This window comes from Methylobacterium sp. 1030 (assembly GCF_040544715.1).
In the GTDB taxonomy this organism is placed as follows: Bacteria; Pseudomonadota; Alphaproteobacteria; order Rhizobiales; family Beijerinckiaceae; genus Methylobacterium.
In genome coordinates, this window is the sequence record NZ_JBEPKM010000006.1 from 166,987 (window position 1) to 278,825 (window position 111,839).

Genomic DNA, 111,839 nt, shown 5'->3' on the forward strand with positions numbered 1-111,839 from the left:
CGCCAACGGCACGACGCCGAATCCGCGCCTGACGACGGCATACCAGAACACCAATATCGCCGACAGCAATACGGCGCGGAAGGCGCTCGACGCGCTCACCGCCGAGGCATGCGCGAACACGAAGGCCGTCAATATCTCGATCTACACGATCGGCTTCAGCATCCCGACGGATCCGATCGATTCTGCCGGGCAGACGCTGTTGCGGAACTGCGCCTCGTCGCCGGACCAGTTCTACCTCGCCAACTCGTCCGATGACCTGATCAAGGCCTTCAAGTCGATCCAGGCCAGCATCGGCGCGCTGCGGCTGACTCAGTAGGCGCCGCGCCGGCGCTGCGCGGGATCCGGCGCGCGGGCCGGACCCGGTCAGTCGTCGCGGTAGACCCGCTCGCGGCGCTCGTGCCGCTCCTGCGCCTCGAGGGACAGAGTGGCGATCGGGCGCGCGTCGAGGCGGCGCAGGGAGATCGGCTCGCCGGTCTCCTCGCAGAAACCGTAGGACCCGTCCTCGATTCGGGCCAGCGCCGCGTCGATCTTGCCGGTGAGCTTGCGTTGGCGGTCCCGGGCCCGCAGCTCGATCGCCCGGTCCGTCTCGGAGGATGCGCGGTCGGCGAGGTCGGGGTGGTTCTCGTTCTCGCTCTGCAGCGCCACCAGCGTATCCTGCGCCTCGCGCAGGATGTCGTTCTTCCAGCTCATCAGCTTGCGCCGAAAATATTCGCGCTGCCGGTCGTTCATGAAGGGCTCGTCGTCGGACGGGACGTAGCCGTCCTCCAGCTGCACCTTCGCCATGCGTCACCCTCGCTGGATGGTAAACCGCCCACCAGGGGATGGCCGGTGTGCGGCGATAACGTGAGGTGCCGTATAGTCGAGGTGCCTCATCGCCACAACGCACACGGATGCAGGGGCTGTAACTGGCTGTCACTGCATCGCCGCGTGCGGCAAACAGGCCACGGTACAGATGTTTTACGCTGTCATCTGGTCCGCAACCGTACGATCGCTTCTGCGATCTCCGTGGTCAGGCTCCGAGCGATCGGCAGCCTGTAATGGGTCCGGTCGAAGAACTGGTCGGGATCGGCCGCCGCGGGGCGGCCGTCGCGCCAGTCGACCACCGTGCTGAGCGCGTGGGTCGCCAACACCGTGCGCACCTCGGCCCGGCAGGCGGCCTCGGCCCGCGCCCGAGGGCTGCCGGGCGGCGGCTCGCCGCGGGCGTAGACCGGCGGGAACACCACCACGACCGGCGTCTCCGCCGGGATCCGGGTCAGCTCGGCGCGCAGTCGCGCCGCGATCGGGAACGGCCCGCCGTGGCGCGGCTCCGGCTCAGGCCCGACCGGCTTCTCCAGCGCCGCCTTCTTGGCGGGATCGACGCCGAAGCCCTGGCTCAGGTAGTTGCGCTCGTAATCCCACCAGCCGTCGGCCGCGGCGGTCTTGCGGCGTGGGTTCAGGAGCCAGCCGATGCGGTTGACCGTCTCCTGCGCGGCCGAGAAGCGGATCAGCCCGCGCAGGTAGGCGGGCCAGTCCCCCACGAGCCAGTAGGGAAAGCCGTGCTCGCTCGGGAAGGACGGGTCGTCCGCGCACCAGAACGCGTCGGCCGAGAGCACGATCGCGGCGGGGCGGGCGTGGTGCTGCAGGTACCATCCCAGCAAGGCGAACTGCTCGGACGGGCCGGTGGCCGGCACCGAGAGCTGGAGGAACGGGATGCCGGTGAGCCGGGTCAGTGCCGCCGGCTCGATGAGTTGGATGTGCGAGTTGCCGATCACCACGCCCGCATAGGCCGGATCGCGGCCGCGGACGGCCGAGGCCGTGCGGGGCCCCTGCGGCCGCACGGCCCCCCGGGACAGCAGCGTCGAGCGGCCGGTATCGTAGGGGTCGACCAGCACCGCGAGGGCGAGGTAGCCCGCGAAGAGGCCGACCATCGACAGGGCCAGGGCGCGGGCGAAGCCGCGCCAGTCCCTGTCGGTCGTGGGGGGTGCGGACGCCATCCTCAGAACTGGAAGTAGATGAACTCGTAGTTCGCATCGTCGCCGATCTTGAGCAGGACGAGCACGAACAGCAGCGCGAAGCCGAAGGCGAGGAGCCGGCGCGGCGGCAGCCGGTGCACCGCGTTCCAGGCGGTGGGCCCGACCGTCGCGACCAGGGCGGCGATGGCGATGGTGCGCCACTTGAAGCCGGAGCCCCTCGGCGCGAGCCCGAAGAGTCCTTTGAAGATCGCGAGGGCCGCTTCGAAGCTCGTCGCGCGGAACAGAACCCAGGTCAGCACGACGAACAGGCTGGTGAGCACCCAGCCCAGCGGCGCAGGGATCGCGATCCGGGCCCGGCGCGCCAGGACACCGGCCCCGAGGCCGATCCCGTGCAGCGCCCCCCAGGCGAGGAAGGTCAGGCCGGCCCCGTGCCAGAGGCCGCCGAGCGTCATCGTGGCGACGAGCGCCCCGACCTGCCGCGGCAGCCCGCGGCGGTTCCCGCCCATCGGGATGTAGAGGTAGTCGCGCAGGAAGCGCGACAGGGTCATGTGCCAGCGCCGCCAGAAGTCGCGGAGCGACGTGGCGCGGTAGGGCGCGTCGAAGTTCTGCGGCAGGACGAGGCCGAACAGCAGCGCGATGCCCAGCGCCATGTCGGTGTAGCCGGAGAAGTCGAAGTAGATCTGGAACGTGAAGCCGAGCGTCGCCTGCCACGCCTCGACCACCGTGACGGCCTTGCCGGCAGCGGCGGCCTGGAACACCGGGTTCACGTATTCCGCGAGCGGATCGCCGAGGAACACCTTCTTGGCGAGGCCGACGGTCAGCAGCATCAGCCCGCGGGCGAAGCGCTCGGCGGCGTCGGGCCGCGCGTAGGGCGCCTCGTCGAACTGGTGCATGATCTCGCTCCAGCGCACGAGCGGGCCGGCGAGAACCTGCGGGAAGAACGCGATGTAGAGGGCGTATTTCACGAGCCCGAAGCCCGGCGCCCGGCCGGCCCGCAGGTCGGCGAGATACATGATGTGGTGGAAGGTGAAGAACGAGATGCCGAGCGGCAGGGCGAGGCCGAGCCGCTGCGCCTCCAGGCCGGGGATCAGGTTGGCGAGGTCGGCCGCGAAGTCGAGGTACTTGAACACGCCGAGCAGCGCGAGGTTGGCGGCGATCGCCGCCGGGATCAGCCAGCGGCCGGGCCACCGGCGATAGGCGCGCGCCACGCACCAGTTCGCCAGGATCGAGCCGGCCAGCAGCGGCACGAACCGGACGTCCCACCAGCCATAGAACACGAAGGACAGGGCGACGAGGAGCGGCAACCGCCACGCGGGGGCGGCGCGCGCCACCAGGCCGTGCAGGATCAGCGCGGCCGGCAGGAAGGCGAGGAGGAAGACGAAGGAGTTGAACAGCATCGGGCGAGGCGGCGCGGAGGAGCCCGGATGGGCCGCCGTTGTCTCCGAGCGGGAGGGACCGCCTTGTCGAGGATCAAGGCCGGCCCGTCAATCGCCGCAGAGGCGGCGCGCCCGGCCGGGCGCGGCCTCACGCTCCGCGGCTGGCCGCCTCGATGGTCAGGCCCAGTCCCACCGAGCCGAACGTGTCGCCCTCCACCACCCGGGCGGCCGGCAGCGCGGCCCTCAGCGCGGCGCGCAGGTGCGGCAGGCCGGTGGAGCCGCCGGTGAGGAACAGGGCGTCGACCCGGTCGGCCGTCAGCTCCGCCTGCGCGAGGCAGCGCGCGATCCGGGCCGCGACGGCGCGGGCGAGGTCCCCCGTCTGGGCGGACAGGGTCGCGCGATCCACCGGGACCGCGAGCCCGGGCTCCAGGAGGCCGAGGTCGAGCAGGGTCGCGTCCTGTTCGGACGCCGCGATCTTGGCGCTCTCCACTGCCCCGGCCAGGGCGTGACCGCGCTCGCCCTCCACCGCCTCGCGCAGCCGCGCGAGCAGGTCGGGCCGGGCGCCGTCGCGGATGACCTCGTCGATCTCGCGCAGGGTCTTCTGATTGTAGAGGCGGTTGATCGCCGACCACGTGGCGAGGTCGTGGTAGTAGGCGTTCGGCACCGCGAGGTCGCCGCGGCGCATCGGGCTTCCGAGGCCCAGGAGCGGCATCACCGTTCCGAGGCTGAGCTGTCGGTCGAAATCGGTGCCGCCGATCCGCACCCCGTCGTTGGCCAGGATGTCGCCGGCCCGGTCCGGCCGCCCCCGCCGCTCCGGCGCGAGGCGCACGATGGAGAAGTCCGAGGTGCCGCCGCCGATGTCGGCGACGAGGGCGATCTCCTCCGCGCGGACCTGGCGCTCGTAGTCGAGTGCCGCGGCGATTGGCTCGTACTGGAACGAGACCTCCCGGAAGCCGACGTCGCGGGCGATGTCGCGCAGCGTGTCCTCCGCGCGGCGATCCGCCTCCGGGTCGCCGTCGACGAAGTGGACCGGGCGGCCGTGGACCACCGTGTCGAGGCTCTGGCCGCTGGCGGCCTCCGCCCGCGCCTTCACGGCGGTGAGGTAGCGGGCGATGACGTCGCGCAGGCGCAGCCGCTGGCGGCCGACCGGGGTCGCCTCATCCATGAGCGGCGTGCCGAGCACGGATTTCAGCCCGCGCATCAGCCGGCCGGACCGGCCCTCGACATAGGCCGCCGTGGCGGCCCGGCCGATGATCGGCTCCCGTCCGAGCTCGAAGAAGATCGCGCTCGGGATTGTCCGGTGCGCGCCCTCCAAGGGCAGCAGCGTCGGGCCGTCCGGGCCAAGATGCCCGAGCGTGGTGTTCGACGTGCCGAAATCGAGGCCGCAGGCCGCCATCGTGTTGTGGATCCGGGACTGGAGAGAAGGGCCGTGGGCCTACAGGGCCGCCATGTCGGGGTCCAGGGCGGAAGAGCGGAGCCCGGGGCTCCCGCAAGGGGGTTGACGGCCCGATCGCGCACCGGCGGCGGAGCCACGCCGCGGACCGACGCCCGCATGCGGCCCACACGCGGCCCACATGCGGGAAGCGTGGACAGTGCCGCGGCGGCACACCCGGACCCGCCGGGCCGTGCTATGAGGCCCCATGCGTTCCGACATCGATCTCGGCCTGACCGGCGAGCGCCCCGCGCTCCTCGACCTCACCGAACTGCTCGCCACGCGGCTCCTGGTTCAGGGCAATTCCGGGTCCGGCAAATCGCACCTGCTGCGGCGGCTGCTCGAGCAGAGCGCCGGCCTCGTGCAGCAGGCGATCATCGATCCGGAGGGCGACTTCGCCAGCCTCGCCGACCGCTACGGCCACGTCGTGGTGGAGGCCGACGGCGACGACGTCGCCCTGCAGCGGATCGCCGCCCGGGTGCGGACCCACCGGGTCTCGGTGGTGCTGTCGCTGGAGAATCTCGACGCCGACGGCCAGATGCGGGCCGCCGCCGCCTTCCTGGGCGGCCTGTTCGACGCCGACCGCGACCATTGGTACCCGATGCTGGTGGCCGTGGACGAGGCGCAGCTCTTCGCGCCCGCGGCCGCCGGCGAGGTCTCAGACGAGGCCAGGCGCCTGTCGCTCGGCGCGATGACCAACCTCATGTGCCGCGGCCGCAAGCGCGGGCTCGCCGGCATCATCGCCACGCAGCGCCTCGCCAAGCTCGCCAAGAACGTCGCGGCCGAGGCCTCGAACTTCCTGATGGGCCGGACCTTCCTCGACATCGACATGGCACGCGCCGCCGACCTCCTCGGGCTGGAGCGCCGGCAGGCCGAGACGTTCCGTGACCTACCGCGCGGGCATTTCGTGGCCCTGGGACCGGCCCTGTCCCGGCGCCCGCTCACCATCGCGGTCGGGCCGACCCAGACCGTGAGCCGGAGTTCCTCGCCGGTCCTCGTGCCGCTGCCCGACGCCCTGGAGGATGCCCGCGCGCTGATCCTCACAGCGAGCCCCGCCGAGACCGTCGCGCCGCTGGCGCCGCGGCCGAAGCCGCGCCCCGCGCCGGCGCCAGACGTGCTCGTCCAGCTCGCCAATTACCGTCCGCCGGCTCCGGCGGAGGAGCCGGAGGAGGAACCCATGGACCCGGAGGCCCGCGAGGCGGCGCTCGCCGAGGTGCTGGCCTCCGTGCTGGCGGATGCCGACGCCGCCGCCTGCACTCCCGCCACGCTCTACCAGGACTTCACGGTCCGCTGCCGGATCCGGCGCCTGCGCGGCGACACGATGGGTCTGCCCGAGTTCAAGCGGCGCCTCGCGGTCGCGCGGGCCGAGGCCGGCGGCGCGGTCGCGGACAATTCCGGCTGGGAGCAGGCCCAGGCGATCGCGGCCGGCCTGCCGGACGACCTCGCCGGCCTGTTCCTCGTGGTCGCGCGGGCCGCCATCGAGGGCGCCCCCTGCCCCACCGACACCGTGCTGGCCGAGGCCTACGGCACCAGCTCGGGCGGCCGGGCGCGGCGGATGCTGGCCTATCTCGAGGAGCGCGGCGCCATCGTCACCCGCAAGGACCTGCGCGGCGCACCGATCATCGCGGTGCCGGATCTCGGCGTCGAGACCGGACCGGGCGAGCCGCAGATGCTGCCGACGGGCCCGAAGCGGCGGGCGGGGTAGCGGGATCGGGCGCTCGCCGGGCGCGGTACCGGGATGCGCCCAGGGTCAGGGGCGGAAGCCCGGTCAGACGCGCCGGGCCATCTCCAACTTGGCGAGTTCCACCGCGGCGCGCAGTTCGATCTCGGCCATCAGGCCGTCGAGCCGGGGATCCCCCGAGAGGCCGGCACGCTCGTTCAGGCGGCCGGCGATGGCGCGCAGATCCTGCGGCGCGACGCGGCCGCCGAGCAGTGCCGCCTTCAGCCGGTCGAGGCCGTCGAGGAGGTCCTGGCCGCGCTGGGCGGAGCGCCGCCGCCGCTCCTGGGGCGTGTCGGCCTCGGCCTGGAGAAGCAGGACCGCGTCGAGCCCGGCGAGCGTCGCGGCGGCGGCCGGCGCGCCGGCAGACGTCGTCGACGACGGGGCCGCGCCGAGGCTGAAGGCTGCGCCGCCCTCGGGCTTCCGGGCGGACGCGACACCGCCGGCGCTCTGGATCGGCTGGCGAGTCTCGACACGCATGATCCGGTTCGCGTTGCTCCAAGCGCCCCCGCGCAGAACCGGAAATTCGGCCGCCAGGGTTAAGCGCGGGTAAACAAGCCGGCAGAAGCTGCCGGGTCGGCAGGTTCGGTGCCGGCACCGCGAGGCGCGAGGCCAGACCTGGCCCGGAAAAACTTTGTTTTCTTCAATGGCTTGCACAGATCTGGCGGCTGGCACGACCCTGGCAGGATGGGGGCAGGTCCGTCACGGTCGAAACACGGCATGCGCCCGCGTCACGCGTTCAGTCCTCTCCGGTCTCTCTCGGTCGCCCTCGCGGGCGCCCTGCTTCTCGCCGCGCTGTCCGTGCCGGCGCTCGCCCTGTCGCGCGTCAAGGATCTCGCCTCCATCGAGGGCGTTCGCCAGAACCAGCTCGTCGGCTACGGCATCGTGGTCGGCCTCAACGGAACCGGCGACACGCTGAACAACATCCCGTTCACCAAGCAGTCGCTTCAGGCCATGCTGGAGCGCCTCGGCGTCAACACCCGCGGCGCCACGATGCGCACGCAGAACCTCGCCGCCGTGATGGTGACCGCGAGCCTGCCGCCCTTCGCCGCGCAGGGCACCCGGATCGACGTGACGGTCTCGTCGCTGGGCGACGCCAAGTCCCTCCAGGGCGGCACCCTGCTGGTGACGCCGCTGCTCGGCGCCGACGGCGAGGTCTACGCCCTGGCGCAGGGCTCGGTGGCGATCGCCGGCTTCGCCGCCGAGGGCGATGCCGCGAAGATCACCCGGGGCGTGCCGACCAACGGCCGGATTTCCAACGGCGCCAATATCGAGCGCGAGATCGCCTTCAAGCTGAACGACGCCCGCTCGCTGCGTCTGTCGCTGCGCAACCCGGATTTCACCACCTCGAAGCGGATCGCCGCGGCGATCAACGACTTCATGGGCGCCGACACCGCCGAGCCCACCGACCCGGCCACCGTCACGATCCAGATCCCGTCCCGCTACAACGGCAACATGATCCGCCTCATCACCGAGGTGGAGCAGCTGAAGGTCGAGCCTGACCAGACCGCCCGGGTCGTGGTCGACGAGCGTTCCGGCATCATCGTCATGGGCCGGGACGTGCGCGTGTCGACGGTGGCCATCGCCCAGGGCAACCTCACCGTCACCATCACCGAGCAGCCGCAGGTCAGCCAGCCGGCGCCGTTCTCCGACGGACGCACCGTCGTGGTGCCGCGCACGGGGGTGAAGGTCGATACCGGGGACGGAAACAAGCTCGCCCTGGTGAAGGAGGGTGTTAGCCTGCGCGAGCTGGTCGACGGTCTCAACGCCCTGGGCGTCGGCCCGCGGGATCTCATCTCGATCCTCCAGGCGATCAAGGCCGCGGGCGCGCTCCAGGCCGATATCGAGCTGATGTGACCGAACGGACGCGAAGGGACGATCCATGCTGCAACTCGCCAGTCTCGCGGCCAGCGCCGCCGCCAGCGTCGGAACCTCGGTGGCCGGGAGCGCCGTCGACGGGATCATCAAGACCGCCAACAAGGCCAAGGCCTTGAAGACGGCGACCGAGTTCGAATCGATGTTCCTGGAGAACAGCCTCGACCGGCTGACCCAGTCGGAGGGCACCGACGGGCCGCTCGGCGAGAACGGGACCGGCGGCGGTGTCTACCGCTCGATGCTGACCAAGGAATACGCGAAGCAGATTGTGAAGAGCGGCGGAGTCGGCATCGCCGATTCGGTTTTCCGTGAGATCATGAAGATGCAGGGCGCGGCGAGCGAGGGAGCGATCCATGCAAAGGGCTGAACCGCTGCGCGTCGGGGACCGGATCACCGCCGAGGCCCTGGTGGCGGGCGTGCTCGGCAACATGGCCGCGCTGGAAGCCGTGCTCGCCGAAGAGGCGGCCTACGTCCGGGAAGGGCGACTGCAGGAGGGCGTCGCCGCGGCCGAGCCGAAGGCCGCGCTGGCCGCCGCCTACATGCAGGGTCTCGAGGTCGCGAAGGCGAACGCCGTCGCACTGAAGCGCTTCCATCCCGACGGGGTCGAGGCCCTGCGCACCGCCCACCGGCGGTTCACCGCGGCCGTGGAGGCGAACCAGACGGTGCTCGCCAGCGCCAAGACCGTCTCGGAAGGGCTGATCAAGACCTTGGCGGAGGAGATCGGCCGGGCACAGCTCCCCTCCGGCTACGGGCGGCAGACGCCAGCGCCGTCCCCGTACGGCCGCGGCGTGCGCAGCGGGCCGCTGGTCCTCTCGCGCAACCTCTAGGGCCCGCCCGGACGGCGGCCGGCGCCGATCCGGACGTAGGTCCGCACCTCGCCGAGATCGGTGTCGACGCGGTTGTCGACCGCGATGCGGCCGGCGACAACTGGCGCTGCCGCGACGCCGCTCCCCGCGGCCAGATCCGCCCCCGCGACGACGCGGCCCGAGACGCGGAGGCAGCTGCCGCTCCCCGGCAGCCGCACGAAGCCCTGGCCCTTGGACGGGCACGGCACCGGCCCCGGGATCACGGGCAGATCCCGCAGGTCGAGGGCCTCGGCCGGGCCAGCGCCGGCCACGATCGCCGCGAGGGCAGCGCAGACCGGGATCCGGCCGCGCATCTCAGGCGGCCTGGCGGGCGAGATCCCGGTGAAGCAGGTCGATGTAGTGCTCGACCTCGCCGACGAACCCGTCGAGGTCGGGCTCGTGGATGCGCAGGCGGGCGAGGTCCCGCAGCAGGATGTCGAGGGCGATGGCGCGCTCTTCGGGATGCACGTAGCCCGCGAGGTAGGTGTCGACGGCCTGCTCGACCAGGACGATCGCGCCGCTACGCGGGACGGCTCCCAGGCGGAGGACGAGTTCGATGGGTCCGGACAGCGCCATGCCGACCTCTCCTCAATCGAATGACGGCGCGTGGGCGCGACCGCACGCTGCGCTTCATTCCCGGAAAGCGGCAAGACTATGGTGAACCCGACACGTCGCGAGATTTTTCGAGCGTCAGGCGCGCGTTGACCGGTCTCGGCGATCAGCTCAGCTGATGTAGTTCACGAGGGAGAGCTTCGAGAGCGTCGCGGTCACCTGATAGCTGGCCTGGAGCCGGTTCTGCACGTCGAGCAGCTTGGTGATGACCTCCTCGGGGGAGATCTGCTCGATCCCGTCCAGGGTATTCTGGACGGTGTTCTGGAGCGCCTTGTTGGTCGTGCCGGCATTCGAGAGCCGCGTCGACGCGACGGTGAGCTGCGTGACCGTGTCCTGGACGCTCGGGGTCTGGTTGGCGGACGAGAGCAGGCTGCCGGCCTTCGTCGCCACCGTCTGGTAGGTGTTGTAGGTGTTGGCGTCGTTCGTGGTGGGCAGGCCGAAGGCCATGGTCGCCAGGCCGGCGAGCACGTTCTGGACCGCGGGATCGTTGGCGCGGGCGCCTGTCCCGACGCTCCCGGTCGCGCTCACCTGGACCGACTGCGTGTCGATCGCCGAGGTCGGCTGCGGGACTGCCGGCGGCGCGGGCTGCGTGTAGGTGTTCTCGCCCTGGTACCACAGCACCGTGTCCTGAGGCGTGGCCGCCCTGTAGCCGACCGGGGTGGTGCCATCGTACAGGATGCGCTGCGGCATCACGCCCGACCCCGACGGGCCGCCTTCCGCCGCGCCGGAGAAGAAGTTCGACGCGGTCGCCGCGGTGGCGTTCACCGCCAGCGTGCTGTTGGCCGCACCGGTCAGCGCGTTGCTCAGTGTCGCCGACAGGTTGGCCATCGTCTGGGCGGGCGTCGAGCCGATGGCGAAGTTGGTGATCGATTTCGGGTCCGCGCTCGTCGCGGCCGTGAGCGTGATCGTCGTGGAGGTGCCGTCGGCCATCTTCAGCGCGAACGACACGGTGTCGCCGGCGCTCGGCTGCGTCGTCATGCTGAGGCTGAAGCTGCCCGGGCTCGTGGCCGTGCCCGCCGTGTAGGTCGCGCCGATCGCCGAGCCGGTCGTGGTCGGCGCGCCCGCCAGGGTGAAGCCGAATTGCCCTCGGGTCAGGTTGTTCGACTCTTCGGTGACCCGCACGCTCGTGGCCGGGCTGGCCAGAGTCTGCGTCAGGCGGCCGTTGCCCCCCGCGCCGAGCTCGGCGGTGACCCGCTGCGAGATCAGGGTCGAGAGGCCGTCGAGCGTGTTGCCGCTCGCGTCGGTCGTGCCGTTGAGGATCTTGCTCGAATCGACCACCGGCTGGGTCGTGGTGTCGGTGCCGCCGAACAGGTAGTTGCCCGCCGCCGATTCGTTGAGCGTGTCGAGCGCCGTCTGCAGGTTGGCCAGCGCCGTCGACCGGCCGGAGACCGAGTTCGCCGCCACGCTCTGCAGGCCGTTCTGGAGCATCGTCCCGGTGGAGGTGCCGAGGGTCGCAACCTGCGTCAGGCTCGTGACCGCGAGGTCGGTCCGGGTCTGCGCGGCGGTGATTCCGGCGGCGTAGCCGGAGAGCGCGCTCAGGGTGGCCTGCGCGGACAGAGCCGTCGACCGCCCGGAGCCGAGGCCGCCATAGGTCTGCGAGACCTGACCGCTCGAGAGCTGGTTGGTCAGGTCGTTGAGCTGGCTCTTCAGCGCCTGGAGCTGAGAGGCGTTGCGGTTGGTGATGTAGGAGCCGGCCGCGAAGGGCGTGATCGTCGTCATGATCAGATCTGCAGCAGCTGGTTGAGCATGTCGCGGGCCGCGGTGAGCACCCGGGCGTTGGCGCCGTACGCGGTCTGCAGGGCGATCAGGTTCGACATCTCTTGGTCGATGTTGACGCCCGCCCCGGCGGAGAACCGGCTCTGCGCGGTGGAGAGCGCCGTCTGCTGGGTGGCGTCGAGGGCGGCGGCGTTCGACGCGTTGGCCCCCTGCGTGGACACGATGTCCTGCGCGAAACCGATCACGGTGGCGCTGTAGGGGGCCGAGACGCCGCCGATGCCGCTCGACGACGAGAAGGTCTGCTGGTTCGCGGTGAGCGCCGTGAACAGCTTCTGGGCGCGGGCGCCCGACGTGCTCGTGTCCGTGGCGCTCGTCGCCGTCAGCGCGGCGGTGTTGCCCGCCAGCGCGCCGTTGACCGCGATGCGCTGGGCGAAACCGGTGAGCTGCGAGCCGCCGTCGAACGTGCCGGTGTAGAGCTTGTTGCCCGTACCGTCGACGAACATCGCGATCGACGGGTTGCCGGTGTTCAGGTCCGACGCCGAGACGGCCGTGACGCTGGCGCTCGCCGCGCCGGCGACCTTGCCGGCCGCCCCCAGCGTCAGCGTTGCGCTGGTGGCGGTCGAGGAGACCGGACTCGCCGACAGTGTCGGCAGCTTGTAGGTGCTGCCGGAGGCGTTGAACGTGGCGAAGGCGGACTGGATCGCCGCCGCGTAGGTGCCGGGCCCGCCGCTGGCATTGAAGGTCAGCGTGAGGCCGCTGGCATCCGTGGTCTGCGCGGCGGGCACGACCGCGCCGCTGGAGGTCGCGGACGCCACCAGCGTCACGTTGCGCACGGCCCCGGTGTTGTCGGTGACCGGGAAGGTGATCGTGTTCCCGGGCTGCATCGTCGAGACGCTGATCTGCGTGTCGGTCCCGCTGTACGTCCCGGTGGTCGCGGTATTCGTGAGCGCCTTTGAGAGGCCGGCCGCGAGATCGTCGAGCTGCCGCTGCGCCTGCGGCAGGGTCTGGTCGCGCATCTCGATCTCGGCGGCGAGGCTGCCGGACCGCAGCACGCCGGGGGCGCCGAGGTCGATCTTGCCGCCGCCCGGCAGCGTCGCCGTGATGGTTCCGACCGTCCGCTGGGCGGGGTCGGTCGAGTAGCTCGCGGTGGGGCTGAGCACGCCGCGTCCGTCGAAGGTCAGGGTCGCGGCGTTCCCGCGGTCGACCAGCGTCACGCCCGAACGGGTCATGACGGAGACCGTCCCGTCGCGCTGCGGGACCGTCTGCACGTCCATGTAGCTCGACAGGTTGTTGATCGCCTGGTCGCGCTGGTCCTGAAGATCGGTCAGCGAGGTGCTGTCAGTGGTGTTCTGGATCTTGCCGTTGAGCGTCGCGATGTTGGACAGGATGGTGCTCGCCGCGCTCGTGTCGGTGCCGAGCTGCGACTCGAGGCCGGTGCGCAGATTCTGCACCGTTCCGGCGGCGCTGTTGATGAGGCTCGCGACGGCCGCGGCATTGCCCAGCACCGTCGTGCGGGCGGCCGCCGAGGTCGGGTTCGCGGCGAGTTCCTGGAGCGATTGGGTGAAGGTGTTCAGCGTCCCGTCGAGGGAGGTGGAGCTGCCGGGCACGCCGTAGAGGGCGTCGAGCTGGGCGGCGATGCCGGACTTGGTGCCCGTGTAGGCGGCCCCCGAGGTCTCCAGCCGGAGCTGGTTCAGCGCCGCGGCGTCGAAGCTGCGGGTGATCGTGCCGGCGGCCACGCCGGAATTGTTCGTCCCGGTGGCGACCGTCGAGAGCGTGCGCTTGACGTAGCCCGCCGTCCCGGCATTGGCGACGTTCTGCGAGACGATGTTGATCGCCGCCTGGGTGGCGGCGAGGCCTGCGCTCGAGGTGGAGATCGCATTCAGCGACATGTCACGGCCTCCGCGGCTCGAATCGCACCCTCACTCAGCGGATCACGTTGAGCAGATCAGACATCATCGTCTGGGCCGTCGACATGACGCGCGTGTTCGCAGAGTAAGCCTGCTGGGTTACGATCATCTTAGAGAATTCGGTCGCAATGTCGGTGTTCGATTGCTCGTTGCTCGCGCCCGAGATCGTGCTGCCGTTGAGGCCCGCGAGCGGAGGCCCCGAATCGACCGTCTGGAGATAGTTCCCGTTCGTATCGGCCTTCAGACCGTCGGCATTGGCGAACTGGACGACGCCGACCGAGGCGAGAGCCACGACCGAACCGTTAGAGAAGGTGCCGTTGACCTTGCCGTCCGGACCGACGGCCACGCTCGTGAGCGTCCCGGAGCTGTTGCCGTTCTGCGTCAGCGCGTTGGTCGTCGCCGCACCGGTCGTGTCGGCATACTGCGTCAGGCCTGAGGCGCTGAGATTCATGTTGAGGCTGGGGAATGTGTAGTCACCCATGGTGATCGGCCCCAGCGGGATCGGGTTCGTCGAGGGCGAGGTGAGCTTCCCGGTGGAATCGAAGGTGAAGGCCGTGCCCACGTTGTTCCAGTCGGACGTCGTGAGCGCGCTCGGGTTGGTGGAGTAGTACAGGTTCCACACGGCCGGCTGAGCCGGCGTGGTCGTCGCGTCCTGGACCTTGGCCCAGCGGGTCGTCAGCGTGAGCGGCGCGCCGGTCGACGTGTAGACCGGCAGCGACGGGCCGGCGATGCTGTTGCTCATGAAGGTCGAGACGGCACCGGTCTGGGTCGAATCGACCTTGACGCCGGTCTGCCCCGATCCGGAGGTCACGACGGCCGCGGTATTCTGATTGTAGAGATCGGATCCCGACGTCGCCGAGGCCGACGTGCTCGGCGTCGAGGGCAGGTTGGCGGCGTAGGTGATCGTCGTGGTGGCCTGCGCCGGCAGCGCCGAGTTGCCGATCTTGATCGGACCGATGCTGGTCGTCTGACCGGTGATCGGATCGAGGTTGGATCCGGTCAGGTATCCGCCGGCGCCGTTGACCAGATAGCCGTCCTTGTCCTGGGCGAAATCGCCCCGGCGCGTGTACAGGCTCGTGCCGCCGAACGATGTGGCGCCGTTCGCGTCTCCGGTCTTCTGCACGACGGTGAAGAAGCCCTGGCCGTTGATGGCCATGTTGGTGGGCACGCTCGACGAGACCACGTTGCCGGCCAGGGTGTTGGTGAGCTGCGACTGGGGCAGCACCGAACCCGCGACCTCGCGGCCCGGCGTCTTCTCGGACATCAGGTCGACGAAGCTGGTGTCGATGCGCTTGTAGCCGGTCGTCTGCGAGTTCGCGATGTTCCCGGAGATGTTGCTGATGGCGTAGGACTGCGCCTGGAGTCCGGAGACCGAGGTCTGCAGGGCGGTGAAAAGATCCATGGCGAACGATCCCGATGCGCGCCGCACTGGCCCGCAGGCCGGTCCGGCCGCAACCGGCATGCCAGGGCTAAGTCCTTGAGAATCCTGGACCGGATTGTCGACGACCCGGCAGGGTTGACCGGTCATGGCCGCGCGCCCGGCAGATCCTGCCGGGTCGGATCCGCGGGCGCGGAGATCCGGACCGGAAGTCCCGTCCCCCGCGTTTACGCGGTGTTATTCGACACGCGCGAAGATGCCGCCGGGCCGGGGCCACGCGCGGTGCGTCCTGTCCGGAAGCGCTGAACGGGTACGGATTGCGGATCTCGGGATCATGCGGGCGAAACGGACAAGCCTCGTCCACATCATCTACTTCTCGCGTCTCAACCTGTCGTCGGACGCGGCGAAGAGGTCCGAGCAGATCAGCGATATCGGTCGCATCGCTCAGAAGAAGAACGAGTTCGCGGTGATCACGAGCTTTCTGGTCATCGAGGGCAACTTCGCCTGCCAGGTCATCGAGGGCGAGCGCACATCCGTGCACGAGACCTTTGACCGGGTGAGTGCCGACAGCCGGCACCGCGAGGTCCAGATCAGCGAGTGGCGGGAGATCACCAAGCGCGAGTTCGTCCACTCGTTCAAGAGCGCGCAGCGCACGGCCGGGAACGACACGCTGTTCGCCAAGGCCAACCTGCTCCCGATGCTCCAGCGCGGAACGCCGAAGGCGTCCGCGATACACGGGCTGTGCCTGTCGCTGCAGTCCGACGCGATGTCCCGTCAGGGCATCGACCACCTCTTCATCTGAGCCGCCGATGTCCGAGAGCGATACGCCCCCGATTCTCATCGTCGACGATCAGGAGAAGCTCCTGCGGCTGATCGTGATGCTGATGACCCGCATCGGCTTCCCGGACGTCGAGGGCGTCACCAACGCGCCCGAGGCGCTGGAGCGGATGCGGCAGCGCCGCTACGCCCTGGTGATCTCCGATCTCGACATGGAGCCCATGGACGGGCTCACCCTGCTGCGCGAGATCCGCGCCGACGACGCGCTGATGAACACGCCCTTCATGCTCACCGAGTCGTCCTTCGACTTCGAGGACATCAACCTCGCCCACCAGGCGGGCGCGGACGCCTTCATCCTCAAGCCGTTCGACATGGCGGTGCTGAAGACCAAGCTGAAGCAGGTCCTCAACCGCAAGCCGCGCAAGCGCGAGGCGCCGATCGCGTCCGAATCGACCCTCAGCGTCGAATTCCCGATGCTCGGCAAGTTCTGACGCCGCGCCGGCGCAGCGCGGCGCCGGCGGCGCGGATCAGGCCGCCCGCTTCTGGTAGTCCTTCACGTCGGTGAAGCGCACGGCCGGGTAGCGCTCCTCCTCGTAGCGGAGCGAGAAGGCCGTGGTCGCCATAAAGACCGGGGCACCGTCGAGGTCCTTGGCCATGGCCGAGCCGTGCGAGTCGATGAACTTGTCGAGCTCGGCCTCCGAATCGGACGACACCCAGCGGCAGACCGAGAATCGCGAAGTCTCGTAATCCACCGGCAGGCCGTACTCGGCCTGGAGCCGCTCCTTCAGCACGTCGAGCTGCAGCGCGCCGACCACGCCGACGATCGCCTGGCTGCCGTCCTGAGGCACGAAGACTTGGACGACACCCTCCTCGCCCATCTGCTGGAGCGCCTCGCGCAGCTTCTTGGCCTTCATGGCGTCGGTCAGCTTGATCCGGCGCAGGATCTCTGGCGCGAAGCTGGGCACCCCGCGGAACACGATGTCCTCGCCCTCGGTGAGCGTGTCGCCGATGCGCAGCGTGCCGTGGTTCGGGATGCCGACCACGTCGCCCGCGTAGGCCTCGTCGGCGATGGCACGGTCCTGGGCGAAGAAGAATTGCGGCGCCGAGAGCGAGATCGGCTTGCCGGTGCGCACCAGCCGGGCCTTCATGCCCCGGTTGAGCTTGCCCGAGCAGACCCGCATGAACGCGATCCGGTCCCGGTGATTCGGGTCCATGTTCGCCTGGATCTTGAACACGAAGCCGGTCATGCGCGGCTCGGTCGGCTCGACGAGGCGCTTGTCGGCGTCCTGGCCGCGGGGTGGCGGCGCCACCTTGGCGAGACCGTCGATCAGGTCGCGCACGCCGAAATTGCGCAGCGCCGAGCCGAAGAAGACCGGCGTCAGGTGCCCCTCGCGGAACGCGTCGAGGTCGAACGGCTTCAGCCCGCCCTCGGCGAGTTCGACCTCCTCGCGCCACGCGTCGGCCGCGCCGTCCTCGGTGAGCAATTCGTCGAACAGCTTGTCGCCGGGACCCGAGACCGGGACCATCCCCGCATCCTCGGCGGCGTCGAGGCGGCGGACACGGTTGCCGCCGAGCTCGTAAGTACCGGAGAAGTTGCGGCCGGTGCCGATCGGCCACGTGACCGGGGCGACGTCGAGGGCCAGCGTCTTCTCGATCTCGTCCAGAAGCTCGAACGGGTCTCGCGCCTCGCGGTCGAGCTTGTTGACGAACGTGACGATCGGGATGTCGCGCAGGCGGCAGACCTCGAACAGCTTGCGCGTGCGCGCCTCGATGCCCTTCGCGGCATCGATCACCATGACGGCCGAATCGACCGCCGTCAGCGTCCGGTAGGTGTCCTCGGAGAAGTCCTCGTGGCCGGGCGTGTCGAGGAGGTTGAAGACGCAGTCGCCGTACTCGAAGGTCATCACCGAGGTGACCACCGAGATGCCGCGCTCCTTCTCGATGCCCATCCAGTCGGAGCGGGTCGAGACCCGGTTGCGCTTGGCCTTCACCTCGCCGGCGAGCTGGATCGCGCCTCCGAACAGCAGAAGCTTCTCGGTGAGCGTGGTCTTGCCCGCGTCGGGGTGGGAGATGATCGCGAAGGTGCGCCGCCGCGACACCGGATCGGCCGGCCTCGCCTCGGTCTTGGTCTGCATCAGCATGGAGCGAACGCTCTGGGTCGGCGGAACGTGGTGGTGCGCGGCGCGGCACTCGCGCGGTCTCGGGATCGTGTAGCGGCAAGCCCCGATATTGGCAAAGACAGCGGCAGAATGGGGCCTCCTTTCAGGCACCGTACAGGGGCGCGACACCACGCTTCCCCGGTCGATCCACGCTTCGCGAGGCCCCGATGTCGCGCGCCGCAGCACGCTGCTGTCTGGTCACCGCTCTGCTGTTCGCCTCCGCGGGCCCCGGGCCCCGCGCGGCCGAGGCGCCGCAGCGCGCCGCAGCGGCCGACGCCGCCTTCCTCGATGCCCTGACCTGGGGCGCCACGCCCTCGGCCTTCGCGCAGCTCACCGCGGAGGGGCGGGCGCGCTGGCTACACGATCAGCTTCACCCGCCCGCCGAAATGCGCCTGCCCCCCGACGCCCAGGCGCAGGTCGACGCGCTGACCCCGCCGGGCAGCCTGTTCGAGCGGGCCCAGGCCCTGGACGCGCAGGCCAAGGCGGCGAAGGACATCGCCGATCCCGAGGCCAGGAAGGTTGCGCAGCAGGCTTTCCAGGCGGCGCTCAACACGGCCGCGCGGAACGCCGCCTCCGTCTGGGTACTGCGGGCGCTCTACAGCCCCGACCAGCTGCGCGAGCGCCTGACGTGGTTCTGGTTCAACCGGCTCAACGTCCACCAGGGAAAGTCGACGCTGCGCGCCGCCGTGGGCGACTACGTCGAGACGGCGATCCGCCCGCACGTGCTCGGGCGCTTCCGCGACCTGCTGATGGCGAGCCTGCGCCACCCGGCGATGCTGCGCTACCTCGACAACGACGCCAACGCCGCCGGCCGCCCGAACGAGAACTACGCCCGGGAGATCATGGAGCTGCACACGATGGGTGTCGGCTCCGGCTACACGCAGGGCGACGTCGAGGCGCTGGCCCGGATCCTGAGCGGGGTCGGCATCGACCTGAAGCCCGAGAACCCGAAGCTCCGCCCCGAGCGCGCCGCCGACTTCCGCCGGGACGGCCTGTTCGCGTTCAACCCGAACCGGCACGATTATGGCGACAAGGTCTTCCTCGGCACGCGCATCCGGGGGCGCGGCTGGCCCGAGGTCGAGGAGGCGGTCGACCTGATCGCTCGCAACCCCGCCACCGCGACCAACGTCTCCCGGGCGCTGGCGACCTACTTCCTCGGGCAGGCACCCGACGATGCCCTCGTCGCCCGGCTCGCCGCCGTCTTCACGCGGACCGACGGCGACATCGCCGCGGTGATGGAGGCGCTGGTGCGCGAGCCGGCCTTCACGGCCGAGCGCGGCGGCGCCTTCAAGGACCCGGTGCGCTATGTCTTCTCGGCCCTGCGCATGGCCTACGACGGGCGCGTGATCCGCAACGCCGGCCCGGTGCTCGGCTGGCTGAACCGCCTCGGCGAGGGCCTGTTCAACCGCTCGACGCCGGACGGCTACCCCCTCGACGCGGCCGCCTGGAACGGGCCCGGGCAGCTCGCGACACGGTTCGAGATCGCCCGGCAGATCGGGTCCGGCTCGGCCGGCCTGTTCAAGCCGGCGCTGCCCGATCAGGCCGAGGAGCCGGCCTTTCCGGTGCTCGCCAACGGGCTCTATTTCTCGGCGCTGTCCGGCACCCTGTCGGCGGCGACGCGCGCGGCCCTCGCCCAGGCGGTCTCGCCGCAGGACTGGAACACCCTCTACCTCGCCTCGCCGGAGTTCATGCGATGAACCGTCGCGACCTGATCCGCGCCTCGGCGGCGCTCGGCCTGTCCACGTTGGCCGGCCGCGTCTGGGCCGCCCCGAAGGCCGACGCGCGCCTCCTCGTGGTGTTCCTGCGCGGCGCCTACGACGCCGCCAACGTGGTGATCCCGACCGGCAGCGACTTCTATTACCGGTCGCGGCCGAACCTCGCGATCCCGAAGCCCGACGCGTCGGACCCGAAGGCGGCGCTGGCGCTCGACGCCGACTGGAGCCTGCACCCGGCTTTGCGCGACACGCTCCTGCCGCTCTACGCCAAGGGTCAGGCCGCCTTCGTGCCGTTCGCCGGCACCGACGACCTGACCCGGAGCCATTTCGAGACCCAGGACACGATCGAGATGGGCCAGACGGTCGGCGCGGCCCGCGACTACAATTCCGGCTTCATGGCCCGGCTCGCCGCGGAGCTGACCCGGGTCCGGCCGATCGCCTTCACCGACCAGATGCCGCTCATCTTCCGGGGCGGCGAGACGGTGCCCAACATCGCCATCAACGGGGTCGGCAAGCCCGGCATCGACGACCGGCAGGCCCGCCTCATCGCGGCGATGTACAGCGACACCAAGCTGGCCGCCGCCGTGACCGAGGGGTTCCGGGTGCGCGACGCGGTCTACCACACGATCTCCGATCATGCCGGGCAGGCCGACCGCGGGGCGGTCTCGCCCAAGGGCTTCGAGCTGTCGGCCCGGCGGATCGGCCGCCTGATGCGCGAGAACTTCAACCTCGGCTTCGTCGATGTCGGCGGCTGGGACACGCACGTGAACCAGGGCGCGGGCACCGGCTACCTCGCCGACCGACTCGGCGAGCTGGGGCGCGGACTCTCGGGCTTCGTCGAGGAGATCGGGCCGGGCTGGTCCGACACGGTGGTGGTTGTGCTGTCGGAGTTCGGGCGCACCTTCCGGGAGAACGGGAGCCGCGGCACCGATCACGGCCACGGCAGCGTCTACTGGATTCTCGGCGGCGGCGTCCGGGGCGGCCGGATCGCGGGACCGCAGGTGCGGGCCGACGAGGCGCACTTGTTCCAGAACCGGGACTATCCGGTGCTCACCGACTATCGCGGCCTGCTGGGCGGCCTGTTCCGGCGGCTCTACGGGCTCGACCAGGCGAGCCTGCGGCGGATCTTCCCCAGCGCGGACCCGGCGGATCTCGCGCTGCTGTAGGGAGCGGGCCGTCGCAGCGTCGCGCCGTCCCAGCACTCGCGAGCCCGGGCTCTCAGCCCCTCCATCATCGCGAGCGCAGCGAAGCGACCCAGGGCCGCACGAGTTCGGCAGGCGTCGCGCGACACTGGATTGCTTCGCTGCGCTCGCAAGGACGACCAAGCGCATGTCGTGCCGACGTATCGATGCTCCTCAGCGGATCCCGATATCAGCGCGCGCGAAACACCTTCAACGGGTTGGCTCCGCGCCGCTCTGTCCGCGCGCTCAGGCCGCGGCGGCCGCCAGGGCGCGCAGGTCGCCGACCAGCTCGTCGACCCGCTCCGTCCGGGCATCCCAGGCGAACATGAAGCGCGCCCCGCCGCCGATGAAGGTGTAGAACCGCCAGCCCCGGGCGCGCAGGCCCTCCATCGTGGCCGCCGGCATTGTCAGGAAGACCGCGTTCGCCTCGACGGGAAACAGAGCCCGCACCCCCGGCAGCCCGCCGACCGCCTCGGCGAAGCGGCGAGCGCAGGCGTTGCCGTGGGCCGCGTTCCGCAGCCACGCGCCGCTCTCCAGCATGCCGACCCAGGGGGCCGCGAGGAAGCGCATCTTCGAGGCGAGCTGGCCGGCCTGCTTGCAGCGGTAGCCGAAATCCTCCGCGAGCGTGGCGTCGAAGAACACCACCGCCTCACCGGCATGCATGCCGTTCTTGGTGCCGCCGAAGCACAGGACGTCGATGCCCGAGCGCCACGTCATGTCGGCGGGGCTGCACCCGAGGCTCGCGCAGGCGTTGGCGAAGCGCGACCCGTCCATGTGCAGGGCGAGGCCCAGCTCGCGGCAGGTCGCCGACAGGGCCCGCAGCTCGGCGAGGCTGTAGACCTGCCCGGTCTCGGTGGGCTGCGTGATCGTCACCACGCGCGGCCGCGGGAAGTGGATGTCGCTGCGGTTCTGCGCCAGCCCGCGGATCGCCTCCGGCGTGAGCTTGCCGCCCTCGGTCCGGACGGTCAGCAGCTTCGAGCCGTTCGAGAAGAATTCCGGCGCGCCGCACTCGTCGGTCTCGACATGGGCCGAGTCGGCGCAGATCACGCTGTGGTAGGACTGGCACAGCGCGGCCAGCGCCAGCGCGTTGGCGGCCGTGCCGTTGAAGGCGAAGAACACCTCGCACGGTGTCTCGAACAGGTTCCGGAAGGCGTCGGCCGCCCGGGCGGTCCAGGCGTCCTCGCCGTAGGCCGGGGCGTGGCCGCGATTGGCCGCCTCCATCGCAGCCCAGGCCTCCGGGCAGATGCCGGAATAGTTGTCGCTGGCGAATTGCTGCGAGTCGTCGTGTCTCATCCGCGCAACCTAGCACGGCGCAGGCGCGGATGGATCGCGCGGACAGGTTGGAACTGGTGCGCGCTTGGTGTAATAGCCCCGTCAAGGCGTGAGCTCCACGCCGATTCGGAAACCGACGTTCCCGTCCCTCCCGGGTTCAAACCGGGCGAGGGACGTTGCCGGTTTCCAGATCGGCGGCGGGCCGCGTGAACCCAGAACTTCAGGTCCAGAGGATCAAGTCCGTTGCAGGTACTCGTTCGCGACAACAACGTCGATCAAGCGCTCCGCGTCCTCAAGAAGAAGATGCAGCGCGAGGGCATCTTCCGCGAGATGAAGCAGCGCAAGGCTTATGAGAAGCCGTCCGTGCGCAAGGCTCGCGAGAAGGCCGAGGCCGTCCGCCGCGCCCGCAAGCAGGCCCGCAAGACCGCGATCCGCGAGGGCCTGATCGCCGCGCCGAAGCCGAAGCCCCGCTTCCCCGCCGGCGGCCGTCGTCCCGGCTTCCCGTCGCCGTCCGCCGCGCAGGGCCAGGGCGGCAACGCCGCCGGTCAGACCCCGGTCAGCCCGGCTCCCGCCGCCTGAGCGACACTACGTCAGTCATGAGAGAGCCCGGCCTGCGCGCGCAGGCCGGGCTTTTTCTTTGCGTCGCGTCCGGATGAAGGCGCCCGGGCACGCGAGCCGCACGTGGCGCGGGTCCCCTTTCCACCCGAGTCGAGCTTGCCCCGAGTCGGGCTTCTCGGGACGGATCTCGGGCAGGCCCGAGATCCGTCGGGAGAGGAGGAAGGTCGCGCCTGTAGCGCCGAGCCGGGGCTCGGCGCTCGCGATGACGTGAAGAGCTTCGAGCGCCGGGCGCTCAGGCCGCCAGCTCAGGCCGCCAGCTCAGGCCGCCAGCTCAGGCCGCCTTGGCGGCCATGGTGGCGTGCTCGGCCTGGACCAGCACGTCGAGGGCCCGCCAGGGCTTCTGCATGTAGACTGCCTGATCGGGGAGCCGCGCGTCCCGGCTCGCGCCCGAGGTGACGACCACGCGCACGTCCGGCCACCGCCGCTTGACCGCCTGCGCCAGCGACACGCCGTCCATGGCGCCCGGCAGGCGCACGTCCGCGAAGAGCAGCGCCACGGTCACGTCGGACCGCTCCAGCACCGAGAGGGCCGCCTCGGCGCTCTCGCAGGCGATCACGCCGAGATCGGTCTCCTCGAGCACCGCCGTCGCGAGATCGCGCACAGCCGCATCGTCCTCCACGACGAGCGCCACGGGGGCGGAACTATCGGGCGTTGCGCGATCCATCAAAGTCTCCTGCTGCCGGTGCCTTGCCCCGCGTCGGGTGGCCGCCTGTACGGCGAGCTTCTGATTCCCCGATTCGGCCATGCTGACCCTTCATGAGGCGGCTCACAAGAGTCGCGTCGCTCCGGAGGCGAATGCCTGCCCTGCGGACAGGCGGCACCATTTTCATGCGGAACGCACGAAAATGGCGCAGTTTCCGGGCGGTTAAGAAACTGTTCACCGGAGTGGACCGACTGTTAACGTCCTGCGGCGGAACGTCTCCACCCGCGCGGGGCGTTTCGCGGGATCGAACGCGGCCTAGAGCTGAAGGATCATCGTCCGACATGTGCCGTTTCCTCGCCTACAGCGGTGAGCCGGTCTTCCTCTCCGACCTCGTCTGCGCGCCGACCCACTCGCTGGTGCACCAGTCGCTGCACGCCGACGAGGGGAAGACCGAGACCAACGGCGACGGTTTCGGCATCGGCTGGTACGCCGAGCGGCCCGAGCCGGGTGTCTACCGCGACATCTCCCCGGCGTGGTCGGACGAGAACCTCGTGAACCTCTGCGGGCAGGTGCGGGCGCGGACGTTCTTCGCGCACGTGCGCGCCTCGACCGGGACGGCCACCGCCCGGGCCAACTGCCACCCCTTCGTGTTCGGCCGCCACCTGTTCATGCATAACGGCCAGATCGGCGGCTACCACCGGATCAAGCGGCGCCTCGAGGCGCTGATCCCGGATTCCTACTACGACCATCGCCGCGGCAGCACCGACTCGGAGGCGATCTTCCTCCTGGCGCTCGCCAACGGCCTCGAGGCGGACCCCGTCGGTGCGATGGCGCGGACGCTGAAGACCGTCCGCGAGTTGATGGAGTCGGCGAATGTCTGCGAGCCGCTGCGCTTCACCGCGCTGCTCACGGACGGCGAGACGCTGACCGCCTATCGCTGGGCCTGCGACGGCCGGCCGCCGAGCCTGTACTACCGCGAGGGGCCGGGCGGCATCGTGGTGGTGTCGGAGCCGATCGACGGCTGCCGCGAGGGCTGGCGGGTGGTTCCGAAGGGCGCGACCCTGCGCGCCCGCCACGGGAGCGCGACCCTCGTCGAGGCGCCGGAGCCCGCGCGCGCCGCCGCCTGAATACAGACGGCCCCAGCCATGCCGCCGCGGGGATTGCCGGGGCGCGCCACATCGCCACATTCCGCCTGCGGCCGATGGTGCGGCCGAGCGGGAATTGACCGATGTATCCGGATACCGAGCTTCACATCGCCGGGCGCTGGCGCGCGGGTGCCGACCGGGACACCCTGGGCGTCCTGAACCCCGCCACGGGCGAGACGATCGGCCAGTGCGCGGTCGCCACCACGGCGGATCTCGACGAGGCCCTGGCGGCCGCCGCCCGCGCCTTCCCGACCTGGCGCAAAGTCGCGCCCTTCGAGCGCGCCAAGGTGATGCGCAAGGCGGCCGACCTGCTGCGCGCCCGGGTCGACGAGATCGCCCGGATCATGACGCTGGAGCAGGGCAAGCCGCTCGCCGAGTCGCGGGGCGAGACCCTGGCGGCGGCCGACATCATCGACTGGTTCGCCGAGGAGGGTAAGCGCGCCTACGGCCGCGTCATCCCGGGCCGCGCCGACGGCGTGCTGCAGGCGGTGGTCCGCGAGGCGGTCGGGCCGGTGGCCTGCTTCACGCCCTGGAACTTCCCGATCAATCAGGCGGTCCGCAAGATCTCGGCAGCGCTCTGCACCGGCTGCACGGTGATCCTGAAGGGCCCAGAGGACACACCGGCGAGCTGCGCCGCCCTGGTCCGCGCTTTCCTGGATGCGGGCATCCCGGGCGACGCGCTCTCGCTGGTCTACGGCGATCCCGAGGCCATCTCGGCCTACCTGATCCCGCACCCGGTCATCCGGAAGATCTCGTTCACCGGCTCGACCGTGGTCGGCAAGAAGCTCGCGGCGCTCGCGGGCGAGCACATGAAGCGCGCCACGATGGAACTCGGCGGCCACGCCCCCGCGATCGTGTTCGGCGACGCCGACGTGGAGAAGGCGGTGGCCGTCCTGGCTCCCTCGAAGTTTCGCAATGCCGGCCAGGTCTGCGTCTCGCCGACCCGCTTCCTCGTGCACGATTCGGTCTTCGATCGCTTCGTCGAGGGCTTCACCACCTTCGCCAAGTCGGTGAAGGTCGGCGACGGGCTCGATCCCGAGACCAAGATGGGACCGCTAGTCCACGGGCGGCGCCTCGACGCCGTCACGGCGCTGGCAGCGGACGCCGAGTCGAGCGGCGCGACGCTGCGCGCCGGCGGCAAGCGCATCGGCAACCAGGGCAACTTCTTCGAGCCGACGGTCTTCACCGAGGTGCCGCTGACCGCCCGGATCATGAACGAGGAGCCCTTCGGCCCCCTGGCGATGATCAACCGGTTCTCCGACGACGAGGAGGCGCTCACCGAGGCCAACCGCCTGCCGTACGGGCTCGCGGCCTACGCCTACACCCGCTCCGCCGAGCGCGCGGCGCGGGTGTCGAACGCGGTCGAGAGCGGCATGATCTCGATCAACCACCATGGCCTCGCCCTGCCCGAGACGCCGTTCGGCGGCGTCAAGGATTCGGGCTACGGCAGCGAGGGCGGCCCGGAGGCCCTCGACGCCTACTTGGTCACCAAGTTCGTCACGCAGGCGAATTTCTGACGCACCGGCCGGCGCGCCGCGGCGCGCCGGCCCCTCCCCTCAGTAATGCGGCGGCGGCGGTTCCGGCCCGCGCGGCGCCGCGCGGGCGGCCGCCTCCTCCACCTGCTCCCGCAGCGCGTCGAGCTGCCGGACGAGCCGGTCGATCACCCGCCACTGCTCGGTCACGGTCCGGTTCAGATCCTCGATCGTCGCATCCTGCTCGGTCAGGCGCATCTCCAGGCGATCGATCCGTGTCGCCTCGTCCATGTCGGGTCTCCAGGCAGTGCCGTGTCGCGAGCTGTCCCCGCCCCGATCGTCTCGGACCGCCGGCGCTCGACGCTCCTCCTAACGCAGGCCGCGCGCCGAACAACCCGACGGACCGCCTCCAGCCATGACCAGTCGAGAACGTCCATCAGTCGATGCATAGGCTCGAAGACCGATAATGGCGCAAAAGTGATTTATATCTCGGTTATCTTTGTCGTTTGTATAAATGCATTTTGCGACGATCGACTGCGCTCCTACAACTTTCTCGAACTCTCATTGAGCCCGTTTCATGACGAGAGCACGCCATTGACGGATTTTTAAGCGCGTCTCCTCATGATCGTCCGCACTTTACAGATCAGGCGGGCACGGGCTCCGATGGCGATGTTTGGTTCACGCGACGATGCCCTCCTCGCGGCGATCGACCGGACGATGGCGCGGGTGGAATTCGACCTCGACGGCACCGTCACCGACGCGAACGCCGTGTTCCTCGACCTCGTCGGCTACACGCTCGACGAAGTCCGGGGCCAGCATCACAGAATGTTCGTGCCTGAGGCCGACAGGTCCGGTCCGAACTACAGCGCCTTCTGGGACCGGTTGCGCGCCGGTCAGCACGAGGCGCGTGCCTTTCCGCGGGTGACGAAAGCCGGCCACACCGTGTGGATCCAGGGCTCCTACAACCCGATCCTCGACCGCCGCGGCAAGCCCACCAAGGTGGTCAAGCTCGCCACCGACATCACCGCGGAACGCGCCCGCAACGCGCTCCACGCCGGTCAGGTCGAAGCGCTCAACCGTTCGCAGGCGGTGATCTGCTTCGCCCTCGACGGGACGATCACGGACGCGAACAGCAACTTCCTGTCCACGATGGGCTACACGCTGGAGGAGATCCGCGGGCGGCATCACCGCATGTTCATGGCGCCGGCGGAGGCGGCCAGCCCGGACTACACGGCGTTCTGGGCCGCGCTCGGCAACGGCCAGTACCAGGCGGGCGAGTTCCGGCGGATCGGGAAGGACGGCCGCACCGTCTGGATCTTCGGCGCCTACAACCCGATCCTCGACGCCGACGGCAAGCCCTGCGCGGTGGTGAAGTTCGCTACCGACGTGACCCGGCAGGTCGAAGACCGCCAGCGCCGGGCCGAGGGGCAGCGCGCGATCGACGCCGACATCGCGGCGATCCGCGATTCGATGAGCCGGGTGGTCCGGCAGGCGGACGAGACCGCGGAGGCCTCGAGCCGGACAAGCCGCAACGTCGATGCGGTCGCTGCGGGTTCGGAGGAGTTCGCCGCCTCGATCGAGGAACTCAGCCGTCACGCGATGCAGGCGAAATCCTCCGTCGATCTGGTCGTTTCCCGCGCCGAGGAGGCGGGGGCGATCGTCGTGGGGCTGACCGGCGCCGCGGACCGGATCGGGGCGGCGGTGAGCCTGATCCGGTCCATCGCCGACCAGACGAACCTGCTGGCGCTGAACGCCACGATCGAGGCCGCCCGGGCCGGAGCGGCCGGCAAGGGTTTCGCGGTCGTCGCCGCCGAGGTGAAGGCGCTCGCCGAGCAGACCGCCAAGGCCACCGGCGAGATCGGAACCCAGATCGCCGCCGTGCAGGCCGAGACCTCCCGAGCCGTCTCGGCGATCGACGGGATCGGCGCCACGATCGAGCAGCTCAGCGCGATCTCGCTCAGCGTCTCGTCGGCCGTGACCGAGCAGGCCGCGGTGACCCGCGACATGACGGAGAACATGCAGTCGGCGGCGCAGGGCGTCGCGGCGATCCATACCGCCATGGCGGAGATCGCCTCCTCGGCGAGCGTCGTGGACGCCTCGGTGCGCAAGGTCTCGGAGGCGGCGCGCGCCCTCGCGTGAGCCGGCCCGGCAGGGCCTCAGGCCGCGCGAGTGGCGACCGGATCGGCCACGGAGATCCGGTCCCGTCCGCCATTCTTGGCGGCGTAGAGCGCGGCGTCGGCCCGCTGCATCAGCAGGTCGAACGCGATGCCGGGGCGCGCCTGCGCGATCCCGATACTGACGCTGACGCGCAGGGCCGGAAGCTCGGGAACCGCGAGTTGCGCGAAGGTCTGGCGGAGCTCCTCGGCTCGGGCCAGAGCCTCGGCGGGCGAGACGTCCGGCAGGAGGCACGCGAACTCCTCACCGCCGAGGCGGCCCAGCAGGGCCTCCCGCGGCAGCAGGGTCGACGCCATGGTGCAGAAGCCGATGAGCACCGCGTCGCCGACCCCGTGGCCGAAGCGGTCGTTGACGGCCTTGAACCGGTCGAGGTCGAACAGCAGCAGGGCGGCGTCGCCGTGCCGCGCCATCGCGTCCGCGGCGGCCCCGGCGAAGGCCCGGCGGTTGCGCACGCCCGTCAGCGCGTCGGTGGAGGCGGCGATGCGCTGCTCCCGCTCCGCCCGCTCCTTGACCAGCGCCATGAAGGTGAAGGCCGAGGCGATCGAGAACATCAGGGTGACGAAGCACAGGATCGCCACCCAGTGCGACGCGAGCGGGCTGAGACCCGGCTGCGGGGGCGCCACCAGCGTCGCGGGGATCCGCACGATGTAGAAGCTGCCGTGCAGTCCCAGGATGGTGGCGGCGGCGATCCGGGAGGCGAGCCGCTCGGCGCGACCGCGCCAGATCTCCGCGGCCGCGGCGCAGCAATAGAGCGCCGCGGTCCCCGAAGCGTAGATGATGCGGGCCTCGATCGACGCGTAGAAGGTCGGGATCAGGCACAGGACGCACCAGCCGAGGGCGCCGGCCATGGCGATGCCCACCCGCGGCTCCCGAAGCTCGAAGGAGCGGACGCCGCTCCAGATGAGGCCGTAGGCGGCGAGCACCACGGCGTTGGCCAAGCCCACCGAGATCAGGTCGGGGATCTGGTTGCGCAGCGCGAGGCCGGCCGATCCGGCCGCGCCCACGAGATGCGCCGCGCCCCAGTAGGCGAGCACCCGGGATTCGGGCGCCTGCCGCCACGAGGCCATGAAGAGCGTGCCGACCAGGAAGGTCGTCGCCGCGCTGACGACCAGCAGGGTGGCGGGATCGAGTTGCACGGACGCCTGTCTATCCTCGACCCGGACGTTAGCCGCCCCCGCCCCCGTGTCGCACTATGGCCGAGCAACGATACGCGCCGGCAGAGTATATCGCTCTATCTTGCCGGAAGCCACTGTAAGCTAGATTAGAACGGCCAACCGGGACGAGGGTGCTAGTACACCGGCATATTCGTCCCGGAGCTTGCCGGGTCTCCCGTGCTGAGTGCCGCAGGGTCGCCGACTCTGACCTCGGCGCGGGCCCGCCCCCGCACGGCCCCGGAACGCCGGGGCCGGAACGCGCGGTGCGGCCCGCCCGTCAGGCGCGGTGGATCACCGGGACCGCGGGCGCGCCCTCCCACTCGGTGTTGGCGGGGATCGACTCGCCCTTCATGACGATGGTGAGCGGGCGCAGCCGGGCGAAATCGCCCACCTTGGTGTCGTAGAGCACGGTCGAGAACGCACCCACCGAGACGCCGCGCCCGACGACGACGCGGCCGATCTTCATGATCCGGTCCTCGTAGAGGTGCGTCTGCAGTGCCGAGACGCGGTTGATCGTGGCGTAGTCGCCGATGGTGACGCAGTCGAACTCGGTGATGTCGGTGGTGAGCATGCAGACGCCCTTGCCGACCTTCACGCCGAACAGCCGGAGCACCCAGGGCAGGAAGGGCGTGCCCTGGAGGTGCTCGAGCAGCACCTTGCCGGCGAGCCCCCAGTAGGCCACCGCGATCGCCTCGGTGCGCATCGCCCACCACGACCACATCGGCTGCATGCCGGGCTTGTAGACGCCCATCAGCAGCCACTTCATCGCGATGACCGCCGAGGACTGGATCAGCGCGATGGCGACGCTCGCACCGACGAAGCTGTAAGCCAGACCCCACCAGTCCTGCTCCAGGATGGCCGGGTAGAAGTACCAGTCGATCGCCGTGATCGCGAGGGTAATGTAGAGCATCGGCGAGAACGAGGTCGCGAAGGCCTCGAAGACGCCGCGCCGGATCTTCGGCCACGCGCCGGGCTCGTAGGTCTGGGCGGTCGAGCCGAGATCGACCTTCTGGCGGGCCGGCAGCCGGATCGGCGGCGAGCCGAACCACGTCTCGCCGGGGCTCATCGCGGCGTTCTCGGGCGGCTTCGACTTGATGCCGATGAGAACGTCGTCGGGGATGACGGCGCCGGGCGGCACAACGGCGTCGTTGCCGACGAAGACCCGGGCGCCGGTGCGCACCGGCTCCAGGTGCATCCAGCCGCGCCGGATCTCCTCCTCGCCGTACACCACCTCGTCGGCGATGAAGTTCTTCGCGCCGACCTCGGCGAGGTCGTAGCGGCCCGCGAGGTTGGTCGAGATCTCGGCGCCGTGGCCCATATTGGCGCCCATCAGCCGGTACCAGGCCCGCATGTAGACGGTCGCGAACAGCGACGAGAGCGTCTCCAGGGTGACCTCGACGGCGAGCGCCAGCGACCATTTCCGCAGGTAGAACAGCGAGTGGACCGAGTAGGTGCCGGAGCGGGTCCGCGGCAGCACCACCCAGCGGATGCCGGCGATCAGCAGCACCGTGCCGGCGGTCATCAGCATGGCGGTCGGCCAGGTGAGGATCGGCAGGTACCAGTGGTAGTCGATGTCGGTGATGTCGGAGAGCGAGTCCGAGATCTGGTCGAAGATGAAGAAGGCCGGGAAGATCGGCAGCAGACCCACCGCGGGGATCGCGCCGAGCAGCACCACGTAGGCCGCCATGAACGCCGCGCGGCGCGCGAAGGAGGCCTCGGCGGGGGCGGGCAGCTCCGTGGGGTCGGCCATCCCGACCTTGCGGCCGGGCGAGCCGTCCCACCGCTCGGCCGCGCCCACCCGCGAGCCCGTGGGGATCGTGGTGAGGTCGGCGATCTCCGCCTGCGGCCCGATCACCGCGTCGTGGCTGATCACGCAGGAGGTGCCCACCGCCGCGTCCGCGCCGATCTCGACCCTGCCGATGACCAGCTCGTTGCCGACGATCTCCGCGTTGGCGATGACGAGGCGGCCGCCCAGGGACGCGCCGTCCCCGATGGTCAGGAGGTCGGCCGCGCCGATCTCGATGTCGGAGATGAGCGTGTCGCGTCCGACCTTCGCACCCATCAGCCGGAGGTAGACGGCGATCGCGGGCGAGCCCTGGAGCCACTTCACGTGGACGAGGGGCGCCAGCCGCTGCGCGAGCCACCAGCGATAATAGTAGGTGCCCCAGAGCGGGTACCGGCCCGGCTTGGTCCGGCCGAGGATCAGCCACTTGCCGGCGACCGCCGCGACCGCGGTCACGCCGTTGATCGCCACGTAGACGAGGAGCAGTACGCCGAGTTCGGCGAAGAAGCTCAGGCCTCCGCCGGTGAGCAGCAGGTAGGTCACGAACATGCCGAGCCACTGCGCGGTGGCCAGCGCGATCACGAAGGGCAGCGCGACCAGCTGCCCGAGGCCGCACAGCGCCCGGCGCAGCAGCGGCGGCGGCGCGAAGCTCAGGTCGCGGGTCGCGGCCCCGGCGCCCATGCCGCCCGTCCGGGCGATGAGCGCGTCGGCCATCGCCCGCACGGTGCGCAGGGCGTAGACGTCCGGCAGCGTGATCCCGGCCAGCGGCGGGTTCTCGCGCACCGCCGAGACGAAGCGCGCGGCGAGCAGCGAATGGCCGCCGAGATCGGCGAAGAAGTCGCCCTCGAGGGCGATCGGCTGGTTGCCGAAGATCTGCTTGGCGGCGGCGACCAGGGCCGCCTCGGTCTCGTTGGCGGGCGTCTCCTGCTCGCCGTCGGCGGCGACCACCGTGAGCGGGGCGACCTTGAGCGCCTTGCGGTCGACCTTGCCGGACGTGAGCCGAGGCAAAGTCTCGGCCACCTCGAAATGGCCGGGCACCATGTAGGGCGGCATCTGCCCGGCGAGGGTCCGGCGGAGGGCGGCGGCGTCGATGGACCGGCCGCGCTCCGGGATCAGGAAGGCGACGAGGCGGTCGACGCCGTCGTCGTTCCGCAGCACGACGGCGGCCTGGTTGACGTCGGGCGCCGCCCGGATCCGGGACTCGATCTCGCCGAGTTCCACGCGGAAGCCGCGGATCTTCACCTGGTCGTCGATCCGGCCGTGGAACACGATCCGGCCGGCGGCGTCGAGGGAGACCGCGTCGCCCGAGCGGTAGAGCACCGGGTCGGTCCCGTCCGACGCGAACGGGTTGGCGATGAACTTCTCCGCCGTCAGCTCGGGACGGGCGAGGTAGCCGCGCGCCACGCCGGGACCGCCGATCAGCAGCTCGCCCTGCTGGTCTCGGCCGAGCAGGGTCAGATCCTCGCCGGCGACGTAGACGGAGTAGTTCGGGATCGGGCCGCCGATGGTCACCGGCTCGCCGGGCCGCATCTCGGCCGCGGTGGCCACCACGGTGGCCTCCGTCGGGCCGTAGGTGTTGAACAGCTGGCGGCCGCCGGTCGCCCAGCGGGCGATCAGCGGCTCGGGCAGCGCCTCGCCGCCGAGCAGGACGAGGCGCACTCGCGGCAGGTCGCCGGAGATCATCGCCAGGAGCGTCGGGACGGTGTCGAGCACCGTGATCCCCTCGGCCTCCAGGATGCCGGGGAGCGATTCCAGGTCGCCCATCATGGCGGGGCTCGCCACGAACAGGGTCGCGCCCACGAGATACGGCACCCAGATCTCCTCCATCGAGAGATCGAAGGCCACCGAGGCGCCCTGGAAGACCACGTCGTCGGCGCGCATCCCGTAGAGGGCGTTCCCGGACCGCAGGAAGTGGCAGATGTTGGCGTGGCTGATGACGATGCCCTTGGGCACGCCGGTCGAGCCCGAGGTGTAGATCAGGTAGGCGGGGTGCTCGGGCGTCAGCCCGGCCGCGCGCGGATCGGGCAGCGGCGCACCGGCGGGCGTCCCGGAGTCGAGATCGGCGGGCGTCAGGGCCGGGGCGACGTCGGGCGCCGCCGCGGCGAGCGCCGGGGAGACCAGCAGCGCCTTCGCGCCCGCGTCGGCGAGGCACACGCCCACCCGGTCCGCCGGCGCCTCGGCGTCGAAGGGCAGCCAGGCCGCGCCCGCCATCGTGATGCCGATCTGCGCCACGAGGAGGTCCGGGCCACGGGCCATCCAGAGGCCGACGATGTCACCCGGCCCGATGCCGCGATGGGCGAGGCCGGCGGCGATCCGGCCGGCCCGGGCGGCGACCTCCGCGTAGGTCAGGTGCGGGTGAACGCCCCCGGCGCCGACGCCGGCGCCGTCGACCAGGCAGGGATGATCGGGCCGGGTCTCGGCCGCGTGCAGGAAGATCTCGGCCAGGACCTCGTCGCGGATGAGGTCGGGCCGGTGGTCGCCGCGCAGGATCGCCGCCGCGGCTCCGAGAGGCGCGGGCTCCCCGGCCGTCGGTCCGGGCCGGGTCTTCTCGGCGACGTCGCTCATCCGCTGCTCCGCTGGCCGCCCGCTCGGGCCGGCGCCTGTCCTGGCCGCCGCCCTATAGCCTGCCGATCATGCCGTTATCGAGGCGGCTTTGCACTGCGCCGGCGCACGGGATCAAGCCCAGCGCCAGCCACCGGGCTCGAGGATCAGGACCTCGCCCTGGCGGATGCCCAGGCGGGGCGCCGCGTAGACGTCGAGGTGGCCGAGGGCGACCAGCGCGGCCCGCGCGACGCCGCCATGGGCGACGATGACCGTGTCCCGCTCCAGCCCCGCGATCATCGGCCCGACGCGCTCGACGAGGCCGGCATAGCTCTCCGCGCCGAGACCGGGCGGGCGGTAGTGCCAGCGGTCTCGGTCGCGGCCGGCGGCCCCGGCCGGGTCGCGGCGGCGGATCTCCGCCCAGGTGGAGCCTTCCCAGCTGCCGAAACCGATCTCCCGCAGGCGCGGGTCGACGCGGTACGCCTCGGGCGGCAGGCCGAGTGCGCCCCGCAGGATCTCCATGGTGCGCCGGGTGCGCTTGAGCGGGCTCGCGACGAAATCGGCCTCTGCCAGGGCCGGCCCCGCCGCGGCGGCGAGGCGCTCCGCCACGGCCGCGGCCTGTGCCTCCCCCTGGGCATTGAGGTCGGTGTCGCGCCCGCCCTGGAGGCGCCCCTCGGCGTTCCAGGCGGTCTGGCCGTGCCGGATGAAGTAGATCGTACCCAACCGTCTCAACCCCGTCCTGCACAGGCGTCCGGAACAGCCTGGACTACCGGCCGTTCTCGCCGGCGGTCGGCAATATCCGGAACTAGGTCCTGCCCCATGTCCAAGAAGCACGGCAAGCATCATCGCGGCCACAAACGCGGTGACGGCATGACAGGTGAGGCCGATCTGCATGGCGCCACCGTGGATCACCGCCCGTCGACGGCCCGCTGGGCCGGCAGCGTCGACAGCGTGGCCGAATCCGTCCCGGCGGCGCTCGGCCGGCACGGGCCGGTACCGATCCGCCCGGCGCCCGGCATCGTGGCGGTCGAACCGGGGGCGCCCTTCGATCTCGGCACGGTCGATCCCGACGACGTCGGCGGTCTCGACAAGGACTGGGCGAAGGACGCCCTCGCCCAGGAGCGGGCGCGCATCGTCGCCCTCCAGGAGCGCCTCTACGCGGAGCGCGCCAGGAGCCTCCTGCTGGTGTTCCAGGCGATCGACACGGGCGGCAAGGACGGCACGATCCGGTCGGTGCTCAAGGGGGTGAACCCCCAGGGCTGCGCGGTGGCCTCGTTCAAGGTGCCCTCGAGCGAGGAGCTCGATCACGACTTCCTGTGGCGCTACCACGCCCGGGTGCCGGGGCGCGGCATGATCGGTGTGTTCAACCGCAGCCACTACGAGGACGTGCTCGTCGTGCGGGTGAAAGGCCTCGTGCCGGATGCGGTCTGGCAGAGCCGCTACGGCCGGATCAACGATTTCGAGCGCCTGCTCACCGAGTCGGGCACGACGGTCGTGAAGTTCTTCCTGCACATCTCCAAGGCGGAGCAGAAGCGGCGCCTGGAGGCCCGGATCGCCGACCCCGAGAAGCACTGGAAGTTCGACCCGGCCGACCTGGTCGAGCGGAAATCCTGGGACGCCTACCAGCAGGCCTTCGCGGACGCCCTCGGCCGCTGCTCGACGCCCGAGGCGCCCTGGCTGGTAGTGCCGGCCAACCACAAGTGGTTCCGCAACTACGTGATTGCCCGGACCGTGGCGGATACGCTGGAGGCCATGGACCCGCGATTCCCCGAGGCCGCCAAAGGCATCGCGGATCTGACGGTCCCCGACTGACGCGGGAGAATCCGGGATGCTGGTGGTTCGAGAGGTCGCGATCTCGGGCTACCGCTCGCTGCGGCGGATCGGCTTCCCGGTCGACGCGCTGTCGGTCTTCGTCGGCGGCAACGGCACCGGCAAGACCAACCTCTACCGGTCTTTGGAGTTGCTGCAGGCCGCCGCCCGGGGCACCCTCACCCGCGACCTCGCCGCCGAGGGCGGCATGGACTCCGCCCTCTGGGCCGGCCGCCGGCGGCAGGGCGAGGCGGCGCGGATCCGCCTGTCGGCCACCCTGCGCCACGACACGATCGGGCAGGAATTCGTCTACGCCGTCGAGATCGGGCTGGTGCAGCAGGTCGGCGGGACGACCTTCGGCGCCGCCTTCCGGAAGGAGCCGCAGGTCAAGGCCGAGCGCCTGACGGTCCGCACCCGCGGCCGCGCGGCCGTGATCCTCGATCGCGACGGGCGGAGCGGCTTCGTCCGGGACGCGGAGGGCCGCAAGCGCACCCTCGGCGGTGACCTGCTGCCGACCGAGACCGCCCTCGGCAGCCTCCTCGACGCCACCGGCCATCCCGAGATCGCCGTGGTCCGCCTCGCCCTGGCGGGGTGGCGCTTCCACCACGATTTCCGGACGGATGCCGAGTCGCCCCTGCGCCGGCCCTGCCTCGCGGTGACGACGCCGACCCTCGCGTCCGACGGCGCGGACCTCGCCGCCGTCTTCGCCACCCTGGCGCATATCCGGGAGGACACGACCGAGATCGACGAGGCCGTCGACGGCGCCTTCCCGGGCGCGGCGCTCGTGCTGCCGGAGCCGGGCCGTCACGCGCGCTTCGGCCTGCGCTTCCCCGACTTCCCGGGCCGGACCTTCGATCCTCCGGAACTGTCGGACGGCACCCTGCGCTACCTCGCCCTGGCCGGCGCGCTGCTCGGCTACCGGCTGCCGCCGTTCATCGCGCTGAACGAGCCCGAAACCAGCCTGCATCCCGATCTCATGGATCCGCTGGCTCGGCTGATCGCGCGGGCCGCGGAGCGCACGCAGGTCTGGCTCGTCACGCACTCGGAGCGGCTGGCGGCCGGCATCGCGGAGCACGGGAAGGTCCGGCCGCGCACCGTCATCAAGCGCGACGGCGAGACCTGGATCGACGGGCTCACGCTCTCGGGGGAGTTCGACGAGGCGGAGGACGCGTGAGCCATGCCGGGCCGCTCACGCCTCAGGTCCGGGCGGCCGCGACGACCGACCCGCCTCAGTCCTTGTCGAGGGTGAGATCCGGCGCCTCGGGATTCTTCATGCCGACAACGTGGTAGCCGGCATCCACGTGGAGGATCTCACCGGTCATGCCGGCCGCCATGTCGGAGACGAGGTAGGACGCGGTCTCCCCCACCTCCCCGATCGTCACGGTCCGGCGCAGGGGCGCGTTGTACTCATTCCACTTCAGGATGTAGCGGAAATCGCCGATCCCGGAGGCCGCGAGGGTCTTGATCGGGCCGGCCGAGATGGCGTTGACCCGGATGTTCTTCGGGCCGAGATCGGCCGCGAGGTAGCGCACCGACGCCTCCAGGGCCGCCTTGGCGACGCCCATCACGTTGTAGTGGGGCATCCACTTCTCGGCGCCGTAATAGGTCAGCGTCACCAGCGAGCCGCCCGGGCGCATGATCTTCTCGGCGCGCTGGGCCACGGCGGTGAACGAGTAGCAGGAGACCAGGAGCGACTTGGTGAAATTGTCCTCGGAGGTCTCGATGTAGCGGCCGGTCAGCTCGTCCTTGTCGGAGAAGGCGACGCAGTGGACGACGAAGTCGATGCCGTCCGGGAAGACCCTGGCGGCCTCCGCGAAGACCGCGTCGATCGTGGCCGCCTCGGTGACGTCGCAGTGCCCGATCACGTGGGCGTCGAGTTCCTTGGCCAGGGGCTCGACACGCTTGCGCAGGGCGTCGCCCTGGTAGGTGAAGGCCAGTTCGGCCCCGTGGGCGCGGGCGCTGCGGGCGATGCCCCAGGCGATCGAGCGGTTGTTGGCGACCCCGAGGACGATGCCCCGCTTGCCCGCCAGAAGGCCCTGCCCGTATTCCGCCATGATCGATCCCGAAGCCGCGCGACCCCTCTCGGGGCCGGGGGGCCTCCTTAGCGGAGGCGGCCCGGCGACGGAAGTCCGGGACGCCGCCGAGCGCCTTCATGCGCGCCCCGGTGGCTACGCCGGCGCGTCAGGCCGCGTTGGCCGCCCGGCGGCCGCGGGCGAATTCGGTCAGTGCCGCGTCCTCGCCCTCCGGCAGGACGATCGCCGTCGTGGCGAACAGGTCGCCGCGGGTGCCGTCCTTCTTCGGAAGCCCCTTGCCGCGCAGGCGGAATGTGCGGCCGGAACTCGTCATCGCCGGGATCTTCATCTCGACGGCGCCGGTGAGCGTCGGCACGCGGATCGTGCCGCCGAGCACGGCATCCTCCAGCGGGACGTCGACGCTGGTGCGCAGGTCGGCCCCCTCGACGGTGAAGCGCGGGTGCTGCCGGATCCGGATGGTGAGGAGGGCGTCGCCCGGCTCGGCCCGGAGGCCGCCGCTCTGGCCGAGGCCGCGCAGTCGGATGGTCTGGCCGTCGACCACGCCGCGGGGAATCACGACGTCGACCTCGCGGCCCGTGGGCAGGGCGAGGCGCAGCTTCTCCTCGCTGGCGACCTGCTCCAGCGTCACCAGCAGTTCCGCGGCGACGTCCTCGCCCCTGGCCGCCTGGCGCTGGCCGCCCGGACCGGCGCCGCCGGCGCGGAAAGCCTCCCCGAAGATGTGCGAGAAGATGTCCTCGCCCATCCCGCCGCCGCCGCCGCGCTGCGCGCGCGCCATGTTCTCGAAATCGAAATTGCCCCCGCGCCCGCCGCCGAAGCCGCCGAACCCCTCGAAGCCGGTCCCGCGCGGCTTGCCCTCGGCGTCGATCTCGCCGCGGTCGAACTGCTTGCGCTTCTCGGAATCGCCCAGGATCTCGTAGGCCGAATTCGCCTCGGCGAACCGGTCCTTGGCCTTGGCGTCGTTCTTGTTGCGATCGGGGTGGAAGTCCTTGGCGAGCTTGCGATAGGCCTTCTTGATCTCGGCCTCGCTCGCCCCCTTGGCCACGCCCAGCACGTCGTAGGGATTGCGCATGGATCTCTTGGCTGTGCGGTTGGCTGTGCGATGTGGGTACGCAACCGGGATGTGGGATGGATGTTGCATCCCTGCAACGGTTCTGGCGGCGAAAGTCTGCGGGTTCGGGCCGAACGTCAAGCGGCCGATCTCGCCGCGGCTCCGCGCCGGCCCTATCGTCGGACACGGCGCGGAACGGCGCCTCCGGGCCGGGGGCCGCGCCCGTCTGGATCACCTGAAACCGGAGAGCCGATGCACTACGCCTGCGACCACCTCCACCTGCGCAGCCGCGACGCCGTCGCGGCCGCCTCCTTCTACGTCGAGACCTTCGGGGCCCGGGAGGTGAAGCGCGTCGGCGCGGACCCGGTGCAGCGCGTCGTGCTCGACCTCGGCGGCCTCGCCGTCTTCATCGAGCAGGCCCCGGACGAGATCGCGCCGGCGACCGCCACGCCCTGCCTCGGGATCGAGCATTTCGGGCTGCGCGTCGCCGACATCGAGGCCGCGATGGCCGATCTCACCGCCCGGGGCGTGCCCGTGCGGACCGGCATCACGGAGCGCGGCCCCGGCCTCCGGATCGCCTTCGTGGAGGGCCCCGACGGGGCGCTGATCGAGATCCTGGAGCGGAAATCCGCCTGATGGCGCCGCGACCCGCGCGCCGCCGCGCCCTCACCGCGGCGCTGATCCTGCTGCTGGCGGCGTCCGGCGGGGCGGCGGCACGCCCGTTCACGGACGCGGCCGGCCGCACGGTCGAACTCTCCGAACGGGTTGGGCGGGTGCTCGCCGCGGGACCGCCGGCCGCGGTGCTCCTCTACACGCTGGCGCCCGACCTCATGGCCGGCTGGGTGAGCGCCCCGCATCCCGAGGCGCTGCCCTTCCTCGCGCCCCGGACCCGGGCCCTCCCCGCCTACGGCCGCCTGACCGGGCGCGGCGGCACGGCGAACGTCGAGGCGGTGCTGACCGCCAAACCGGACCTGATCGTGGATTCGGGCAGCCTCGGGCCGACCTACGCGTCGCTCGCCGACCGGGTCCAGGCGCAGACCGGGATCCCCTACATCCTGCTCGACGGCAGCTTCGCGAAGACCCCGGAGGCGTATCGGCAGCTCGGCGCGGCCCTGGGCCGTCAGTCCGACGCGGACGCCCTGGCGGCGGAGGCCCAGAGCCTCGCCGACACGGTGGACCGCGCCGTCGCGACGGTCCCGGAGGACAAGCGGCCCCGGGTCTACTACGCGCGCGGGCCGCGCGGGCTGGAGACGGGGTTCGCCGGCTCGATCAACACCGAGCTGGTCGAGGCCGCCGGCGGCCGCAACGTCGCGCAGGACGGGGGCGGCCGCCTCGGCAACGTCTCGCCCGAGCAGGTGCTCGCCTGGAACCCCGACGTGATCGTCACCCTCGACCCGGCCTTCGCGGCCGGGCTGCGCGCCGACCCGCTGTGGCGGGACGTCCGGGCCGTGCGGACCGGGCGGGTCTACGTGGCGCCGCTCCAGCCCTTCCCGTGGTTCGACGCCCCGCCGGGGGTCAACCGGCTGATCGGCCTGCGCTGGCTGGCGGCCCGGCTTCATCCGGACCTGTTCCCGCAGCCGATGCCCGAGGTGGTGCGCGCCTTCTACGGCCGCTTCTACCATGTCGACCTCGATTTCGGTCAGGCCGACGCCCTCGTCGGCCCGACGCCGCCTGGCGGCCCCCCGGGCCCGGCGCGGTGAGTCGCGTCCCGGCCGCCGCCGAGACGATCCGGGCGCGCAGCCGCCTCCGCCTGCCCGCGGCGCTGCTGACCGGTCTCGCCCTGCTGGCGCTGACCGCCGTGGCGCTGGCGGTCGGCAAGTACCCGGTCGCGCCCGCCGACCTCGCCGCGATCCTCGGCCACCGCCTGCTCGGGCTGCCCCTCCGGGTTCCGGCGACGGCGGAGACGGTCGTGATGCAGGTGCGCCTGCCCCGGGTGATCGCCGCGCTGGTCGTCGGCGCGGCCCTGTCGGCCGCGGGGGCGACCTACCAGGGCCTGTTCCGCAACCCGCTGGTCTCGCCCGACATCCTCGGCGTCTCGGCCGGCGCCGGGCTCGGCGCCGTCCTGGGGATCTATCTCGGCCTGCCGGTGGCGCCGATCCAGGCCCTGGCCTTCCTGGGCGGGCTCGGCGCCGTCGCGGCGGTGTACGGCGTCGGCCTCGCCGTGCGGCGGCACGACCCGGTCCTGACGCTGGTCCTCGCCGGCGTCGCGGTGGGGGCGGTCCTCGGGGCGGGCATCTCGCTCCTCAAGGTGCTGGCCGATCCCTACAACCAGCTGCCGGCGATCACCTTCTGGCTCCTCGGGAGCCTGTCCTCGGTCACCCTCGGCGACGTCGCCGCCACCCTGCCGATGCTGCTGCTCGGCCTCGTGCCGCTGGTGCTGCTGCGCTGGCGCATGAACCTGATGAGCCTCGGCGACGCGGAGGCGCGGGCCCTCGGCGTGGAGACGCGGGTGCTGCGCCCCGTCCTGATCGCCGGCGCGACCCTGATCACGGCGGCGGCCGTGGCGATGACCGGGGTCATCGGCTGGATCGGGCTGATCGTGCCGCACGTCGCCCGGCTGCTGGTCGGGCCGGATTACCGCCGCCTGCTGCCCGCCTCGCTCGTCCTCGGGGCGGGCTACCTCGTGCTGGTCGACCTGATCGCCCGCAATCTCGGCACCGTCGAGGTGCCCCTCGGCATCCTGACGGCCCTGGTCGGGGCGCCGTTCTTCCTCTGGCTGCTGGCGTCCGGGCGCCGGGGCTTCAGCTGATGCTGCTCCGGGTCCGGGACCTCGCCTTCGGCTACAGCAGCCGGATCGTCGGCCACGACGTGTCGTTCGACCTCGCCGCCGGCGAGGTGCTGTGCCTCGTCGGGCCGAACGGCGGCGGCAAGACCACGCTGTTCCAGACGCTGCTCGGCCTGCTGTCCGCCCGCGCCGGGCGGGTGATCCTCGACGGCACCGACCTGTCGCGCCTGTCGCGGAAAGCCGTCGCCCGCACCATCGCCGCCGTGCCGCAGGCGCACGCGGCGTACTTCCCGTTCACGGTGCGCGAGGTCGTCGTGATGGGCCGGGCGAGCCGGCTCGGCCCGTTCGCCGCCCCCGGGCCGTCGGACGTCGCGGCCGCCGAGCGGGCGCTGGCGGCGCTCGGGATCGGCCATCTCGCCGATCAGGTCTACACCGAGATCAGCGGCGGCGAGCGCCAGCTCGCGCTGATCGCGCGGGCGCTCAGCGGCGAGCCGCGGCTCCTCGTCATGGACGAGCCGACCGCGAGCCTCGATTTCGGCAACCAGGCCCGCGTCCTCGGGCAGGTCCGCCGCCTCGCCGAGGCCGGCATCGCCGTGCTGTTCTCGACGCACGATCCCGGGCACGCCCTGCTCTGCGCCGACCGCCTCATCGCCCTGCACGCGGGCCGCCTCGTCGCCGACGGACCCGCCGCCGCGACGGTCACGCCGGAGCTGCTGCGCCTGATCTACGGGATCGACGTGGTGGTGGCGCCGGTGCCGGGCCTCGCGGCGCCGGTCTGCGTGCCGGTCGTTGCCTGACGTGGTCGACGGATCGCGGGCCGGTCCCTCACCCGGCGCGCGACAGCGTCTCGACCGGCTCGGTCCGGCGGGGCTCCTCGGCCCGGAAAACCGCGCCGAGCACCGCCTCGCACTGCATCCGCACGCGGGCGTGGCACTCGCAGGCGGCGTTCGAGACCGCCCGGCGGTCGAGGATCGTGATGCGCCCGCGGCCGACCCGGATGAGGCCCTGCTCCTGCAGCACCCGCAGGATCCGCGTGAGGTAGGTCCGCTGGACCCCCAGCATGGAGGCCAGGACCTCGTGCGTGATCGGGAGGGTGTCGCCGCCCGTCCGGTCCTGCAGCGACAGCAGCCAGCGCAGGCAGCGCTGCTCGATCGGGTGCAGGGCGTTGCAGGCCGCGATCTGGAACAGCTGAGCCAGGAAGCAGTCGGCGTAGCGCGCGAACAGGTCGCGGAGCGTCGATGACTCGAGCTCGGCCTGCCGGAGCCGCGCCGCGTCGAGGCGCAAAGCCGCGCCGCCGATCTGCGCCAGCCCGCTGACCGCGGGCGGCAGCCGCCCCTCGCCGATGATCCCGCCGATCGCGCCCTCGTGCCCGACGCTCGCGATCTCGGCCGTCCGGCCGTCCCGCGTGGCGACGATCAGCGCCACGACGGTCTGGTCGCGGGGGAAGATGACGTGGCTCGCCGCGGCGCCCGCCGCCAGCGCCGTATCCCCCTTGGCGAAGGTCACCGGCTCCAAGTGGGGGGCGATCAGGGCGCGATCCGAACCCGGCAGCGCGTCGAGGAGCAGGTTGCCGGTGGAGGCGGCAGAGTCGATCGGCATAGGGGACGGAGAGGTGCGGGAGGAGAGTCTCCCGTCAGGATCCTCTCGGGCTCGCCCGCCGGTGCGCGGGCCCGTCAGCCATACCCCGCGCTCTACGTCCTTGAACTAACCTAGGTTTCGCCGACGCCTTTCATCTACTTGTCCGTGCAGAGCCCCTGCTCGGAGAGCCGCTTGTGCTCGCGCGGGTCGCAGTCGGTCGTCAGGAACGAGGCCCATTCGGACGGGGTGCCGTAGAAGGCGTTGCGGTCGACGTCGCCGCGCACGCCCGGAACCCGGCCCGTGGACGTGAACTGCCACAGCATCCACTTGCGGTTGACGAAGCGCTGCTCCGGCTCGGCCGCGGTGGAGCGCAGCCAGTGCGGGTAATCGGGGAGCTCGCCCTCCAGGACGTCCTTGTGGAACGTGATGTCGGTGTAGATGATCGGGCGCTTGCCGGTGTAGCGCTCCATCTCCTCCAGCATCTCGGTGACCATCGCCAGGGCCTGGGCCTTGGGCAGCTTCTTCGGGCAGGTCTGCGAGTGGCCGTTCCACTCGACGTCGAGGACAGGCGGCAGGGCGGTGGGGTCGTTGGGGACGTTCTTCTTGAACCAGTCCATCTGCTCCCGGGCGGAGCGGCACCAGAACACGAAGTGGTAGGCCCCGCGCGGCACGCCGGCCCGGGCCGCGCCGTCCCAGTTGGTCCGGAAGCGCTCGTCGACGTGGTCGCCGCCCTCGGTGGCCTTGATGAAGGCGAACTGGGTGCCGGCGGCGCGGACCGAGGCCCAGTCGACGTTGCCCTGCCACTTCGAGATATCGATGCCCTGGATCGGGTGAAGCTTGGCCTTGGCCACGCCCGGATGGGGCTTGGCGTCGCCCTTCGTCGGATAGAAGTCGTTGTTCGACGCGCAGGCGGCGAGGCCGGCCAGGATCGCGGCGGCGGCGAAGCGCCCGGCGAGACGCCGGGCCGGCTTGAGGCGACTGATCAGGCCCCGAGCGAGATCTTCGATCGGTGACCGCGAAGGCGTGTAGATCCGCGACATCAGTGTTTAGCCCGCCACCGAAGATGCGCCACAGACAGGCGTATTCGATGGCCCTGGCGCGGTTAACGGAGCTTTGCGATCATTGCGGCGGAATTCCGGGACGCGTTGCATCCCCGCGACATACGGCGTCGATCCCCGGCTGGTTCACAGGGCCGCATACGGCTAAGTCGCGGTCCCGCAACGCGAGTCCGGACGGGGCACCGTGAGTAAGCAACTCTTTACCATAGGCTACGAAGGCCTCGACTCGGAGCGCCTCGTCGGCGTCCTGCGCTCGGCCGGGGTCGCGGTGCTGGCGGATGTCCGGGCGGTGGCGAACTCGCGCAAGCGCGGCTTCTCGAAGGGCGCGCTCGGCACCTCCCTGCGCGAAGCCGGGCTCGGCTACGCGCATCTGCGCAGCCTCGGCACCCCGAAATCCGGCCGGCAGGCGGCGCGGGCCGGGGACGCGGCGCTGATGCGCCGGATCTACTGCGAGGAAGTGCTGGACACCGCTGCCGGGATCGCGGCGCTCGACGAACTCGCCGCGCTCGCCGAGGCGTCGCCGATCTGCCTGCTCTGCTTCGAGCGCGATCCGGCCGGCTGCCACCGGCGCGTACTGGCCGAGCGCCTCGCGCCGCGGGGCTTCGTGGTCAGCGATCTCTACGGCTGAAGCGTCTCAGCGCCCGGGCAGCGGTCGCGGCTGCGGCTGCGCGCGCATGCCCAGCGCGCCGGCGAGGCGCCGGACCGGGCCGAGGGCGGCCGTCAGTCCCCGCGGCGCGGCCCCGCGGGGCGCGCGCGGCCGGCGCCGGTCGGCGTCGGGCACCGGCTCGACCGGCAGGTACAGCGTGTCGAAGAAGGACATCTCGAGCAGCACGGCGCCGTCGTCGCCGGTGATCACCATCGCGGCCTCGATGAGGCGTGGGTCGCCGCCGTGCTGACGCATCAGCCCCTGCACGATCGTGCGCGCGGTCGACCGGGCGGCCTCGACATCCTCGACCCACTGGGCCGCCGAGGCCGGGAGCGAGGCGTTGCCGAGGCGGATGGTGAAGTGCGCGCGGACCATGGAGCGCTCCTGGGAGGGGACCGGCGGGACGCCGCCGGCAACGGGTGTCAGGCGGCCTGGGCGTCGTCGACCGCTTCGGCGACGCTCGCACCGTCGGCCTCGGATCTCTCGGCCGCGGATTTCGGATCGAAGGCGTCCGCGAGCAGGCCGAGGCGCCGCGCCATGTCCCGCACCTCATTGAGGGCGATCGACTTCTGGCCTTCCTTCACTGCCCGCGTGATGTCGCTGACCTGGGTGGTGGCGATCCGCTTCAGTTCGTCGGCGAGCTGCTGGCTGGTCATCATCGCATCCGGACTCGGCTTGTCGGGCTGAGCCGGGACCGTGGGGCGGCGGGGCTTACCAAGGCGTTTCGCCGGGGATCGACGCCTGTGGACAAGCTTGGGGATCCGCGGCCGGCGCAACCCTGCCGACCGGCTTCCGCGCGGGCTCAATCCTGCAGGTGCCGCGCCGCGATGATCGAGGCGGCCGTGCGGTTCTCCACGCCGAGCTTCGCGTAGATGCTCTCGAGGTGCTTCGTCACGGTCCGGTGGCTCAGCCCGAGGATCTCGCCGATGTCGCGGCTCGACTTGCCCCGGGACAGCCAGAGGAGGACCTCCGCCTCGCGCCCGGTGACCGGCAGGCGCACCCGCAGCCGCTCGACCCCCGCCGACAGCGCGTCGCGCGACAGGCGGAGCAGGATCTCGTCTGGGGTGCGGCCGATGAAGGTCAGGGCGTAGGCGACGCCGTCGCGATCGGTCAGCGCGAGGGGCTGGGCGGCGCCGGCGAGGCAACCGCGCAGCCACTCGCGGGCGCCGGCGGGCAGCGCGGGGGTGCCGGAGGGTACCGCGCCGAGCCCGGCGAGCAGGCGTCCGGCCTGCGGGGTCGACCACAGGATCGTGCCATCCTCGGCGACCGCGAACAGGGTCCGCCCGGCCGTGTCGAGGGCGGTCCGGGCGCTCTGCGCGGCGCGGGCGCTCGCGAGATGCACGCGGATCCGGGCCAGGATCTCGTCGGGGGCGATGGGCTTCGTGACGTAGTCGATCCCGCCGGCGGAGAGCCCCTTCACGATGTGCTCGGTCTCGCTCAGCCCGGTCATGAAGATCACCGGCACGCCGGCGAGCTGCGGCTTGGCCTTGAGCCGCCGGCAGGTCTCGAACCCGTCGAGGCCCGGCATCACCGCGTCGAGGAGGATCACGTCGGGGGTGATCTCGTCCACCAGGGTCAGGGCGAGGTCGCCGCCGACGGCGACCAGCACGGTGGCGCCGGACCGCTCGATCGCCTCGGTGAGGAAGCTCAGCGTGTCGGGCGAATCGTCGATCACCAGGACGATGTCCCGGTGCGGCTGGACCTTCGGCGCCTCAGTCATGGCGGGCGAGTTCCTGCAGGACCGCGAGGTAGCGGCGAAGGTCGTATCCCTCGACGAGCCCGCGCATCCGGGTGACGAAAGCGGGCGGCACGGTCGGGTCCTGCTCCATCTGGGTCAGCTTGGCCTCGATGGCGCGGATATGCCCGATCCGGCCGAGGCGCAGGAGCTCGCCGACATGCTCGGGCCCCGGCCCCGGGACGTCCGCCGCGGCCGCGGCCGCGGCCGCCCCGGACCGCCCCGGCGCGGCGCCCTCGGTCCATTCGAGGTGCAGGAGCTTGCCGATCCGCTCCATCACGTCGCGCAGGTCGAAGGGCTTGGCGAAGATCGCGTCGTGCGGGGCGTCGTCGCCCCGGGTCGGGCTGATCTCGTGGACGTTGGCGGACATCATGGCGATCGGGCCGGTATGCCCGGCCTGCCGCAGGGCCGCCGCCGCCGCCCAGCCGCTCATCCCGGGCATCGCGATGTCGAGGAGGACGAGGTCGACGCCGCCTTGTGCGACCGTCGCGAGGCACTCGGATCCGGAGCCGGCCTCCCGCACGGAGATGCCCTGCGGCTCCAGGATCGCCCGCATCAGCGCGCGGTGAGCGCTGTCGTCGTCGGCGACCAGGACGGTGCGGCGCGCGCCCGCGTAGGCCCGCTCCGGGGGTGCGGCCGGCGCGGGCGCGACGATCGGCGCGGGCTGGGCCACGGAGGCCAGCATCAGGCGCAGCCGCGCCTGCGTGCCGCCGCCGGGGGCGGCGGTCACGGTGATCTCGCCGCCCAGGAGCTGCGCCAGCAGGTTGGCGATGGTGAGCCCGAGCCCGGTCCCCGGCGTGCTGCGGGCGGCCGGGGTCGAGCCGCGCTCGAACGGCTCGAAGATCCGCGCGAGGTCCGCCTCCGGGATGCCCGGCCCGGTATCGCGGATAGTGAACACCGCGATCTGGCTCCGGTAGCTGAGGTCCAGCGAGACGGTGCCGGCTTCCGTGAACTTGATGGCGTTCGACAGGAGATTGAGCAGCACCTGCCGCAGGCGCTTCTCGTCGGTGGCGACCACCGCGGGCAGGATCTCGGGCCGCGCGAAGCGGAACTCGAGCCCGGCCTCCCGCGCCTGGAGGCGGACCATGTCGACCAGCTGGTCGAGGAAGTCGGTCAGCCGGACCTCGTCGCGGTGGATCTGGAGGCGCCCGGCCTCCATGCGCGAGATGTCGAGGAGGCCGTCGATCAGGCCCGACAGGTGCTGGGCGCTGCGCCGGATCACCCGCAGGCCGTTGACCCGGTGGGCCGGGATCGCGGGGTCGGATTCGAGGAGCTGGGCGTAGCCGAGCACCGTGGAGAGCGGCGTTCGCAGCTCGTGGCTGATCCCGACCACGTAGCGGCTCTTGGCCTGATTGGCGGCCTCGGCCCGCTCCTTGGCCTCCTGCAGCTTGGCGTCGGTGATCTTATGGGCGGCGATCTCGGCCTGGTAGAGCGCGGTCTGGCGCATCGTCTCGGCCTGGGCGACGCGCCGGCTCTCCTGGGCGAGCACGAACAGCCACGCCACGACGCCGAGGATCACCACCAGGGTGAAGAACACGCTGGTCAGCGCCGTGCGCAGGAACTCGCGATTCTCCGGGTGGGCGATCGTCGCGCCCGCGTGCACGATGCCGAGGATCAGGCCGATCACCGCGCAGAGCGTCAGCATCACCGCGAGGTAGCGGCCCAGTGGCGCGCCGATCCAGGCAGCGGTGCGGCCCGGCAGGATCCGCGCGACGGCGGCCTGCGCCTGCACCTCCAGGCGCCCGTGGGGCTTGCACAGGTCGCCGCAGCGGGCGTCGAGCGAGCAGCAGAGGGAGCAGATCGGGGCGTCGTAGGCCGGGCAATGGGCCATGTCCTCGCCCTCGAAGGGCAATTCGCAGACCCGGCAGACCACCTCGGCCGCGCCCCAATCCCGCTTCGGGACCCGCGCCATGTACCAGCGCCCCGCCGTCGCCCAGGCGATCGCCGGCGCGGCGCAGAACGCGATCGCCAGGGTCAGCAATGGCGCGAAGGGCTGCAGGGTCGCGCCGAGCCAGCCGACATAGGCCGCGCCCCCGGCCGCGAGGGATAGCGCCATGGCGCCGGTCCCCACGGGATTCACCGCGTAAAGGTGGGCGCGCTTGAACTCGATGCCCGGGGGCGAGAGGCCGAGCGGCTTGTTGACCGCGAGGTCGGCGGCGAGCGCGCCGACCCAGGCCGAGACCACGGAGGCGTAGAATGGCAGGGTGCTCTCGATGGTCTTGTCGATGCCGAGCTCCATCAGGAGCACCGCGATGGCGACGTTGAACACGAGCCAGACCACCCGTCCCGGATGGCTGTGGGTCAGGCGCGAGAAGAAGTTCGACCACGCGATCGAGCCGGCATAGGCGTTGGTCAGGTTGATCTTGAGCTGCGACACGAGGACGAACAGCCCGGTGAGCAGCAGCGCCGCCCGGCTCCCCTCCCCCGTCAGGTAGCCGAAGGCCACCGCGTACATGCGGGTCGGCTCGGCGGCGTGCTCGGCCGGGACGCCGTGCCCCAGCGCAAGGACCGCCAGCGCGGCGCCGAGCAGGATCTTCAGCATCCCGGGCAGGATCCAGCCAGCGCCGCCCGAGAGGACGGCGAGCCACCAGCGGCGGTCGCGCGGGCCCCGCGGCTCCGGCACGAAGCGCAGGAAGTCGACCTGCTCGCCGACCTGGGCGAGCAGCGCCAGCAGGACGCCGGTGGCGAGACCGAAGCGCGCGAGGTCGAAGCCGCCCCCGCCGCCGTCGAGGCCCGGGTAGCCGGCGAGCGCCCGCAGCGGCCCCGTGCCCTGCGCCGCCACGAAGATCAGCGGCAGCAGGCTCAAGGCGATCCAGATCGGCTGCGTCCAGATCTGGAACCGGCTGATCAGCCGGATCCCGTAGACGACCAGGGGAATCACCGCTCCGGCGCAGAGCAGGTAGCCGACGCCGAGCGGCAGCCCGAAGCAGAGCTGCAGAGCCAGAGCCATGATCGCCGCCTCGATGGCGAAGAACAGGAAGGTGAAGCTCGCGTAGATCAGCGAGGTGACGGTCGAGCCGAGATAGCCGAAGCCGGCGCCCCGGGTGAGCAGGTCCATGTCGACGCCGTAGCGGGCGGCGTAGACCGTGATCGGCGCCGCCGTGGCGAAGATGATCAGGCCGACGACCAGCACGGCCGCCACCGTGTTGGGAAATCCCGCTGTGAGCGCCAGCGTCCCGCCGATCGCCTCCAGCGCGAGGAACGAGATCGAGCCGAGGGCCGTCTGCGCCACCTCGAGGCTCGACCAGCGCCGCGCCTTCTTGGCGGTGAAGCGGAGGGCGTAATCCTCCAGCGTCTCGTCGGCGACGAAGCGGTTGTAGTCCCGGCGGATGGGGATGATGCGCTGCGGACCGCTCATCGGGCCCCGGCCGGGACGATCAGCCCGTCGTGCCCGGGCAGCGTCGCGCACGGGCGGCCGCGCGACGCGCGCGCGCGCGAAAGACCGGGCACCGGAGCGGTGCTCCCACTATTCGCGCTCTCAGCCACCCCGACCTCAAAGTATTCCGCCGCGATGGTGCGGCGCATGCAAGACCACGGCCATACGCAAAATCGCGTATAGGCCGCACTGCAACCCAGGACCTAGCCTGCGCTCGTCGATCCGGGCCGCCTCTCAAGGCCCGGACGCGAACAGGGTCAGGCACATGGCAGACGACACCGAGACCGGCGCCGATCACGGCTTGCGCTCCCCGCTGCGGCGCAGGCTGCTCATGGGATTGGCCGGCGCCCCGGCGCTGGCGCTGTTGCCGCGCACCGCCTGGGCGGCGCCGCCGACCGCGGCGGTCAACACCACGGGCCTCGCGGTGACCGACAGCGAGGTGACGGTCGGCATTCTGCACTCGGTCACCGGCACGATGGCGATCTCGGAGACGGGCGCGCAGGAAGCGGAGAAGCTCGCGATCCAGCAGATCAACGACGCCGGCGGCGTGCTCGGCCGCAAGATCAAGATCATCCAGGAGGACGGCGCCTCCGACTGGCCGACCTTCGCCGAGAAGGCCAAGAAGCTCCTCGTCAACGACCACTGCGCCGCCGTGATGGGCTGCTGGACCTCGGCCTCGCGCAAGGCGGTGCTGCCGGTCTTCGAGCAGTACAACGGCCTGCTGTACTACCCGACCTTCTACGAGGGCCTGGAGCAGTCGAAGAACGTCTTCTACACCGGCCAGGAGGCCACGCAGCAGATCCTCGCCGGCCTGGACTGGGTCCACAAGGAGAAGGGCGGCGACAGCTTCTACTTCATCGGCTCCGACTACATCTGGCCGCGCACCTCCAACAAGATCGCCCGCAAGCACGTGGAGAACGTGCTCAAGGGCAAGGTCGTCGGCGAGGAGTACTTCCCCCTCGGCCACACGCAGTTCAACTCGGTCATCAACAAGATCAAGCTCACCAAGCCCAAGGTGATCTTCGCCGACGTGGTCGGCGGCTCGAACGTGGCGTTCTACAAGCAGCTCAAGGCGGCGGGCATCGACCTGTCGAAGCAGGTGCTGATGACGATCTCGGTGACCGAGGACGAGATCGACGGCATCGGCGGCGAGAACATCGCCGGGGCCTACGCCTGCATGAAGTACTTCGAGTCGATCCAGAACGAGAACAACAAGGCATTCGTGGCCGCGTTCAAGAAGATGTGGGGCGAGAAGACGGTCATCGGCGACGTGACGCAGGCGGCCTATCTCGGCCCGTTCCTGTGGAAGATGGCCTGCGAGAAGGCCGGCTCGTTCGACGTCGACAAGGTGGTGGCGGCCTCGCCCGGGATCGAGTTCAAGGGCGCGCCGGAAGGCTACGTGAAGATCGACGAGAACCATCACCTCTGGTCGAAGACCCGGGTCGGCCGGGCGAAGCCCGACGGCCAGTTCGAGATCGTCTACACCAGCCCCGAGCTGATCAAGCCCGATCCCTTCCCGAAGGGCTACCAGTAGTCACCTCGTTCGGAGGGGCAAATTAGCCCCTCCCCAGCGTCATCGCGAGCGCAGCGAAGCGACCCAGGGCAGCGAGACTTTCCGGCACGAAGCGCGTCCCTGGATTGCTTCGCTCCGCTCGCAAAGACGGCCCGGTTCGCCCGGAGGCCGTGACGAGTCGGCAGAAGACGCACTCCTTTTGCGGAAGACCGAAACCATGCTCGGCGACTATTCCCTCGGCGACCTCGGCGCGATCTTCGCCATGCAGGGCTTCGCAGGCCTGATCCTGTTCTCCGTCTACCTGCTGATGGCGCTGGGGCTCGCGATCATCTTCGGCCAGATGGGCGTGATCAACATGGCCCACGGGGAGTTCATGATCCTCGGCGCCTACGTCACCTATCTCTGCTCGACCTTCTTCCAGACCTACCTGCCGGCGCTGTTCCCGATCTACTTCTTCATCGCGATGGGCTTGGCGTTCCTCGCCTCCGGGGCTCTGGGCATGCTGGTGGAATGGGGCCTGATCCGGTTCCTCTACAAGCGCCCGCTCGACACGCTGCTCGCCACCTGGGGCCTGTCGCTGATCCTCCAGCAGGCCTACCGGTCGATCTTCGGCGCCCGCGAGGTCGGCGTCGAATTGCCGTCCTGGCTGATCGGCTCGGTGCAGGTCACCGACACGATCGAGATCCCGATCAACGGCCTGTTCGTCATGGCCGTCACCATCCTGATCACCGTCAGCGTCGCGCTGCTGATCTTCCGGTCGCGCTTCGGCCAGCAGGTCCGCGCCGTGATGTCGAACCGCGCCATGGCGGGGGCGGTCGGCATCGATACCGAGAAGGTCGATCGCTACACGTTCGGCCTCGGCTGCGGCATCGCGGGCATCGCCGGCTCGGCCTTCACGATGATCGGCTCGACCGGGCCGACCTCGGGCCAGCTCTACATCGTCGACACCTTCCTGATCGTCGTGTTCGGCGGGGCCGCGAGCCTGCTCGGCACTATCGCGTCGGCCTTCTCGATCTCCCAGACGCAGTCGACCCTGGAGTTCTTCCTCTCCGGCTCGATGGCCAAGGTCATCACCCTGCTCGCGGTGGTCGGCATCCTGATGCTGAGGCCGCAGGGCCTCTTCACCCTCAAGGTCCGGCGCTGAGGATGTTTTCCCGATGACGAACCCGGTCCAGACTCTAACCAAATCCGTCACCGTCAACGACAACCCGTTCATGAAGCCGGTGGAGTGGCTGAGCCTGCTCCTCCTGGCCGGGGTGATCCTGGTCGTCCTGCCGCTGGTGCTCGACAGCTTCCGCCTCAACCTCGTCGGCAAGTACCTCACCTACGCCTTCGTCGCCCTCGGGCTGGTGATCTGCTGGGGCTACGCGGGTATCCTCTCCCTCGGCCAGGGCGTCTTTTTCGGATTGGGCGGCTACTGCATGGCGATGTACTTGAAGCTGGAAGCTTCGAGCATCGAGAATACGAAAATCCAGTCGACTCCCGGCATCCCGGACTTCATGGACTGGAACCAGATCACCGCCCTCCCCTGGTTCTGGCAGCCGTTCAAGAGCCTGCCGCTGACGCTGATCCTGGCGGTCGCCGTCCCGGTCCTGTTCGCGATGCTGATCTCCTTCGCGATGTTCAAGCGCCGGGTCGGCGGCACCTACTTCGCCATCATCACCCAGGCGATTGCCGCGATCCTGACCATCCTGATCGTCGGCCAGCAGGGCTATACCGGCGGCATCAACGGCATCACCGACCTGCGCACCCTCCACGGCTGGGACATCCGCACCGACTCGGCGAAGTTCATCCTGTACTTCGTCAATGGCGGCCTGCTGATCGCCTGCATCCTGGCGGCGCAGTACGTGAAGAAGTCGAAGCTCGGCCGCATCCTCGTCGCCATGCGCGACAAGGAGGACCGGGTCCGGTTCTCCGGCTACTCGGTGGCGGGGTTCAAGGTCTTCGCCTTCTGCTTCGCCGCCGGACTGGCGGCGATCGGCGGCGCGATGTTCACCCTCCAGGTCGGGTTCATGTCGCCCTCCTTCGTGGGCATCGTCCCCTCGATCGAGATGGTGATCTACGCCGCGGTCGGCGGGCGCCTGTCGCTGTTCGGCGCGGTCTGGGGCACGCTGCTCGTCAACTGGGCCAAGACCAGCTTCTCCGAGAGTTTTCCGGATCTCTGGCTGTTCGGCCTCGGCGCCCTGTTCATCGCGGTGGTGCTGGCTTTCCCGAACGGCCTCGCCGGCATCTGGCGCGAGCATATCGAGCCTCGCCTCACCCGCCGGGTGAAGGGGCTGCGCGCCCCGCCGCCCGCCATCGTCCCGCCCCACGGCACTCCGGCCGAGTGAGCAAGCCATGAACGCCGCGATCCTCTCCTCCCCCGTGGTCGGCGCCGAGGCCGCCCCGCCCGACTACCTCCTCGCCGTCGAGGCGCTCACGGTCTCGTTCGACGGGTTCAAGGCGGTGAACGACGTGTCGTTCTACGTCGATCCCGACGAGATCCGGGTGATCATCGGGCCGAACGGCGCCGGCAAGACCACCGTCCTCGACCTGATCTGCGGCCGCACCCGGGCCAGCGCCGGCTCGATCAAGTACAAGGGCCAGGAACTGACCAAGCTCTCCGAGAGCGCGATCGTGCAGGCCGGCGTCGGCCGCAAGTTCCAGACGCCGTCGATCTACGACGACCTGACGGTGTTCGAGAACCTGGAGATCTCGTTCCCCCGCGGCCGCTCGGTGTTCGGCGCGCTGACGTTCAAGCGGGACGCGGAGGTCCGCGACCGCATCCACGCCATCGCCGAGACGATCTTCCTGAAGGACCAGCTGAAGGAGCGGGCCGAATTCCTGAGCCACGGCCAGAAGCAGTGGCTGGAGATCGGCATGCTGCTGATCCAGGACCCGGAGCTGCTGATGCTCGACGAGCCGGTGGCCGGGATGAGCGTCGGCGAGCGGATCAAGACCGCCGAGCTTCTCAACCAGATCATCAAGGGCCGCTCGGTGCTGGTGATCGAGCACGACATGAAGTTCGTCGAGGACATCGCTCACCGGGTGACCGTCCTGCACCAGGGCAAGGTGCTCTCCGAAGGTTCGATGGAGCGGGTCAAGAACGACCCGAAGGTCATCGAAGTGTACCTGGGACATTGACGATGGCGTCGCTCCAGACTGCGCACATCCCTGGCGTCCAGGCGCCCCCGCTGGCCGCGGCCCCGTCCGCGACGCCGGCCCTCGCCGTCGAGGACCTGCACGCCGCCTACGGCCAGAGCGAGGTCCTGCACGGGCTGACCTTCTCGGTGGCGCCCGGCGAGATCGTCGCCGTGATGGGCCGCAACGGCATGGGCAAGACCACGCTGATGAAGACCCTGATGGGCCTCGTGCCGGTCAGGGCCGGCTCGATCCAGGTCGAGGGCGCGGACGTCGCCGGGCTCAAGAGCCACGCCCGGGTCGCCAAGGGCCTCGCCTACGTGCCGCAGGGCCGCATGATCTTCTCGACCATGACGGTGCAGGAGAACATCGAGACCGGCCTGACAGTCACCGGCACCCGGAAGGTGCCGCAGGACCTCTACGACATGTTCCCGGTCCTGCTGGAGATGAAGGGACGGCGCGGCGGCAACCTCTCGGGCGGGCAGCAGCAGCAGCTCGCCATCGCCCGGGCCCTGGCGAGCCGCCCGAAGGTCCTGCTCCTCGACGAGCCGACCGAGGGCATCCAGCCCTCGATCATCCGCGAGATGGGCCGGACCCTGAAGGCGATCCGCGACCAGCGCGGCCTCTCCATCGTCGTTTCCGAGCAGGTCCTGAGCTTCGCACTCGACGTCGCCGACCGGGTGATCGTGCTGGAGAACGGCGCCATCGTCCACGAGGCCCCGCGCGACGGGATCGACGAGGCCGCCGTCGCCCGGTTCCTGTCGGTTTAGGGGCGCAGCATGGCCGATCACGAGATCTTCGAGCTCGGCGACTTCGTGCTCCAGTGCGGCAAGACGCTGCGCGCGGCCAAGCTCGCCTTCAAGACCTTCGGGACGCTGAGCCCAGCCAAGGACAACGCCATCGTCTACCCGACCTGGTACTCGGGCCAGCACACCGAGAACGAGTGGCTGATCGGTCCCGGCAAGGCGCTCGACCCGGACAAGTACTTCATCATCATCCCGAACATGTTCGGCAACGGGCTGTCGTCCTCGCCGAGCAACACGCCCGCGCCCTGGAACGGGCCGCGCTTTCCCAACGTCACCGCCCACGACAACGTCCGTGCCCAGCACCGCCTCGTCACCGAGCATTTCGGCATCGAGAAACTCGTGCTCGTCACCGGGTGGTCGATGGGCGCGCTCCAGACCTACCACTGGGCGTCGATGTACCCCGACATGGTGCCGAGAATCCTGCCGTTTCAGGGCTCGGCGAAGTGCTCCCGGCATAATTACGTTTTCCTGGAGGGCGCCAAGGCGGCGCTCCAGGCCGACGCCGCTTGGGCGGAGGGCTGGTACACGAGCCCGCCGACCCGGGGCCTGCGCGCCTTCGGCCGGGTCTACGCGGGCTGGGGCCTGTCGCAGACCTTCTACCGCCTTGAGGCCGACATCACCCACATGGGCTACGCCTCGCTGGAGGACTTCCTGATCGGGTTCTGGGAAGGCCTGTTCTACGAGCGCGACGCCAACAACCTGCTCGCCATGCTGTGGACGTGGCAGCACGGCGACATCAGCGCCAACGACACCTTCAAGGGCGACTTCAAAGCCGCGCTCGGCGCCATCCGCGCCAAGGCGATCCTGATGCCCGCCTCGACCGATCTCTATTTCCCGCCCGAGGACAACGCCATCGAGGCGACCGCCATGCCGAACGCGGAGCTGCGCGTGATCGACACGTGGTGGGGCCACTTCGCGGGCGGGCCCGGCACCAGCCCGGACGACATCAAGGTCCTCGACGACGCACTGAAAGAGCTGCTCGCGAGCGGGTGAGAGACGCGCAACGGCGCGCGGACGGGGCCTGCCCCGGTTGAGTCAGGGAGCTGGAGACACGAGATGCCCGAGACGCTGATCAAGGTCGATCTCACGCAATCGGCCTACGACAACGACATGGTGCACAACCGCTGGCACCCCGACATCCCGATGGTGGCGTACGTGAAGCCGGGCGCCGACTTCATCGTCGAGACCTACGACTGGACCGGCGGCTTCATCAAGAACAACGATTCCGCCGACGACGTGCGCGACATCGACCTGTCGATCGTGCACTTCCTCTCGGGACCGATCGGCGTCGAGGGCGCCGAGCCCGGTGACCTTCTGGTGGTCGACCTCCTCGACATCGGCGCCAAGCCCGAGAGCCAGTGGGGCTTCAACGGCTTCTTCTCGAAGAAGAACGGCGGCGGCTTCCTCACCGAGCACTTCCCGCAGGCCCAGAAGTCGATCTGGGACTTCGAGGGCATGTTCACGAAATCCCGCCACGTCCCGGGCGTGCGCTTCCCCGGCCTGATCCATCCCGGCCTGATCGGCTGCCTGCCCGATCCCAAGATGCTGGAGACTTGGAACACCCGCGAGAAGGCGCTCTACGACACCGATCCGGAGCGGGTGCCGGCGCTCGCCACCCTGCCCTTCGGCCCGACCGCCCATATGGGCCGCCTGAAGGGTGACGCGAAGGACGCGGCCGCCGCCACCGGCGCCCGCACGGTCCCGCCGCGCGAGCACGGCGGCAATTGCGACATCAAGGACCTGTCGCGCGGCTCGAAGATCTACTTCCCGGTCTACGTGCCCGGCGCCGGCCTCTCGATGGGCGACCTGCATTTCAGCCAGGGCGACGGCGAGATCACCTTCTGCGGCGCCATCGAGATGGCCGGCTGGGTGCATCTCAAGGTCGAACTGATCAAGGACGGCATGGCCAAGTACGGGATCAAGAACCCGATCTTCAAGCCGTCGCCGGTCACGCCGAAATACGACGATCATCTGATCTTCGAGGGCATCTCGGTCGACGAGAGCGGCGGCCAGCACTACCTCGACGTGCACATCGCCTACCGGCAGGCCTGCCTGAACGCGATCGAGTACCTGAAGAAGTTCGGCTACTCGGGCGCGCAGGCCTACTCGATCCTCGGCACGGCGCCGGTCCAGGGCCACATCTCGGGCGTCGTCGACATCCCGAACGCCTGCGCGACGCTCTGGATCCCGACCAAGATCTTCGAGTTCGACATCAACCCGGGCGCCGACGGACCGACCAAGTTCCTCGACGGCTCGGTGCAGATGCCGCTCTCGCCGGATCTCTGACCCTCCGGTCGTCCGGTGGGCACCTCGGTCTCACCGGACGCGACCTGCCCCCTCTCCCGTGCGGGAGAGGGGACCCGCGATCCGTCGGCACCGTTCGCACCTCTCAAGACCCTGCTGGAAGCACCCATGCCCGTCTACGACTACGCCTGCGAGGCCTGCGGGCCCTTCACGGTGATGCGGCCGATGGCGGAGTTCCGCGAGCCGCACGCCTGCCCGGATTGCGGCGGCACGAGCCAGCGCGCCTTCCTCACCGCGCCGCGCATCGCCGGCATGGATGCGGGGCTGCGGGCCGCCCACGCCACTAACGAGCGCAGCCGCCACGCTCCCCGGCGCTCGGGCAGTCACGGGGCCGGCTGCGGCTGCTGCTCGCCCAAGAAGGCTACCGCGGCGCCTGCCGCCGCCAAGAGTTTCCCGAAGGCGCGGCCCTGGATGATCAGCCACTGAGCCGCCCTCAACCGGGGGGACGATCAAGGTCAGGAGGACATCACGCCATGATGCACGGAGACATCTCGTCCAGCCAGGACAGCGTCGGCGTCGCCGTCGTGAACTACAAGATGCCGCGCCTGCACACCCGCGCGGAGGTGCTGGAGAACGCCAAGGCGATCGGCAAGATGATCGTCGGCATGAAGACCGGCCTGCCCGGCCTCGACCTCGTGATCTTCCCCGAATACTCGACCCACGGCATCATGTACGACGCCGCCGAGATGTACGAGACCGCCTCGACGGTCCCGGGCGCGGAGACCGAGGTGTTCGCCGCCGCCTGCCGGGAGGCCAAGGTCTGGGGTGTGTTCTCGCTCACCGGCGAGCGCCACGAGGAGCACCCGCACAAGGCGCCCTACAACACCCTGATCCTGATGAACGACCAGGGCGAGATCGTGCAGAAGTACCGCAAGATCATGCCCTGGACCCCGATCGAGGGCTGGTATCCGGGCGACCGCACCTACGTGTCGGACGGGCCGAAGGGGCTGAAGATCAGCCTGATCATCTGCGACGACGGCAACTATCCCGAGATCTGGCGCGACTGCGCCATGCGGGGCGCCGAGCTGATCATCCGCTGCCAGGGCTACATGTATCCGGCCAAGGAGCAGCAGGTCGTCATCTCGAAGGCGATGGCCTTCGCCAACAACACCTACGTGGCGGTGGCCAACGCGGCCGGCTTCGACGGCGTCTACACCTATTTCGGCCACTCCGCGATCATCGGCTTCGACGGCCGCACGCTCGGCGAGTGCGGCGAGGAGGAGATGGGCATCCAGTACGCCGCCCTGTCGAAATTCCTGATCCGGGGCTTCCGCGCCCACGGCCAGTCGGAGAACCACCTCTTCAAGCTGCTGCATCGCGGCTACACGGGCATGATCAACTCGAAGGAGAACCGGCACGGGATGTCGGAATGCCCCTACGACTTCTACCGGCGCTGGATCGAGGATCCCGACGGAACCCGCGACGCCGTCCGGGCCATTACCCGCCAGAGCGTCGGCACGGAGGAATGCCCGATCGAGGGCATCCCGTTCGTGGGCAAGGGCGCGGGCGCGCCCGACCCAGCGCGCTGACCAGCCGGCCGGTCGCGCGACCAGGAGGACCATGGACACGACTCCCCTCGGCCCCACCGCCTTCCGGGCCCCGGCCGTCCTGCTCTCCGGACCGGTCGACTACGACATGTACAAGGACTTCCGCCGCCAGCTCGACGCGGCGGGGGACCGCGACCTCGTCGTCGTCGAGCTGACGACGCTCGGCGGCGACCCGGAGGTCGCCCGGATGATGGGCGAGGACATCCGCTTCAACAGCCCGATGGATCCGAACCGGCGATTCGTCTTCCTCGGCAAGGCCGCGATCTACTCGGCCGGCACGACCTTCATGAGCTTCTTCGCCCGGCCCAACCGGTATCTCACCTGCGGGACGCGGCTGATGATCCACGAGCGCAAGATGAACAAGCAGCTCCAGGTCGAGGGACCGCTCACCACCTGCATCGCCTCCGTGAAGGCGACGCTCAACGAGATCCTGTGCTCGATCGAGATCCAGAACGAGGGCTTCGCCAACCTGATCCAGGGCTCTGACGTCACCCTCGACGAGGTGCTCGAGAAGGCACCGTCGAACTGGTACCTCGAGGCCGAGGAGGCCAAGCGGCGCGGCCTGATCGAGGCGGTGATCTGAGCCGCGTCTTTGCCAACGCAGTGAAGCAACCCAGGGCGGCGCGACACCGGCGCGCGCGGCGCTGCTGGATCGCTTCGCCCCGCCCGCGAGGACGATGAGATTTCACAGCGCCGGGTAACAGGGCCCGAGGCTGACCAAGACCGGGGTGAGGGTCCGCGACATGGGAGATCCGGCTCGCGGGCGGCGCGGTCAGGGCGTCGCGGCCGGCTCCGTCAGGCGATCGACCGAGAGCAGGTACGCGATCAGCGCCGTCTGCTCTTCGCGCGAGACGCCCGAGCCGGCATCCACCCAGTAGGCGTGCCCCTTGCCGGTCACGCGGGCGATCCGCGCCGTGTCCGAGGCCGCGTTGGCGGCGATCACCTTCGCCCGGAGATCCCGGTCGACCAGGGCGCGCAGGCTGTTGGCGGGATCGGGGGTGACGCCCCGGTACAGCGTGCCCGGGACGCCGAGCTGGCCCTCGGCATCGGGACCGACCGCGACGCCGGAATCGTGCAGGTACGGCGCCGTCCAGGCGAGGCCCACGAGATTCGGCACCTTGTAGCCGCCCTCCGTGCCCCCCTGCCCCCAGGCGAGTTGCACCTGGGCGAGGGCGTCGCCCGCGAGCGGCACCGGGACGATGACCGGGTCGGCCGGGGTCGGGAACGGCGTGTCGGCGGCGAACATCGCCGGCGCCGACAGGCGCGCCTCCATCTTGGCGCCCGCCCGCGCCCGGGTCGGCTCGGTACCGATCTCGGCCTCCGGTACGACCCGGTGGTTGGTGAGCGCCGGGCCGGAATGGCAGCTGCCGCAGCCGGCCTTCTCGAACACCGCGCGGCCCGCGCGGACCCGGTCGGGATCCTGCCCGGCGGCCGGCGGGTGCAGCAGGTTCTGGAAGGCCGACATGGCGTTGTTGGCGTGGTTGACCGGCTCCCCGGGCACGGACGTGAACAGGCCGTTGTCGGTGACGTAGTTGGTCGCCGGATAGGTCGGCAGCACCGCGTAGCTATTCAGCCCCGGCGAGGCCGGGGTCGGATCGACGCTGCGCAGCACCTCCGACGGGCTCCGGCCGCCGTCGGGCCTGTAGCGGAACGCCTCCGTGGCCGAGCCGCGCAGCACGATCCCAAGATACGTCTCGGGATCCATGCCGAACAGCCAGGGCGCGGCGGCGGCGAGCTGGGTCGTGTCGGAATTAGCCGCGTGGACGTTGTTGTTGAGCGAGGACAGGCCCGCGAAGGGCCCGATCGCCTCGCGCCCGCTCCAGCTGTAGGGCTCGCCGTGCGCCGAGAAGCTTGACGGGATCGAGGTCGGGTTGGTGACCCGGTCGGCGGACGAGTCGAAGCTGCCCGGCGGCCAGCTCGCCACCTGCACCTTCGTGGCCGCCTCGACGGAAGCGGCGTCCGGGAGCGCCGGCCCCGTGCCGGTCGAGCCGGTATGCTGCGGTTCAGCGGGGGGCTTGGCATCGGCCTCCGGCACGCTGGCGTGCATGAAGTAGGCCGAGGAGTTCTTCGCGAGTGCCATCAGCAGGCCGGCATTGAGGTCGGTGTTGGGCGCGCCCTCTACGACCCTGCCGGTGCCGGGATCGACCGCCGCGTGGCACAGGGCGCAGGTGATCCCCATGCGCAGGTGGCCGCGGTCGTAGAAGGTCTTGATCCCGATGATGAAGGCGCCGCCCTTCGGCACGTCGAGCCCGGTCGGGACCAGCTCGCCCGCCCGGTAGACGCGGTCGCCGACGCGCACGTCCCTGGCCATGGCAACTTTGAGATCGGTGGTGCCCTGGCCACCGAGCTTGGCCACCGCCAGGGCGACCTGCGTGGGAGTCAGGCCGCCGTCGAGCATGCCCATGACGTCGGTGAGGAAGACCTCGTTGCCGAACGTCTCCTGATAGAAGGCCTGCCGGCCGCGCTCGACCATGGCAGGATCGATCGCGACCGCACCGGTCTTCGGCGAGAGTTCCTTCCGTCCGGCCTCGGTGCCGCTGAGCCGGTCGGCCTCCGCGCGCGAGACGCGGCGGCCGAGGATGTCGAAGGCGGTCTGGATCGGGTAGCGGTCCGGGTTGAGCAGGTCCGCCCGGTCGGGCATCGGCGCGTAGCTGAAGCGGCCGACGCCCAGGGCGACGCCGGCCGCGACGGTCACCAGACCGGCGGTGATCAGGATGCGGCGCGGCCAGCCCATGGAAACCGTTTGTCCTTCCCGGCGCCCGCCCGCGAGGAAGCGGGACCGGAGGGCCGGGCCTTTAACCGCCGGCCATTGCCAGGGTTCACGGGGGCGGCCGGGACCGGGTGTCGCGTCCCGGCCGCCCCGAACCCTCAGATCTGGACCTGCCCGCCGTCGGCGAACAGCTCGACGCCGTTGACGAAGCTCGCCGCGTCCGAGGCGAGGAACAGCACCGCCTGGGCGATCTCCTCGGGCCGGCCGACGCGGCCGGCCGGGATCTGGCCGGCGAGGACATCCTTGGTGGCCGCCGCCTGATCGCCGCCGCCGAAGAGCTCGTCGAGGCCGGCGGTCTCGGTCACGCCCGGGCTGATCGTGTTCACTCGGATGCGCCGGTCCTTCAGGTCGAGGATCCAGTTCCGGGCGAAGTTGCGCACGGCCGCCTTGGTGGCCGAGTAGACGCTGAAGGCCGGCGTGCCCGAACTGCCGGTGGTCGATCCGGTGAGGACGATCGCGGCTCCGTCCCGCAGGAGCGGCAGCGCCTTCTGCACGGTGAAGAGCACGCCCTTCACGTTGGTGTCGAAGATGCTCTGATAATGCGCCTCGGTGATCGCGCCGAGCGGCGCGAAGCTGCCGCCGCCGGCATTGGCGAAGACCACGTCGATCTGCGCGTGCTTCTGCTGGACCGCGTCGTACAGGCGGTCGATGTCGGCGAGGTTCGCCATGTCGCCGCGCACGCCCGTGATCCGGCCGCCGATCCGCTTCACCGCCGCGTCGAGCGCCTCCTGGCGGCGACCGGTGATGAACACCGAGGCCCCCTCGTCCACGAAGGCCTGGGCGGTCGCGAGGCCGATGCCGCTGGTGCCGCCGGTCACCACCACCACCTTGTCCTGAAACCTGCCGGTCATCGTCGTTCTCCGCTGTTCGGCGCCGCGCGCGCCGCTGGTCGGAGAGATGCCGCCGGAACGATGGTGCGGGTAGTCGGCGATTGTGGCATCCAGCGTTCCACAGGAGGAACGATGGTCCGCGCCGATCTCAACGACTACGTCTACTTCGCCGAGGTCGTCGCGCATGGCGGCTTCGCCGCGGCCGGCCGGGCGCTGCACCAGCCGAAGTCGAAGCTGAGCCGCCGCATCGCGGCCCTGGAGGCGCGCCTGGGCGCCCGCCTGATCGAGCGGTCGAGCCGGCGCTTCCGCGTGACCGAGGTCGGCCAGGCGTTCTACGAGCGCTGCCGGGCGATGATGCTCGAGGCGGAGCGGGCCGAGGCGCTGGTCGCGGAGGCGCAGACCGAGCCGCACGGGCGGATCCGCATGAGCTGTCCCACGGGCCTCACCGACATCGTCGCGGCGCGCGTCCGCGGATTCCTAGTCCGATACCCGAAGGTGCGGCTGCAGCTGGTCGTGACCGACCGGCCCGTCGACCTGATCGAGGAGCGGATCGACGTGGCGCTGCGGGTCCGACGGGACCTGACGAGCGACGCGTCGCTGACCATGCGCACGCTCGGAACCTCGCGGTGGATCCTGGTCGCCGCGCCGCGGATCGCGCGCGGCCTCGGCCCCGACATCGCCGCGCTCGGCGCGGTCCCGACCCTCGGCACACGCGACGATCCCGGCGAGGCGGAGTGGCGGCTGGAGCACCGGGACGGCACGATCTTCACCCTGCGCCACGAGCCGCGCCTGACCTGCGGCGACTTCGCCGCGCTGTGCGACGCGGCCGCCGACGGCCTCGGGGTCGCGTTCCTGCCCGACCACGCCTGCACCGATGCCGTCGCGGCCGGCCGGCTCGTGCCCGTCTACCCGGACTGGCAGGGTCAGCCCGGGATCGTGCACATCGTCTTCACGACCCGGCGCGTGCTGCCGCCGGCCGTGCGGGTGCTGATCGACCACCTCGCGGCGACATTCCCGAAGCTGTGAGGCGCGCGCCCTAGTATCCGCGCGCCGAGTCGACGCCGTCCGGCACCTGGCCGGTCCGCCGATAGGCCCTCAGGTTGGCCGCCACCGTGGCGGCCGCCGAATCCATGTCGGTCGGCCCCGAGACGTGCGGCAGCACCGTCACGCCGGGATGCGACCACAGCGGCGACTCCGCCGGCAGGGGCTCGACCGCGAAGACGTCGAGCACGGCGTGGGCCAGATGGCACTTGTCCAGGGCGGCGATCAGGTCCTCGGTGACGACGATCGGTCCGCGGGCGAAGTTGATCAGCGCGGCGCCGGGCTTCAGGGCGGCGAGGCGCTCGGCGTTCACGAGGCCCCGCGTCTCCGGCGTCAGCGGCACGAGGCAGACGAGGATGTCGCACCGGCCGAGCATCGCCGGGAGGTCGTCAGCGCCGTGGAACGTCTCGAGGTCCGGCACCGCCTTGGGGCTGCGGCTCCAGCCGACGACGCGGAAGCCGGCTCCAGTGAGCCGCTCCGCCGCCGCGGTCCCGAGCGCCCCGAGGCCGAGCAGGCCCACCGTCGTCTCGGACGGCTTGCGGTAGGCGTGCGGGCGCCAGACTCGGTCGCGCTGCTGGCGGGCGTAGGCCGGCATGTCGCGCTGGAGATAGTAGGTCCAGGCCAGCACGGCCTCGGCCATGGTGCGGGCCATCTCGCGGTCGACGAGGCGGACGATCGGCAGCGGCCGGTCGAAGGCACCGACGAGCTTCTCGACCCCGGCCCACAGGCTCTGCACCCAGACGAGGCCCGGCAGCGCCGCGACCTCGGCCGGATCGGGGTTGGCCACGACGGCGACCCGCGCGGCCGCCCGGGCCGCGTCGTCCATCGACCGGAACGGGATCAGGCGTTCCTCGGGCATGGCCGCCGAGAGGATCCGCAGGTACTCCGCCTCCTGATCCGGCCCCTTGCACCCGACCAGGGCGATCGCCTCCGCCATCTAAATCCTCCGCACCGTACCGCTCGGCCCGTCCACGCGCGGGCGAAGCAGGCGCTGTGCCTGACGGGATCCGGATCGTCGAGATGGGTCGGGCGCCGGCTCCGTCAGCGCGCCTCGATCAGCGCCGGGTAGACGAGGCGGACGTTGCGCCGATCCTCGGGGATCGCGGTCTCCGCCCGCTTGCGGATGCTGCCGGTCGTCGCCGCCACGACGGGCTCGGTCGGCCGCAGGCGCCAGCGCTCGGCCGCCTGGATCGCGACGCGGGGCTTGGGCCGTTCGAGGTGCCGGTCCGCGCCCTCGGTGGGGGCGGTCGCGAGCCCGCCGAGCGTCATCGCGGCCAGCAGGGCGTAGCGGGGCCAGGATCGGCGGGGACGGGCGGGACTGGAAGGCATGGGAGGGGCACCGCGTGGACCTCCCTGTTCTGCGCCGCGCACGTGAAGACGAAATCGAACCGAATCGATTTCCAACCCGTTCCCAACACCTGCCTACAGTCGCGGTAAATGCCCGCTGTCCAGGCACGGTTAAACAGGTGAATTGGGAGGACACGCGGACATGGCGAGCAAGGTCGAGGGGGGATCCGGGACGCCGGAGCGCGCGGAGATCGGCCGCGTGATCGACACCGACATCTCCGCGCGCCTGGACCGGCTGCCCTGGGGCCGCTTCCACGTCCTCGTGATTGTGGCGCTCGGCATCACCTGGGTGCTGGACGGCCTCGAGGTGACGCTCGCCGGCTCCCTGGTGGGCGCGCTGCGCCAGCCGCCGATGTCGTTCTCGGAGTTCGACGTCGGGCTCGCCGCCTCCTGCTATCTCGTGGGCGCCGTGACCGGCGCGATCGGCTTCGGCTGGCTCACCGACCGGATCGGCCGGAAGAAGCTGTTCTTCATCACGCTGGCCCTCTACCTCGTCGCCACGGCGGCCACCGGTCTGTCGTGGAACATCTGGAGCTTCTGCTTCTTCCGCTTTTTCACGGGCGCGGGGATCGGCGGCGAGTACACGGCGATCAACTCGACCATCCAGGAGCTGGTCCCGGCCCGCGTCCGCGGCTGGACCAACCTCGTCATCAACGGCTCGTTCTGGATCGGCGCGGCGCTCGGCTCGTTCATGTCGATCGTGCTCCTGAAGCCCGAGGTGATCGACCCGGCCTGGGGCTGGCGCGTCGCCTTCTTCACCGGCGGCGCCATCGGCCTCGTGATCCTGCTCCTGCGCACCTGGATCCCCGAGAGCCCTCGCTGGCTCGCGACCCACGGCTACGCGGCGGAGGCCGACCGTGTCGTGACCGGCATCGAGAAGCGCTTCACCGACGAGGGCGTGACCCTGCCGCCGGTGGACGAGAGCAAGCGCATGAAGGTCCGCACCCGCGACCACACCCCGCTCTCCGAGGTGTTCAAGGCGCTGTTCGTGACGAGCCGCAAGGAGACCATGGTCGGCCTCGCGCTGATGATCGCGCAGGCCTTCTTCTACAACGCGCTGTTCTTCACCTACGCGCTGGTGCTGGAGCGCTTCTATCAGGTGCCCGGCAACCATGTCGGCTGGTACCTGCTGCCCTTCGCGCTCGGCTCGTTCCTCGGCCCGCTGCTGCTCGGGCGGCTGTTCGACACGATCGGTCGGCGCAAGATGATCGCCTTCACGTACGGCATCTCCGCGCTGCTGCTCGCCGGCGTCGGCCTGCTGTTCCGTCTCGAGATCCTCGGGCCGGTCGGCCAGACCGCGGCCTGGATGGTGGTGTTCTTCTTCGCCTCGGCGGCGGCGAGCTCGGCCTATCTCACGGTTTCCGAGACGTTCCCGCTGGAGATCCGGGCGCTCGCCATCGCGGCCTTCTACGCGGTCGGCACCGGCATCGGCGGCGTCTCGGGCCCGCTCCTGTTCGGCACGCTGGTCGAGACCGGCTCGCGCGACTGGGTGCTGTTCGGCTACGGCCTCGGCGCGGTGCTGATGCTCATCGCGGCGGTCGTCGGAGGCATCTGGGGCACCGCCGCGGAGGGCAAGTCCCTGGAGGAGGTCTCGAAGCCGCTGGCGGCGGCCTGAGGGCGGGCCCGGCGCGACAGCGGGACGCGCGCGGAGCGGAGCCGTCCGGCCTCGCTCCGCGCGCGGCCGACGCCGCCGCGGGCGCTCACGCCCCCTTCCGCCACACCTGCCCGTGGTAGACGAACTTGGCGCCCTCGTTCGCCAGGGCCGCCAGGCCCCGGAAAGCGGGGTCGTGGACGGTGATCACGCTGGTCGGGATCTGGCGCATCATGGCGGCGAAGGGCGCCTTCTTCTCGAAGGCGTCGCGGAAGCCGCTCTCCTCCAGCACCTTGAGGATCCGGGGCGCGATCCCCCCGCCGATATAGACCCCGCTCGTCGCCAGGAAGGTCAGCGCGAGGTCGCCGCAGACGCGTCCGAGCACCCGGCCGAACAGCGCGAGCGTCTCCGCGGCGTGCGGATCGGTGGCGTTCAGACCGGCCTCGGTGACCGCGGCCGGCTCGATCTTCTCGTGCGGCTGCCCGGTCCGGACATGGGCGACGGCCGCGTGGAGCCGCGACAGGCCCGGTCCCGACAGCACCGTCTCCACGGTGATCCGGTCCTCGACCCGCTCCAGCGCGTGCCAGACCTTCTCCTCGAAGGCGTCGGCCGGGCCGATATCGGTGTGGCCGACCTCGGTGGAGACAATGGCGAGATGCGCCGCATAGGGGACCAGCGCGGCCGCGCCGAACCCGGTGCCGGGGCCCAGCACCACGCGGGCGCCGCCGGGCACGGGGGGACAGGGGCCGACCGGCGTGAGGTCGTGGGGCTCGATATCGGCGGCGCCGGCCGCCACCGGCACGTAGTCGTTGACCACCGTCGCGGAGGAAAGCCCGAAATCCTCGGCGATGCGCTGGCCCGCGATCTTCCAGTGCGCGTTCGTCAGCTGGATCTCCGGCCCGTCGACCCGGCCGGCGATCGCCAGGATCGCCGAGCGCGGTGCCGGGCCGCCACCCTTGGCGAGCGACGCCTTGATGGCGCTCGACGGATCGGTATGGTCGGCGGTCGCCTCGTGCGCGAGGAGGCGGGGCTGGTCGCCGGACGTCTCGATCAGACCGAACCGCGCGTTCGTCCCGCCGATGTCGCCGACCAGAACCGGAAACTCGAACATCGCAACTTGCCCCTGCTCTCTGGCCCGCCGCGACGGGACTCGCGTCCAGCACGGCTCCGGCGATTCATCGGCCGCGCGACCCCGCGCGGGCAAGTCCGAATCGGCGGCATCCGCCGCTCAGGATTGCGCGATCGTCTTGTCACGCGCCCGGCCGATCACGCCGAGATGGGTATCGCCGAAGCCGCTGCCGTATTTGAGACCGTAACCGAGGGTGCGGTCGAGGCCGATATGGGCCAGCCAGATGAGGACCGGCCCGACGGCCTCGGGGCGGCCTGAAGCGATCGCCAGGGACAGGCCGACGAGCGGCAGCGCGAGCGTGTGGGCCGCGTTGTAGAGCACGGCGCCGACCACGGGACCGGCCGCGTAGCCCAGCATGCTCAGGTCGGGGACGAAGAGCAGCGCCGCGAAGAGCCACCACGACGGCCCGAGCCAGCCATAGGCGAGCAGGGCGGCGACGAGGATGCAGCCCCCCTCCAGCCGCAGCAGCAGGCGCGGCCAGCCCGTGACGGAACGCCCCGACATCGCGATCTCCCCTGAACGGCGCGGCGCGTCAGGCCGGCGGCAGCGCGTCCGGGTCGATCGCGCCCCCGGCAGCCCAGTTGCTGAGCAGGGCACGGACGGCGGCGGGGTCGGGCAGGCGCCGCCGGGCGACGGTCTCGCCGTCACCGACGCGCACCGCGACGCCGCCATCCTCGTTGATCGACGCGAAGGCGATCTCGTCGGTGCGGTCGTCGCCGAAGAAGACGGGGACCCGTCCGGCGTAGGGCGCCTGCGCCATGAAGGCGCGGATCGCGTGGGCCTTGGTGGCCTGCGCGGGGACGATCTCGCCGACCGCCTTGCCGAGCTGCAGGCGGTACTCGGCGCCGAGCGCCTCCGCCGCGCCCTTCACCAGCGTCTCGGCCCGCAGGGCATCGTCCGGGTTCGCGAGCCGCCAGTGGACCGCCACCGAGGCGCCCTTGTCCTCGATCAGGACCTGCGCGAGCGCGGCGGTCTCGGCCTGCAGGCGCGCGACCTGCCGGCGCAGATCCGGATGGTCCTCCGCGCGGCCGCCCGTGAGCGCGCCGGCGACCCGGCGCTCGACGCCGTGGAGACCGGCCGCATCCAACCGGGACGGCGCCAGGAAGCCGTCGATCACTGTGACCGGCCGGCCGGTGACGATGGCGAGGGCGCCGTCGAGTCGCGCCCGGAGCCGCTCCAGATCCTCCACGAGGCCGGGCTCGACCCGCACGGCGTCCGGACGCGGCGCGATCTCGGCGAGCGTGCCGTCGAAGTCGAGGAAGAGGGCGATGTCCATCGCGGGGGATCCCGGGCTCGAGTGTCGGCGACGGGCTAGCACGGGCGCGCCGGACGACAAACGCCGGCAGCACTGCCCTATCTGGATCCGAAGCGGCACAGCACGAGGTTCTCCATGCGCGGATCGCCCTTCCGGCCCGTCCCCGATCCGGTCAGACCCGGCGAGGAGAGCGTCTGGGACTATCCGCGGCCGCCCCGGCTCGAATCCGTCCCGGACCGGCTGCGGGTCGTGCTCGGCGGCCGCGTCATCGCCGAGACGGGCTCCGGGTTCCGGGTGCTCGAGACCTCGCACCCGCCGACCTACTACCTGCCGCCCGCCGACATCGCGGACGGGACGCTCGTGAACCGGCGGCGCGGCGGGATCTGCGAGTGGAAGGGACAGGCGGTCCTGTTCGACGTGCGCGGCGGCGACCGTCTCGTGCCCGGGGCGGCCTGGGCCTACCCGGATCCGACCCCGGATTTCCGCGCGATCGCCGGCTACGTCGCGTTCTACGCCGGCCCCATGGACGCCTGCTTCGTCGGGGCGGACCCGGTGACCCCGCAACCGGGAAACTTCTACGGTGGCTGGATCACGCCCGGCATCGTCGGCCCGTTCAAGGGCGGTCCCGGAACGATGGGCTGGTGATTTCGTCCCCCGCCGCTTCTACGTTCGCGGAAAGCCACCACGAGGAGACCGCATGACCGCGCTGACCGAGACCGATCCGACCGGCGCCGGGTTCAGCCCGGAGGGGCTCGCCCGGATCGTGCCGTGGATGGACCGCCTCGTCGGCGACGGCCGGCTGGCCGGACTGTCGGTCACCGTGGCGCGGCGCGGGCGCATCGCCTTCGCGCGCGCCTGCGGGCAGGCCGACCTCGCCCGGGCAACGCCGTTCACCCTCGACACGGTCACCCGGATCTACTCGATGACCAAGCCGCTGACCTCGGTGGCGGTGATGCAGCTCTACGAGCAGGGCCTGTTCCAGCTCGACGATCCGATCTCCCGGGTCCTGCCCGAGTTCGCCGAGATGCGCGTCGCCGTGGGCGGCAACCGGGCGAAGCTCGAGACCGAGCCGGCCCGCCGGGCGATCACCGTGCGGGACCTGCTGACCCACACGGCCGGGCTGACCTACGGCTTCATGGAGGCGACCCTGGTCGACGCGCAGTACCGCGAGCAGGGCGTCGACTTCCTGGCGCGCGAGGGCTCCCTCGTCGAGATGACCGCGCGGGTCGCGAAGCTGCCGCTCCTCGCCCAGCCGGGCAGCGCCTGGAACTACAGCGTCGCCACCGACGTGCTCGGCCAGTACGTGGCCGCGCTGACCGGCCGCCCGTTCGCCGACCACCTCCGCGAAGCGGTGATCGGGCCTCTCGGCATGGTCGATACCGACTTCCACGTGCGGCCCGAGCTGATGCCGCGCTTCTGCGCCACCTACGCGTACGACCGCGCGCGGCAGCTGCGCCTGTTCGACGATTCCGTGGACACGGCCTTCGCGCGCCCGCCCGCCATCGCGTCGGGCGGCGGCGGCCTCGTCTCGACGGCGGCGGACTATCAGCGCTTCTGCCGGATGATCCTCAACCGGGGCACCCTCGACGGCGCGCGCCTGCTGGGCCGCAAGACGGTCGACCTGATGCTGGCGAACCACCTGCCGGGCGACCTGGCCGCGATGGGCACGCCGCGCTTCGCCGAGACCTCCTACACCGGCATCGGCTTCGGCCTGGGCTTCTCGGTGATGCTCGACCCCGCCCGGGCCCAGATCCTCGGCACGCCCGGCGAGGTCGCCTGGGGCGGCCTCGCCTCGACGGCGTTCTGGATCGACCCGGCCGAGGACCTGTCGGTGGTGCTCATGACGCAGCTCGTCCCGTCCTCGGCCCTGCCGATCCGGCGCGAGCTGCGCGTCCTGACCTACGCGGCCCTGGCCGAGTGAGGGCCGGCCACGCGCGGGTCCGCGCCGGTCACTCCTCCTTGGGCGCCTCGGCGGCCGGCTTCTGAGTCGGCTTCGCGCCGGCCTTGGCGGTCGGCTTCGGGGCGGCGGTGGCGTATTCGGGATCGCTGCGCGGACCGTTCGCACCGTTGGTCGGGCCGGGGAGCTGGCCCGGCGCGAGATCGGTCACCTTGGTCCAGGTCTGCGACTTGCACAGGAACGCGATCAGGCAGCCGCGCACCGTCAGCTCGCCGGCCGTCTCGGTCCAGATGGTGACGTCGTAGGACTTGCCGTCCTCGGAATTGTAGATCTTGCCCTCGTAATGGGCGTCGGCATTCGGCTTCAGGCCCAGGATCAGCTGGTGTCCGAGGGACGGCCGGGCCTGCTTCTTGGGATCGGGGTTCTTGAAGTCGATCCGCGGCTCGCCCTTGTCGTTTAGCGGGACCTTCAGCCAGACCACGTATCCGCACAGCCGGTCACCCGCGGTCCCGCACTTCTCGAGGCGCACGCGCGCGCGGCCGTCCTCGGTGAGATAGGTGCCGCTGGGATCGGTCGGCGTCTTGGCCTGGGCCGTGCCCGCCAGCGCCGAGAGCGCCAGGATCGCGAGCGGCGCTACCCGGCGACCGATCGATGTAAACCGCATACCCGAACTCCCATCCCTCGCGAGTCGTGATGGAGCCTTGACCGCCCGTCCTCGCGTGTGCCGCTTCCGCGCAGGAAGGATCGCTCCCTCCGCGTCATCGCGCCCGCGCCGAGAACCGGACGGCGTGCGCGTCATGCCCGCCCTCTCCCGCGCGAAGTTGTCCGCATCATGACAACTCAGCCGGGGCTCTGGACGGGAATCGACCCGGCGATACTGGGATCGGTGCGCGTTGGACGGTCAGATCCGGGTCGGCGGAAGGCTGCGGCCGGGTCCGAGGCTGCGCTGCATGAGCGTCACGTCGAGCCAGCGCCCGTGCTTGTGGCCGACTCCCGCGAGCGTCCCGACGGGCGTGAAGCCGAGGCTCGCGTGCAGCGCGATCGAGGCGGGTGAGCCGCTCTCGGCGATGATGGCGACCAGGGTCCGGCAGTCGATCTGCTCGCTCGCCGCGATCAGGGCGGCGAGCAGGCGCCGGCCGACCCCGCCGCCGCGGGCCGTCCGGGCGACGTAGATCGAATCCTCGAGGGTCGAGCGATAGGCGGCGCGCTGGTGATAGGGGCCGGCATAGGCGTAGCCCGCGACCGCGCCGTCCCGTTCGGCCACGAGGTAAGGAAAGCCGCCCGCGCGCAGCACCTCGAAGCGGCGCGTCATCTCGGCCAGCGTCGGCGGCTCCGTCTCGAAGCTGGCCGTGCTGGAGGCGACGGCGTCGCCGTAGATCGCCGCGATGGCGGGAAGGTCGGCCTCCGTGGCCGGGCGTATCACGTCTGTCACGGCCGCAGGTTACGCGAGGCGGCGCGGCTCCGGCAATCTCCCCCGCACGAGCCGGGCGCGGCTCGATCCCGCGGAGGGTGGCGGAGCCTCGGCAGGACCGGCGCCTCGGCGCAGATCCCGCACGGCTCGAGGATGCGATGACTTACTCGGCGGCGGACATCTCGGCCGTGAAGTGGCCGCACCAGTCCTTCGAGGCCACGACCGGCCAGAGACCCTTCGACTCGGGGGCCGGCTGGCTGACCGGCGGATTGAAGCGGCAGAGGCCCTCGTCACCCTGCGCCTGGGCACCGTTGAGCTTGTGATCGTCGAAGAAGCGGCAGCTTTCGCAAGCGGCGTTCGCGGAACCGGCCATCGGGTCTCTCCATCGGGTATCTCGGAGGGAGGGGACCGCCTCGGCGGCGCGCCCTCCACAGTTCTTAATTAGAATAGCTCGAAAGTAAGGTCAACGGCTGGCTTGCGCGGGGCTTGCGGGCGGGGGGCCGAGCGCGACGCGGTGCGAAAGGGTGGAGCGAGGGCGACTGGAGACGTGGACGCGCGGGCGGTCCGGGTCGGCGGGCGCCGCGCCGACGGTCCCGTCATCTGGGTGAGAAGGTCAGGTGCCGCGCGAACCGATCTCGCTGGCGCCATGGCCCAGAACGCAGCGAAGCCGGATTCCGCTGGGAATCCGGCTTCGGAGAAGCGGCGATGACTTGGTCATCACCCTCTGGCCGATCCGATCGCCGTCAAAGTAGACGGCGTCGGGACGGTCAGCCCTGCTTGGCCTTCTTGTTGGCGTTGTGGTGACCGATCGCGCAGCCCGCGGCCGCGCCCATCTTGCCGTGTCCGGCCATGTGCCCGGCGACTCCGCCGACCACGGCGCCCTTGAGGCAGCCCTTCGCCTGGGCGGGCGCGCCGGCCAGCAGGCCCGCGACGGCCAGGGCGGAAACGAGTGCGATCCGATTCGTCATCGAGACATCTCCTGTCGTTCCTGCGGCAACCGGCGGCCGGCCCCACCCGTTCCGGCGCCGACGCGACAGGGCCGCGCGCCTCTCGGAACCGTGACCCCTCAGCGCGCGAGCCCGGCCACGAGCCGCACGAGATCCGACTGGCGCGTCGCTCCGGTCTTGGCGAAGATCGCCTTCAGCTGCGAGCGCGCGGTCGCCGCGGTGATCGCGAATCGCGAAGCGGCTTCGGCCAGCGAGATCCCGCTCGACAGCGCCTGGGCGAGGCGCGCCTCCGCCGGGGTCAGCCGATAGGCCGCCTGGAGGATCGCGGTCGCGGGCGCGGCCGGGGCCCCGGGCACGCTCCCGAGGAGCAGCGTGCTCGCCCCGGCGAACAGGCCGCGGCTCGGCCCGACCAGCGGCACGACGTGGATCACGAGCGGCGGCCCGTCCCGTCGCGCCGCGACGACCGCCGAGATCGGCGGGCGGCCGGAGGGCCGCGCCAGGGCTTCGAGCTGCCGCGCCGCCTCCGGATCCTCCGCGGTGAGGCGGCCGCCCGAGAGCTTCAGGTCGCGCCCGAGGAGGGCGCCGAACGCGTCGTTCCAGCGGAGCGCCCGTCCGTCGGCGTCGAGAATCAGGGCGGCGCGGTCGATCAGCTCGAAGGCCTGCGTCAGCCCCGCGAGCCGGGCCCGCTCGACCATCGACGTCAGCAGGCCCGCGCGCTGCAGGAGCGGCGACAGGGTCGCGAGGCGCCGCTGCTCGTGCAGCTCGTACGGTCCCTGCTCCACGGTCCGCTGCAGGGAGAGGCACCACAGGCGTCCCTTCACGGAGAAGCCGATCCCGGCGAACCAGCGCAGGCCGCGGGAGGCCAGCAGGTCCTGGTAGAAGGGCAGGCGCGCGATCTCCTCCGGCGTGGTGAAGTCCTGATCGACCGCGATCCCGCGCGTCCGCATGAGCGGGATGCCGCGGAGGCGATGGTCGTCGCGGTGCCAGCCCTCGTCGAAGTAGCGGCGCGAGGCGTCGGCGAGGGAGGCGGTGCAGAGCGATTCGAGGCCGGTCCGGTCGGAGCGCAGAAGGAGGGCGCCCTCGCTGCCGGACGCCCGCACGACGCGCTCGGCCAAGTCAGGCCAGCGCGCGGGATCGATCACGGCCTCCTCGAGGTCCTCCCGGAAGCCGGACTCCAGGTCGTCGTGCAGGCGGGCGAAGAGATCCGGCCTCACGCCCGACATGTGACGCGCCTCCGCCGCGCCGGATACTGGCGCCCCGCGCCGGCTTGTCGAACTCTCGTCCTCGCTCGGTACGGCTCCATACCGTCGAACTATAGATCAGGTTCTTAAATCCGGGCAAGCATCCCTCTAATTACAGGTTTAGATCGGCGGGAGCGTGCGCGGGACTTGTCGGGAGACGGCACCGCCGCGGCGGGATCCGCGCATCGACCCGCCGGCGGCGGGAACGACTGCGCCCCGGCCGCGCACACGCGTTCGGCCTGCGCCGGAACCCGCCCCCCTCTACGGGGCGGGCGAGGCTCAGCACTTTGCCACGGCTTGCCAGACACAACTTCTGATAGAGTTGCCGAGAGCCGGGTTCAAGCCTCGTTAACCAAGCTTGGCGATTGTATCGCGGTGCGCGGTTCGATCACGAGTTGTGATGGGACGAGCGCACTCGAGCAGGATGCGGCTGAAGGTCGATGGCGTTTACCCTGTCTGCGTTCCTCGGTGTCGCGCGACGGCGTCCCGGCCGGCCATCCGGTGCCTCGGCGGTCGCGCTCGCGCTCGTCGCCTGCGCGCCGCTGCTCGCCGGCTGCAGTTCCGGGCGCCCGCAGAGCGCGGCGCGCTCCGGCCTCGACGTGGCTCAGACCGGCTCGGTCACCGAGGGCCTCCCGGCCGCGCTGGTCGCGGCCGCCCAAGAGGAGGTCGGGCGGACCATGCGCCTCGGGCTGGCGAACTACCGGCTCAACGTCGGCGACAACCTGGAAGTCTCGTTCCTGATCGATTCCAGCGTCGTCCAGCCGACCTACCGCCTGAACCCGAACGACGAGTTCGACGTCGATTTCCGCACGCACCCGGAATACAACCGTACGGTGATCGTCCGGCCGGACGGCCGGATCTCGCTGCCGGGCAAGAACGGCATCAAGGTCGCCGGCCTGTCGCCGGAGGCGGCCGCCGCGCTGATCAAGAGCACCTACGACGACGTGCTGATCGATCCGGTCGTCACCCTGATGCTGCGCCGGTTCCGCACCGTCACCGACGATTTCCGCGACCTCACCCAGCGGGCCGACATGGGCCGCGTGAAGGTCCTGGCGATCGAGCCGGACGGCAAGATCAACCTGCCGATGGTGCCTCCGGTCCAGGCGGCGGGCCGGACCGTCCACGAGGTCATGGGCAGCCTGAACGCCGCCTACAAGCACCAGCTGGCCTCGGTGACGACCAGCGTCCGGCTCGCGAGCCTCGTCCCGGCCAACACCATGGTGTTCGGCGAGGTCCGCGCGCCGGGTCCCGTCACCCTGCAGGGGCCGCGGACGCTGGCGCAGGTCCTGGGCTCGGCCGGCGGCGTCCTGCCGACCGCGGCCGGCGAGGCCGTGCGGATCATCCGCTTCGACGCCGAGGCGGCCGGCAGCGTGCGCATCGTCGACATCGGCCAGCCGGGCTTGGCGGACTCGATCGTGGTGCCGCCCAACGCCACCGTCTACGTGCCGCCCTCGCTGCTGGCCAAGACCGCCCGCGCGGTGGACCTCGTGGTGCGCCAGATCCTGCTCTTCAACGGGACCGGCTTCGGCGTGAACTACATCACCGGCCCGTCCGCCAGCACCTCCACCAGCGCCACCGTGAGGTCCGGCACGTGAGGCAGAGCGACCTGACCGCCGCCGACGCGGTCGAGGGCCCGGCCTTCGACCTCCGCGACGCCCTCGCGGCCCTGTTCCGGCACATCCGGCCGGCGCTGCTGATCCTCGTCGCGGCGATCCTCGGCGCCGGGATCTACCTGCTGCTGACGCCGGCCGAGTACACGGCCGACGCCAAGCTGATCATCCGTCTCGGCCGCGAGAAGGCGGGCGCCCCGCTCCAGGGCGGCGCGAACCAGAACTACATGTTCTCGGAGCGCGCGCAGAACGTGAACAACGAGATCGAGATCCTGCGCGATCCCAGCATCGTGCGCGACGAATTTGCGACGCTGAAGGCGATCACCCCGACCGGCGACCTCGGGCCGCCCCCGGCGGACTGGACCGACTGGCTGATCTACCAGGGCCGTCAGGCCGTGCGGAGCGCGAAGGCGGTCAAGACCTGGGTCGTCGATACGGTGCGGATCCCGTTCGAGGCGGTGGGCCTGCTGCGCCACCTGACCCCGGACGAGAAGCTCTACGAGGCGTACCTCGCGGCGTTCAAGGTCGTCTTCGTGAAGGAGACGGACGTGATCCTCACGGGCTTCACCTGGACGGACCCGCACTTCGCCGCCCAGGCGCTGAACCGGCTGCTCGACGCCTACAAGCGCCGCCACGTGGAGGTCTACGCCGACGAGACTCCCGCCTCGTTCTACCAGAGCAAGCTGGAGCGCGCCCGGGCCGACCTCGCCGCCATCGACGCGCAGCTCTCGACCTACCTCAAGGGCAACAACACCGCGAGCTTCGAGATCGAGCAGCAGAACGACCTCGGCACCCTCGCTGACCTCGCCAAGCAGAAATCGGCGGCGCAGATCGAGCGCGAGGTGGTCGAGACCCGGCTCAAGCGCACCCGCGAGGCCGGACCCGACCGCTGGCAGCCGACGCCGCCCGACGCGGACCCGACGGTCACGGCCTTCGACCAGCGCTGGGCGGACCTGCGGACGAAGCGCGCCGAGTTGGCGGTGCGGTTCCGGCCGACCGCCCCCGAGTTCGTGAGCCTCGATCGGGACCTCGCGGCCCTGGCCCGGCAGAAGTATCAGGCGCTCCTCGCCGCCGACACGGCGAAGCTCGCCATCCTCGCCGAGAAGATCCAGAGCATCACGGGGATCGAGCAGACCCGCCGCCGGGCGGCCATCGGCCAGAGCGACGCGGCGCTGGCCTACGGCCGGCTGACCCAGCAGAAGGGCCTGCTCACCGACGAGATCACCGAGACCCAGAAGCGGATCGACGCTCTGAAGACCGGCACGGGTCTCGACGCGCAGGCCGTCACCTCCTCGGCCCTCGTGGCGCGCGCCGTGCCGCCGCGGCTGCCCTCCGGCCCGAACCGGCCGCTGATCCTCGGGCTCGCGGCCGGTCTCGGCCTGCTCGCCGCCCTGGCCTACGTCGCCCTCGCGGAGATCCTGGCCCAGACCTACCGCAGCGCGTCGGAGGTCGCCCGCTCGCTGCGGGTGCCGGTGCTGGCCGCGGTGCCGCTGCAGACGGGAGCCGCCGCATGATCGCCGCCGCCATCGCGCCGAAGATCGATCCGGCGATCCTGGAGCCGGCCCTCGTCCAGCTCACCCGGCACGAGGCGCGCGTGCGCCGGGTCGGCCTCACCGCGGTCCAGCCCGGCGAGGGCGTCAGCACCCTCGCGCGTGAACTCGCCGGCGCCTACGCCCGGCGGGGCCGCAGCGCCGTTCTGATCGAGGCGAACTGGTCCCGCCCGTCGCTGGCGGAGGCCTACGGCCTGACCGGCCAGCCGGGCTTCGCCGACATCGTCGCCGGCACGGTCGCCCCGAGCCGCGGCGTCCACCCGGTCGCCGACAACCTCAGCGTCGTGCCCGCGGGCAGCCCGTCGGCCATCCGCCAGGCGACCCTGGACGACGGCCGCGTGGAGGATTTCCTGGCGCTCGTCGACGACCGCTTCGAGCTCGCGATCGTGGATTGCGAGCCGATCACCGAGATCGGCGACGCCGCCGCGCTCTCCCCCTTCGTGGACGGCTTCATCGTGGTGATCGGCGCCGAGCGCACCCGTCGGGCCGTGGCGCAGCGCGCCCTGGCCGACCTCAAGGCCGCCGGCGGGGCGCCGCTCGGCGTCGTCCTGAACCGCACGCGGCGGCCGATCCCGCGATGGCTCTACCGGTGGCTCGGATGAGCGCGGCGCCCGTCCGCGCGCTGCGGGTCCTGCCGCTCGCCGGGATCGGCTTCGCGGCCGCGGCCGGGGCGATCGCCCTGAGCGCGGCGCCGCTCAAATTCGCCGTCGTCGGCCTCGCGGCGGCCTTCGGCGGGGTCGGCGCCCTGATCGTCGGGCGGCTCTATCGCCTCACGCCGCTCCTGCTCGTCGCCCTCGCGGTCGGGCTGACGGTCAAGCTCGACGTCAGCTTCCTCCAGCATTTCGAGGCCGTCGGGCAGTACCTGCCGAGCATCGGCGGCGGCGCCGGCCTGACGGTGAGCGTCGCCCTGCTGGTGGCCACGGCGCTGATCGTCGCCAAGCTCGCCGGACTCGGGGAGGACGCCCCGGGCCTGCGGCTCGACCGGCCCCTCGTGCTGACGCAGCTCGGCTTCCTGATCGCGGGGCTGCTCTCGCTCTCCAACGCCACCGACCCGGCCTATCTCTGGTTCGACACGTGGCGCTTCGCCGGCCTCCTCCTGGTCTCGGTCGCGGTCTCGAACCTGTCCGAGGGCGACATCCGGACCCTCGCGCTGGCGATCTGCGCCCTCTGCCTCGTCCAGACCGCGGTGGCAGGCCTGCAATACGTCTCGGGCTCGGAACTCGGCCTGTCGGTGCTGGGCGAGGAACAGATCGTCGAGGAGAACATCAACTTCTCGGCCCAGCGCCGCGCCGGCGGACTGAAGGTCCACCCGAACATCCTCGGCTACTACTACGAGTTCGTCTGGCCGCTCGCCCTGGCGCTGGCCCTGTCGCGCGGCCCGCTGCTCCTGCGCCTCGCGGGGGCGGCGGGCGCCGCCTCGGCCCTGGTCGGCGTGGTCCTGACCCTGTCGCGCGCGTCCTGGCTGACCTTCCCGGTCTCGGCCGCCCTCCTGATCCTGCTGGTCTACCGCGACCGCCTGTTCTCCCGGACGAGCCTGATCGTCCTCGGCCTGCTGGCGATCGTCGGCGCCGTCGCGGCGCTCTACGCCGGCCCGCTGATCTGGGAGCGGCTCACCGCCGACGACGGCGGCTCGGCCGCCCAGCGCGGCCCGCTGAACGCCGCGGCCCTCGCCCTGTTCGAGCAGTTCCCGATCTTCGGCGTCGGCCTGAACAACTTCGGCAACCAGTTCGCGGTTCTCGACAGGACCGGCCTGTCCCGGCTCGCCGGTTTGTTCGACCGGTCGAACCACGTGGTGCACAACCTGCACATCCTGATCCTCACCGAGGTCGGGGTCGTCGGCTACGCGGCCTTCGCGCTGGTCTTCGGCATCGGCATCGCCCGGGGCTTCCGCGCCGCCCGCCGCGCCCCGGTGGGCGATCCGCTCGCGGCGATCGCGGCCGCCTGCGCGGTCGGCCTGATCGCGCACCTGCTGCACGGGCTGGTCGATCCGGGCTTCCGCCTGAATCTCGGCATCGCCGAGTTGCTCTACACCGGCCTCGGGCTGATCGCCGGGGTGCGGGCGGCGCAGCGGCGCAGGGCCGTCGCAGCGTCCCGGGCGGTCGCGTCGACGGGCCCGATCGGCGCGGCGCGCGCGCGTCCGGAGCGGATCCCCGTGCCGTCCGGGCGTCGCCCATCCCTCGCAGCGTACGGAGACCGTCCGTGAGCGCCGTCAGCCTCAGCGTCCTGATCGTCACCTACAATGCCGGCCGGGACATCGAGACCTGCCTGGACCTGCTGGCGGCGAGCCGGGTGAGACGCCCCTACGAGGTGATCCTCGTCGACAATGCCTCCACCGACGGGACGCCCGAGCGCGTCGCGCGGGCCTTTCCCTGGGTGCGGGTCATCGCCGAGCCGACCAATCACGGCTTCGCGGGCGGCAACGCGCGCGCGCTGGAGCACGCGCGCGGTACCGCGATCCTGCTCCTCAACCCCGACGCGTTCCTGCACGACCCGGACGCGCTCGCGGGCCTCCTGGACCATCTCGACGCGCAACCGGATGTCGGGGCGGTCGGCCCGCGCCTGACCTTCCCGGACGGGACGCATCAGGTCGGTGACGCCGGCTACGAGCCGCGCCCGCTCTCGATCCTGGTGCACGCCGCCGGCCTGTCGGGCCGCCTCGGGCTGCGCGGCCTCTACCTCGTGAGCCGCCAGGCCAGGGGGGCGCGGGCGCTCGACGTCGACTGGATCTGCGGGGCCTGCCTGCTGCTGCGCCGCTCGGCGATCGCCGCGATCGGCGGCCTGGAGAGCCCGATGTTCCTCTACGGCGAGGACGTGGACTGGGGCTGCCGACTGCGCGATGCCGGCCTGCGCGTCGCCTACCGCCCGGACATCGCCGTCACCCATCTCCAGGGCGGCTCGGGAAGCGCCCGCTCGGCACGCTGGCTCGACGGGCTGGCGGCCATCTACAGCCTGCGCAATGCCGGGCGGCTCCTGTCGTCGCCCGCCTTCTTCTCCGGCCCGCTCCGGCTCGGCTTCACCCTGCGGGCCGTGGCCTACGGTGTCGCGGCCCGGCTGCGCCGGCAGCCGGACCTCGCCCGCAAGGCCGAGGACATGCGCAGGTTCTCCGGGCACCTGCGCAGTCTTCGTCTCCGACCGCGATGAACCGTCACGGCCGTTTGCGGATGAACACCATGTGGTAGCCCTTGAAGGGACCCGGCGTGAGCCGGAACAGCAGCTCCCAGAACTTGCCCAGGACGATGTTCTCGCCATGATAGAACGGCTGCCCGTCGAAACTGTAGGTGAAGTGCTCGAACCGGTCAGTTGGGAAAAGCCGCTTCCGCGCCGCCTCCGTGTTCATCGTGTAGAGCGGCACGAACGAGTCGATCTCGACCCGCCGCGGCTCGACGAGGCGCAGCACCCGGGCGTGCAGCCGCTTCGGCACGAGCCGCGCCCCGATCCCGACATAGCCCCAGCGGTTCGGCGTCCAGGCGCAGAGCCAGCCGCCCGGCGCGAGCACCCGGCCGAGCTCCGCCGCGGTGACCTCGGGGTGCTCGATATGCTCGAGGACCGAGAAGGCCGAGATCAGGTCGAAGCTCCCGTCCGGAAATGGCAGCACCCCGTCGTGACCGATCAGCCGGACCTCGTCGGCCGACCGGTTGCCGAGGACCGCCTCGTCGACGTCGCAGGCGACGACCTGGGCGCAGCGCCCCCGGAAGTCGCCGAGGTGCCGCCGCAGTGGGACCGGGTCATCGCTCCACTTGCCGCGCCCCGCGCCGAACTCCATGACCCGCATGTCGGAGCGGAGCAGCGCGTTGACGCGCACGATGTACTCCATCCGGTGGTCGTGCCGGGAATAGCCCCCGGCTCCCATCTCCCGGAACAGACGCTGTTCGACAGTGACCATGCCTCAGGCTCCTCTGAACGTGCTGCGCCGACGGCGCATATGAAATCCGGGGGATCGGGCGGGCGCCCGACAGTGGCGATCCTCGGCACCCGCGGGGTGCCGGCGGCGCACGGGGGGTTCGAGACGCTGGCGGAGCGCCTCGCGCTGGAGCTCGTGGCGCGCGGCTGGCGGGTCGAGGTCTATTGCCAAGTGCGCGAGCCGGCGCCCCCGATGGTCTGGCGCGGGATCCTGCTGATCCCGGTCGCGGTCCGGGGCGACGGCGCCGTCTCGACGATCGTGTTCGACCTGAAATGCACCCTGCGGGCGGCCTTCCGGCCGGCCCTGCCCCTCGTGCTCGGCTACAACACCGCGGTGTTCTCGCTGCTCTACCGGCTGACCGCCAAGCGCAGCGTGATGAACATGGACGGCATCGAGTGGAAGCGCGACCGCTGGTCGAAGCCCGCCAAGGCCTGGTTCTGGCTGAACGAGCGGCTCGGCAGCCTGTTCTCGACCCACCTCGTGGCGGACCATCCGGAGATCGCCCTGCACCTCGCCCGCCGGACCTCGGCCGCCCGGATCACCACCATCGCGTACGGCGCCGACCCGGTGCTGGAGGCCTCGACCGAGCCGCTGGCGACGTTCGGCCTGCGCCCGCGGGATTACGGCCTGCTGATCGCCCGGGTGGTGCCCGAGAACCTCGTGCTCCAGATCGTCCGGGCCTGGAGCGAGGTCCGGCCGGGCCTGCCGCTGCTCGTGCTGGGCAAGCTCGCGGAGTCCGACCCGTACCACTGCGCCGTCCGCGCGGCGGGCGGGCCGGACGTGATCTTCGCCGGCGCGATCTACGAGGCCGAGCGCGTGGCCGCACTCCGCTTCCACGCCCGGTTCCACATCCACGGCCACACCGTTGGCGGGACCAACCCGTCGCTGGTCGAGGCGCTGGGGGCGGGCTCGCCGATCCTCGCCCACGACAACCCGTTCAACCGCTGGGTGGCGGGGCCGCAGGCGCTGTACTTCGGTGACGAGACCGAGCTGCGGCGGGGCATCCTCGGCCTGGTCCGGGCCGGGCCGCGCCGCCTCGCGGTCATGGGCGAGGCGTCCCGTCGCCGCCACGCCGAGGCGTTCACGTGGCGCGGCATCTTCGACGCCTACGAGCGCGTGCTGCGCCGCCAGCTGGCGCCCAGGCGCCAGGGCCGGGAGGCGCGGCCGGCCGTCCGCCGCGAGCACGGGCGCGCGTGAGCCGGGCACCGGCCCGGCGCGTCCGGATCTAGCGCCCACGGCCCGCCTCCGGGCCGCGGCCGCCGCTGCGGAGCTGCCGCTGGACCAGCATCGTCACGGTGCCGGCCGGGACGTCCCGGAGGCTGCAGACCCCGATCCCGATCGTCGCGCCCGCGCCGATGGCAACCGCCCCCTGCACGGCGGCGTGCGCGCCGACCACGGCGCCGTCGCCGAGACGGGGGCCGTCGGCGGGGAACGGCTGGCTCGGGAAGACCCAGTCCCGCGGCCCGACCAGGGTGCCGGGGAGGAGCGTCAGGTCGGCGCCCCCGGTGCCGCAGAAGGCGACCCGCGCCGGGTGCGGCACGAACAGCCCGGGCCCGAGGCGCGAGCCCGGATGCAGGCAGGCGCCGGTCAGCCGCAGGGACAGGTCCGCCACCAGGGCGGCGCAGCGGCGCCAGCCCCGGCCGTGCAGCAGGTGCGCGGTCCGGTGGAGGATCGCCACCTGCATGGCCGGCAGCGTGAGGTGCATCGCGCGCCGCAGCCGCGAGGTCGGCTTGCCCCCCGTCGTCTGGCGCAGGACGCGGGCGAAGTCGGCCGCCAGGAGGCGCCGCAGGCCCGGCAGGGTGACGTGGTCGGTCATCGGGCCGCTCACGCCGCGCCCCCCCGGCCGGGAAGCGGCCGCCAGGGCTGCGGCATGACCTCCTCGTCGGCCTGGACGGGCTTGAGGATGGTGGTCCGCGGGCCGATCCGGGCCCGGTCACCGATCGGGACGGCGCCGAGCACGATGGCGCCCGCCTCCAGGACGACGTCGTCGCCCAGCACCGGCAGGCCGGGGCCGCCGCCGATGTCCTGATCGGGCTCCTTCAGCAGGCCGCCGATGGAGGCCTGGATCCCGAAGGCGGCGTCGCGGCCCACGGCGCCGGCGATGACCGTCCCGTAGGGCTGCGGCAGGAACAGGCCGCCGGCGATGCGGCTGGAGGGCGGGATGTCGGCGCCCGTCCACCAGCCGTTCACCAGCCACAGCAGCCACGCCGCCATCCGCCATCCGCGCTCGTGGGCGTAGCGGGACAGGCGGTAGAGCCAGACCGCGTGGTAGCCCCGGCGCAGGCGGGCCGGTCCGCCGCCGCGGCGGCGCCAGTGATCGCGGTCGGCGGACAGGGCAGCCCGCACCTCGGCCCACCGGAGACGCCCCGCCTCCGCGTCCACTCCGCGCGAGAGACGCAGATCCGGTCCAGCGGCTGTCTCGGACATACGCAGTCCTCCGGTTTTTCCCAACGCGACAACTCTGCAACCATAAATTGAGCTTGCGGTTGCAAGCCATACGCAGCCTGCCACGATGCAATCGTAGGTCGCAGTTTTCAGTCAGGCTTCACCGAGAGATGCTTCGCTTGGTAAACCGATTGTCGGGACGGAGGCGCGCCGGCGGGCTGCGCTACGGCGCGAACCTGCTCGGTCAGGCGGCGGGGCGCGGCGTCTACCTCGCGGCCGGCTTCGCGGCCTTCGTGATGGTCGGCCATTTCGCCGGCCCGGCGGCGCTGGGCCGCTACGGCCTCGCCCTGGCGATCCTCGCGGTGGCGCTGATCGCGGCGGATTTTGGCACCACCCTGACCTTCGGGGCGCGGCTCGGCGCGATCGGGCCGGAGATGCGGGCGGCCGAATTCGGCCGGATGCTGTCGGCGCGCCTCGTCCTCGGTCTCGGGACCGGCGCCGCACTCCTCGGTGTCCTGCCGATGCTGCCGGACGCGATCCGGCCCGCCCTGGCGCTGGCCGCTCTCCTCATGCCGCTCGCGGCCGCCCGCTTCCTCGACGCCCTGTTCCAGGTCTGCGGGCGCCCGGGCTGGTCCGTCTGGCCGTCGCTCGCCAACGCCGCCCTGCTGGTCGGCGGGACGGCACTCGCGCTCTGGCTGCAGCTTCCGGAGGCGGCGCTCAGCCTCGTGGCGGTGGCCGCCGGCATCGCGTACGGCGCGGTCGGGCTGGCGCTGGCGCTGCGCCTCGTGCCCGCCCGCCCCGCCTCGCTGCCGCACGCGCTCGCGACGATCCGGGCCGCGGCGGGGGTGGGCGTCTCGAACGCCCTCGGCTCGCTCAACGGTCGGATCAGCTTGATGATGCTGGCCGCCTTCGCGGGCGCGGCCGAGCTCGGCCAGTTCACGGCCGGCTTCCGGTTCTTCGAGCTCGGCGCCGCGGTGGCGATCACCCTGTGCGCCCCGCTGGTGCCGGTCTTCGGGCGCGCCGTCGGGCCCCTGGTCGACGGACGGTCGCGCGCCGGCACGACCGCCCTGCGCGCGCGGGTCCGCGGCGCGCTGGTCCCGATCCTCGCCGCGTCCTGCGCCGGAGCGGTGGCGACCTGCGCCCTCGCGGAGCCGCTGGTGCGCCTCGCCTTCGGCCCGGATTTCGGCCGCGCCGTCCCGGTGCTGCGCATCGCCACCGGGATGAGCGTCCTGCTGATCGCCGCCACGATCCTGTTCGCGGGCCTCGTCCCGCTGGGCCGGACCGGCTTCGCGGTGCGCGGGAGCGCGGCGGCCTGCGCCACGAACCTCTTCGCCTGCACGCTGCTGATCCCCTGGGATCCGCTCCTCGGCGCGGGCATCGCCGCGCTGCTCGCCGAGGCCGCGATGCTCGGCGTCCTGGCCCAGGCCTTCTGGCGGGAGGCCGGACCGCCCCTCGCCCTGGCCGACGTGCCGATCCTCGCCGCGCCGGCCCTCCTCACCGTCCTCGCCTGGGCCGCCGGTCCCGCCGCCCTGGCGCCCGCGGCGGTGCCCGCCGCCGCGGCCCTCTCGGCCGCCCTCGCGGGGTGGCTGTGCCTGCGCCGCGCCCCGACCGATCCCCTCGACCTCCCGCTCCCGGAAGCCTCCTCATGAGCGATCGACCCGTGCTCTCGGTCATCATCCCGACCTACAACCGCGCCGACACGCTGCGCCTGTGCCTGAGGGCCTTCGACCGGCAGGAGACGGACGCGCCCTTCGAGATCGTCGTCTGCGACGACGGCTCGACCGACCACACCGGGACGGTCGTCAGCCGCGCCGTCGCCACGGCCCGGATCCCCGTGGTGCACCTGCGCCAGGAGAATGCCGGGGCGAACGCCGCCCGCAACCGCGCCATCGCGGCGGCGCGGGGCGAGCGCCTCCTGATCGTCAACGACGACACGATCCCGGTCCCGAGCCTCGTCGAGGCGCACCGGCTCGCCCACGCCCGGCGGGGCGGTCGTGAGACAGCGATCCTCGGACGGATGACGATCGACCCCGCCCTGCCCTTCTCGCCCTTCTCGGCGCTCCACCACGACGCCTCCTACGACGCGCTGGCGGGCCGCGACGCGGTCGGCTGGGACGCGTTCCTGACCTGCAACGTCAGCGTCGACCGGCGCTTCCTGGAGGAGGCGGGCGGCTTCGACCCGAAGCTGTTCTGGCACGAGGACATCGAGCTCGGCGAGCGGCTGGCCCGGCGCGGCATGCGCCTGTTCTACGCGCCCGAGGCGCTGGGCTACCACCACCACCTCCTGGACGAGGCGGCCTACCTGCGGATCGCCGAGCGCGAGGGCGCGGCGCTGGTGCTGTGGTATCGCAAGCGCCCGGACCTCGTGGCGGATCTCGGCCGGCTCGGCCTCGTCGGGCCGCCGCCGCTGGGCGCGGCGGCGCGCCACCGGGTCGCCGACCTCGCCATGCCGCAGGCGCTCCTGCCCGGCTGGCATATGGCGGCGCGCGCGCTGACGCGGATCAGCCCCGAGGCCGGCCGCAGCGTGTGGCGGCGGCTGTTCCAGCGGCGCAAGCGCCTCGCCATCGCCCGGGCGCTCGCGGCATGAGTTGGCCCCGCACGGTCCTCGGCGGCGCCCTGTCGGCCCTGCTCCTGCCGGTCCTGTCCGCCTGCGGGCCGGCCGACGCGCAGGTGCAGCAGAACATCCTGGTCGATCCCGCCGGCGGCGCGAAGCCCGGCTACACCACGGTGGCGCGGCTCGCCGACGTGCCCTTCGCCAGTCTCGGTCCCGGATCGAGCGTGCTGGTCCGGGGCGGCAGCTACGGCGACGTCGTGTTCGTCGGGTCCCGCGGGACCGCGGCGGCGCCCGTGACGGTGGCGGCAGAACCCGGCACGCAGCCGCGGCTGTCCAACTCCGTGGTGTTCGAGAACGCCACCTACGTCACGGTCACGGGCCTGAGCGTCCAGGGCGCGGTCAATTCCGGCTTCATCATCCGCCGGGGATCGAGCCATGTCACGGTCGCGGGCTCGACCGTGTCCCGCTCCGGCCTGGGGATCTGGATCGGCGACGGTGCCGGGGCGGGTCACCGCATCACCGGCAACACCCTCGCCGACAACCAGACCCACGGCGTGGCCGTCGACGTGATCAACGCGCCCGCAGAGGATCCGAGCTTCATCCTCGACAACACCGTGACCGGCAACGGCATCCACGGGATGGAGATCAACGGTTCCGGCTACGTCGTGGAGGGCAACCGCGTCTCGGGCAACGGCGTGGGGATGTCGGGCACCTCGGGCATCCACGTCTACGCCAAGGACGCCGCCCAGGACGCCGGCGACCGCAACATCATCCGGTACAACATCGTCACCGGCCAGAAGGAGACGACCGGCCAGGACGGCAACGGAATCCAGATCGACCAGTGGTGCGACGGCAACATCGTCGCGTTCAACGTCGCGGCCGACAACGACGGCGCCGGGATCAACCTGTTCGACGCCGGCTCCAACACGGTGGTCAACAACTCGACCACCGGCAACATGCGCGATTCCGGCGGCAAGCACGTCTATCGCGGCGAGATCGTGCTGGCCTCCGACTACACCAAGCAGGTCGACCGCACGTCGAACAACCGGGTGCTCAACAACATCGCCTACGCGACCCGGCCGAACGTGGCCGCGATCGTGGTCGAGGCGACCACCACCGACAACAACAACGCGATCGGGCCGAACTTCCTCGGCAGCGCCGTCGGCGCCCCGCTCTACCGCTGGGGCACGCAGGCCACCGGCGACGGGGCGAGCCTGCCGCTCAACGGTCAGGGTCCCGACCTCACCGGCACGCCCGCCTTCCGCGATCCCGCGAACCCCATGGCCGGCGGGCTCGCCCTGACGGCGCCCCCGGCCCGCGCCGGCATCCCGCTCGGCGCCACCCGCGACATCGCCGGCCAGGCCTACGCCCCCGGCGAGGCCCCGACCTTCGGCGCCTACAGGAATCCGTAACATGCTTCGCATCGGCATCGACGCGCACGTGCTCACCGGCAAGCCGCAGGGCAGCCGGACCTGGCTCGTGAACATCATCGGGCGCGCCGCCGCGCGCCACCCGGACGCCACCTACGTGGTGTATTCCGGCGACCCGGAGGCCTGCGCCCGCATCGTCTCGGGCGACAACATCGAGCACCAACGGCTGCCGCGCGTGCCCGCGACCGTGCGGCTGACCCTGGTCTGGCCGTGGCTGTTCCTGCGCGACCGTCTGGACACGCTGCTGACCACCTACATCGCCCCGCCGCTGGTGCCGGGCGACCGGCAGGTGGTGGTGGTCCACGATATCCTGTTCGAGACGCATCCCGAGTTCTTCCCCTGGTCGATGCGCTGGCGGAACAAGATCCTGACCCGGCTCTCGGCGCGGCGCGCCAAGCTGGTCCTGACCATCTCCGACTACAGCCGCGACTCCATCGCCAACGTCTACGGCATCGCGCGGGAGCGCATCGCCGAGGTGCGCTGCGGCTCCACGCCGCCGCAGGCGGTCACGGAGCGGACGCCGCTCGCCGACGGGCGCCCCTACCTGCTGATGGTCGGCCGGCTGGAGCCGCGGAAGAACCTCGGCCTCGTCCTCGACGCCTTCGCGCGGCTGCCGCAGGGCGCGGCCCGGCTGATCGTGGTCGGCAAGGGCGACGGCGAGCGGCCCGAGACCCTCGACCGCCTCGCCCGGACGCCGGACGCGGTGCACATCGCCGGCATCGACGACCGGGGCCTGTCCGACCTCTACGCCCGGGCCGCCGCCCTGGTCTTCCCGAGCCGCGGCGAGGGCTGGGGCATCCCGGTGCTCGACAGCCTCGCCCGGGGAACCCCCGTCATCGCCTCGAGCCTGACGGCCATCCCGGAAGCCGGCGGCAGCGCGGCGAGCTACTTCGACCCGGACGCGCCCGACCGAGTCGACCGTCTCGCGGAGCTGATGGGCGCGGCGGTCGAGGGGCGGCTGCCCTTCGACGCCTGCGCCGCGCGGGCCCACGCGGCGCGCCACGACTGGGACGGGCCGGCCGCCACCTTCGTCGACCTGATGCGCCGGAGCTTCACGGCCCGCACGCATCTGCGCGACCTGATCCTGGCCGCGCCGAACCTGCGGGGGTGAAGCGTGGGGGTGACGCGCGGGGGTGACGCGAGAGGGCGCCGTCGGCTCGCCTAGCGCGCGGCCCCGAGCGCGCCGACGGCGGGGCTCTCCGGACCCTCGTCGGCGATGGGATCCTGGATCAGCGTCCAGTAGCCCAGGGCCGCCACCAGGGCGATCACGGCGCCGGTGATGAAGGCCATGGAGAAGTGGCCCGTGCCGCCGACGATGAAGCCCGTCACGGTCGGCGCCAGGGCGCCGCCGATGTAGCCGCCGAAATTCTGCATGGCGCCGAGCGACGCCGTGCAGCTGGCCGGCGCCGCCACGGAGGCCATCGCCCAGGCCGACGACGAGCTCATGTAGACCAGGAACAGCGAGGCCGAGATGCAGGCGATCGCGAGGGTGTCGCTCGGCGTCAGCGCCGCCACCACCGTGAACGCGGCGGTCGCCACCAGGGAGCCGACCATCGGGATCTTGCGGCTGCGGATCGGGTCGACGCCGCGGCGGACGAGGACATCCACGACGCGACCGCCCAGGATCCCGCCCAGCACGCCGAAGGCGAAGGGGATCGAGCCGACGAGGCCAGTCTTCTGCAGGGTGAAGTGCCGCTCGATCTCGAGGTAGCTCGGCAGCCACGCGGTGTAGAGCCACGTCATGTAGATGCAGCCGAAATAGCCGACGATCATCCCCCAGCTGGTGCGGAACCCGAAGAGCCGCCGCCACGCGCTCCAGGTGACCGCGCGGCCGGCGTTCGGAGCATCGCCCTCCTCCAGGAAGGCCCGCTCCCCCGGCGTGAGGTCGGTCTCGCGCGGGTTGCGGAACACGAGGTAGACGATCGCCGCGAGGACGAGGCCGGCCGCGCCCATGATGACGAACATCGCCCGCCAGCCGAAGCTCACCATCAGGAAGGTCAGCAGCGGCAGAGCCAGGAAGGTCCCGAGCGAGGAGGCGCAGTTCCAGATCCCCGTGGCGGTGCCGCGCTGGCGGATGTTGAACCAGTCGCGGCTGACCCGGGCGCAGGTCGGGAAATGCGGCGCCTCGCCGATTCCGAGGACGATCCGGGCGCTCACGAACTGCCAGAACGACGTCACCGCGCCGCCGAGCATCTGGCCGAACGACCAGCAGGTCAGGCCGAGCGTCAGCGTCAGGCGCGGGCCGAGCCGGTCGGCGAGCGCCCCGGCCGGCAGCTGGGCGAAGGCGTAGGCCCAGAGGAAGGCCGAGAGCAGCAGGCCCATGTCGGGGATCGAGAGGCCGAGATCCTCGCGGATCAGCGGGTTGGCCACCGCGAGGGTCGCCCGGTCGACGTAGTTGACGACGCCCGCGGTCACCAGCAGGGCGAGCGAGATCGTCTGGATGCGGCGCACGCGCGGCGTTGCGGCCAGGGCCATCGTGTCCTCCCCGAATGACGGGCCCCTTGGGGGTCTCCGCGGCCGGCCGGTCCTTCGCGACTCGTGGCAGCCGGGGAGCATTCTGCACCGAACGCCGCCGGACGGAAGGGCCGCCGCCCCTCGCCTCGCGGCGCCGGGCGTCGTAGACGGGCCGCCCCTCGCCTCGCGGCGCCGGGCGTCGTAGACGGGCCGCTCCGTCACCCTCCGAGTCCGCCCGTTGCGCCTGATCCAGATCACCCACCACGACCTCGACGGCTACGGCGCCTCGACGGTCGCCGCCGCCTGCGCCCCGGTCGAGCGCGTCGTCCACGTGCCCCGCTACAGCGATGTCGGCCCGGTCTTCGAGGACGAGATCCGGCGCCTCGGCCGCGCGGCGGAGCGCGAGATCCTGCTGATGACCGACCTCGGCCTGGAGGAGCAGACCATCGCGGGCCTGAAGAAGTTCGCCGCGATGAACCGGCGCCGCGAGGACGGGCAGAAGCACCGCCTCGTGGTCCTCGACCACCACGCCTCCTCCCTCGACCAGATGCGGCGCCTGGGCCTGGATGCGGCACCCGACGCCGAGCGGCCGGCGCTCCACCGGATCGACCTGGGCGACCCCGAGATCGCCGTGCTGATCGAGGACGACATCTGCGCCACGCGGATGGCCTTCGAGCACCGGTCCCTGTTCGCCGCGCACGAGCCCGCGACCGACCTGTCGAGCCTGCTCACCGCGGTCGACGCCCTCGACCTGTGGCGCAAGGAGAGCCCCGCCTTCCGGGGCGGCCTGGCCCTGGACGAGCTGTTCTGGGAGGTCGTGTCGAGCTACGTGCCGGTCGGGCATCCCTGGCACGACCGGTTCGTGTCCGAGATCCTGCTCGCGGCCGCCGCCGCCCTGCGGGACGGGGCGAGCCCGGCCGAGCTGGAGCGCCGCGCCTCGGCGCTGCGCGCCGGCGTGGTCGACACCCTGCTGCGCGACGCGCCGGACGACGATCCGGCGCTGACGACGCGCATGCGGCTCGCCCGGGCGCTCGCCCGCTCGGATTCCCTGTTCCGCCCGCTGAAGGACGGCACGCTCCTGTCCTTCGCCCTCGATTCGGGTACCTTCCAGCGGGTCTCCGACCTGATCATGGACGCGGGCCGGGCCAAGCGCGTGGTCAACGTCCAGCGGATGGGCACGCTGTCGTTCCGGTCCAACGACGGCACGGCGCTCGACGGCGCCCGCCTGTTCCGCGGCGGCGGCCACCGCGACGCGGCGGGCGGCCGGCTCCAGAGCGGCTCGGCCTTCTCGATGGCGGACGCGATCGCCCAGGTGGAGCCGGTGCTGAACCCGGAGAAGCCCGCGGGTTCGGACAGCCCCTTCGCGGCGCTGAAGAACTGGAAGGGCTGAGCGGCCGGCCTAGAGCCGGAAATCCTCGCCGAGATAGAGCCGGCGCGCGTCCGGGTTCGCCACGATCTCCTCGGGCGTGCCCTCCGTGAGGATGCGGCCGGAATGGGCGATGTAGGCGCGGTCGATCAGGCCCAGCGTCTCGCGGACGTTGTGGTCGGTGATCAGCACGCCGATGCCGCGCTGCTTCAGGTGCTTCACGAGGTCCTGGATGTCGCCGACCGCGATCGGGTCGATGCCCGCGAAGGGCTCGTCCAGCAGCATGAAGGTCGGCGACGAGGCGAGCGCCCGGGCGATCTCGCAGCGCCGCCGCTCACCGCCCGAGAGCGCGATCGAGGGCGACTTGCGCAGGCGCGCGATGTCGAACTCCTCCAGCAGCGAGTCGAGCTTGCGCGCGCGCGCCTTGCGGTCCGGCTCGACCACTTCCAGCACCGCCCGGATGTTGTCCTCCACGGTGAGCCCGCGGAAGATCGAGGCCTCCTGCGGCAGGTAGCCGATCCCGAGCCGCGCCCGCTGGTACATGGGCAGGTGCGTGATCGGCAGGCCGTCCAGGGTGATGTGGCCGCGATCGGCCGCCACCAGCCCGGTGATCATGTAGAAGATCGTGGTCTTGCCGGCGCCGTTCGGCCCGAGCAGCCCGACGGCCTCGCCGGTGCGCACGGTGAGGCCGGCCTCGTGGACGACCGTGCGGGCGCCGTAGCTCTTGCGCAGGCCGCGCACGCTGAGGATGCCGAGACCGCCCTCCTCGGCCGCGGACCAGCCGTCGGCCTCGGCCGGCTGTTCGGCCTGCCGAGCGCGCCGGCCGAACAGCCGGCCGAGCCAGCCCGTCCGGGCCGGCTCCTGCGGGCCCGCCTGGAACGCCACGGCGCCGCTCAATCGACCTGCGCCTTCGGCCTGGGCGGCGGCTGGCTGCAGCCCTTCGCCTTGCCGTCCTTGGCGTCGGACTTCTCGCCGGGCACGAACAGGGCCGAGACGCGGCCGCCCGCCACCGGGTCCATGTTCGCGCGTCCGGTGTTCATGTCGTAGACGAGCCGCTGCCCGCGGGTGACGTTCTGACACTGGCTCAGGACGACGTTGCCGGTCAGCACGATCCGCTTGGCGTCCTGGTCGAACACCGCGTGATCGCCCGTGGCGACCTGGTCCTTCTGCACCACCGTCACCGGCCCGGCGCAGTCGACCTTCTGGATCCCGTTCTCTGCGGGGTTCCGCGGCGCCGCGTCGGCGCCCTCGTCCCGCGCCTCGGGCTTGGCGTCGCCCTTGGCGCCCTTGCCCGGCGCGTCCTTGCCGCGCTTGTAGGTCACCGTCATGGTCGAGCAGCGGATGGTGCTGTCGCCCTGCACGGCCACGACGTTGCCGGCGAAGACCGCCTTGTTCTCCCGGTCGAACACGTCGAGCCGGTCGGCGTCGATCTTGATCGGATCCTTGCCGCCGCCGCCGATATTGCCGAAGGGCGAATCCTTGCGCGCCGGCTTCTCGGCCAGCGCCGGGCCGGCGAGGACCAGCCCGGCCGCCAGGGCGGCGCAGAGGAGGCGGGCGGCGCTCATCGGGCACCGTCCGCGGCTTCGGCGTCCGACGTCAGGATGCGGGCCTGGGGCTTCTCCCCCGGCGCGTCGCTGACGATGACCACGTGGACGTTGCCCACGAAGGAGATCCGCTTGCCGTTCTCGACGACGTCGAGGGTGTCGGCCTTCACGTTGGCCCGCGCGCTCGAGACGGTGACGGGCTCCTGCGAGCTGATGGAGCCGGTCTTGAACGCGACGGCGGCGGAGCGCAGGCGCGCCTCCTCGCCCTTGTCGGTCCAGATGCGGATGTCGTCCTTCAGGTCGAGCGCCTCGCGGGCGGTGTCGAACAGGCCCGACGTCGCCGAGAGGCGGGCGATGCCGCCCTGGTCGTCGGTGGCGATGTGGCCGCGCATCTGCTGCAGCTCGATCTGGCTCGGCTTGCGGACGTCCTGGAGGGCGGCGTCGGCCGTCACCTCGTAGCCGCGCGTGCCCTGGCGGAAGCCCGAGAGCCGCGGGTTCTCCATGCGGACCTTGGAGCCGGCCAGCGTCACCGGGCCGACCGAGACGCCCGGCAGCTGCGCCGCGAAGGGATTGAACAGGTAGCCCAGCAGCAGCGCCACCGCGCCGCCGGCGACCACCGGAATCAGCCGGCGCATGGTGCGCACGCGTCCGCTGTGGCGGTACGCCCGGGCGTGGGCCCGGGTCCGCGCCGCCGCGACCGCCTGTCCGTTGCCGGCTTCAGCCTCGACCGGGTTCATGCAGCGTCCGTGAGGCGCGCCCGAGGCGCGCGAGAGGGTTCGGCTCAGACGCCTGCGGCCCCCACCGCGCCCGCGCCTTCGGCCGGGCAATGATCCCGACCGGTGGCGAAGTTATGGCTCGACCATTTCCGAATGATCAACCGAACCCACAATCATCCCGAACGGATGTGTGTGGAGACACACGCCGCGCGCGGCGTCCCGGCAGCGCGCGGCGCGGGTCTCCGTAGTCCTACGCGCCCCGCGCGGCCGCGAGCGCCGCCGCCACCGTGCGGGCGAAGGCCGCCGGGTCGCGGGGGCTGTCGCCGTCCTGGATGCGGGCGAGGTCGAGGAGCGTGCCGGCGGCCTGCGGCACCTCCGATTCGGGCGCCGCGGCCAGCGCCCGAATCAGCGGGTGGCGCGGGTTGATCTCCAGGACCGGCTGCCCGGCACCGGCCCGCCCGGCCCGGCGCATGAGCCGCTGCATCTGCAGGTCGGGTCCGCCGGTGCCGGCCGAGAGGACCACGGCCGAATCGACGAGCCGGTCGGTGGTGCGCACGTCCGAGATCTCGGCGCCGAGGGCCGTCTTCACGGCGGCGACGAAGGCGTCGATGCCCTCAGGCGCCTCCGGCTGCTCGCCCTCCGGCGCGAACTTCGACAGGTCGAGGCCGCCCTTGGTGATCGAGCGGAGCGGCTTCTCGTCGAAGGTGCCGAGCTGATCGGGCCAGAAGGCGTCGACGTGGTCGGAGAGGAGCAGCACCTCGAGGCCGCGGGCCCGGAAGCCCTCCAGCTGCGGCGACGACTTGAGCGCCTCGGCGTCGTCGGCGACGAGGTAGTAGATCGCCTCCTGGCCGTCCTTCATGCGGGACACGTAGTCGGGCAGCGAGGTCCAGCCCTCGACCGCCGAGGAGCGGAAGCGCAGGAGCGGCGCGATCTCGCCCCGGCGCTCGAAATCCTCGTAGATGCCCTCCTTGAGGACGGGGCCGAAATTCTCCCAGAAGGACTGGTAGCCCTCCGCGTCCTTGGCGCGGGTGGTGAGTTCGGAGACGACGCGCCCGGTGACCGCGCGGCGGATCCGGGCGAGCGCCGGGGTCGATTGCAGCATCTCGCGGGAGACGTTCAGCGGCAGGTCCTCGGTGTCGACGACGCCCTGGACGAAGCGCAGCCACGGCGGCAGCAGCTCGGCCTCGTCGGTGATGAACATCCGCCGGACATGCAGCCGGACCTTGCTCTGCCGCTCGTTCTCGAGGGCCTGGAACGGCTTCGAGCCGGGGATGAACAGAAGCGCGGAGAACTCGAACTGCCCCTCGGCGCGCCAGTGGAGCGTCGCCCACGGCTTGTCGAAGTTCATGCCGATGGAGTGGTAGAATTCCTCGTACTGCTCCTCGGTGACCTCGGACTTCGCCTTGCGCCAGAGCGCGGTGCCCTGGTTGGCCGACTCGTCCTTGCCGTCGCGCACGACGGCGATCGGCACCGTGATGAAGTCGGCCCATTTCCGCACGAGATGGTCGAGGCGGTAGGGCTCGAGGTACTCGTCGGCGTCCGCCTTAAGGTGCAGCACGATGTCGGTGCCGGGCTCGGCCCGCGTCGCCGGCTCGAGCGTGTAGCTGCCCTGCCCCTCCGACGCCCAGGTCCAGGCCTCGTCGCTGCCGGCGCGGCGCGACGTGACGGTGACGCGGTCGGCGACCATGAAGGCCGAGTAGAAGCCGACGCCGAACTGGCCGATCAGGCTCGGCCGATCCTCGGCCTTGGCGGATTCGAGCGTCTGCGAGAAGGCCCGCGTACCGGAGCGCGCGATGGTGCCGAGGTTGGTGGCGAGATCCTCCTTGGTCATGCCGATGCCGGCGTCCGACACGGTCAGGGTCCGCGCCTCTTTGTCGGGCGCGATGCGGACCTTGGCGTCCGGCGGCAGCGCGCTCGCCGCCGAGGTCAGGGCCTCGAACCGCCGCCGGTCCATGGCGTCGGCCGCGTTGGCGACGAGTTCGCGCAGGAAGATCTCGCGGTCGGAGTAGAGCGCGTGCACGACGAGGTCGAGGAGGCGTCCCACCTCCGCCCCGAATTCGTGCCGCTCGATCGTCTCGCTCACGGGTGATGCCTCCGCTGTGGGGAAATTGCGGTGGCGATATGCTGGCGAACGGGGCCGTTTTCAATGCGAAAGAGGGCCGGCCCCGGCCTCCGACGCGCGCCGCGGGCAGCGCCCCCGCGCGCCGCGGCCGGTCAGATCTCGATCTCGGTGCCCACCTCCACGATCTGCCGGGTCGGCAGGCCGAAATGGGCGCCGGTGCGCTCGGCGTTCCGCTTCATGAAGGCGAACAGGCCCTCCCGCCACGGCGCCATGCCGGGATGGGTCGGCGACGGGATCACCACCTCGTGGCCCACGAAATACGTCATGTCCTCCAGGTATTCCGGCGGCAGCAGCCCGCTCGCCACCGCGCATTGCAGCCCCTCGGGGATCGAGGCGGTCTGCATGAAGCCGTAGCGCAGCACGACGCGCTCCATGCCGGGCGTGTACTTCGAGATCGCCTTGCGGATCCCCTGCGCCACCAGCGTCACCTGCGCCCGCTCGCTCGCCGGGATCACCGGCTCCTCCTCGTAGACGACGGTGATCAGCAGGATCCGCTCGTGCAGGCAGCGGCTGCGCTCCAGCAGGCGGCCGAGCGCCATCGGGATGCCCTCGGTGGCGGCGGTCAGGAAGGCCGCGGTGCCGGGCAGCGTCACCGGCGGGTGCGAGCCGAGGCTGGAGAGGAAGGAAGCCTCGGACATGCGCATGGTCTGGCGGACGGATTCGAGGACGTGGTTGCCCTTCATCCAGGTCAGCATCAGGAAGGCGACCACGCCGGCGAGCAGCAGCGGAAACCAGCCGCCCTCGAACAGCTTCACGCTGTTGGCGGAGAAGAACACGAGGTCGATGCCGAGGAAGAATCCGTTGACCGCGAGGACCAGGACCGGGTTGTAGCCCCAGCGGAGCGCGATCAGCGCGGCGAGCAGCGTGGTGATGCCCATGAGCGCCGAGACCGCGATGCCGTAGGCGCCGGCCAGGGCGTCGGAGGAGCCGAACACCACCACGGCCGTCAGGGTCGCCACGGCGAGCAGCCAGTTCACCGCCGGCACGTAGATCTGGCCGCGCTCGTCCTCATCGGTGTGCACCACCCGCATCATCGGCATGAAGCCGAGCTGGATCGACTGCTGGGTGAGCGAGTAGACGCCCGAGATCACCGCCTGCGAGGCGATGACGGTCGCCATCGTGGCGAGCGCCACCAGCGGGTAATGCGCCCAGTCCGGCGCGAGCCGGTAGAACGGGTTCTCGATCGCGCTCGGGTCGGCGATGATCAGCGCGCCCTGGCCGCAATAGTGGATCAGCAGCGCCGGCAGCACGAGGCCGAACCACGCGATCCGGATCGCCGGGGCGCCGAAATGGCCGAGATCGGCGTACATCGCCTCGCCGCCGGTCACCGCCAGGAAGGCCGCGCCGAGCATCAGGAAGCTGACATGCCAGCCGGCATGGATCAGGAAGTCCACCGCCCGGAACGGGTTGGCCGCCGCCAGGATCTCCGGCGCGTGCAGGATGCTCGGGACCGCGAGCAGGACCAGGACGACGAACCAGACGAGCATGACCGGCCCGAACACCCGCCCGATGGCGGCGACGCCCTTGTGCTGGACCAGGAACAGACCGACCAGGATGGCGAGGGTGATCGGCACGACGTACGGCCCGAGCGCCGGCGCGTCGATCTTCAACCCCTCGATCGCCGACAGCACCGAGATCGCCGGCGTGATCGCGCCGTCGCCGTAGAGCAGGGCCGCGCCGACCAGCCCGACCACCAGCAGCAGCGCCTTCCACGTGCCAGGCCGGGCGTGCCGCGCGCCGAGCAGCGCCAGCATGGCGACGATGCCGCCCTCGCCGCGGTTGTCGGCGCGCAGGATCAGCACCGCGTATTTCAGCGACACGATCAGGATCAGCGACCACAGGATCAGCGACACCGCGCCGGTGGCCGCCGCCGGCACCGAGGCGCCGCCGCTGGTCGCGGCCTTCACGGCCTCCTTGAACGCGTAGAGCGGGCTCGTGCCGATGTCGCCGTACACGACGCCCAGCGCGCCCAGCATCAGCGCGCCGCCGGGCCCGTGCCGGACCGCGCCGGGCTTGCGCGCCACCGGCGCCGCCGGACGATCGACCGCCGGGGCAGCCGCGGAAGGCAGGGCTTGGCTCACGGTCGGGTCCGGTCGATGGCGTCGCGGTTGACCGAAATCTTAGCGAGTCGGTCGCGCGGCGATAGACTCGGCAGATCTCCCGAGCGACCGCGGCGAAGACTTGTCACCCGAACGTGATGACAGTCGAGCGACCGCTTCGGCCCCGCCGCGCCGGCGGCGCGCGGGGCCCGCCGGTCAGGCGGCGTCGAGCCCCAGGTCGATGATCGCCGCCGAATGGGTGATCCAGCCGCAGGAGATCAGGTCGACCCCCGAGGCCGCGACGGCCCCGACCGTCTCGCGGGTGATCCGGCCCGACGCCTCGGACAGGGCGCGCCCGTCGATCATCGCCACGGCGCGGCGGAGCAGGTCGGGCCCCATATTGTCGAGGAGCACCGCGTCGATCCCGACCGACAGGGCCTCCTCCAGCTGCTCCAGGCTGTCGACCTCGCACTCGATCTTCACCAAGTGGCCGGCCCGGGACCTGGCGCGCTCGATCGCCGGGACGATGCCGCCGGCCACCGCCACGTGGTTGTCCTTGATCAGCACCGCGTCGTCGAGGCCGAAGCGGTGGTTCGAGCCGCCGCCGGCCCGGACCGCGTGCTTCTCCAGGGCGCGCAGGCCCGGCGTCGTCTTGCGGGTGCAGACGATCGAGGCCTTGCCGTGCGGGCGCGCGGCCTCGACGAGGCCGTGGGTGGCGGTGGCCACGCCCGACATCCGGCAGAGCAGGTTCAGCGCCACGCGCTCGGCCGTCAGGATCGCCCGCGCCGGCCCCTCGAGGCGCAGCACCACGTCGCCCGGCGCCACGCGGGCGCCGTCGCCGCGCTCGACCGTCACGCTGACGGCCGGGTCCACCAGCGCGAAGGCGATGGCGGCGGCGTCGGTGCCCGAGATGACGCCGTCCTGCCGGGAGGCGATCACGCCGCGCATCCGCTCGCCCGGGGGGACGATGGCGTCGGTGGTGATGTCGCCGGCCCGGCCGAGATCCTCCAGCAGGGCGGCGCGCACCACGGGCTCCACGAGGAGCCGCGGCAGGGGGAGGATCTCATCGGAGAGAACCGACTGGGTCATGGCGTCAGCGCCTCCTCGGCGGACGGGGTCGCGGCGATCGGGTCGGCCAGCGCGGCCTCGGTGTGCGCGGCCGCGGCGAGATGGGGGAAGTCGCTGCGCCAGTGGGCGCCGCGGCTCTCCCGGCGGGCGAGCGCGCCGCGGGCGATGAGCAGCGCCACGAGGGCGGCGTCGCAGGTCTCAGCCCCCGCCTCGAGGACGGCGACGGCTTCCTCGAGGCCGGCGGCGTCGCGCACGACGCCGACCCTGCGCTCCATCAGCGCGCGGATCGCCGGCAGGTCGCCGGCGGCACGGACAGACACGGCCTCGGGCACGATCGCGGCGGGCGGCGGCGTGTCGAGCCCGTCGGCGATGAAGCGCGCGTAGGCGAGGCCCTCCAGCAGGGAGTTGCTGGCGAGCCGGTTGGCGCCGTGGAGGCCCGTCGAGGAGACCTCGCCGCAGGCGTAGAGGCCCGGCACCGAGGTGGCGCCGTACGCGTCCACCTTCACACCGCCCATGTGGTAGTGCGCCGCCGGGCGGACCGGGATCGGCTGCACGGCGGGGTCGATGCCGGCGGCGGCGCAGAGCCCCGCCACGGTCGGGAACCGCGTCGGCATCGCGGCGCCGAGCGCGCCGCGGGCGTCGAGATAGACCGTGCGGCCCCGCTGCAGCGCCTGAAAGATGCCGCGGGCGACCACGTCGCGCGGCGCGAGGTCGCCGCCCGCGATGCCGGCCATCACGGCGGCGCCGGTCTCGTCGATGAGGCGGGCGCCCTCGCCGCGCAGGGCCTCGGTGGCGAGCGGCATCGGGTCGGCGCCGGCCGCGATGGCGGTCGGGTGGAACTGCACGAACTCCATGTCGCGCATCACCGCGCCGGCCCGGGCGGCGAGCGCCAGCCCGCGGCCGACGGCGCCCGGCGGGTTGGTGGTCGCCGCGTAGAGGGCGCCGACGCCGCCGGTGGCGAGCACCACCGCGCGGGCCGGGATGCGGAAAAGCGCGCCGTCGCGCTCGGCGACGATGCCGGCCACCGCCCCGCGCGTGTCCCGGAGCAGGTCGCAGGCCCGCGCGGTGACGACCTCCACGGACGGCGCCGACAGCACGGCCCGCACGAGCCCTTCGAGGACGCGGGCGCCGGTGGCGTCGCCGCCGGAGCGGACGATGCGGCGGCGGCCGTGGGCCGCCTCGAGCCCGAGGGCCAGCGCGCCGTCGTCGGTGCGGTCGAACGGGACGCCGATCCGCACGAGCCAGTCGATCAGCGCGGGGCCCTCCGCGGCGACCCGGAGCGCCACGTCGGGCTCGGTGAGCCCGGCGCCGGCGGCCTCCGTGTCGGCGGCGTGGAGCGCCGCCGCGTCGTCGGCGCCGACCGCGGCCGCGATCCCGCCCTGGGCCCAGCCGGTGGCGGTGCCGAGGCCGAGGGCCGAGGCCGTGACCAGCGTCACCGGGCGGGGCGCGAGGCGCAGCGCGACGCTGAGGCCCGCGACGCCGCCGCCGACCACGACGACGCGGTCGGCGCTGTTCGGGGAGATCGCGTTCATCGTGTGCGCACCTCGAGCATGCGCTCGACCGCGGCCCGGGCGCGGTCGGCGAGCGCCGGGTCGACCGTGACCTCGTGGGTCATCGTCTCGAGCGACCGCCGGATGTTGCGCAGGCTCATCCGCTTCATGTGCGGGCACATGTTGCAGGGCTTGATGAACTCGATGTCCGGGTTCTGCGCCGCGATGTTGTCCGCCATGGAGCACTCGGTGACGAGCACCACCTGCTTCGGCCGCTTCTCGACGACGAAGTCCATCATCATCGCGGTGGAGCCCGAGAAGTCCGATTCGGCCACCACGTCCGGCGGGCATTCCGGGTGCGCGATCACGGTCACCCCGGGATAGCTGTCGCGGACGTCGCGGATGTCGGCCGGGGTGAAGCGCTCGTGCACCTCGCAATGGCCGGCCCAGGTCAGGATCTCGACCTCCGGTATCTCGGCCTGGACGTTCTGCGCGAGGAACTCGTCGGGGATCATGAGGACGCGGGGGGCGTTCAGCGACTTCACCACCGCGACGGCGTTGCCGGAGGTGCAGCACAGGTCGGACTCGGCTTTCACGGCCGCCGAGGTGTTCACGTAGGTCACGATCGGCACGCCCGGGTATTTGGCACGCAGGCCGCGCACGTCTGCGGCGGTGATCGAATCGGCCAGCGAGCAGCCGGCGCCCATGTCGGGGATGAGCACGGTCTTGCTCGGGTTCAGGAGCTTGGCCGTCTCGGCCATGAAGTGGACGCCCGCCAGCACGATCACGTCGGCGTTCACGTTCACCGCCTCGCGGGCCAGCGCGAGGCTGTCGCCCACGATGTCGGCCACCGTGTGGAAGATCTCGGGCGCCTGGTAGTTGTGCGCCAGGATCACGGCGTTGCGCTCCCGCTTCAGGCGCAGGATCGCCTCGATGTCGGGGGCGAGCGCCGGCCACTCGATCGCGGGGACGTGCCGGCTGACGCGTGCGTACAGATCCGGAAGGGGCAGGCCCGGGATCGTCGTGTGGGAGACGGGTGCAACGGTCGCCGTCATGGCGTCCTCCATTATGCTCAGTTTGAGCATTGTGCCGTCTAACTTATGGGGGCCGGACGCGCCTGTCCAGATATGCTAGCTGTGAGCATAAATCTTTTGCGGTGCGATGTTACGCTGCGCCGCCGAAGGCTCGAGCGCTCAGCAGAAGGTCGCCGGGTCAGGTCCGATCCGGCCGTCGGCCCGGTCGAGGCCGGCGATCCGCGCCATCTCGTCCGCGCCGAGCTCGAAGTCGAACAGCGCGATATTTTCGGCGATGCGCCGAGGGGTGGCGGTCTTGGGGATCGCCACGCATCCGATCTGGATCTGCCAGCGGAGCACCACCTGGGCGGGCGTCTTCCCGTGCGCTTCCGCGATTGTGAGGATGACCGGGTCGTTCAGCTCCTTGCCCCGGCCCAGCGGGCTCCACGACTCGGTCACGATCCCGTGACGGGCGTCCTCCGTGCGCGGTTCTTTGCGCTGGAAATAGGGGTGCAGCTCGATTTGGTTGACGGCCGGGGCCACGTCGGTCTCGCCGATCAGCGTGGCGAGATGCTCGGGCGAGAAGTTCGACACGCCGATGGACTTCGCGCGGCCCTCCTTCCGGAGCTCGATCAGCGTCTTCCAGGTCTCGACGAACAGGCGACGCTGCGGGCACGGCCAGTGGATCAGGTACAGGTCGACATAGGGGAGACCGAGTTGCCGCAGGCTCTCGTCGAAGGCGCGCCGCGCCTTGTCGCGGCCCTGGCGGTCGTTCCAGAGCTTCGTGGTGACGAAGATCTCCTCGCGGGGGATCCCCGCGTCCCGGATGCCGCGCCCGACGCCCGCCTCGTTGCCGTACGCCGCGGCCGTGTCGATCAGACGATAGCCGGCGCGGAGGGCCTGTCCGACGAGATCCGGAGCCTGGATATCCGAGAGCTGCCAGCAGCCGTAGCCGATCTGCGGGATGTGTCGGCCGTCGTTGAGCGGCAGGGTCGGGATAGCCATGAGGCGAGGCTCCGGTGTCGTGGTCCGATCAACCCAAACGCTCGCAGCGGGACGCGTTCCAAGGCGTCCCCGTTCTCGCGAGCGCAGCGAAGCAAGGAGGGAGCGATCGGGTCACGACCTGGGTCCAGCGCCCGTAGCGGCGGAGCCGCGCTGAACGGGCGCAGTCTGGACAGGATCTAATCCATCCGGCCGGACGTTGGCGCACCAGATTCCAAGCTGCGCGCGGCGTCCCACGCGCGGTGCACGGGCTGGATGGCAGCATGACAGACGCGATTCCGACGAAGCCGCTCGCGCTGACGCGGCGGGCCGTGGTGGAGGGCTGTGCGGTGGCCGGCGCACTCGGTGCCCTCGGGTTCCGGCCCAGTCCCGCGATGTCCGCGGCGGCGCCGGGCGATCAGGCTCCGCAGACCATGCCGGTGCGGCTCACCATCAATGGCCAACCGCACGATCTCGTCCTCGACACCCGCACGACGCTCCTCGACGCTCTGCGCGAGCACCTCGCGCTCACCGGCACCAAGAAGGGCTGCGATCACGGCCAGTGCGGGGCCTGCACGGTCCTGGTCGACGGCCGGCGGATCAATTCCTGCCTGACGCTCGCAGCGATGCACGAGGGCGACCCGATCACCACGATCGAGGGCTTGGCGGACGGGGACAAGCTCCACCCGATGCAGGCGGCGTTCCTGGAGCATGACGGCTTCCAGTGCGGCTACTGTACGCCGGGCCAGATCTGCTCGTCGGTCGGGATGCTGAGCGAGGCCAAGGCCGGCTGGCCGAGCCACGTTACCGAAGACGTCGCGGCGACTCCGACACTCAGCGACGCCGAGATTCGCGAGCGGATGAGCGGCAACATCTGCCGCTGCAGCGCCTACCCGAACATCGTCGCGGCGATTCGCGACGCCGCCGCCACCAAACTCTGAGGAGGCGCAGATGAAGGCCTTTGCCTACGAGCGCCCCGCCACCGTGCAGGACGCCGCGAAGCTCGCGGCCGAGCGGCCGAACGCCAAGTTCATCGCCGGCGGCACCAACCTCCTTGACCTGATGAAGCTTCAGATCGAGACCCCGGCGACGCTGATCGACGTCAACCGGCTGCCGCTCGACAAGGTCGAGGCCACGCAGGACGGCGGCCTGCGCATCGGCGCCCTGGTGCGGAACGCCGACCTCGCGGCCGACACGCGGGTCCGAAAGGACTACGCCGTGCTGGCGAAGGCGCTGCTGGCCGGCGCCTCGGGGCAGTTGCGCAACAAGGCGACCACCGCCGGCAACCTCCTCCAGCGGACGCGCTGCTACTACTTCTACGACACAGCCATGCCCTGCAATAAGCGAGAGCCCGGTTCCGGTTGCTCGGCGATCGGCGGGTTCAACCGGATCATGGCGGTGGTCGGGGCGAGCGAGGCCTGCATCGCCACCAACCCGTCCGACATGAACGTCGCCATGCGCGCCCTCGACGCGACGGTGGAGACGGTGAACCCGGACGGGCAGGCGCGCAGCATACCGATCGCCGACTTCCACCGGCTGCCGGGCGACACGCCGCAGATCGAGACAGAGCTGCGCAGGGGTGAGATCATCACGGCCGTGACGCTGCCGAAGCCGGTGGCCGGCACGCACATCTACCGGAAGGTCCGCGACCGGGCGTCCTACGCGTTCGCGACCGTGTCGGTGGCCGCCGTGATCGCGGGCGCCGAGGGTGGCAAGCCCCAGGCCGCGCGGCTCGCCTTCGGCGGCCTGGCGCACAAGCCCTGGCGGGTGGCCGAGGCCGAGACGGCGCTGGTGCAGACCGGCTCGGCCGACGCCGCCGCCGACGCGGTGCTCAAGGGCGCCCGCGGCTACGGCAGCAACGACTTCAAGATCCCGCTGACGCGCCGGACCCTCCGGGCCGTCGTGGCGCAGGCGACCCGCGCGTAAATCCCGGCAAGGACCGTTCCCATGGAGATGAACCAGCCGATCGGCCGGACGCCCCTCGACGACCGGCCCGACGGCCTCGTCGGCAAGCCGCTGGACCGGGTCGAGGGCAAGCTCAAGGTCACGGGGCACGCGCCCTACGCGTACGAGACCAGGGCGCTGAAGAACCCCGCCTACGGCTTCATCGTGCCGGCCACGATCGCTTCCGGCACGATCCGGTCGATCGACGCGGAGGCCGCCCGCAAGGCGCCCGGCGCGATCCTGGTGATGACCTACGAGAACGTGCCCGAGCAGGGCGAGAAGAAGGAGCAGGTCTGGCCACAGCTCCAGGGGACGGAGATCCGGTTCTACGGGCAGCCGGTCGCCTTCGTGGTCGCCGAGACCTTCGAGCAGGCGCGCGCCGCCGCGATGCTGGTCAAGGTCCGGTACGACGCGGCCAAGCCCAAGGGGCTGCTCAAGGACAGCCTGGCGGCGGCCTACGAGCCGAAGCCGGTCAACTCGCCGCCGGATTCCAAGCTCGGCGACTTCGACGCCGCCTTCGCGGCCGCACCGGTCAAGCTCGACGTGGAGTATGTCACGCCGAACCAGATCCACGCGCAGATGGAGCCGCACGCCACCATCGCGTCCTGGGAGGGCGACGGGGTCGTGCTCTACACGGCCAACCAGATGCCGAACCGGGGCCAGAAATCCCTCGGCTCGGTGCTCAAGCTCCCCCCCGAGAAGGTGCGCATCGTCAGCCCCTATATCGGCGGCGGATTCGGCGCGAAACTGCAGGTCCAGCCGGAGGCGACGCTCGCGATCCTGGCCTCGAAGGTGATCCAGCGTCCCGTGAAGGTCGCGCTCACCCGGCAGCAGGAGTTCCACGTCGCGACCCACCGGACTGACACGATCCAGCGGATCCGCCTCGGCGCCGACCGCGACGGCCGTCTCTCCGCGATCAGCCACGAATCCTGGTCCGACACCGCCGAGGGCGACGGGTTCTTCGAGACCTCGGCCAACGTCACCCGCTCCCTGTACGCCGCGCAGAACCGCGTGACGCGCCATCGGCTGGTCAACCTCAACATGCCGATCGCCTCGGCGATGCGCGCTCCAGGGGAGGCCGTAGGCCAGCTCGCCTTCGAGTGCGCCATGGACGAGCTCGCCGAGCAGCTGAAGATCGACCCGATCGAGCTCCGGGTGCGCAACGAGCCGGCCGAGGATCCCGAGAAGAAGGTCCCGTTCTCGACCCGCAAGCTGGTACCCTGCATGCGCGAGGGCGCGCGCCTGTTCGGCTGGGACAGGCGGCAGGCCGCGGGCTCCCGGCGCGAGGGCAACTGGCTCGTCGGCATGGGCATGTCGGCGGCCGCGCGCCTCAACCCGCTGATGCCGTCCGCCGCGAAGGTCCGCCTCGGGCCGGACGGCGTGCTGGTGGTGCGGATGGCGATGACCGATCCCGGCACCGGCACCTACACGATCCTCACCCAGATCGCCGGCGAGATGCTGGGGCTGCCGCCCGAGCGCGTGCGGGTCGAGATGGGCGACACCGAGTTCCCGTTCGCGGCCGGCTCCGGGGGATCCTTCGGCGCCGGCTCGGCGGGCTCGGCGCTCTACGTCGCCTGCGACAACCTCCGGCAGGCCCTGCTCAAGGCCGGCGACCTCAACCCGGACGGCGCCACCTTCCGCGACGGCGCAGTCACGTCCGGCAACCGCACGGAGAAGCTCGCCGACCTCGCCAAGGCGGGGATGGAGGCCTCCGGCGAGATCAAGCCCGGCGAGATGAAGCAGAAGTTCTCGCAGTACTCGTACGGAGCGCACTTCGCAGAGGTCGGGGTCGACGTCGATACCGGCGAGATCCGGCTGCGGCGGATGCTCGGCGTGTTCACCGGCGGGCGCATCCTCAACGCCAAGACCGCGCGCAGCCAAGCGATCGGCGGCATGACCTTCGGCGTCGGCGCGGCGCTGATGGAGGATGCCGTGGTCGATCCGCGCTACAGCTTCTTCGTCAACCACGACATGGCCGAGTACCACGTGCCGGTCCACGCCGACCTCCCGGAGATCGACGCGGTGTTCCTGCCGGAGCTCGACGACAAGGCGAACCCGCTGAAGAGCAAGGGGCTCGGCGAGCTCGGCATCTGCGGCGCCGGCGCCTCGCTCGCCAACGCGATCTACAACGCCACCGGGATCCGGGTCCGCGACTACCCGATGACCCTCGACAAGATGCTCAAGGGCTTCGAGGAGCAGGAGGGCCAGGCGCAGCGGCGGACCTGAGGGCCAGACTGCCCGGGGCCGCGCTCGCCGGCGGGGCGACGGCCCCAGTTGACGCAGGCGCGCCCAGGCGGGACACCCGGCGAAAAGCCGCCCGCGGGGAGCGCCCGGTGTCCGACAGCCAGCACGATGACCGCCGTCCGCCGGCCCGCTTCAACGCGGCGCGGTACTGCCTCGCCGAGAACGCGCGCCTGCGTCCCGACAAGACCGCCCTGGTGATGGTCGGCGACGGCACCGCGGACCGCCTCAGCTTCGGCGAAGTCGAGCGGGCGGTGCGCGGCATCGCGGCGGGTTTCCTCGGCCTCGGCCTGAGGCCCGGCGACCGGGTGATGATCCGGATGGGCAACGAGGCCGACTACGTCCTCGTCTACTTCGGCGCCCTGGCGGCCGGCCTCGTGGCGCTGCCGTCCTCGCCGCAGCTCACCGAGAGCGAGGCGGCGTTCCTCATGGACAATTCCGGGGCCGCCGCCGTGGTGATCGGAAGCGGCTGCACGGTCGCGCCCGAGGTCCTGGGCGGGCGCCTCCTGCTCGACGCCGCCGCGGTCGCCGCCCTGAAGGCCGGTCCGCCCATGGCCGAGTACGCCGACACCGCCGCCGACGACCCGGCGATGCTGATCTACACGTCCGGCACGACCAGCCGGCCGAAGGGCGTGCTGCACGCGCACCGCGCCGCCTACGGGCGCCGCCCGATGCTCGACCACTGGCTCGGGCTCACCGAATCCGACGTGATGCTCCACGCCGGCACCATGAACTGGACCTACACGCTCGGCGTCGGGCTGAGCGATCCCTGGTCGGTGGGCGCGACCGCGGTGCTCTACAACGGCCCGCGCGATCCCGGAATCTGGCCGCGCCTGATCGCGGCCTACGGCGCGACCCTGTTCGCCGCCGTCCCGACGCTCTACCGCCAGATCCTCAAGTACGGCGACCTCGGCGCCCACGACCTGTCGAGCCTGCGCCACGGCTGCACGGCCGGCGAACCCCTCGCGGTGGAGCTCCTGGAGGCCTGGGGTCAGGCCACCGGCAAGCCCCTCTACGAGGCGCTGGGGATGAGCGAGATCTCGACCTACATATCCAGCGGCCCGACCATCCCGGTGCGCCCCGGCTCGCCCGGCAAGCCGCAGCCGGGCCGGCGGGTGGCGATCCTGCCCGTGGCGGGCGAGCCCGAGCCGCTCCCGGCCGGAGAGAGCGGGCTCCTCGCCGTCCACCGGACCGAGCCGGCGCTGATGCTCGGCTACTGGAACCGGCCGGAGGAAGAGGCGGAGGTCATGCGCGGCGACTGGTTCGTCGGCGGCGATCTCGCCCGCCTCGACGCCGACGGCTACATCTGGTTCGAGGGCCGCAACAACGACCTGATGAAGGCGATGGGCTACCGGGTCTCGCCGAACGAGGTGGAGGCGGTGCTGTCGACCCACCCGTCCGTGGCGGAAGTGGGGGTCGCCGAGCTGCCGGTGCGGGCGGACGTCTCGGTCATCTGCGGCTTCGTGGTGCTGCAGGCTAGCGCCGAGCCCGACGCGGAGGCCCTGCTCGCGTGGTGCGCCGAGCGGCTCGCCGCCTACAAGCGCCCGCGGGAGATCCGCTTCCTCGACGCCCTGCCGCGTACGGCGAACGGCAAGGTCCAGAGGAAGCGGCTGGCCGAGGCGGTTACGGGATGATGCGCGGAGGCCTTCCTACAGCAGCGTCCCGCGCAGGATGAGCAGCGCCACCGAGAAGTAGATGACGAGGCCGGTGACATCGACCAGCGTCGCCACGAAGGGCGCCGAGGCGGTGGCCGGATCGAAGCCGATCCGCTGGAGCAGGAACGGCAGCATCGAGCCGGCGAGCGATCCGAAGGTCACGATCCCGACCAGCGCCGCGCCGACCGTGGCGGCGACCAGCGGCCAGTGCGCGCCGTAATCGTAGAGGCCGAGCTTCTGCCACGCGACGATCCGGATCACCGCGATCACGCCGAGGATCGCGCCGAGGAAGATCCCGGTCGGCAATTCGCGCAGCGCCACCCGCCACCAGTCGCGCAGGCGGATCTGGTGGAGCGCCAGCGCCCGGATCAGCAGCGAGGTCGCCTGCGAGCCGGAATTGCCGCCGGAGCTCATGATGAGCGGGATGAACAGGGTCAGGACGATCGCCTTCTCCAGCTCGCCCTCGAAGCCCTGCATGGCCGAGGCGGTGAGCATCTCCGACAGGAACAGCGCGCACAGCCATCCGGCCCGCTTCCGGATCATCGTGAAGAAGCCGATATCCATGTAGGGCTCGGGCAGCGCCTCCATGCCGCCGAAGCGCTGCACGTCCTGCGTCTGCTTCTCGATCATCGCGTCGATCATGTCGTCGACGGTGACGATGCCGATCACGTGGCCGACCGCGTCGACGACCGGCAGCGCCAGGAGGTCGTACTTGGAGATCAGCCGGGCCGCCTCCTCGCGGCTGGCCGTGGGCGAGACCGCGAGCGGCCGGCGTCCCGGCGCGACGCTGAGCACGTTGTCGCCCGGGTCCCCCGAGATCAGGCGCCGCAGGGGCACCGCCTTGGTGAGAGCCCGGGTGCGCGGGTCGAGCACGAAGATCGCGTAGATCGTCTCCCGGGTCTTCTCGACGTGGCGGATGTGCTCCAGCGTCTGGCCCACCGTCCAGGTCCCCGGCACGGTGACGAACTCGGTGGTCATAAGCGAGCCCACGGTCTCCTCGCCGTAGGCCGACAGGCGATCGACAGCGCCGCGGGTCTCCGCGTCGAGGCGGGCACGCAGGTCGGAGCGGCCCGGCTCCTCGATCTCGCGGAAAACGTCCGTGACCCGGTCGGCCGACATGCCCGACAGGTAGCCGGCGACCCGGTCCCGCGGCAGCATCTCGATGATGTCGGCGGCGCAGTCGAGTTCCGGCTGGTCCAGCACCTCGATCGCCCGCTCCAGCGGCAGGCCGAGCAGGATGGCGGCGGCGACCTCGGGAGCCTCGTCGTTCAGGGCCTCGACGATGTCGGGCGCCCGTTCGTCCGACAGGCGGGCGGCCAGCACGGAGGGATCGACGCGCGTATCGAAGGGGGCGATCTCGTTCATGGCCTCGCCTCGTGGGTTACGAGGCGACGCGGCGCCGGTCATCCTGGGTTTGGGCCGTGGCCGGCCGCCGCGTCGGTCGCCCCGCGGCCGGGCCTCTCAGCGGCTCAGGCGGAACGACGGCACGGGGCCGGGCACGGCAGGCACGATCGGTCGGGCACGTCGCTTCGCGGGTCGCTGCTGGAATGGGAGCGCGACACCGTCGGGGACACCGTCGCGCGGGTGCGTCGTGCGCCCGGGCGCGGGGCCCGTCAAGCCGAAACCGCGCCCATCCGCAGCCGATGCCGAACAGGGCTCCGGCGGGTGGCCGCGCGGCCACGGAACGACCCCGCGCCGCCCACGGCCAGGCTCCCTATGAGAAATATAAGTGTTGTGCTCGCTTGTATTGCGTCCAAGATATTGCCTATATGGATCGCAGCAACAGCGAGGAGAAACGCCATGGCTTGGTCTGCCCCGATCGTGTCCGAGATCTGCGTCGGCATGGAAGTCACCAGCTACGAGTCCGCCGAGATCGACACGTTCAACTAAGTCGCGCGCGGTCCGGAGCGCGATTCGCTCCGGCCTTCGTGGCCTCTCTATCCATCGCATCAACTTACCTGGAGGAAATCATGGCTTGGTCCGCCCCCGTCGTCTCCGAGATCTGCGTCGGCATGGAAGTCACCAGCTACGAGTCCGCTGAGATCGACACCTTCCACTAAGACGTCGCTCTGACGTTTCCGGGCGCTGCTTCATTCGAAGCGGCGCCTTTTTCTTTGCGCGCTCGACACGAGCCGCGCCTCGGCTTGACGGGCCGCACCAAACCTGTGCCGCTGCGGCGCCCCGGACCAGCCGGGCCTGCGGAGCGAGCGAGGACCAGTTTGGCGGACAGCGCGCACACGGCCGATCGGTCGATCCCCCCCTGCCCGATCACCGGTGCCCCCGCTCTGCGCTGCGTCGAGCGCCTGGACGCCGGCTTCCTGACGCTCCTCTGGCACTATTCCGGCCGCGTCGATGTCGGGCCGCTGCTCCGCCCCGCCGGCACGTTCCGGCTCTGGGAATCTCCTACGGGACTGATCTTCTTCGATCCGCCGGTGGCCGGCGACGCGGCCTTCTACCGGGCGTTTTACGGCCGGATCGCCGCGCACGATAAGCTCGCCGGCCCGGAGACGGAGCGCCTGGAATTCCGCCAGGCCGCCTCGCACGTCCCGTCCGGAGCCCGGGTGCTCGATGTCGGCTGCGGCCACGGCGGGTTCCGCGCCTACGTACCGGACGCCACCTATACCGGCCTCGATCCGAACTTCTCCGCCGAGGACCCGACCGGCGCGATCCTCGACGAGACCGTGGAGGCGCACGCGGCGCGCGTCGGGCCGGTCTACGACGTCGCCTGCGCGTTCCAGGTGATCGAGCACGTGGCGGACCCGCTGGGTTTCGCCCGGGCGCTCGCGGCCTGCGTCAAGCCGGGCGGCGTGGTCCTGATCGGCACGCCGCTCTGGCCCTCGCCCAACACCACGGTCCCGAATTTCGTCATCAACGCGCCGCCCCACCACCTGACGTGGTGGACGCCCAGAGCCCTGGAGGCGCTGGCCGGGACGCTCGGCTGCACGCCCGAGGCCGTCCACGCCATCGGCATGGACCGGCACGATTCGCTGATCCACTGGATGGCCAAGGTCAGCCCCGTCCGCTGCCGCGACCGCTTCTTCCGGCGGACATGGTCCTGGGCGGCGGCGCTCGCCTTCGCGTACGGCGTCGGCGCCGTCCTCGACCGCGTCCTGCCGGTGCCGAAGCGGACCCGCCCGAACGCGCTGCTGCTCGCGGCGCGCAAGGCGGCCTGACCCGTCACGCCACGAACAGCCCCGCGATCGCCGCGCTCGTGAGGTTCGACAGCGTCCCCGCGAGGATGGCCCGCAGGCCGTACCGGGCGACCTCCGAGCGCCGCTCCGGGACGAGGCTGGAGAAGCTCGCGAGCTGGATCGCGATCGACGCGAGATTCGCGAAGCCGCACAGGGCGAAGCAGACGATGGCCTGCGCCCGCGGCTCGAGGGTTCCGGCTTTCAGGACCGGCGACAGGTTGGCGTAGGCCAGGAACTCGTTGAAGGCGAGCTTCTGGCCGATCGCCCCGCCGACCAGGGTCGCCTGGTCCCAGGGCACGCCGAGCAGCCACGCCAGCGGGGCGAGCGCCCAGCCGAGCACGCCCTCGAACGAGGCGGACGGGTAGCCGATCCAGCCGCCGAGG

At 71.4% G+C, this 111,839-nt stretch carries 104 protein-coding genes (2 of these 104 only partly in view); 52 read left to right on the forward strand and 52 right to left on the reverse strand.

From position 1 onward, the window contains the following. A protein-coding gene (locus ABIC30_RS10510) for a pilus assembly protein TadG-related protein (RefSeq protein ID WP_354454873.1) crosses the window boundary here: on the forward strand, positions 1-316 show its 3' portion. It extends 1,391 nt beyond the left edge of the window; 316 of the gene's 1,707 nt are visible here — the last part of the coding sequence; its start codon lies off the left edge, out of view; it ends in the stop codon at positions 314-316. Between the two features lie 47 nt (positions 317-363). Here ABIC30_RS10510 and dksA read toward each other — a convergent pair whose 3' ends face one another. From dksA to ABIC30_RS10530, 4 genes are all read right to left on the reverse strand, one after another. Next, entirely contained in the window at positions 364-783 is a 420-nt protein-coding gene (gene dksA, locus ABIC30_RS10515) for an RNA polymerase-binding protein DksA (RefSeq protein WP_132366079.1), read from the reverse strand. A gap of 182 nt (positions 784-965) precedes the next feature. Then, entirely contained in the window at positions 966-1,973 is a 1,008-nt protein-coding gene (locus ABIC30_RS10520; protein WP_354454875.1) for a hypothetical protein, read from the reverse strand. A 2-nt stretch (positions 1,974-1,975) separates the two neighbouring features. Beyond that, entirely contained in the window at positions 1,976-3,349 is a 1,374-nt protein-coding gene (locus ABIC30_RS10525) for an MBOAT family O-acyltransferase (protein ID WP_091925165.1), read from the reverse strand. Between the two features lie 127 nt (positions 3,350-3,476). Beyond that, complete coding sequence (locus ABIC30_RS10530; RefSeq protein WP_020092924.1) at positions 3,477-4,724, reverse strand: Hsp70 family protein; 1,248 nt, start codon at positions 4,722-4,724, stop codon at positions 3,477-3,479. Positions 4,725-4,968: 244 nt separating this feature from the next. Between ABIC30_RS10530 and ABIC30_RS10535 the strand changes: the two genes are divergently transcribed. After that, positions 4,969-6,465, forward strand: a complete 1,497-nt coding sequence (locus tag ABIC30_RS10535) for a helicase HerA domain-containing protein (protein ID WP_103984877.1) — start codon at positions 4,969-4,971, stop codon at positions 6,463-6,465. Between the two features lie 63 nt (positions 6,466-6,528). Here the strand turns inward: ABIC30_RS10535 and ABIC30_RS10540 are convergent, their stop codons facing one another. Continuing rightward, positions 6,529-6,957, reverse strand: a complete 429-nt coding sequence (locus ABIC30_RS10540; RefSeq protein ID WP_020092926.1) for a flagellar assembly protein FliX — start codon at positions 6,955-6,957, stop codon at positions 6,529-6,531. 240 nt (positions 6,958-7,197) lie between these two features. Here ABIC30_RS10540 and ABIC30_RS10545 point away from each other — a divergent pair, with 240 nt between their 5' ends. From ABIC30_RS10545 to ABIC30_RS10555, 3 genes are read left to right on the forward strand one after another with little or no spacing between them, the layout of a single operon-like run. Then, positions 7,198-8,334 (forward strand): flagellar basal body P-ring protein FlgI, encoded by a 1,137-nt coding sequence (locus ABIC30_RS10545; protein WP_042672916.1) that lies wholly within the window; start codon positions 7,198-7,200, stop codon positions 8,332-8,334. A gap of 25 nt (positions 8,335-8,359) precedes the next feature. Then, positions 8,360-8,719: a rod-binding protein gene (locus tag ABIC30_RS10550; protein WP_020092928.1), complete on the forward strand. Its 360-nt coding sequence runs from the start codon at positions 8,360-8,362 to the stop codon at positions 8,717-8,719. After that, on the forward strand, positions 8,706-9,179 hold the full coding sequence (locus ABIC30_RS10555; protein ID WP_020092929.1) for a hypothetical protein: 474 nt from the start codon (positions 8,706-8,708) through the stop codon (positions 9,177-9,179). Before ABIC30_RS10550 ends, ABIC30_RS10555 begins: the two co-directional genes overlap by 14 nt. Here ABIC30_RS10555 and ABIC30_RS10560 read toward each other — a convergent pair. The 5 genes from ABIC30_RS10560 to ABIC30_RS10580 form a co-directional block, all read right to left on the reverse strand. After that, positions 9,176-9,511, reverse strand: coding sequence for a porin family protein (locus ABIC30_RS10560; RefSeq protein ID WP_020092930.1), 336 nt, complete (start codon positions 9,509-9,511; stop codon positions 9,176-9,178). The two genes, ABIC30_RS10555 and ABIC30_RS10560, sit on opposite strands and share 4 nt — an antisense overlap. A gap of 1 nt (position 9,512) precedes the next feature. Next, positions 9,513-9,773 (reverse strand): hypothetical protein, encoded by a 261-nt coding sequence (locus tag ABIC30_RS10565; RefSeq protein WP_020092931.1) that lies wholly within the window; start codon positions 9,771-9,773, stop codon positions 9,513-9,515. A 147-nt stretch (positions 9,774-9,920) separates the two neighbouring features. Beyond that, positions 9,921-11,528 (reverse strand): hypothetical protein, encoded by a 1,608-nt coding sequence (locus ABIC30_RS10570; protein WP_020092932.1) that lies wholly within the window; start codon positions 11,526-11,528, stop codon positions 9,921-9,923. A 2-nt stretch (positions 11,529-11,530) separates the two neighbouring features. After that, complete coding sequence (flgK, locus tag ABIC30_RS10575; RefSeq protein WP_354454879.1) at positions 11,531-13,414, reverse strand: flagellar hook-associated protein FlgK; 1,884 nt, start codon at positions 13,412-13,414, stop codon at positions 11,531-11,533. A gap of 34 nt (positions 13,415-13,448) precedes the next feature. After that, positions 13,449-14,834 carry a flagellar hook protein FlgE gene (locus ABIC30_RS10580; RefSeq protein WP_020092934.1) on the reverse strand — a complete coding sequence of 462 codons (1,386 nt, stop codon included), beginning with the start codon at positions 14,832-14,834 and terminating at the stop codon, positions 13,449-13,451. A 310-nt stretch (positions 14,835-15,144) separates the two neighbouring features. Here ABIC30_RS10580 and ABIC30_RS10585 point away from each other — a divergent pair, with 310 nt between their 5' ends. Both ABIC30_RS10585 and ABIC30_RS10590 read left to right on the forward strand, forming a co-directional pair. Further along, positions 15,145-15,612 carry a BLUF domain-containing protein gene (locus tag ABIC30_RS10585; RefSeq protein ID WP_020092935.1) on the forward strand — a complete coding sequence of 156 codons (468 nt, stop codon included), beginning with the start codon at positions 15,145-15,147 and terminating at the stop codon, positions 15,610-15,612. Positions 15,613-15,619: 7 nt separating this feature from the next. Continuing rightward, positions 15,620-16,078 (forward strand): response regulator, encoded by a 459-nt coding sequence (locus ABIC30_RS10590; protein WP_020092936.1) that lies wholly within the window; start codon positions 15,620-15,622, stop codon positions 16,076-16,078. 36 nt (positions 16,079-16,114) lie between these two features. On the opposite strand, the gene ABIC30_RS10595 is transcribed toward ABIC30_RS10590, so the two are convergent. Next, positions 16,115-17,728 (reverse strand): peptide chain release factor 3, encoded by a 1,614-nt coding sequence (locus tag ABIC30_RS10595; protein ID WP_056531911.1) that lies wholly within the window; start codon positions 17,726-17,728, stop codon positions 16,115-16,117. A gap of 185 nt (positions 17,729-17,913) precedes the next feature. Here ABIC30_RS10595 and ABIC30_RS10600 point away from each other — a divergent pair, with 185 nt between their 5' ends. After that, the gene (locus ABIC30_RS10600) at positions 17,914-19,443 is read left to right on the forward strand and encodes a DUF1800 domain-containing protein (RefSeq protein WP_354454882.1); all 1,530 of its coding nucleotides are present in this window, start codon (positions 17,914-17,916) and stop codon (positions 19,441-19,443) included. Continuing rightward, positions 19,440-20,627, forward strand: coding sequence for a DUF1501 domain-containing protein (locus ABIC30_RS10605; protein ID WP_354454884.1), 1,188 nt, complete (start codon positions 19,440-19,442; stop codon positions 20,625-20,627). The genes ABIC30_RS10600 and ABIC30_RS10605 overlap by 4 nt, the downstream gene beginning before the upstream one ends. Before the next feature lie 261 nt (positions 20,628-20,888). Here ABIC30_RS10605 and ABIC30_RS10610 read toward each other — a convergent pair whose 3' ends face one another. Next, positions 20,889-21,935: a threonine aldolase family protein gene (locus ABIC30_RS10610; RefSeq protein WP_091980080.1), complete on the reverse strand. Its 1,047-nt coding sequence runs from the start codon at positions 21,933-21,935 to the stop codon at positions 20,889-20,891. 222 nt (positions 21,936-22,157) lie between these two features. On the opposite strand from ABIC30_RS10610, the gene rpsU reads away from it, so the two are divergent. Then, complete coding sequence (gene rpsU, locus ABIC30_RS10615) at positions 22,158-22,493, forward strand: 30S ribosomal protein S21 (protein ID WP_012322424.1); 336 nt, start codon at positions 22,158-22,160, stop codon at positions 22,491-22,493. Between the two features lie 310 nt (positions 22,494-22,803). Here rpsU and ABIC30_RS10620 read toward each other — a convergent pair whose 3' ends face one another. Next, positions 22,804-23,196 carry a response regulator gene (locus ABIC30_RS10620; protein WP_026604893.1) on the reverse strand — a complete coding sequence of 131 codons (393 nt, stop codon included), beginning with the start codon at positions 23,194-23,196 and terminating at the stop codon, positions 22,804-22,806. A gap of 320 nt (positions 23,197-23,516) precedes the next feature. Here ABIC30_RS10620 and ABIC30_RS10625 point away from each other — a divergent pair, with 320 nt between their 5' ends. Both ABIC30_RS10625 and ABIC30_RS10630 read left to right on the forward strand, forming a co-directional pair. Then, positions 23,517-24,302 (forward strand): class II glutamine amidotransferase, encoded by a 786-nt coding sequence (locus tag ABIC30_RS10625; RefSeq protein ID WP_056531902.1) that lies wholly within the window; start codon positions 23,517-23,519, stop codon positions 24,300-24,302. 101 nt (positions 24,303-24,403) lie between these two features. Further along, entirely contained in the window at positions 24,404-25,837 is a 1,434-nt protein-coding gene (locus ABIC30_RS10630; RefSeq protein ID WP_354454887.1) for an NAD-dependent succinate-semialdehyde dehydrogenase, read from the forward strand. Between the two features lie 39 nt (positions 25,838-25,876). Here the strand turns inward: ABIC30_RS10630 and ABIC30_RS10635 are convergent, their stop codons facing one another. Continuing rightward, positions 25,877-26,083 (reverse strand): SlyX family protein, encoded by a 207-nt coding sequence (locus ABIC30_RS10635; RefSeq protein WP_020092944.1) that lies wholly within the window; start codon positions 26,081-26,083, stop codon positions 25,877-25,879. A gap of 372 nt (positions 26,084-26,455) precedes the next feature. Between ABIC30_RS10635 and ABIC30_RS10640 the strand changes: the two genes are divergently transcribed. Continuing rightward, the gene (locus ABIC30_RS10640; protein WP_020092945.1) at positions 26,456-27,931 is read left to right on the forward strand and encodes a methyl-accepting chemotaxis protein; all 1,476 of its coding nucleotides are present in this window, start codon (positions 26,456-26,458) and stop codon (positions 27,929-27,931) included. Between the two features lie 17 nt (positions 27,932-27,948). Here ABIC30_RS10640 and ABIC30_RS10645 read toward each other — a convergent pair whose 3' ends face one another. The 3 genes from ABIC30_RS10645 to ABIC30_RS10655 form a co-directional block, all read right to left on the reverse strand. Then, the gene (locus ABIC30_RS10645; RefSeq protein WP_234082149.1) at positions 27,949-29,103 is read right to left on the reverse strand and encodes a GGDEF domain-containing protein; all 1,155 of its coding nucleotides are present in this window, start codon (positions 29,101-29,103) and stop codon (positions 27,949-27,951) included. A 295-nt stretch (positions 29,104-29,398) separates the two neighbouring features. Further along, positions 29,399-33,469 (reverse strand): Pls/PosA family non-ribosomal peptide synthetase, encoded by a 4,071-nt coding sequence (locus ABIC30_RS10650; RefSeq protein WP_020092947.1) that lies wholly within the window; start codon positions 33,467-33,469, stop codon positions 29,399-29,401. Positions 33,470-33,580: 111 nt separating this feature from the next. Further along, positions 33,581-34,168: a histidine phosphatase family protein gene (locus ABIC30_RS10655; protein ID WP_020092948.1), complete on the reverse strand. Its 588-nt coding sequence runs from the start codon at positions 34,166-34,168 to the stop codon at positions 33,581-33,583. 96 nt (positions 34,169-34,264) lie between these two features. Here ABIC30_RS10655 and ABIC30_RS10660 point away from each other — a divergent pair, with 96 nt between their 5' ends. Together ABIC30_RS10660 and ABIC30_RS10665 are read left to right on the forward strand one after the other, a co-directional pair. Further along, on the forward strand, positions 34,265-35,257 hold the full coding sequence (locus tag ABIC30_RS10660) for a polyphosphate kinase 2 family protein (RefSeq protein WP_020092949.1): 993 nt from the start codon (positions 34,265-34,267) through the stop codon (positions 35,255-35,257). 16 nt (positions 35,258-35,273) lie between these two features. Further along, entirely contained in the window at positions 35,274-36,428 is a 1,155-nt protein-coding gene (locus tag ABIC30_RS10665) for an AAA family ATPase (protein WP_020092950.1), read from the forward strand. A gap of 55 nt (positions 36,429-36,483) precedes the next feature. Here the strand turns inward: ABIC30_RS10665 and fabI are convergent, their stop codons facing one another. Both fabI and ABIC30_RS10675 read right to left on the reverse strand, forming a co-directional pair. Further along, a complete protein-coding gene (gene fabI / locus ABIC30_RS10670) occupies positions 36,484-37,308 on the reverse strand; it encodes an enoyl-ACP reductase FabI (RefSeq protein WP_354454891.1) in 825 nt (274 codons plus the stop codon). A gap of 127 nt (positions 37,309-37,435) precedes the next feature. Then, entirely contained in the window at positions 37,436-38,356 is a 921-nt protein-coding gene (locus ABIC30_RS10675; protein WP_354454893.1) for a DnaJ C-terminal domain-containing protein, read from the reverse strand. Between the two features lie 231 nt (positions 38,357-38,587). Between ABIC30_RS10675 and ABIC30_RS10680 the strand changes: the two genes are divergently transcribed. From ABIC30_RS10680 to ABIC30_RS10695, 4 genes are read left to right on the forward strand one after another with little or no spacing between them, the layout of a single operon-like run. Then, a complete protein-coding gene (locus tag ABIC30_RS10680; protein ID WP_020092953.1) occupies positions 38,588-38,971 on the forward strand; it encodes a VOC family protein in 384 nt (127 codons plus the stop codon). Further along, positions 38,971-40,035 (forward strand): iron ABC transporter substrate-binding protein, encoded by a 1,065-nt coding sequence (locus tag ABIC30_RS10685; protein ID WP_020092954.1) that lies wholly within the window; start codon positions 38,971-38,973, stop codon positions 40,033-40,035. The genes ABIC30_RS10680 and ABIC30_RS10685 overlap by 1 nt, the downstream gene beginning before the upstream one ends. After that, positions 40,032-41,084 (forward strand): FecCD family ABC transporter permease, encoded by a 1,053-nt coding sequence (locus ABIC30_RS10690; RefSeq protein ID WP_020092955.1) that lies wholly within the window; start codon positions 40,032-40,034, stop codon positions 41,082-41,084. Before ABIC30_RS10685 ends, ABIC30_RS10690 begins: the two co-directional genes overlap by 4 nt. Beyond that, a complete protein-coding gene (locus ABIC30_RS10695; RefSeq protein WP_020092956.1) occupies positions 41,084-41,857 on the forward strand; it encodes an ABC transporter ATP-binding protein in 774 nt (257 codons plus the stop codon). Before ABIC30_RS10690 ends, ABIC30_RS10695 begins: the two co-directional genes overlap by 1 nt. 28 nt (positions 41,858-41,885) lie before the next feature. Here the strand turns inward: ABIC30_RS10695 and ABIC30_RS10700 are convergent, their stop codons facing one another. After that, the gene (locus tag ABIC30_RS10700) at positions 41,886-42,659 is read right to left on the reverse strand and encodes a Crp/Fnr family transcriptional regulator (RefSeq protein WP_020092957.1); all 774 of its coding nucleotides are present in this window, start codon (positions 42,657-42,659) and stop codon (positions 41,886-41,888) included. A gap of 134 nt (positions 42,660-42,793) precedes the next feature. After that, a complete protein-coding gene (locus tag ABIC30_RS10705; protein ID WP_020092958.1) occupies positions 42,794-43,678 on the reverse strand; it encodes a glycoside hydrolase family 25 protein in 885 nt (294 codons plus the stop codon). A 202-nt stretch (positions 43,679-43,880) separates the two neighbouring features. Between ABIC30_RS10705 and ABIC30_RS10710 the strand changes: the two genes are divergently transcribed. Continuing rightward, entirely contained in the window at positions 43,881-44,324 is a 444-nt protein-coding gene (locus ABIC30_RS10710) for a DUF488 domain-containing protein (protein ID WP_020092959.1), read from the forward strand. Between the two features lie 6 nt (positions 44,325-44,330). Here the strand turns inward: ABIC30_RS10710 and ABIC30_RS10715 are convergent, their stop codons facing one another. From ABIC30_RS10715 to ABIC30_RS10730, 4 genes are all read right to left on the reverse strand, one after another. Then, positions 44,331-44,717 (reverse strand): hypothetical protein, encoded by a 387-nt coding sequence (locus ABIC30_RS10715; RefSeq protein ID WP_020092960.1) that lies wholly within the window; start codon positions 44,715-44,717, stop codon positions 44,331-44,333. A 47-nt stretch (positions 44,718-44,764) separates the two neighbouring features. Beyond that, positions 44,765-45,001, reverse strand: coding sequence for a hypothetical protein (locus ABIC30_RS10720; protein WP_020092961.1), 237 nt, complete (start codon positions 44,999-45,001; stop codon positions 44,765-44,767). 143 nt (positions 45,002-45,144) lie between these two features. Continuing rightward, positions 45,145-46,062, reverse strand: a complete 918-nt coding sequence (locus ABIC30_RS10725) for a response regulator transcription factor (protein ID WP_020092962.1) — start codon at positions 46,060-46,062, stop codon at positions 45,145-45,147. Then, entirely contained in the window at positions 46,055-49,435 is a 3,381-nt protein-coding gene (locus ABIC30_RS10730; RefSeq protein WP_234082143.1) for a hybrid sensor histidine kinase/response regulator, read from the reverse strand. Before ABIC30_RS10730 ends, ABIC30_RS10725 begins: the two co-directional genes overlap by 8 nt. 283 nt (positions 49,436-49,718) lie before the next feature. Here ABIC30_RS10730 and urtA point away from each other — a divergent pair, with 283 nt between their 5' ends. From urtA to ABIC30_RS10780, 10 genes are all read left to right on the forward strand, one after another. Next, the gene (gene urtA, locus ABIC30_RS10735) at positions 49,719-50,987 is read left to right on the forward strand and encodes an urea ABC transporter substrate-binding protein (protein WP_042669481.1); all 1,269 of its coding nucleotides are present in this window, start codon (positions 49,719-49,721) and stop codon (positions 50,985-50,987) included. 196 nt (positions 50,988-51,183) lie between these two features. After that, on the forward strand, positions 51,184-52,110 hold the full coding sequence (gene urtB / locus ABIC30_RS10740; protein ID WP_012322399.1) for an urea ABC transporter permease subunit UrtB: 927 nt from the start codon (positions 51,184-51,186) through the stop codon (positions 52,108-52,110). A gap of 13 nt (positions 52,111-52,123) precedes the next feature. Further along, entirely contained in the window at positions 52,124-53,296 is a 1,173-nt protein-coding gene (gene urtC / locus ABIC30_RS10745; RefSeq protein ID WP_020090546.1) for an urea ABC transporter permease subunit UrtC, read from the forward strand. Positions 53,297-53,303: 7 nt separating this feature from the next. After that, the gene (gene urtD, locus ABIC30_RS10750) at positions 53,304-54,089 is read left to right on the forward strand and encodes an urea ABC transporter ATP-binding protein UrtD (protein WP_020090547.1); all 786 of its coding nucleotides are present in this window, start codon (positions 53,304-53,306) and stop codon (positions 54,087-54,089) included. Positions 54,090-54,091: 2 nt separating this feature from the next. Beyond that, positions 54,092-54,856, forward strand: coding sequence for an urea ABC transporter ATP-binding subunit UrtE (urtE, locus tag ABIC30_RS10755; RefSeq protein WP_020090548.1), 765 nt, complete (start codon positions 54,092-54,094; stop codon positions 54,854-54,856). 9 nt (positions 54,857-54,865) lie between these two features. After that, the gene (locus tag ABIC30_RS10760) at positions 54,866-55,885 is read left to right on the forward strand and encodes an alpha/beta fold hydrolase (protein ID WP_020090549.1); all 1,020 of its coding nucleotides are present in this window, start codon (positions 54,866-54,868) and stop codon (positions 55,883-55,885) included. Positions 55,886-55,948: 63 nt separating this feature from the next. Continuing rightward, complete coding sequence (fmdA, locus tag ABIC30_RS10765; RefSeq protein ID WP_354454900.1) at positions 55,949-57,178, forward strand: formamidase; 1,230 nt, start codon at positions 55,949-55,951, stop codon at positions 57,176-57,178. Positions 57,179-57,304: 126 nt separating this feature from the next. Further along, positions 57,305-57,622 carry an FmdB family zinc ribbon protein gene (locus tag ABIC30_RS10770; RefSeq protein WP_020090551.1) on the forward strand — a complete coding sequence of 106 codons (318 nt, stop codon included), beginning with the start codon at positions 57,305-57,307 and terminating at the stop codon, positions 57,620-57,622. Positions 57,623-57,669: 47 nt separating this feature from the next. After that, the gene (locus ABIC30_RS10775) at positions 57,670-58,725 is read left to right on the forward strand and encodes an aliphatic amidase (protein WP_354454902.1); all 1,056 of its coding nucleotides are present in this window, start codon (positions 57,670-57,672) and stop codon (positions 58,723-58,725) included. Between the two features lie 31 nt (positions 58,726-58,756). Continuing rightward, positions 58,757-59,326 carry a ClpP family protease gene (locus ABIC30_RS10780; RefSeq protein ID WP_354454904.1) on the forward strand — a complete coding sequence of 190 codons (570 nt, stop codon included), beginning with the start codon at positions 58,757-58,759 and terminating at the stop codon, positions 59,324-59,326. 189 nt (positions 59,327-59,515) lie between these two features. Here the strand turns inward: ABIC30_RS10780 and ABIC30_RS10785 are convergent, their stop codons facing one another. Further along, positions 59,516-61,477 carry a cytochrome C oxidase Cbb3 gene (locus ABIC30_RS10785; RefSeq protein WP_234082128.1) on the reverse strand — a complete coding sequence of 654 codons (1,962 nt, stop codon included), beginning with the start codon at positions 61,475-61,477 and terminating at the stop codon, positions 59,516-59,518. A gap of 134 nt (positions 61,478-61,611) precedes the next feature. Further along, positions 61,612-62,364, reverse strand: coding sequence for an SDR family NAD(P)-dependent oxidoreductase (locus ABIC30_RS10790; RefSeq protein WP_020090555.1), 753 nt, complete (start codon positions 62,362-62,364; stop codon positions 61,612-61,614). 111 nt (positions 62,365-62,475) lie between these two features. On the opposite strand from ABIC30_RS10790, the gene ABIC30_RS10795 reads away from it, so the two are divergent. After that, positions 62,476-63,369, forward strand: a complete 894-nt coding sequence (locus ABIC30_RS10795; RefSeq protein ID WP_354454907.1) for a LysR substrate-binding domain-containing protein — start codon at positions 62,476-62,478, stop codon at positions 63,367-63,369. Positions 63,370-63,379: 10 nt separating this feature from the next. On the opposite strand, the gene ABIC30_RS10800 is transcribed toward ABIC30_RS10795, so the two are convergent. Beyond that, on the reverse strand, positions 63,380-64,321 hold the full coding sequence (locus tag ABIC30_RS10800; RefSeq protein WP_205833815.1) for a 2-hydroxyacid dehydrogenase: 942 nt from the start codon (positions 64,319-64,321) through the stop codon (positions 63,380-63,382). Between the two features lie 104 nt (positions 64,322-64,425). Further along, on the reverse strand, positions 64,426-64,713 hold the full coding sequence (locus ABIC30_RS10805; RefSeq protein WP_244492186.1) for a hypothetical protein: 288 nt from the start codon (positions 64,711-64,713) through the stop codon (positions 64,426-64,428). Between the two features lie 160 nt (positions 64,714-64,873). Between ABIC30_RS10805 and ABIC30_RS10810 the strand changes: the two genes are divergently transcribed. Further along, positions 64,874-66,346 (forward strand): MFS transporter, encoded by a 1,473-nt coding sequence (locus ABIC30_RS10810; protein ID WP_354454909.1) that lies wholly within the window; start codon positions 64,874-64,876, stop codon positions 66,344-66,346. Between the two features lie 85 nt (positions 66,347-66,431). Here ABIC30_RS10810 and ABIC30_RS10815 read toward each other — a convergent pair whose 3' ends face one another. The 3 genes from ABIC30_RS10815 to otsB form a co-directional block, all read right to left on the reverse strand. Continuing rightward, complete coding sequence (locus ABIC30_RS10815) at positions 66,432-67,433, reverse strand: glucokinase (protein ID WP_354454911.1); 1,002 nt, start codon at positions 67,431-67,433, stop codon at positions 66,432-66,434. A 117-nt stretch (positions 67,434-67,550) separates the two neighbouring features. Continuing rightward, the gene (locus ABIC30_RS10820; RefSeq protein WP_091679013.1) at positions 67,551-67,955 is read right to left on the reverse strand and encodes a DUF4260 domain-containing protein; all 405 of its coding nucleotides are present in this window, start codon (positions 67,953-67,955) and stop codon (positions 67,551-67,553) included. 28 nt (positions 67,956-67,983) lie between these two features. Beyond that, positions 67,984-68,727: a trehalose-phosphatase gene (otsB, locus tag ABIC30_RS10825; protein WP_091925265.1), complete on the reverse strand. Its 744-nt coding sequence runs from the start codon at positions 68,725-68,727 to the stop codon at positions 67,984-67,986. 114 nt (positions 68,728-68,841) lie between these two features. Here otsB and ABIC30_RS10830 point away from each other — a divergent pair, with 114 nt between their 5' ends. Both ABIC30_RS10830 and ABIC30_RS10835 read left to right on the forward strand, forming a co-directional pair. After that, positions 68,842-69,351 carry a DUF427 domain-containing protein gene (locus ABIC30_RS10830; protein ID WP_091679018.1) on the forward strand — a complete coding sequence of 170 codons (510 nt, stop codon included), beginning with the start codon at positions 68,842-68,844 and terminating at the stop codon, positions 69,349-69,351. A gap of 52 nt (positions 69,352-69,403) precedes the next feature. Further along, positions 69,404-70,627, forward strand: a complete 1,224-nt coding sequence (locus ABIC30_RS10835) for a serine hydrolase domain-containing protein (protein ID WP_354454914.1) — start codon at positions 69,404-69,406, stop codon at positions 70,625-70,627. A 28-nt stretch (positions 70,628-70,655) separates the two neighbouring features. On the opposite strand, the gene ABIC30_RS10840 is transcribed toward ABIC30_RS10835, so the two are convergent. The 5 genes from ABIC30_RS10840 to ABIC30_RS10860 all read right to left on the reverse strand — a co-directional run bounded on the left by ABIC30_RS10840 (position 70,656) and on the right by ABIC30_RS10860 (position 74,184). After that, complete coding sequence (locus tag ABIC30_RS10840) at positions 70,656-71,267, reverse strand: DUF2147 domain-containing protein (RefSeq protein ID WP_091925272.1); 612 nt, start codon at positions 71,265-71,267, stop codon at positions 70,656-70,658. 237 nt (positions 71,268-71,504) lie between these two features. After that, positions 71,505-72,035, reverse strand: a complete 531-nt coding sequence (locus ABIC30_RS10845; RefSeq protein WP_020090566.1) for a GNAT family N-acetyltransferase — start codon at positions 72,033-72,035, stop codon at positions 71,505-71,507. 142 nt (positions 72,036-72,177) lie between these two features. Continuing rightward, entirely contained in the window at positions 72,178-72,387 is a 210-nt protein-coding gene (locus tag ABIC30_RS10850; protein ID WP_020090567.1) for a hypothetical protein, read from the reverse strand. Positions 72,388-72,781: 394 nt separating this feature from the next. After that, complete coding sequence (locus ABIC30_RS10855; protein ID WP_012322375.1) at positions 72,782-72,982, reverse strand: hypothetical protein; 201 nt, start codon at positions 72,980-72,982, stop codon at positions 72,782-72,784. Positions 72,983-73,080: 98 nt separating this feature from the next. After that, complete coding sequence (locus ABIC30_RS10860) at positions 73,081-74,184, reverse strand: helix-turn-helix transcriptional regulator (RefSeq protein WP_234082103.1); 1,104 nt, start codon at positions 74,182-74,184, stop codon at positions 73,081-73,083. A 458-nt stretch (positions 74,185-74,642) separates the two neighbouring features. Here ABIC30_RS10860 and ABIC30_RS10865 point away from each other — a divergent pair, with 458 nt between their 5' ends. The 5 genes from ABIC30_RS10865 to ABIC30_RS10885 are packed head-to-tail and all read left to right on the forward strand — an operon-like array spanning position 74,643 to position 80,503. Next, complete coding sequence (locus tag ABIC30_RS10865; protein WP_020090569.1) at positions 74,643-75,797, forward strand: polysaccharide biosynthesis/export family protein; 1,155 nt, start codon at positions 74,643-74,645, stop codon at positions 75,795-75,797. After that, a complete protein-coding gene (locus ABIC30_RS10870) occupies positions 75,794-77,326 on the forward strand; it encodes a GumC family protein (protein WP_020090570.1) in 1,533 nt (510 codons plus the stop codon). Before ABIC30_RS10865 ends, ABIC30_RS10870 begins: the two co-directional genes overlap by 4 nt. Beyond that, a complete protein-coding gene (locus tag ABIC30_RS10875) occupies positions 77,323-77,964 on the forward strand; it encodes a CpsD/CapB family tyrosine-protein kinase (protein WP_020090571.1) in 642 nt (213 codons plus the stop codon). Before ABIC30_RS10870 ends, ABIC30_RS10875 begins: the two co-directional genes overlap by 4 nt. Further along, entirely contained in the window at positions 77,961-79,565 is a 1,605-nt protein-coding gene (locus tag ABIC30_RS10880) for an O-antigen ligase family protein (RefSeq protein ID WP_354454919.1), read from the forward strand. The genes ABIC30_RS10875 and ABIC30_RS10880 overlap by 4 nt, the downstream gene beginning before the upstream one ends. Continuing rightward, entirely contained in the window at positions 79,562-80,503 is a 942-nt protein-coding gene (locus ABIC30_RS10885) for a glycosyltransferase family 2 protein (RefSeq protein WP_020090573.1), read from the forward strand. Before ABIC30_RS10880 ends, ABIC30_RS10885 begins: the two co-directional genes overlap by 4 nt. Before the next feature lie 4 nt (positions 80,504-80,507). Here ABIC30_RS10885 and ABIC30_RS10890 read toward each other — a convergent pair whose 3' ends face one another. Further along, positions 80,508-81,245, reverse strand: a complete 738-nt coding sequence (locus tag ABIC30_RS10890) for a class I SAM-dependent methyltransferase (protein ID WP_020090574.1) — start codon at positions 81,243-81,245, stop codon at positions 80,508-80,510. A gap of 39 nt (positions 81,246-81,284) precedes the next feature. Here ABIC30_RS10890 and ABIC30_RS10895 point away from each other — a divergent pair, with 39 nt between their 5' ends. Further along, on the forward strand, positions 81,285-82,460 hold the full coding sequence (locus ABIC30_RS10895) for a DUF1972 domain-containing protein (RefSeq protein ID WP_043711944.1): 1,176 nt from the start codon (positions 81,285-81,287) through the stop codon (positions 82,458-82,460). Between the two features lie 28 nt (positions 82,461-82,488). Here ABIC30_RS10895 and ABIC30_RS10900 read toward each other — a convergent pair whose 3' ends face one another. Continuing rightward, complete coding sequence (locus tag ABIC30_RS10900; RefSeq protein ID WP_020090576.1) at positions 82,489-83,079, reverse strand: serine acetyltransferase; 591 nt, start codon at positions 83,077-83,079, stop codon at positions 82,489-82,491. Between the two features lie 8 nt (positions 83,080-83,087). Beyond that, a complete protein-coding gene (locus ABIC30_RS10905) occupies positions 83,088-83,690 on the reverse strand; it encodes a serine acetyltransferase (protein WP_026604529.1) in 603 nt (200 codons plus the stop codon). Positions 83,691-83,839: 149 nt separating this feature from the next. On the opposite strand from ABIC30_RS10905, the gene ABIC30_RS10910 reads away from it, so the two are divergent. Genes ABIC30_RS10910 through ABIC30_RS10925 form a run of 4 tightly spaced genes read left to right on the forward strand, consistent with a single transcriptional unit; the run spans position 83,840 to position 88,743 of the window. Further along, positions 83,840-85,297, forward strand: coding sequence for a lipopolysaccharide biosynthesis protein (locus ABIC30_RS10910; protein ID WP_020090578.1), 1,458 nt, complete (start codon positions 83,840-83,842; stop codon positions 85,295-85,297). Continuing rightward, positions 85,294-86,235 (forward strand): glycosyltransferase family 2 protein, encoded by a 942-nt coding sequence (locus ABIC30_RS10915; protein ID WP_354454923.1) that lies wholly within the window; start codon positions 85,294-85,296, stop codon positions 86,233-86,235. The genes ABIC30_RS10910 and ABIC30_RS10915 overlap by 4 nt, the downstream gene beginning before the upstream one ends. Further along, on the forward strand, positions 86,232-87,614 hold the full coding sequence (locus tag ABIC30_RS10920) for a right-handed parallel beta-helix repeat-containing protein (RefSeq protein WP_020090580.1): 1,383 nt from the start codon (positions 86,232-86,234) through the stop codon (positions 87,612-87,614). Before ABIC30_RS10915 ends, ABIC30_RS10920 begins: the two co-directional genes overlap by 4 nt. 1 nt (position 87,615) lies before the next feature. Then, positions 87,616-88,743: a glycosyltransferase family 4 protein gene (locus tag ABIC30_RS10925; protein WP_020090581.1), complete on the forward strand. Its 1,128-nt coding sequence runs from the start codon at positions 87,616-87,618 to the stop codon at positions 88,741-88,743. Between the two features lie 50 nt (positions 88,744-88,793). On the opposite strand, the gene ABIC30_RS10930 is transcribed toward ABIC30_RS10925, so the two are convergent. Next, on the reverse strand, positions 88,794-90,107 hold the full coding sequence (locus tag ABIC30_RS10930) for an MFS transporter (protein ID WP_020090582.1): 1,314 nt from the start codon (positions 90,105-90,107) through the stop codon (positions 88,794-88,796). A gap of 217 nt (positions 90,108-90,324) precedes the next feature. On the opposite strand from ABIC30_RS10930, the gene ABIC30_RS10935 reads away from it, so the two are divergent. After that, positions 90,325-91,476 carry a demethylmenaquinone methyltransferase gene (locus tag ABIC30_RS10935; protein WP_020090583.1) on the forward strand — a complete coding sequence of 384 codons (1,152 nt, stop codon included), beginning with the start codon at positions 90,325-90,327 and terminating at the stop codon, positions 91,474-91,476. 9 nt (positions 91,477-91,485) lie between these two features. Here ABIC30_RS10935 and lptB read toward each other — a convergent pair whose 3' ends face one another. The 9 genes from lptB to ABIC30_RS10980 all read right to left on the reverse strand — a co-directional run bounded on the left by lptB (position 91,486) and on the right by ABIC30_RS10980 (position 102,449). Further along, complete coding sequence (gene lptB / locus ABIC30_RS10940; protein ID WP_419149853.1) at positions 91,486-92,337, reverse strand: LPS export ABC transporter ATP-binding protein; 852 nt, start codon at positions 92,335-92,337, stop codon at positions 91,486-91,488. Positions 92,338-92,345: 8 nt separating this feature from the next. Then, positions 92,346-93,017, reverse strand: a complete 672-nt coding sequence (locus ABIC30_RS10945) for an LptA/OstA family protein (protein ID WP_056531813.1) — start codon at positions 93,015-93,017, stop codon at positions 92,346-92,348. Further along, a complete protein-coding gene (gene lptC, locus ABIC30_RS10950) occupies positions 93,014-93,733 on the reverse strand; it encodes an LPS export ABC transporter periplasmic protein LptC (protein ID WP_042671243.1) in 720 nt (239 codons plus the stop codon). The genes ABIC30_RS10945 and lptC overlap by 4 nt, the downstream gene beginning before the upstream one ends. 229 nt (positions 93,734-93,962) lie before the next feature. Then, on the reverse strand, positions 93,963-95,795 hold the full coding sequence (gene htpG / locus ABIC30_RS10955) for a molecular chaperone HtpG (RefSeq protein WP_354454927.1): 1,833 nt from the start codon (positions 95,793-95,795) through the stop codon (positions 93,963-93,965). Positions 95,796-95,926: 131 nt separating this feature from the next. After that, positions 95,927-97,915, reverse strand: coding sequence for a potassium transporter Kup (locus tag ABIC30_RS10960; protein ID WP_026604533.1), 1,989 nt, complete (start codon positions 97,913-97,915; stop codon positions 95,927-95,929). 174 nt (positions 97,916-98,089) lie between these two features. Then, a complete protein-coding gene (nadC, locus tag ABIC30_RS10965) occupies positions 98,090-98,962 on the reverse strand; it encodes a carboxylating nicotinate-nucleotide diphosphorylase (protein ID WP_042671249.1) in 873 nt (290 codons plus the stop codon). Continuing rightward, complete coding sequence (locus tag ABIC30_RS10970) at positions 98,959-100,473, reverse strand: L-aspartate oxidase (RefSeq protein ID WP_042671251.1); 1,515 nt, start codon at positions 100,471-100,473, stop codon at positions 98,959-98,961. Before ABIC30_RS10970 ends, nadC begins: the two co-directional genes overlap by 4 nt. Further along, positions 100,470-101,486, reverse strand: a complete 1,017-nt coding sequence (nadA, locus tag ABIC30_RS10975) for a quinolinate synthase NadA (RefSeq protein ID WP_103984947.1) — start codon at positions 101,484-101,486, stop codon at positions 100,470-100,472. Before nadA ends, ABIC30_RS10970 begins: the two co-directional genes overlap by 4 nt. Positions 101,487-101,624: 138 nt before the next feature. Further along, on the reverse strand, positions 101,625-102,449 hold the full coding sequence (locus tag ABIC30_RS10980; RefSeq protein ID WP_042671255.1) for an aldo/keto reductase: 825 nt from the start codon (positions 102,447-102,449) through the stop codon (positions 101,625-101,627). 260 nt (positions 102,450-102,709) lie between these two features. On the opposite strand from ABIC30_RS10980, the gene paoA reads away from it, so the two are divergent. The 4 genes from paoA (at position 102,710) to ABIC30_RS11000 (ending at position 108,244) form a co-directional block, all read left to right on the forward strand. After that, positions 102,710-103,366: an aldehyde dehydrogenase iron-sulfur subunit PaoA gene (gene paoA / locus ABIC30_RS10985; RefSeq protein ID WP_103984905.1), complete on the forward strand. Its 657-nt coding sequence runs from the start codon at positions 102,710-102,712 to the stop codon at positions 103,364-103,366. A gap of 10 nt (positions 103,367-103,376) precedes the next feature. Next, positions 103,377-104,351 (forward strand): FAD binding domain-containing protein, encoded by a 975-nt coding sequence (locus ABIC30_RS10990; RefSeq protein ID WP_042671260.1) that lies wholly within the window; start codon positions 103,377-103,379, stop codon positions 104,349-104,351. Positions 104,352-104,372: 21 nt separating this feature from the next. Next, positions 104,373-106,595: a xanthine dehydrogenase family protein molybdopterin-binding subunit gene (locus ABIC30_RS10995; RefSeq protein ID WP_103984906.1), complete on the forward strand. Its 2,223-nt coding sequence runs from the start codon at positions 104,373-104,375 to the stop codon at positions 106,593-106,595. A gap of 107 nt (positions 106,596-106,702) precedes the next feature. Next, positions 106,703-108,244, forward strand: a complete 1,542-nt coding sequence (locus tag ABIC30_RS11000) for an acetate--CoA ligase (RefSeq protein WP_234082085.1) — start codon at positions 106,703-106,705, stop codon at positions 108,242-108,244. Between the two features lie 15 nt (positions 108,245-108,259). Here the strand turns inward: ABIC30_RS11000 and mgtE are convergent, their stop codons facing one another. Then, positions 108,260-109,672, reverse strand: coding sequence for a magnesium transporter (gene mgtE / locus ABIC30_RS11005; RefSeq protein ID WP_376738881.1), 1,413 nt, complete (start codon positions 109,670-109,672; stop codon positions 108,260-108,262). Positions 109,673-110,065: 393 nt separating this feature from the next. Between mgtE and pqqA (ABIC30_RS11010) the strand changes: the two genes are divergently transcribed. The 3 genes from pqqA (ABIC30_RS11010) to ABIC30_RS11020 all read left to right on the forward strand — a co-directional run bounded on the left by pqqA (ABIC30_RS11010) (position 110,066) and on the right by ABIC30_RS11020 (position 111,438). Further along, positions 110,066-110,155 (forward strand): pyrroloquinoline quinone precursor peptide PqqA, encoded by a 90-nt coding sequence (pqqA, locus tag ABIC30_RS11010; RefSeq protein WP_007559223.1) that lies wholly within the window; start codon positions 110,066-110,068, stop codon positions 110,153-110,155. 80 nt (positions 110,156-110,235) lie between these two features. Further along, the gene (gene pqqA, locus ABIC30_RS11015; RefSeq protein WP_020090597.1) at positions 110,236-110,325 is read left to right on the forward strand and encodes a pyrroloquinoline quinone precursor peptide PqqA; all 90 of its coding nucleotides are present in this window, start codon (positions 110,236-110,238) and stop codon (positions 110,323-110,325) included. Positions 110,326-110,484: 159 nt separating this feature from the next. Continuing rightward, complete coding sequence (locus tag ABIC30_RS11020) at positions 110,485-111,438, forward strand: class I SAM-dependent methyltransferase (RefSeq protein ID WP_103984908.1); 954 nt, start codon at positions 110,485-110,487, stop codon at positions 111,436-111,438. A gap of 4 nt (positions 111,439-111,442) precedes the next feature. Here the strand turns inward: ABIC30_RS11020 and ABIC30_RS11025 are convergent, their stop codons facing one another. Then, positions 111,443-111,839 carry the 3' end of a NupC/NupG family nucleoside CNT transporter gene (locus tag ABIC30_RS11025; protein ID WP_020090599.1) on the reverse strand. Its footprint extends 851 nt past the window's final position, so only the last 397 of its 1,248 coding nucleotides appear in the window; the start codon falls outside the window, past its right edge; its stop codon occupies positions 111,443-111,445.

Coding starts and splice junctions, on each gene's coding strand:
- dksA (WP_132366079.1), bottom strand. CDS start 783: ATGGCGAAGGTGCAGCTGGAGGACGGCTACGTCCCGTCCGACGACGAG.
- ABIC30_RS10520 (WP_354454875.1), bottom strand. CDS start 1,973: ATGGCGTCCGCACCCCCCACGACCGACAGGGACTGGCGCGGCTTCGCC.
- ABIC30_RS10525 (WP_091925165.1), bottom strand. CDS start 3,349: ATGCTGTTCAACTCCTTCGTCTTCCTCCTCGCCTTCCTGCCGGCCGCG.
- ABIC30_RS10530 (WP_020092924.1), bottom strand. CDS start 4,724: ATGGCGGCCTGCGGCCTCGATTTCGGCACGTCGAACACCACGCTCGGG.
- ABIC30_RS10535 (WP_103984877.1), top strand. CDS start 4,969: ATGCGTTCCGACATCGATCTCGGCCTGACCGGCGAGCGCCCCGCGCTC.
- ABIC30_RS10540 (WP_020092926.1), bottom strand. CDS start 6,957: ATGCGTGTCGAGACTCGCCAGCCGATCCAGAGCGCCGGCGGTGTCGCG.
- ABIC30_RS10545 (WP_042672916.1), top strand. CDS start 7,198: ATGCGCCCGCGTCACGCGTTCAGTCCTCTCCGGTCTCTCTCGGTCGCC.
- ABIC30_RS10550 (WP_020092928.1), top strand. CDS start 8,360: ATGCTGCAACTCGCCAGTCTCGCGGCCAGCGCCGCCGCCAGCGTCGGA.
- ABIC30_RS10555 (WP_020092929.1), top strand. CDS start 8,706: ATGCAAAGGGCTGAACCGCTGCGCGTCGGGGACCGGATCACCGCCGAG.
- ABIC30_RS10560 (WP_020092930.1), bottom strand. CDS start 9,511: ATGCGCGGCCGGATCCCGGTCTGCGCTGCCCTCGCGGCGATCGTGGCC.
- ABIC30_RS10565 (WP_020092931.1), bottom strand. CDS start 9,773: ATGGCGCTGTCCGGACCCATCGAACTCGTCCTCCGCCTGGGAGCCGTC.
- ABIC30_RS10570 (WP_020092932.1), bottom strand. CDS start 11,528: ATGACGACGATCACGCCCTTCGCGGCCGGCTCCTACATCACCAACCGC.
- flgK (WP_354454879.1), bottom strand. CDS start 13,414: ATGTCGCTGAATGCGATCTCCACCTCGAGCGCAGGCCTCGCCGCCACC.
- ABIC30_RS10580 (WP_020092934.1), bottom strand. CDS start 14,834: ATGGATCTTTTCACCGCCCTGCAGACCTCGGTCTCCGGACTCCAGGCG.
- ABIC30_RS10585 (WP_020092935.1), top strand. CDS start 15,145: ATGCGGGCGAAACGGACAAGCCTCGTCCACATCATCTACTTCTCGCGT.
- ABIC30_RS10590 (WP_020092936.1), top strand. CDS start 15,620: ATGTCCGAGAGCGATACGCCCCCGATTCTCATCGTCGACGATCAGGAG.
- ABIC30_RS10595 (WP_056531911.1), bottom strand. CDS start 17,728: ATGCTGATGCAGACCAAGACCGAGGCGAGGCCGGCCGATCCGGTGTCG.
- ABIC30_RS10600 (WP_354454882.1), top strand. CDS start 17,914: ATGTCGCGCGCCGCAGCACGCTGCTGTCTGGTCACCGCTCTGCTGTTC.
- ABIC30_RS10605 (WP_354454884.1), top strand. CDS start 19,440: ATGAACCGTCGCGACCTGATCCGCGCCTCGGCGGCGCTCGGCCTGTCC.
- ABIC30_RS10610 (WP_091980080.1), bottom strand. CDS start 21,935: ATGAGACACGACGACTCGCAGCAATTCGCCAGCGACAACTATTCCGGC.
- ABIC30_RS10620 (WP_026604893.1), bottom strand. CDS start 23,196: ATGGATCGCGCAACGCCCGATAGTTCCGCCCCCGTGGCGCTCGTCGTG.
- ABIC30_RS10625 (WP_056531902.1), top strand. CDS start 23,517: ATGTGCCGTTTCCTCGCCTACAGCGGTGAGCCGGTCTTCCTCTCCGAC.
- ABIC30_RS10630 (WP_354454887.1), top strand. CDS start 24,404: ATGTATCCGGATACCGAGCTTCACATCGCCGGGCGCTGGCGCGCGGGT.
- ABIC30_RS10635 (WP_020092944.1), bottom strand. CDS start 26,083: ATGGACGAGGCGACACGGATCGATCGCCTGGAGATGCGCCTGACCGAG.
- ABIC30_RS10640 (WP_020092945.1), top strand. CDS start 26,456: ATGGCGATGTTTGGTTCACGCGACGATGCCCTCCTCGCGGCGATCGAC.
- ABIC30_RS10650 (WP_020092947.1), bottom strand. CDS start 33,469: ATGAGCGACGTCGCCGAGAAGACCCGGCCCGGACCGACGGCCGGGGAG.
- ABIC30_RS10660 (WP_020092949.1), top strand. CDS start 34,265: ATGTCCAAGAAGCACGGCAAGCATCATCGCGGCCACAAACGCGGTGAC.
- ABIC30_RS10665 (WP_020092950.1), top strand. CDS start 35,274: ATGCTGGTGGTTCGAGAGGTCGCGATCTCGGGCTACCGCTCGCTGCGG.
- fabI (WP_354454891.1), bottom strand. CDS start 37,308: ATGGCGGAATACGGGCAGGGCCTTCTGGCGGGCAAGCGGGGCATCGTC.
- ABIC30_RS10675 (WP_354454893.1), bottom strand. CDS start 38,356: ATGCGCAATCCCTACGACGTGCTGGGCGTGGCCAAGGGGGCGAGCGAG.
- ABIC30_RS10680 (WP_020092953.1), top strand. CDS start 38,588: ATGCACTACGCCTGCGACCACCTCCACCTGCGCAGCCGCGACGCCGTC.
- ABIC30_RS10685 (WP_020092954.1), top strand. CDS start 38,971: ATGGCGCCGCGACCCGCGCGCCGCCGCGCCCTCACCGCGGCGCTGATC.
- ABIC30_RS10695 (WP_020092956.1), top strand. CDS start 41,084: ATGCTGCTCCGGGTCCGGGACCTCGCCTTCGGCTACAGCAGCCGGATC.
- ABIC30_RS10700 (WP_020092957.1), bottom strand. CDS start 42,659: ATGCCGATCGACTCTGCCGCCTCCACCGGCAACCTGCTCCTCGACGCG.
- ABIC30_RS10705 (WP_020092958.1), bottom strand. CDS start 43,678: ATGTCGCGGATCTACACGCCTTCGCGGTCACCGATCGAAGATCTCGCT.
- ABIC30_RS10715 (WP_020092960.1), bottom strand. CDS start 44,717: ATGGTCCGCGCGCACTTCACCATCCGCCTCGGCAACGCCTCGCTCCCG.
- ABIC30_RS10720 (WP_020092961.1), bottom strand. CDS start 45,001: ATGATGACCAGCCAGCAGCTCGCCGACGAACTGAAGCGGATCGCCACC.
- ABIC30_RS10725 (WP_020092962.1), bottom strand. CDS start 46,062: ATGACTGAGGCGCCGAAGGTCCAGCCGCACCGGGACATCGTCCTGGTG.
- ABIC30_RS10730 (WP_234082143.1), bottom strand. CDS start 49,435: ATGAGCGGTCCGCAGCGCATCATCCCCATCCGCCGGGACTACAACCGC.
- urtA (WP_042669481.1), top strand. CDS start 49,719: ATGGCAGACGACACCGAGACCGGCGCCGATCACGGCTTGCGCTCCCCG.
- urtB (WP_012322399.1), top strand. CDS start 51,184: ATGCTCGGCGACTATTCCCTCGGCGACCTCGGCGCGATCTTCGCCATG.
- urtC (WP_020090546.1), top strand. CDS start 52,124: ATGACGAACCCGGTCCAGACTCTAACCAAATCCGTCACCGTCAACGAC.
- urtD (WP_020090547.1), top strand. CDS start 53,304: ATGAACGCCGCGATCCTCTCCTCCCCCGTGGTCGGCGCCGAGGCCGCC.
- urtE (WP_020090548.1), top strand. CDS start 54,092: ATGGCGTCGCTCCAGACTGCGCACATCCCTGGCGTCCAGGCGCCCCCG.
- ABIC30_RS10760 (WP_020090549.1), top strand. CDS start 54,866: ATGGCCGATCACGAGATCTTCGAGCTCGGCGACTTCGTGCTCCAGTGC.
- fmdA (WP_354454900.1), top strand. CDS start 55,949: ATGCCCGAGACGCTGATCAAGGTCGATCTCACGCAATCGGCCTACGAC.
- ABIC30_RS10770 (WP_020090551.1), top strand. CDS start 57,305: ATGCCCGTCTACGACTACGCCTGCGAGGCCTGCGGGCCCTTCACGGTG.
- ABIC30_RS10775 (WP_354454902.1), top strand. CDS start 57,670: ATGATGCACGGAGACATCTCGTCCAGCCAGGACAGCGTCGGCGTCGCC.
- ABIC30_RS10780 (WP_354454904.1), top strand. CDS start 58,757: ATGGACACGACTCCCCTCGGCCCCACCGCCTTCCGGGCCCCGGCCGTC.
- ABIC30_RS10785 (WP_234082128.1), bottom strand. CDS start 61,477: ATGGGCTGGCCGCGCCGCATCCTGATCACCGCCGGTCTGGTGACCGTC.
- ABIC30_RS10790 (WP_020090555.1), bottom strand. CDS start 62,364: ATGACCGGCAGGTTTCAGGACAAGGTGGTGGTGGTGACCGGCGGCACC.
- ABIC30_RS10795 (WP_354454907.1), top strand. CDS start 62,476: ATGGTCCGCGCCGATCTCAACGACTACGTCTACTTCGCCGAGGTCGTC.
- ABIC30_RS10800 (WP_205833815.1), bottom strand. CDS start 64,321: ATGGCGGAGGCGATCGCCCTGGTCGGGTGCAAGGGGCCGGATCAGGAG.
- ABIC30_RS10805 (WP_244492186.1), bottom strand. CDS start 64,713: ATGCCTTCCAGTCCCGCCCGTCCCCGCCGATCCTGGCCCCGCTACGCC.
- ABIC30_RS10810 (WP_354454909.1), top strand. CDS start 64,874: ATGGCGAGCAAGGTCGAGGGGGGATCCGGGACGCCGGAGCGCGCGGAG.
- ABIC30_RS10815 (WP_354454911.1), bottom strand. CDS start 67,433: ATGTTCGAGTTTCCGGTTCTGGTCGGCGACATCGGCGGGACGAACGCG.
- ABIC30_RS10820 (WP_091679013.1), bottom strand. CDS start 67,955: ATGTCGGGGCGTTCCGTCACGGGCTGGCCGCGCCTGCTGCTGCGGCTG.
- otsB (WP_091925265.1), bottom strand. CDS start 68,727: ATGGACATCGCCCTCTTCCTCGACTTCGACGGCACGCTCGCCGAGATC.
- ABIC30_RS10830 (WP_091679018.1), top strand. CDS start 68,842: ATGCGCGGATCGCCCTTCCGGCCCGTCCCCGATCCGGTCAGACCCGGC.
- ABIC30_RS10835 (WP_354454914.1), top strand. CDS start 69,404: ATGACCGCGCTGACCGAGACCGATCCGACCGGCGCCGGGTTCAGCCCG.
- ABIC30_RS10840 (WP_091925272.1), bottom strand. CDS start 71,267: ATGCGGTTTACATCGATCGGTCGCCGGGTAGCGCCGCTCGCGATCCTG.
- ABIC30_RS10850 (WP_020090567.1), bottom strand. CDS start 72,387: ATGGCCGGTTCCGCGAACGCCGCTTGCGAAAGCTGCCGCTTCTTCGAC.
- ABIC30_RS10855 (WP_012322375.1), bottom strand. CDS start 72,982: ATGACGAATCGGATCGCACTCGTTTCCGCCCTGGCCGTCGCGGGCCTG.
- ABIC30_RS10860 (WP_234082103.1), bottom strand. CDS start 74,184: ATGTCGGGCGTGAGGCCGGATCTCTTCGCCCGCCTGCACGACGACCTG.
- ABIC30_RS10865 (WP_020090569.1), top strand. CDS start 74,643: ATGGCGTTTACCCTGTCTGCGTTCCTCGGTGTCGCGCGACGGCGTCCC.
- ABIC30_RS10875 (WP_020090571.1), top strand. CDS start 77,323: ATGATCGCCGCCGCCATCGCGCCGAAGATCGATCCGGCGATCCTGGAG.
- ABIC30_RS10880 (WP_354454919.1), top strand. CDS start 77,961: ATGAGCGCGGCGCCCGTCCGCGCGCTGCGGGTCCTGCCGCTCGCCGGG.
- ABIC30_RS10890 (WP_020090574.1), bottom strand. CDS start 81,245: ATGGTCACTGTCGAACAGCGTCTGTTCCGGGAGATGGGAGCCGGGGGC.
- ABIC30_RS10895 (WP_043711944.1), top strand. CDS start 81,285: ATGAAATCCGGGGGATCGGGCGGGCGCCCGACAGTGGCGATCCTCGGC.
- ABIC30_RS10900 (WP_020090576.1), bottom strand. CDS start 83,079: ATGACCGACCACGTCACCCTGCCGGGCCTGCGGCGCCTCCTGGCGGCC.
- ABIC30_RS10905 (WP_026604529.1), bottom strand. CDS start 83,690: ATGTCCGAGACAGCCGCTGGACCGGATCTGCGTCTCTCGCGCGGAGTG.
- ABIC30_RS10915 (WP_354454923.1), top strand. CDS start 85,294: ATGAGCGATCGACCCGTGCTCTCGGTCATCATCCCGACCTACAACCGC.
- ABIC30_RS10920 (WP_020090580.1), top strand. CDS start 86,232: ATGAGTTGGCCCCGCACGGTCCTCGGCGGCGCCCTGTCGGCCCTGCTC.
- ABIC30_RS10925 (WP_020090581.1), top strand. CDS start 87,616: ATGCTTCGCATCGGCATCGACGCGCACGTGCTCACCGGCAAGCCGCAG.
- ABIC30_RS10930 (WP_020090582.1), bottom strand. CDS start 90,107: ATGGCCCTGGCCGCAACGCCGCGCGTGCGCCGCATCCAGACGATCTCG.
- ABIC30_RS10945 (WP_056531813.1), bottom strand. CDS start 93,017: ATGAGCGCCGCCCGCCTCCTCTGCGCCGCCCTGGCGGCCGGGCTGGTC.
- lptC (WP_042671243.1), bottom strand. CDS start 93,733: ATGAACCCGGTCGAGGCTGAAGCCGGCAACGGACAGGCGGTCGCGGCG.
- nadC (WP_042671249.1), bottom strand. CDS start 98,962: ATGACCCAGTCGGTTCTCTCCGATGAGATCCTCCCCCTGCCGCGGCTC.
- ABIC30_RS10970 (WP_042671251.1), bottom strand. CDS start 100,473: ATGAACGCGATCTCCCCGAACAGCGCCGACCGCGTCGTCGTGGTCGGC.
- nadA (WP_103984947.1), bottom strand. CDS start 101,486: ATGACGGCGACCGTTGCACCCGTCTCCCACACGACGATCCCGGGCCTG.
- ABIC30_RS10980 (WP_042671255.1), bottom strand. CDS start 102,449: ATGGCTATCCCGACCCTGCCGCTCAACGACGGCCGACACATCCCGCAG.
- paoA (WP_103984905.1), top strand. CDS start 102,710: ATGACAGACGCGATTCCGACGAAGCCGCTCGCGCTGACGCGGCGGGCC.
- ABIC30_RS10990 (WP_042671260.1), top strand. CDS start 103,377: ATGAAGGCCTTTGCCTACGAGCGCCCCGCCACCGTGCAGGACGCCGCG.
- ABIC30_RS10995 (WP_103984906.1), top strand. CDS start 104,373: ATGGAGATGAACCAGCCGATCGGCCGGACGCCCCTCGACGACCGGCCC.
- mgtE (WP_376738881.1), bottom strand. CDS start 109,672: ATGACCGGCGCCGCGTCGCCTCGTAACCCACGAGGCGAGGCCATGAAC.
- pqqA (WP_007559223.1), top strand. CDS start 110,066: ATGGCTTGGTCTGCCCCGATCGTGTCCGAGATCTGCGTCGGCATGGAA.
- pqqA (WP_020090597.1), top strand. CDS start 110,236: ATGGCTTGGTCCGCCCCCGTCGTCTCCGAGATCTGCGTCGGCATGGAA.